This is a genomic window from Paenibacillus sp. FSL R5-0527, assembly GCF_038008055.1.
Taxonomy (GTDB): Bacteria; Bacillota; Bacilli; order Paenibacillales; family Paenibacillaceae; genus Fontibacillus; species Fontibacillus macerans.
In genome coordinates this window covers 2329457-2444799 of the sequence record NZ_JBBOYI010000001.1, presented here as the reverse complement: position 1 = coordinate 2444799, position 115343 = coordinate 2329457, and the positions used below count along the sequence as shown (strand labels likewise).

At 55.4% G+C, this 115343-nt stretch carries 101 protein-coding genes, 3 pseudogenes and 1 riboswitch (2 of these 105 running past the window's edge); of the genes and pseudogenes, 29 read left to right on the top strand and 75 right to left on the bottom strand.

The features are described 5' to 3' along the window. The 7 genes from groL to NYE69_RS10675 form a co-directional block, all read right to left on the bottom strand. Positions 1-525 carry the start of a chaperonin GroEL gene (gene groL, locus NYE69_RS10705; protein ID WP_328272150.1) on the bottom strand. 1101 nt of this gene lie to the left of the window's left edge, so only the first 525 of its 1626 coding nucleotides appear in the window; the start codon lies at positions 523-525; the stop codon falls past the left edge of the window. Positions 526-602: 77 nt separating this feature from the next. Then, a complete protein-coding gene (groES, locus tag NYE69_RS10700; RefSeq protein ID WP_036625239.1) occupies positions 603-884 on the bottom strand; it encodes a co-chaperone GroES in 282 nt (93 codons plus the stop codon). 279 nt (positions 885-1163) lie between these two features. Beyond that, the gene (tatC, locus tag NYE69_RS10695) at positions 1164-1922 is read right to left on the bottom strand and encodes a twin-arginine translocase subunit TatC (protein ID WP_036625240.1); all 759 of its coding nucleotides are present in this window, start codon (positions 1920-1922) and stop codon (positions 1164-1166) included. A gap of 40 nt (positions 1923-1962) precedes the next feature. Further along, on the bottom strand, positions 1963-2181 hold the full coding sequence (locus NYE69_RS10690) for a twin-arginine translocase TatA/TatE family subunit (protein ID WP_036625242.1): 219 nt from the start codon (positions 2179-2181) through the stop codon (positions 1963-1965). Between the two features lie 146 nt (positions 2182-2327). Continuing rightward, complete coding sequence (locus tag NYE69_RS10685; RefSeq protein ID WP_036625245.1) at positions 2328-2813, bottom strand: MogA/MoaB family molybdenum cofactor biosynthesis protein; 486 nt, start codon at positions 2811-2813, stop codon at positions 2328-2330. Between the two features lie 106 nt (positions 2814-2919). Beyond that, complete coding sequence (moaC, locus tag NYE69_RS10680; RefSeq protein WP_445744827.1) at positions 2920-3384, bottom strand: cyclic pyranopterin monophosphate synthase MoaC; 465 nt, start codon at positions 3382-3384, stop codon at positions 2920-2922. Then, complete coding sequence (locus NYE69_RS10675; RefSeq protein ID WP_340926142.1) at positions 3371-4048, bottom strand: 5-formyltetrahydrofolate cyclo-ligase; 678 nt, start codon at positions 4046-4048, stop codon at positions 3371-3373. Before NYE69_RS10675 ends, moaC begins: the two co-directional genes overlap by 14 nt. Positions 4049-4315: 267 nt before the next feature. Here NYE69_RS10675 and NYE69_RS10670 point away from each other — a divergent pair, with 267 nt between their 5' ends. After that, the gene (locus NYE69_RS10670) at positions 4316-6286 is read left to right on the top strand and encodes an ABC-F family ATP-binding cassette domain-containing protein (protein ID WP_340926141.1); all 1971 of its coding nucleotides are present in this window, start codon (positions 4316-4318) and stop codon (positions 6284-6286) included. Between the two features lie 347 nt (positions 6287-6633). Here NYE69_RS10670 and NYE69_RS10665 read toward each other — a convergent pair whose 3' ends face one another. Then, positions 6634-6951: a YciI family protein gene (locus NYE69_RS10665; RefSeq protein ID WP_340926139.1), complete on the bottom strand. Its 318-nt coding sequence runs from the start codon at positions 6949-6951 to the stop codon at positions 6634-6636. Positions 6952-7136: 185 nt separating this feature from the next. Between NYE69_RS10665 and NYE69_RS10660 the strand changes: the two genes are divergently transcribed. Next, complete coding sequence (locus NYE69_RS10660) at positions 7137-8018, top strand: hypothetical protein (RefSeq protein ID WP_340926138.1); 882 nt, start codon at positions 7137-7139, stop codon at positions 8016-8018. A 62-nt stretch (positions 8019-8080) separates the two neighbouring features. Here the strand turns inward: NYE69_RS10660 and NYE69_RS10655 are convergent, their stop codons facing one another. Further along, positions 8081-8257 carry a hypothetical protein gene (locus NYE69_RS10655; RefSeq protein WP_340926137.1) on the bottom strand — a complete coding sequence of 59 codons (177 nt, stop codon included), beginning with the start codon at positions 8255-8257 and terminating at the stop codon, positions 8081-8083. Positions 8258-8478: 221 nt separating this feature from the next. On the opposite strand from NYE69_RS10655, the pseudogene cysK reads away from it, so the two are divergent. Together cysK and NYE69_RS10645 are read left to right on the top strand one after the other, a co-directional pair. Then, a pseudogene (cysK, locus tag NYE69_RS10650) lies at positions 8479-9401 on the top strand (cysteine synthase A). A 50-nt stretch (positions 9402-9451) separates the two neighbouring features. Continuing rightward, positions 9452-9793: a rhodanese-like domain-containing protein gene (locus NYE69_RS10645; RefSeq protein WP_036625261.1), complete on the top strand. Its 342-nt coding sequence runs from the start codon at positions 9452-9454 to the stop codon at positions 9791-9793. Positions 9794-9820: 27 nt separating this feature from the next. On the opposite strand, the gene NYE69_RS10640 is transcribed toward NYE69_RS10645, so the two are convergent. Both NYE69_RS10640 and NYE69_RS10635 read right to left on the bottom strand, forming a co-directional pair. Next, positions 9821-10636 carry an aminoglycoside N(3)-acetyltransferase gene (locus NYE69_RS10640; RefSeq protein ID WP_340926136.1) on the bottom strand — a complete coding sequence of 272 codons (816 nt, stop codon included), beginning with the start codon at positions 10634-10636 and terminating at the stop codon, positions 9821-9823. A 33-nt stretch (positions 10637-10669) separates the two neighbouring features. Beyond that, a complete protein-coding gene (locus tag NYE69_RS10635) occupies positions 10670-11089 on the bottom strand; it encodes a DUF6157 family protein (RefSeq protein ID WP_340926135.1) in 420 nt (139 codons plus the stop codon). Positions 11090-11361: 272 nt separating this feature from the next. Between NYE69_RS10635 and NYE69_RS10630 the strand changes: the two genes are divergently transcribed. Together NYE69_RS10630 and NYE69_RS10625 are read left to right on the top strand one after the other, a co-directional pair. Continuing rightward, positions 11362-12378, top strand: coding sequence for a M23 family metallopeptidase (locus tag NYE69_RS10630; RefSeq protein WP_340926133.1), 1017 nt, complete (start codon positions 11362-11364; stop codon positions 12376-12378). Next, a complete protein-coding gene (locus NYE69_RS10625; RefSeq protein ID WP_340926132.1) occupies positions 12375-12827 on the top strand; it encodes a bactofilin family protein in 453 nt (150 codons plus the stop codon). The genes NYE69_RS10630 and NYE69_RS10625 overlap by 4 nt, the downstream gene beginning before the upstream one ends. 89 nt (positions 12828-12916) lie before the next feature. Here the strand turns inward: NYE69_RS10625 and tsaD are convergent, their stop codons facing one another. The 5 genes from tsaD to NYE69_RS10600 all read right to left on the bottom strand — a co-directional run bounded on the left by tsaD (position 12917) and on the right by NYE69_RS10600 (position 17976). Then, a complete protein-coding gene (tsaD, locus tag NYE69_RS10620) occupies positions 12917-13963 on the bottom strand; it encodes a tRNA (adenosine(37)-N6)-threonylcarbamoyltransferase complex transferase subunit TsaD (RefSeq protein ID WP_340930363.1) in 1047 nt (348 codons plus the stop codon). Further along, the gene (rimI, locus tag NYE69_RS10615; RefSeq protein WP_340926131.1) at positions 13954-14478 is read right to left on the bottom strand and encodes a ribosomal protein S18-alanine N-acetyltransferase; all 525 of its coding nucleotides are present in this window, start codon (positions 14476-14478) and stop codon (positions 13954-13956) included. Before rimI ends, tsaD begins: the two co-directional genes overlap by 10 nt. 14 nt (positions 14479-14492) lie before the next feature. Continuing rightward, complete coding sequence (gene tsaB / locus NYE69_RS10610; RefSeq protein ID WP_340926130.1) at positions 14493-15350, bottom strand: tRNA (adenosine(37)-N6)-threonylcarbamoyltransferase complex dimerization subunit type 1 TsaB; 858 nt, start codon at positions 15348-15350, stop codon at positions 14493-14495. A 2-nt stretch (positions 15351-15352) separates the two neighbouring features. Then, positions 15353-15844 carry a tRNA (adenosine(37)-N6)-threonylcarbamoyltransferase complex ATPase subunit type 1 TsaE gene (tsaE, locus tag NYE69_RS10605; RefSeq protein ID WP_340926129.1) on the bottom strand — a complete coding sequence of 164 codons (492 nt, stop codon included), beginning with the start codon at positions 15842-15844 and terminating at the stop codon, positions 15353-15355. Positions 15845-16857: 1013 nt separating this feature from the next. Next, positions 16858-17976, bottom strand: a complete 1119-nt coding sequence (locus NYE69_RS10600; RefSeq protein WP_036623922.1) for an IS110 family transposase — start codon at positions 17974-17976, stop codon at positions 16858-16860. Between the two features lie 524 nt (positions 17977-18500). On the opposite strand from NYE69_RS10600, the gene ku reads away from it, so the two are divergent. After that, positions 18501-19508, top strand: coding sequence for a non-homologous end joining protein Ku (ku, locus tag NYE69_RS10595; RefSeq protein WP_340926128.1), 1008 nt, complete (start codon positions 18501-18503; stop codon positions 19506-19508). A gap of 10 nt (positions 19509-19518) precedes the next feature. Here the strand turns inward: ku and NYE69_RS10590 are convergent, their stop codons facing one another. Beyond that, positions 19519-20466 (bottom strand): ATP-dependent DNA ligase, encoded by a 948-nt coding sequence (locus NYE69_RS10590; RefSeq protein ID WP_328273803.1) that lies wholly within the window; start codon positions 20464-20466, stop codon positions 19519-19521. A gap of 459 nt (positions 20467-20925) precedes the next feature. Here NYE69_RS10590 and ligD point away from each other — a divergent pair, with 459 nt between their 5' ends. Beyond that, positions 20926-21825, top strand: a complete 900-nt coding sequence (gene ligD, locus NYE69_RS10585) for a non-homologous end-joining DNA ligase (RefSeq protein WP_340926127.1) — start codon at positions 20926-20928, stop codon at positions 21823-21825. Between the two features lie 4 nt (positions 21826-21829). Here ligD and cls read toward each other — a convergent pair whose 3' ends face one another. Next, positions 21830-23260 carry a cardiolipin synthase gene (gene cls, locus NYE69_RS10580; protein ID WP_340926126.1) on the bottom strand — a complete coding sequence of 477 codons (1431 nt, stop codon included), beginning with the start codon at positions 23258-23260 and terminating at the stop codon, positions 21830-21832. Between the two features lie 190 nt (positions 23261-23450). Here cls and NYE69_RS10575 point away from each other — a divergent pair, with 190 nt between their 5' ends. Then, positions 23451-24443 carry a M23 family metallopeptidase gene (locus NYE69_RS10575; RefSeq protein ID WP_340926125.1) on the top strand — a complete coding sequence of 331 codons (993 nt, stop codon included), beginning with the start codon at positions 23451-23453 and terminating at the stop codon, positions 24441-24443. 31 nt (positions 24444-24474) lie between these two features. Next, positions 24475-24894, top strand: a complete 420-nt coding sequence (locus NYE69_RS10570) for a bactofilin family protein (RefSeq protein WP_340926124.1) — start codon at positions 24475-24477, stop codon at positions 24892-24894. 90 nt (positions 24895-24984) lie between these two features. Here the strand turns inward: NYE69_RS10570 and NYE69_RS10565 are convergent, their stop codons facing one another. From NYE69_RS10565 to NYE69_RS10545, 5 genes are all read right to left on the bottom strand, one after another. Continuing rightward, a complete protein-coding gene (locus NYE69_RS10565) occupies positions 24985-25770 on the bottom strand; it encodes an ABC transporter permease (protein ID WP_328273241.1) in 786 nt (261 codons plus the stop codon). Then, on the bottom strand, positions 25754-26668 hold the full coding sequence (locus tag NYE69_RS10560; RefSeq protein WP_340926123.1) for an ABC transporter ATP-binding protein: 915 nt from the start codon (positions 26666-26668) through the stop codon (positions 25754-25756). The genes NYE69_RS10565 and NYE69_RS10560 overlap by 17 nt, the downstream gene beginning before the upstream one ends. 473 nt (positions 26669-27141) lie before the next feature. Continuing rightward, positions 27142-27807, bottom strand: coding sequence for a hypothetical protein (locus NYE69_RS10555; RefSeq protein ID WP_326045064.1), 666 nt, complete (start codon positions 27805-27807; stop codon positions 27142-27144). Positions 27808-28372: 565 nt separating this feature from the next. Then, entirely contained in the window at positions 28373-32971 is a 4599-nt protein-coding gene (gene gltB / locus NYE69_RS10550; protein WP_340930361.1) for a glutamate synthase large subunit, read from the bottom strand. A 326-nt stretch (positions 32972-33297) separates the two neighbouring features. After that, positions 33298-33879: a TetR/AcrR family transcriptional regulator gene (locus tag NYE69_RS10545; RefSeq protein WP_036625304.1), complete on the bottom strand. Its 582-nt coding sequence runs from the start codon at positions 33877-33879 to the stop codon at positions 33298-33300. 299 nt (positions 33880-34178) lie between these two features. Here NYE69_RS10545 and NYE69_RS10540 point away from each other — a divergent pair, with 299 nt between their 5' ends. Continuing rightward, positions 34179-35366, top strand: a complete 1188-nt coding sequence (locus NYE69_RS10540; protein WP_326047176.1) for an MGDG synthase family glycosyltransferase — start codon at positions 34179-34181, stop codon at positions 35364-35366. Positions 35367-35435: 69 nt separating this feature from the next. On the opposite strand, the gene thpR is transcribed toward NYE69_RS10540, so the two are convergent. Then, complete coding sequence (thpR, locus tag NYE69_RS10535) at positions 35436-36008, bottom strand: RNA 2',3'-cyclic phosphodiesterase (RefSeq protein ID WP_326047177.1); 573 nt, start codon at positions 36006-36008, stop codon at positions 35436-35438. 145 nt (positions 36009-36153) lie between these two features. Between thpR and NYE69_RS10530 the strand changes: the two genes are divergently transcribed. Beyond that, complete coding sequence (locus tag NYE69_RS10530; RefSeq protein WP_340926120.1) at positions 36154-37851, top strand: methyl-accepting chemotaxis protein; 1698 nt, start codon at positions 36154-36156, stop codon at positions 37849-37851. An 80-nt stretch (positions 37852-37931) separates the two neighbouring features. Here the strand turns inward: NYE69_RS10530 and NYE69_RS10525 are convergent, their stop codons facing one another. Beyond that, on the bottom strand, positions 37932-38396 hold the full coding sequence (locus NYE69_RS10525) for a Dps family protein (RefSeq protein WP_326047180.1): 465 nt from the start codon (positions 38394-38396) through the stop codon (positions 37932-37934). 294 nt (positions 38397-38690) lie between these two features. Beyond that, a complete protein-coding gene (locus tag NYE69_RS10520) occupies positions 38691-39074 on the bottom strand; it encodes a DivIVA domain-containing protein (protein ID WP_340926119.1) in 384 nt (127 codons plus the stop codon). A gap of 183 nt (positions 39075-39257) precedes the next feature. On the opposite strand from NYE69_RS10520, the gene NYE69_RS10515 reads away from it, so the two are divergent. Beyond that, complete coding sequence (locus NYE69_RS10515) at positions 39258-40217, top strand: MraY family glycosyltransferase (protein ID WP_036628648.1); 960 nt, start codon at positions 39258-39260, stop codon at positions 40215-40217. 68 nt (positions 40218-40285) lie between these two features. Here the strand turns inward: NYE69_RS10515 and NYE69_RS10510 are convergent, their stop codons facing one another. The 4 genes from NYE69_RS10510 to NYE69_RS10495 all read right to left on the bottom strand — a co-directional run bounded on the left by NYE69_RS10510 (position 40286) and on the right by NYE69_RS10495 (position 43708). Further along, positions 40286-41632, bottom strand: coding sequence for an ABC transporter substrate-binding protein (locus tag NYE69_RS10510; RefSeq protein ID WP_340926118.1), 1347 nt, complete (start codon positions 41630-41632; stop codon positions 40286-40288). Positions 41633-41653: 21 nt separating this feature from the next. Next, on the bottom strand, positions 41654-42949 hold the full coding sequence (locus NYE69_RS10505) for a M56 family metallopeptidase (protein ID WP_326047184.1): 1296 nt from the start codon (positions 42947-42949) through the stop codon (positions 41654-41656). 1 nt (position 42950) lies between these two features. After that, positions 42951-43328 (bottom strand): BlaI/MecI/CopY family transcriptional regulator, encoded by a 378-nt coding sequence (locus NYE69_RS10500; RefSeq protein ID WP_326047186.1) that lies wholly within the window; start codon positions 43326-43328, stop codon positions 42951-42953. Positions 43329-43501: 173 nt separating this feature from the next. Beyond that, entirely contained in the window at positions 43502-43708 is a 207-nt protein-coding gene (locus tag NYE69_RS10495) for a twin-arginine translocase TatA/TatE family subunit (RefSeq protein WP_326047188.1), read from the bottom strand. A gap of 175 nt (positions 43709-43883) precedes the next feature. Between NYE69_RS10495 and ytaF the strand changes: the two genes are divergently transcribed. The 4 genes and pseudogenes from ytaF to NYE69_RS10475 all read left to right on the top strand — a co-directional run bounded on the left by ytaF (position 43884) and on the right by NYE69_RS10475 (position 46096). After that, entirely contained in the window at positions 43884-44495 is a 612-nt protein-coding gene (gene ytaF / locus NYE69_RS10490) for a sporulation membrane protein YtaF (protein ID WP_340926116.1), read from the top strand. Positions 44496-44522: 27 nt separating this feature from the next. Beyond that, positions 44523-44737, top strand: a pseudogene (locus NYE69_RS10485) (peptidylprolyl isomerase); the annotation flags it as partial. A 106-nt stretch (positions 44738-44843) separates the two neighbouring features. Then, positions 44844-45785: a hypothetical protein gene (locus tag NYE69_RS10480; RefSeq protein ID WP_328272077.1), complete on the top strand. Its 942-nt coding sequence runs from the start codon at positions 44844-44846 to the stop codon at positions 45783-45785. A gap of 68 nt (positions 45786-45853) precedes the next feature. After that, complete coding sequence (locus tag NYE69_RS10475) at positions 45854-46096, top strand: NHLP leader peptide family RiPP precursor (RefSeq protein ID WP_036625332.1); 243 nt, start codon at positions 45854-45856, stop codon at positions 46094-46096. 63 nt (positions 46097-46159) lie between these two features. Here NYE69_RS10475 and NYE69_RS10470 read toward each other — a convergent pair whose 3' ends face one another. Both NYE69_RS10470 and NYE69_RS10465 read right to left on the bottom strand, forming a co-directional pair. After that, a complete protein-coding gene (locus NYE69_RS10470) occupies positions 46160-48079 on the bottom strand; it encodes a sensor histidine kinase (protein ID WP_326047193.1) in 1920 nt (639 codons plus the stop codon). A gap of 787 nt (positions 48080-48866) precedes the next feature. Continuing rightward, positions 48867-49877 (bottom strand): SPL family radical SAM protein, encoded by a 1011-nt coding sequence (locus NYE69_RS10465; RefSeq protein WP_326047195.1) that lies wholly within the window; start codon positions 49875-49877, stop codon positions 48867-48869. A gap of 365 nt (positions 49878-50242) precedes the next feature. Between NYE69_RS10465 and NYE69_RS10460 the strand changes: the two genes are divergently transcribed. Next, entirely contained in the window at positions 50243-50566 is a 324-nt protein-coding gene (locus tag NYE69_RS10460) for a hypothetical protein (RefSeq protein ID WP_326047197.1), read from the top strand. A 50-nt stretch (positions 50567-50616) separates the two neighbouring features. On the opposite strand, the gene NYE69_RS10455 is transcribed toward NYE69_RS10460, so the two are convergent. Continuing rightward, complete coding sequence (locus NYE69_RS10455; RefSeq protein WP_326047199.1) at positions 50617-51693, bottom strand: GGDEF domain-containing protein; 1077 nt, start codon at positions 51691-51693, stop codon at positions 50617-50619. A gap of 191 nt (positions 51694-51884) precedes the next feature. Here NYE69_RS10455 and NYE69_RS10450 point away from each other — a divergent pair, with 191 nt between their 5' ends. Both NYE69_RS10450 and NYE69_RS10445 read left to right on the top strand, forming a co-directional pair. After that, complete coding sequence (locus NYE69_RS10450; RefSeq protein ID WP_340926113.1) at positions 51885-52658, top strand: threonine/serine exporter family protein; 774 nt, start codon at positions 51885-51887, stop codon at positions 52656-52658. A 62-nt stretch (positions 52659-52720) separates the two neighbouring features. Beyond that, complete coding sequence (locus NYE69_RS10445) at positions 52721-53164, top strand: threonine/serine exporter family protein (protein WP_340926112.1); 444 nt, start codon at positions 52721-52723, stop codon at positions 53162-53164. A gap of 75 nt (positions 53165-53239) precedes the next feature. On the opposite strand, the gene NYE69_RS10440 is transcribed toward NYE69_RS10445, so the two are convergent. Next, positions 53240-53353 carry an RCKP-type rubredoxin-like domain-containing protein gene (locus NYE69_RS10440; RefSeq protein WP_340926110.1) on the bottom strand — a complete coding sequence of 38 codons (114 nt, stop codon included), beginning with the start codon at positions 53351-53353 and terminating at the stop codon, positions 53240-53242. Positions 53354-53441: 88 nt separating this feature from the next. Continuing rightward, a complete protein-coding gene (locus NYE69_RS10435) occupies positions 53442-54299 on the bottom strand; it encodes a GNAT family N-acetyltransferase (protein ID WP_340926109.1) in 858 nt (285 codons plus the stop codon). A 127-nt stretch (positions 54300-54426) separates the two neighbouring features. Here NYE69_RS10435 and NYE69_RS10430 point away from each other — a divergent pair, with 127 nt between their 5' ends. Beyond that, positions 54427-55350: an AEC family transporter gene (locus NYE69_RS10430; protein ID WP_340926107.1), complete on the top strand. Its 924-nt coding sequence runs from the start codon at positions 54427-54429 to the stop codon at positions 55348-55350. After that, on the top strand, positions 55347-55529 hold the full coding sequence (locus NYE69_RS10425) for a hypothetical protein (RefSeq protein ID WP_340926106.1): 183 nt from the start codon (positions 55347-55349) through the stop codon (positions 55527-55529). Before NYE69_RS10430 ends, NYE69_RS10425 begins: the two co-directional genes overlap by 4 nt. Positions 55530-55573: 44 nt before the next feature. Here NYE69_RS10425 and NYE69_RS10420 read toward each other — a convergent pair whose 3' ends face one another. The 14 genes from NYE69_RS10420 to NYE69_RS10355 all read right to left on the bottom strand — a co-directional run bounded on the left by NYE69_RS10420 (position 55574) and on the right by NYE69_RS10355 (position 72170). After that, positions 55574-56050: a YhcH/YjgK/YiaL family protein gene (locus tag NYE69_RS10420; RefSeq protein ID WP_340926105.1), complete on the bottom strand. Its 477-nt coding sequence runs from the start codon at positions 56048-56050 to the stop codon at positions 55574-55576. Further along, positions 56050-57804, bottom strand: coding sequence for a ribulokinase (locus NYE69_RS10415; protein ID WP_340930356.1), 1755 nt, complete (start codon positions 57802-57804; stop codon positions 56050-56052). The genes NYE69_RS10420 and NYE69_RS10415 overlap by 1 nt, the downstream gene beginning before the upstream one ends. A 25-nt stretch (positions 57805-57829) precedes the next feature. Then, positions 57830-59623, bottom strand: a complete 1794-nt coding sequence (locus tag NYE69_RS10410) for an L-fucose isomerase (protein ID WP_340926104.1) — start codon at positions 59621-59623, stop codon at positions 57830-57832. Between the two features lie 17 nt (positions 59624-59640). Beyond that, positions 59641-60576 (bottom strand): dihydrodipicolinate synthase family protein, encoded by a 936-nt coding sequence (locus NYE69_RS10405; RefSeq protein WP_340926103.1) that lies wholly within the window; start codon positions 60574-60576, stop codon positions 59641-59643. A 74-nt stretch (positions 60577-60650) separates the two neighbouring features. Beyond that, complete coding sequence (locus NYE69_RS10400) at positions 60651-62054, bottom strand: sialidase family protein (RefSeq protein WP_340926101.1); 1404 nt, start codon at positions 62052-62054, stop codon at positions 60651-60653. Between the two features lie 27 nt (positions 62055-62081). Further along, positions 62082-62906, bottom strand: a complete 825-nt coding sequence (locus NYE69_RS10395) for a carbohydrate ABC transporter permease (RefSeq protein ID WP_328273615.1) — start codon at positions 62904-62906, stop codon at positions 62082-62084. A gap of 14 nt (positions 62907-62920) precedes the next feature. Then, positions 62921-63778, bottom strand: a complete 858-nt coding sequence (locus NYE69_RS10390; RefSeq protein WP_340926100.1) for a carbohydrate ABC transporter permease — start codon at positions 63776-63778, stop codon at positions 62921-62923. 27 nt (positions 63779-63805) lie between these two features. After that, positions 63806-65140, bottom strand: coding sequence for an extracellular solute-binding protein (locus tag NYE69_RS10385; protein WP_340926099.1), 1335 nt, complete (start codon positions 65138-65140; stop codon positions 63806-63808). Between the two features lie 192 nt (positions 65141-65332). After that, a complete protein-coding gene (locus NYE69_RS10380) occupies positions 65333-66355 on the bottom strand; it encodes a LacI family DNA-binding transcriptional regulator (protein ID WP_036625373.1) in 1023 nt (340 codons plus the stop codon). Between the two features lie 339 nt (positions 66356-66694). Beyond that, positions 66695-68440, bottom strand: a complete 1746-nt coding sequence (locus NYE69_RS10375; protein ID WP_340926098.1) for a methyl-accepting chemotaxis protein — start codon at positions 68438-68440, stop codon at positions 66695-66697. A 162-nt stretch (positions 68441-68602) separates the two neighbouring features. Then, a complete protein-coding gene (locus NYE69_RS10370; RefSeq protein WP_155621468.1) occupies positions 68603-68779 on the bottom strand; it encodes a hypothetical protein in 177 nt (58 codons plus the stop codon). Positions 68780-68995: 216 nt separating this feature from the next. After that, positions 68996-69880, bottom strand: coding sequence for a carbohydrate ABC transporter permease (locus tag NYE69_RS10365; RefSeq protein ID WP_270619974.1), 885 nt, complete (start codon positions 69878-69880; stop codon positions 68996-68998). Positions 69881-69893: 13 nt separating this feature from the next. Continuing rightward, on the bottom strand, positions 69894-70775 hold the full coding sequence (locus NYE69_RS10360; protein WP_340926097.1) for a carbohydrate ABC transporter permease: 882 nt from the start codon (positions 70773-70775) through the stop codon (positions 69894-69896). 33 nt (positions 70776-70808) lie between these two features. After that, on the bottom strand, positions 70809-72170 hold the full coding sequence (locus NYE69_RS10355; RefSeq protein WP_270619971.1) for an extracellular solute-binding protein: 1362 nt from the start codon (positions 72168-72170) through the stop codon (positions 70809-70811). 548 nt (positions 72171-72718) lie between these two features. Here NYE69_RS10355 and NYE69_RS33665 point away from each other — a divergent pair. Further along, positions 72719-72937: pseudogene (locus NYE69_RS33665) on the top strand (transposase); the annotation flags it as partial. Positions 72938-73137: 200 nt separating this feature from the next. Here NYE69_RS33665 and NYE69_RS10345 read toward each other — a convergent pair. From NYE69_RS10345 to NYE69_RS10335, 3 genes are all read right to left on the bottom strand, one after another. Then, on the bottom strand, positions 73138-73380 hold the full coding sequence (locus NYE69_RS10345; RefSeq protein WP_340926096.1) for a hypothetical protein: 243 nt from the start codon (positions 73378-73380) through the stop codon (positions 73138-73140). Between the two features lie 121 nt (positions 73381-73501). Continuing rightward, positions 73502-74287 carry a response regulator transcription factor gene (locus NYE69_RS10340; RefSeq protein WP_340926094.1) on the bottom strand — a complete coding sequence of 262 codons (786 nt, stop codon included), beginning with the start codon at positions 74285-74287 and terminating at the stop codon, positions 73502-73504. Next, entirely contained in the window at positions 74284-76044 is a 1761-nt protein-coding gene (locus NYE69_RS10335) for a cache domain-containing sensor histidine kinase (RefSeq protein WP_340926093.1), read from the bottom strand. The genes NYE69_RS10340 and NYE69_RS10335 overlap by 4 nt, the downstream gene beginning before the upstream one ends. Before the next feature lie 274 nt (positions 76045-76318). Here NYE69_RS10335 and NYE69_RS10330 point away from each other — a divergent pair, with 274 nt between their 5' ends. Further along, entirely contained in the window at positions 76319-77050 is a 732-nt protein-coding gene (locus tag NYE69_RS10330; protein ID WP_340926092.1) for an HAD family hydrolase, read from the top strand. An 89-nt stretch (positions 77051-77139) separates the two neighbouring features. Here the strand turns inward: NYE69_RS10330 and NYE69_RS10325 are convergent, their stop codons facing one another. The 4 genes from NYE69_RS10325 to NYE69_RS10310 form a co-directional block, all read right to left on the bottom strand. Further along, positions 77140-77316, bottom strand: coding sequence for a Beta-galactosidase C-terminal domain (locus tag NYE69_RS10325; protein WP_340926090.1), 177 nt, complete (start codon positions 77314-77316; stop codon positions 77140-77142). 209 nt (positions 77317-77525) lie between these two features. Beyond that, complete coding sequence (locus tag NYE69_RS10320) at positions 77526-78836, bottom strand: ABC transporter substrate-binding protein (RefSeq protein WP_340926089.1); 1311 nt, start codon at positions 78834-78836, stop codon at positions 77526-77528. A 58-nt stretch (positions 78837-78894) separates the two neighbouring features. After that, positions 78895-79725 (bottom strand): carbohydrate ABC transporter permease, encoded by an 831-nt coding sequence (locus tag NYE69_RS10315; protein WP_036625396.1) that lies wholly within the window; start codon positions 79723-79725, stop codon positions 78895-78897. Continuing rightward, positions 79725-80606 carry a carbohydrate ABC transporter permease gene (locus tag NYE69_RS10310; protein ID WP_036625398.1) on the bottom strand — a complete coding sequence of 294 codons (882 nt, stop codon included), beginning with the start codon at positions 80604-80606 and terminating at the stop codon, positions 79725-79727. Before NYE69_RS10310 ends, NYE69_RS10315 begins: the two co-directional genes overlap by 1 nt. Positions 80607-80740: 134 nt before the next feature. Between NYE69_RS10310 and NYE69_RS10305 the strand changes: the two genes are divergently transcribed. Both NYE69_RS10305 and NYE69_RS10300 read left to right on the top strand, forming a co-directional pair. Beyond that, on the top strand, positions 80741-82546 hold the full coding sequence (locus NYE69_RS10305; RefSeq protein WP_340926088.1) for a cache domain-containing sensor histidine kinase: 1806 nt from the start codon (positions 80741-80743) through the stop codon (positions 82544-82546). Between the two features lie 64 nt (positions 82547-82610). Continuing rightward, the gene (locus tag NYE69_RS10300) at positions 82611-84242 is read left to right on the top strand and encodes a response regulator transcription factor (RefSeq protein WP_340926087.1); all 1632 of its coding nucleotides are present in this window, start codon (positions 82611-82613) and stop codon (positions 84240-84242) included. Between the two features lie 416 nt (positions 84243-84658). Here NYE69_RS10300 and NYE69_RS10295 read toward each other — a convergent pair whose 3' ends face one another. The 7 genes from NYE69_RS10295 to NYE69_RS10265 all read right to left on the bottom strand — a co-directional run bounded on the left by NYE69_RS10295 (position 84659) and on the right by NYE69_RS10265 (position 92225). Next, the gene (locus NYE69_RS10295; RefSeq protein WP_340926086.1) at positions 84659-85816 is read right to left on the bottom strand and encodes an SGNH/GDSL hydrolase family protein; all 1158 of its coding nucleotides are present in this window, start codon (positions 85814-85816) and stop codon (positions 84659-84661) included. 55 nt (positions 85817-85871) lie between these two features. Next, complete coding sequence (locus NYE69_RS10290) at positions 85872-86615, bottom strand: amino acid ABC transporter ATP-binding protein (RefSeq protein WP_340926085.1); 744 nt, start codon at positions 86613-86615, stop codon at positions 85872-85874. 18 nt (positions 86616-86633) lie between these two features. Further along, positions 86634-87293 carry an amino acid ABC transporter permease gene (locus tag NYE69_RS10285; protein WP_036625413.1) on the bottom strand — a complete coding sequence of 220 codons (660 nt, stop codon included), beginning with the start codon at positions 87291-87293 and terminating at the stop codon, positions 86634-86636. A gap of 217 nt (positions 87294-87510) precedes the next feature. Beyond that, entirely contained in the window at positions 87511-88293 is a 783-nt protein-coding gene (locus NYE69_RS10280) for an amino acid ABC transporter substrate-binding protein (protein WP_340926084.1), read from the bottom strand. Between the two features lie 108 nt (positions 88294-88401). Further along, positions 88402-89505 carry a GerAB/ArcD/ProY family transporter gene (locus tag NYE69_RS10275; protein WP_340926083.1) on the bottom strand — a complete coding sequence of 368 codons (1104 nt, stop codon included), beginning with the start codon at positions 89503-89505 and terminating at the stop codon, positions 88402-88404. After that, positions 89489-90700, bottom strand: a complete 1212-nt coding sequence (locus NYE69_RS10270) for a Ger(x)C family spore germination protein (protein ID WP_340926082.1) — start codon at positions 90698-90700, stop codon at positions 89489-89491. Before NYE69_RS10270 ends, NYE69_RS10275 begins: the two co-directional genes overlap by 17 nt. A gap of 7 nt (positions 90701-90707) precedes the next feature. Beyond that, on the bottom strand, positions 90708-92225 hold the full coding sequence (locus tag NYE69_RS10265) for a spore germination protein (RefSeq protein ID WP_340926081.1): 1518 nt from the start codon (positions 92223-92225) through the stop codon (positions 90708-90710). 124 nt (positions 92226-92349) lie between these two features. Between NYE69_RS10265 and NYE69_RS10260 the strand changes: the two genes are divergently transcribed. Together NYE69_RS10260 and NYE69_RS10255 are read left to right on the top strand one after the other, a co-directional pair. Further along, complete coding sequence (locus NYE69_RS10260) at positions 92350-92661, top strand: hypothetical protein (RefSeq protein ID WP_340926080.1); 312 nt, start codon at positions 92350-92352, stop codon at positions 92659-92661. Between the two features lie 33 nt (positions 92662-92694). Further along, positions 92695-94341, top strand: a complete 1647-nt coding sequence (locus tag NYE69_RS10255; RefSeq protein ID WP_340926079.1) for a glycoside hydrolase family 9 protein — start codon at positions 92695-92697, stop codon at positions 94339-94341. 792 nt (positions 94342-95133) lie between these two features. Here NYE69_RS10255 and NYE69_RS10250 read toward each other — a convergent pair. The 6 genes from NYE69_RS10250 to NYE69_RS10225 form a co-directional block, all read right to left on the bottom strand. Next, positions 95134-100527, bottom strand: a complete 5394-nt coding sequence (locus NYE69_RS10250; RefSeq protein WP_340926078.1) for a choice-of-anchor I family protein — start codon at positions 100525-100527, stop codon at positions 95134-95136. 561 nt (positions 100528-101088) lie between these two features. Then, positions 101089-102003: an IS1595 family transposase gene (locus NYE69_RS10245; protein ID WP_340926077.1), complete on the bottom strand. Its 915-nt coding sequence runs from the start codon at positions 102001-102003 to the stop codon at positions 101089-101091. Between the two features lie 598 nt (positions 102004-102601). Beyond that, the gene (locus tag NYE69_RS10240) at positions 102602-102799 is read right to left on the bottom strand and encodes a hypothetical protein (protein WP_340926076.1); all 198 of its coding nucleotides are present in this window, start codon (positions 102797-102799) and stop codon (positions 102602-102604) included. A gap of 7 nt (positions 102800-102806) precedes the next feature. Beyond that, a complete protein-coding gene (locus NYE69_RS10235) occupies positions 102807-103301 on the bottom strand; it encodes a response regulator (RefSeq protein WP_340930354.1) in 495 nt (164 codons plus the stop codon). 28 nt (positions 103302-103329) lie between these two features. After that, on the bottom strand, positions 103330-104856 hold the full coding sequence (locus NYE69_RS10230) for a glycoside hydrolase family 43 protein (protein WP_340926075.1): 1527 nt from the start codon (positions 104854-104856) through the stop codon (positions 103330-103332). 64 nt (positions 104857-104920) lie between these two features. Continuing rightward, complete coding sequence (locus NYE69_RS10225) at positions 104921-105928, bottom strand: AraC family transcriptional regulator (protein WP_340926074.1); 1008 nt, start codon at positions 105926-105928, stop codon at positions 104921-104923. 144 nt (positions 105929-106072) lie between these two features. Between NYE69_RS10225 and NYE69_RS10220 the strand changes: the two genes are divergently transcribed. After that, positions 106073-108208, top strand: coding sequence for a glycoside hydrolase family 52 protein (locus NYE69_RS10220; protein ID WP_340926072.1), 2136 nt, complete (start codon positions 106073-106075; stop codon positions 108206-108208). A 474-nt stretch (positions 108209-108682) separates the two neighbouring features. On the opposite strand, the gene NYE69_RS10215 is transcribed toward NYE69_RS10220, so the two are convergent. The 6 genes from NYE69_RS10215 to NYE69_RS10190 all read right to left on the bottom strand — a co-directional run. After that, entirely contained in the window at positions 108683-110125 is a 1443-nt protein-coding gene (locus tag NYE69_RS10215; protein WP_340926071.1) for a DUF4179 domain-containing protein, read from the bottom strand. Beyond that, a complete protein-coding gene (locus NYE69_RS10210) occupies positions 110112-110657 on the bottom strand; it encodes a sigma-70 family RNA polymerase sigma factor (RefSeq protein ID WP_340926069.1) in 546 nt (181 codons plus the stop codon). The genes NYE69_RS10215 and NYE69_RS10210 overlap by 14 nt, the downstream gene beginning before the upstream one ends. A 250-nt stretch (positions 110658-110907) precedes the next feature. Beyond that, positions 110908-111519, bottom strand: a complete 612-nt coding sequence (locus NYE69_RS10205; protein ID WP_340926067.1) for a hypothetical protein — start codon at positions 111517-111519, stop codon at positions 110908-110910. 442 nt (positions 111520-111961) lie between these two features. Then, the gene (locus NYE69_RS10200) at positions 111962-113098 is read right to left on the bottom strand and encodes a DMT family transporter (protein ID WP_340926065.1); all 1137 of its coding nucleotides are present in this window, start codon (positions 113096-113098) and stop codon (positions 111962-111964) included. Positions 113099-113224: 126 nt separating this feature from the next. Continuing rightward, positions 113225-113394: riboswitch (FMN riboswitch) on the bottom strand. A gap of 160 nt (positions 113395-113554) precedes the next feature. Further along, positions 113555-114841 carry a glycoside hydrolase family 18 protein gene (locus tag NYE69_RS10195; protein WP_340926064.1) on the bottom strand — a complete coding sequence of 429 codons (1287 nt, stop codon included), beginning with the start codon at positions 114839-114841 and terminating at the stop codon, positions 113555-113557. A gap of 230 nt (positions 114842-115071) precedes the next feature. Then, positions 115072-115343: the 3' portion of a MetQ/NlpA family ABC transporter substrate-binding protein gene (locus NYE69_RS10190; RefSeq protein ID WP_445744765.1), read on the bottom strand. The gene runs 604 nt beyond the window's last position; only the last 272 of its 876 coding nucleotides appear in the window; its start codon lies off the right edge, out of view; it ends in the stop codon at positions 115072-115074.

Below are 115343 nucleotides of genomic sequence, written 5' to 3'. Positions count from 1 at the left end.
CACGGTAATAACACCGTCTTTGCCTACTTTTTCCATCGCTTCGGCGATCAGTTCGCCAACTTCTTCATCAGCGGCGGAGATAGCGGCAACTTGCGCGATCGATTGTTTGCCTTCGATCGTTTTGGAGATGTTCTTCAATTCTTCAACAGCCGCGCGAACCGCTTTGTCGATCCCTTTGCGCAGGCCGATTGGGCTAGCGCCTGCCGTAACGTTTTTCAAACCTTCGCGGATCAGCGCTTGCGCCAGAACCGTAGCGGTCGTCGTACCATCGCCGGCAACGTCGTTCGTTTTGGTAGCTACTTCTTTAACGAGCTGGGCGCCCATGTTTTCAAAAGCGTTTTCCAGTTCGATTTCTTTAGCGATCGTTACGCCGTCATTCGTGATCAGCGGGCTGCCGAATTTTTTCTCCAGCACCACGTTGCGGCCTTTCGGTCCAAGCGTTACTTTTACTGCGTTCGCCAAAGCGTCAACCCCACGAAGCATTGCGTGGCGGGCGTCTTCACTGAATCTGATCTCTTTTGCCATGATTAGATTACCTCCCTGAAAATGTTGGATGAAAATTCATTCGTATATTTCGGCTAAATTTCACCTACCGGCAGTTCTTAGCCGATGATCGCGTGAATGTCGCTTTCTTTCATAATCAAATATTCTTTGCCTTCGTATTTCACTTCGGTGCCTGCGTATTTGGAGAACAGCACGCGGTCGCCTTCTTTAACTTCAAGCGGAACACGCACCCCATCCTTCAAAGTTCCGCTGCCTACAGCGATTACTTTGCCTTCCTGCGGTTTTTCCTTGGCCGTATCCGGAAGCACAATGCCAAATGCCGTTGTCTCCTCTTGTTCGATCGGTTGTACCAGAACGCGTTCACCTAAAGGTTTGATCATGAAAAAACAGCCTCCTTTGAATATGTTGGTTTAAGGGTTTGTAAGGTCATATGTATTAGCACTCGATCTGCTCAAGTGCTAACAACCACTTTTATATTACTCAACTTGCGGACAGATTTCAAGTTCCTTTATGCAATTTTTTTCTATATTTTATGGGCGTGGAAACGCCCTTCCCATTGTATCCTATGAATTGGAAAATATTCCTAAGGAAGGCAAACCCAGCCGCAACCAACTCGGCGAGCACAAAAAAAACACGCCCCATCTCAAAGGCGCGTTTCCTTATTTATATTTCTCCGCCCGCTCCGCATCCGCCGCCACGATCCTGTTATGCACCCGCTGCGACAAGAGCACGCTCAGCTCATACAAAATAACGAGCGGAATCAGCACCATAAAGGCGGAGAATAAATCGGCGGGAGTGATCATCACCGAAATAACGACCAGCGCGAAATAAGCGACCCGGCGCATTTTCCGCAGCAGCTTCGGCGTTACGATTCTCAGCTGCGTCAAAAACAAAATGATAAGCGGCAGCTCGAACAACAGCGAAATCGGCAAAACGAGGTTCATCATGAATTTGAAATAGTCCGCCATGCCGTACGTTTCGACCAGGCCAAGCTGCTTGTTGAGCGACCCCGTAAACGACATCGCCAACGGAAATACGACATAATAACCAAAGGCGAGCCCCACCAAAAAACAGATAAATACGAACGGAATGTATTTCACGGTCGCTCTGCGTTCTGCCGGCCTCAGCCCCGGACTGACAAACGCCCAGACCTGGTACAGTGTAAACGGGAGCGTAATCCCCAGCGACACCAGCATGGCGATTTTCATGTAGACGCCGACGCCGTCCCAAAACGAAAAGGCGTTCAATTCGATTTTCGCGCCGGAAATGGCGTTTGTCGTCAAATAATGATAAATCGGATCGACCACAAAAAAAGCGCCGACCAGCACGATGACAAAAACGATGCAGACCAGCATCAACCGCCGCCGCAGCTCCGACAGATGGTCGACGATGCTCTGCATCTCCTGCTCTTCAGCCATCAACCGTCCTCCTTTTCCCGCCTTGAGCTTATTCCGGCGCTCATTCCGGCAGCCGGCGGTCCTCCGGTTTAGGGCTTTCGGCGCGGGCAGGGGCCGCTTCCGTCCGCTTTGCTTCCGGCACATCGTCCACAATGTCCCGCGTCGCCTCTTTGAACTCCCGGAACGTACGGCCTACGGCCCGTCCCAAATCCGGCAATTTATTCGGTCCAAACAGCAGCAAAGCCGCGATGACAATCAATAAAAATCCGCCTGCGCTCATCGCTATATTCTCCTTTCGCTACGTCCAAAATAGGCAGGGATATGACATGTTTAACCACACGCCCACATCATACCATAACGAATGTCACAGTTACAGTCCATATATTTTACATTCAAGCAAAAAAACGACGGTAAAAGTGCGGTCGGTTACAGGCGGAATTGACCGGTTACCATCAGCAGCGCTTCCGGCAGCTGTTCCATAATGGCCGCCAGATTTTCATGCACACCTTTCGGCGTACCGGGCAGGTTGACGATCAGCGTGCGGCCGCGGATGCCGACAATCCCGCGGAACAGCATCGCCGCCGGATTTTTTTGCATCGCCGCGTAACGCATCGCTTCCGCCATGCCCGGAACCTCGCGCTCGATGACCCGTCTCGTCGCTTCGGGCGTAACGTCGCGGATCGCCAGCTCCGTCCCCCCGGTGGTGAATACCAAGTCCGCATGAAAATAATCGGTCATTTCAATCAAAGCCGCAATAATTTCATCCGGCTCATCGGGAACGATCCGGTATTCCACGATTTCGCCGCCCAACTCCTCTTCCACCAGCTCGCGGATAACCTGGGCGCTCGTATCTTCACGTTCGCCTCTGGCCCCTTTGTCGCTTGCTGTAAGGATCGCTGTTTTCCAAACCATGAAGTCACCCTCCTTATCCATTGTAGGAACTCCAAATTCAGTACGGTCATGCCGGGATCATCAATGCGAGTTCCGTGTGCTTAAATTTTCAAGTCCTCCCCAGCCTTCACGGCCGGACGTAATCCCCGCTTTTTCCGCCCGTTTTCGAGCGAAGCAGCGTCGGGCCGATCGCCATATCCTTCTGCAGCGCTTTGCACATGTCGTACACGGTCAGCGCCGCGGCGGAAACCGCTGTTAGCGCCTCCATTTCGACGCCGGTTTTCCCTTCCGTTTTTACCGTCGCCGCCACATACAGCTCGTCCCGCCCGTTATCGGAAAACGCGATATCCACGCCCGTAAGCGGCAGAGGATGGCACATCGGAATCCATTCGGACGTCCGTTTCGCCCCTTGAATCCCGGCCACCTGGGCAACGGCGAGAACGTCCCCTTTGCCGATCCGGCCTTGTTTTATCGCCTCAAGCGTGGAGGGAAGCATCGAAATCTTCGTTTCGGCCACGGCGACGCGGACGGTCGGCGCCTTGCCGGAAATGTCCACCATACGGGCTCTTCCCTGCTCGTTAAAGTGAGTCATGCCTTGGCCCGATTCCGAGTTCATCAAGCTTATCACTACTTTCCTTCATATATATTGTTCCGGCAGCCGTAAACAGCAGGTCCAGCTTAAAATCATGCCGCTCCATCGGAACCTTGCCGGGAACGATCAGTTCCTCAAGAGCCAGCGCGGTCAGGACCACCCGGCCCGTTCCCCCGCTGCGCTCCGCCAAATCTCCGATCAGCCGGTCGTAATACCCCGCACCGAAGCCGATCCGTCCGCCGCCGCGATCAAAGGCCAGCCCCGGAATAAGGATAAGGTCGATCTCCGGATACCGGGCAGGCGGCCAAACCGGCGTTTCGTCCCCCGGTTCGGGAATGCCCCAGGTGCCGGGAAGCAAAGCTTTTTCCGCGCTGATTTCGTGCAGGGCAAGCGTGCGGTTCCCGCGAATTTTGGGGACGAGCATCCGATCGCCTTGCGCCAGGCAGCTTCGGATCAGCGGACGCGTGTCGGGTTCATCCCGGAAAGACACGTAACACATTACGTTAAGCCGACCGCCGCGCTGCCCGCGAAGCGGTTTCAGCACGTCCCGCTCGGCCCGGGCGGCTGCGGCCGCCGACTGCTCCGCTCTGGCAGCTTCGGGAATGCTTGCCCGAACTTGGAGCATTCGCCGGCGCAGCTCTTGTTTCGCTTCCGCAAGCTCCATTCCTTATCCCCTTCCGTTCACGGCAAAAGTGCGATTTCATCATTGATCATGGCAAAAAAAGTCGAGTTATCTCTATGAACTAGTTTATCATTGTTATATGAAAATGAAAACTAAACCGGAAAAGGCAACCCGGCCATACGTTCTCCCACAATGACCGGTGCAATGAGCGGTGCAATGAGCGGTGCAATTAACGTTCGTTTCATGTACACTAAATATACAATAATGTTCATATTCTAATGATAATGTTTTTGGAGGATAGAATCGGATATGCTGCTTCAAGCCACAAACATCACAAAATTATACGGAGTTACCGCCGTTCTGGAGGGAATCAACCTGCAGGTGCTGGAACGGGACCGCATCGGTCTCGTGGGCGTTAACGGTGCCGGCAAATCGACGTTTCTGCAAATTTTAGCCGGTGAACTATCCTATGACGGCGGTCAAATATTCAAAGCGAAGGAAACGACGATCGGCTACCTGGCGCAAAACAGCGGGCTGCAGTCGGACCGCACCATCTGGGAGGAAATGCTCGCCGTATTTGCCCCGTTGATCGAAACGGAGCGCGAGCTGCGGCGGATGGAGGAGCAGATTGCCGATCCGGAGCTGGCCCAGGATGAGAAAGCGCATCAGGATTTGCTCAACCGCTACGCGCTGAAATCGGACTGGTTCAAGGATCACGGCGGCTACGAGATCGAGACCCGCATCCGCAGCGTTCTGCACGGCATGGGCTTCGGCGATTTCCCGCCGGACACCGTCATCTCCACGTTAAGCGGCGGGCAACGGACCCGGCTGGCGCTGGCGCGCATTTTGCTCCAGGCGCCCGATTTGCTGATGCTTGACGAGCCCACTAACCATTTGGACATCGAAACGCTGACCTGGCTGGAGGATTATTTGCGGAATTATTCCGGGGCATTGCTGGTCGTTTCCCATGACCGTTATTTTTTGGACCGGCTGGTCACTTCCATCGTTGAAATCGAACGCCATCAATCGCGCAAATATACCGGCAACTACAGCCGGTTTATCGAACTCAAGGCGGCGGAATACGAGAGCCAAATGAAGCAATATGAAAAACAGCAGGACGAAATCGCCCGGATGGAAGCTTTCATTCAGCGGAACATCGTTAGAGCGTCAACGACCAAACGGGCCCAAAGCCGGCGCAAGATGCTGGAAAAGATGGACATCATCGGCCGCCCGCAGGGCGATCTGAAACGGGCCAGCTTCTCCTTTGAAGCCGAGGTTATGAGCGGCAAGGACGTGCTGCAGGCCGATCATCTTGCCTATTCGTTCGAAAACAAGCAAAAGCCGCTGTTTCAAAACGTCTCCTTCTCACTGCAGCGCGGCGAGACGGTCGCCCTGATCGGCCCCAACGGCATCGGCAAATCGACGCTGCTCAAAATGTTGACCGGGGATCTGAAACCTGCGAGCGGCAAAATCACCTGGGGCGCCAAGGTGAAAATCGGCTTTTACGATCAGGAGCAGACCAACTTGAATCCGGACAATACGGTGCTTGAAGAACTGTGGAGCGCCTTCCCTCATATGGAAGAGGCACGCATCCGCACCGTGCTCGGCAATTTCCTGTTCAGCGGCGAAGACGTGCTGAAGAAGGTGGCCGCGCTAAGCGGCGGCGAAAAAGCCCGGGTCGCCCTGGCCAAGCTGATGCTGCAAAAAGCGAACGTCCTGATTCTCGACGAGCCGACCAACCACTTGGATTTGTTTAGCAAGGAAGTTTTGGAGTCCGCTTTGCTCGAATATGACGGAACGCTGCTGTTCATATCCCACGACCGTTATTTCCTGAACAAAATCGCGGAGCGCATCGTGGAGCTTCATCCGAACGGAGCGGAGCATTTCCTGGGCAATTATGACGACTATTTGGCGAAAAAACAGGAACTTGCGGAGCTTGCCGCGGAAAAAGCCGGAGCCGGCGAGGTTAAACCGAAAGCGGCCAACCGGGCCGTTCCTGCGCCCGAACAGGCCTCCGATTCCCAGAAGACGGGAGCCGCTTCGTACGAGGCCGACAAACAGGCCAAACGCGAAGAACGCAACCGGCAGCGGAGGATGGAGCAGTTGGAGGAAACGATCGCTAAGCTGGAAGGCGACATCGCCGCCTTGGAGAGCGAACTTGCGCTGCCTGAGGTTTACCAGGATTACATGGCGGTTCAGGAACGCCAATCGGCCATCGAACGGCACAAGGAGCAGTTGTCTTCCGCTTATGAGGAATGGGAAACTTTAGCCGAAGCGTAAAATGGATTTTACGACACCTTCACAAAAATTTTTTATTTTACAAAACGAAAACAATAAAGCGAATTATGCACAAATTTATCCACATTATCCTGAATTATTTTCACATTAAAACGGCCCTAAGGGCCGTTTTTTTGCGGGTTAACCAGGTTTTTTCACAAAAACGCCTAATTATCCACCAACTTATTCACATTATCCACAGTTTTCAGAAAACAAACGCAGGTTATTTTCGCAAACGTAATCATAAGCTGACAGGCAAGCTTTCATTATTTTTTCATAAATTTAGCCAACAATCTGTGGATAACCTTGTCCACATCTTGACAAAATCAGACTTTTTTCTTCCCCTTCCATTATCCCATTCCCAAATGCCGGTTTTCTTCGCATGATATTTCCCAGGTTCGAAGCTCATAGTTCTCGGATCCCGATTTCACGAACGGATCGCGTTCGGCGATTTGCCGAGCCTGCTCGATCGTGTCCGCTTCGATGACGATCATCCCGCCTTTATAATCGGCAAACGGACCGCACATGACCAAATGTCCCAGCCTGTCCAGTTCCCTTAAATGGGCCACATGTCCGCGGATCAGCCCCTCGTCAAGGCTTTTCCCGGGATTTAACGTAAGCAAAATGACATACTTTGTGAATTTCGATGCCTCGGTCTTCGTTTTCATGCTAATTCCTCCTGTCAAGTTACTGATTCTTTTTTCCCGCTTTTTCCGTTAAGCCGTTTCACCGCCCGCATCCCGCCTGCAAACCATCCGAAATGCCTATTGCCCTCCCGGTTTTAAACTCTTTATGATCGAATAGAGCAAAACTAGAAAAAGCTGTAAAAGATTGTCGAAAAGGAGAGAAATGAATGAAACTTGTCAAAGCCGCTTCACTGGCCGCACTGGGAGCCGGCCTCGCTTTTTTGGGAGGCTGCCAAGTGTTTGGCGCGACGCAAGACGCTTCATCCACAGCTCCAGCCTTTACGGAATCCAAGCTCCCGGGCGGAGGGCTCGCTTTGCCTCTAAACGAGCGGATTCATTTGTCGACGGATCAAAAATGGGTTAAAGACGAAGGCCATCTGTCCGATTTGATCCGGCTGCAATGGACGGCGGAGCGGGCCAAACCGGCCATCGCTTGGGCTAATGAAGAAGGGAAGGACAAGACCGCCATCATCTCGCACGACAAGGCCAACAACCCGGAGCAGCACGATCATAAGCATATATCGATCGAAACGACGATGTCCCCTGACGGGGAGTATAAGGACCAGTTGTTCACCCGTTTCGAAATTCCTTATGATACCGACGTCGCGGAGATTCGCACCCATTCCTCGAATTTCAACGTGATGGACGGGATTTTGCGGGTTGCCGGGGAAGGAAACCGGGTTCTGGAGTTTGCCAAAAACGGGAAGGATAACGCAACGACGCCGCTTTGGAGCATTAAGGCGGACAGTGCGGAGCAAAAAGGCAACAACTCCGGGGCCGACCTGAATATCGTCCGCTATTCCGATCAGGGAGAGGCCGTCGACAGCGCTCTGACGATCAAACGCGGCGACGCCCATGTCGGGATCGGAACCAATGACCCGCAAGCGGCGCTCGACGTAAACGGAGACAGCATCCGGGTCCAGCAATCCCGGACTCCCGCCTCCGCCAATGCGCCGGGCAACCCGGGGGAAATCGCCTGGGACGAAAATTATGTCTACGTTTGCGTTGCCAAAGATACGTGGAAACGCTCCGCCTTATCCAGCTGGTAATGCCGGAAATGCCGGTAAAATAGCGGTGCGGGCAGCGGCAGCTTTACGGTATATGCCCTGCCTTAGCCCGCTCCATTTCCTTGCTGCCGTCTCCTCGCTTGTCTTCTCCTTCTTGTATTCTCCTCGTTTGCCGTTTCCCCCGCCAGGGACATGATTTGGATCGCCAGACCAAGTCCCAGTAAACCATACAAGGCAACAAGCGGATAATCACCGACAGGCCTGTTTGCAATCCTCGCCAACTTAAGCCCCCTTTTTCGTCCATATGTGTAAAAAAAAGAAGAGTTCTCGCCGAACCCTTCTACGCTGTGCGTGTACATTAACACAGAGGACCTATTTGCGCAGTGACTTTTGTTACTTCGAGTTGCCCAAATGCCCTGAAACCCGATACAATAAACGAAGACAGTTGCAGATCAAAATGGATTAAAAATAACGGGTATCGGAAAGCAGGTGCCGCCACGACATGACCAGCAAAGCAGTAAATCATATTACAGAGCTGATCGGAAACACCCCGGCCGTTAAACTGGGGCGGTTGGCAGGAGAGCAGGATGCCGAGGTTTTTGTGAAGCTTGAATATTTCAATCCGAGCCGGAGCGTCAAAGACCGCGCCGCCTTCCATATGATCGCGGCCGCGGAACGGGCCGCCTGCTGAAGCCAGGGGCCGCGATCATCGAGCCGACCAGCGGCAACACCGGCATCGGCCTGGCGATGAATGCGGCGGCCAAAGGCTATAAAGCGATTTTGGTCATGCCGGATAACATGACCAAGGAGCGGATCGCCATCCTTAAAGCCTATGGCGCCGAAGTCGTTCTGACGCCGGCCGCGAAGCGGATGCCCGGGGCAATCGAAAAAGCCCGGGAGCTTCACGCTCAAATCCCGGGCAGCTTTATGCCGCAGCAGTTTCAAAACGAGGCCAACCCCGAAATCCACCGGCTGACGACCGGTCCGGAAATCGTACAACAAATGGCAGGACGATTGGACCTATTCATCGCCACCGCGGGAACCGGCGGGACAATTACGGGGACCGGGGAATATTTGCGCGAGCGTATTCCCGGCATCTCCATCGTCGTCGCCGAACCCAAGGGCTCGCCCGTGCTGTCCGGAGGGCAGCCGGGGCCGCATAAACTGGTTGGAACAAGCCCAGGCTTCATCCCGCCGATCCTGAACACCGAAGTATATGACGAAATCGTCCAGGTTAGCGATGAAGCTGCGCTGGACACCGTCCGGCGCCTGGCGGCCCTGGAAGGCATCCTCGTCGGACCCTCCAGCGGCGCTTCGGTGTGGACGGCGCTGCAGTTTGCCAAAAAGCTTGGAGCCGGCAAACGCATATTGTGCATCGCTCCCGATAACGGGGAACGTTATCTGAGCATGGACGTTTTCCATTAATGCCGCGCCGGACCAGGCATATACATTTTTAATGAAAAGAGGCGCTACTCATGAGCGAAATCATTGACGGCATTTCCCATATCAACTCGGATGAACTGAAGAACCTGCTGCAAAACCCGGATGACCAAACGATCATTATCGATGTACGGGAACCTTTCGAATACGAAGCCGGCCACATTCCCGGTGTTCCGCTGATCCCGATGGGCGAAATCCCGCACCGGCTGGAGGAATTCGATCCGGGCAAGGAATACGTGTTTATCTGCCGCAGCGGCAGCCGCAGTTTTGAGGTAGCACGCTTCTTCCGGCATAACGGTTTTGAACGGGTTCACAACTACAGGGGAGGCATGCTGAATTGGGATGGCGATGTGGAAGCGGGGCTCCCGGCCGAATGATCGCACCGGCAGCCAAACCATTTTAGCTTATCCTTCCAGCTCCGTTCTATGGCTTGCAAGCCATTCGACGGCATAGTCGACCAAATCGCGCTGGGGCATGAGCATCGCCTCGGCCCCGGCGATCTTTCCTTTTTTCACCAACCCCGTATCCTGCGCAAAATCCGCCCCCAGCTGTTCAAAATCGTCGGCATCGTAGGCGACGTCCGGGAACTCGACCCAACGTCTTACGCCGTTAACATTCATCGGGGCCTTGTTGATGAGCTTCGTTTTGCCCGGATAATCGGACCGGCATTCCGCCAAATGGATGGAGGTGTTGTTGCCGTGCCCGACGCCCAGCAGCAGCACGTCTCCGCGCAGATCATAAATCCGGGCCAGCGGCGACTCGTTTCCAAGCCCGTACGCCAGGGAATGCGCCGTGACGATGCGATCCGCGCGAGCGCCCCGGGCGGCAAAGGAATAAAGCGGGTGCCCGCTGCGCAGGGTTCCCTCCTGCTTGCGGAACGTTTCCGGAATGACGCCCATCTTGAGCGGAAGCGTTAGCGACGGATCGTACGCGGGCATTTGCTCGCGGATCGCCTCCCACCACGCCTCAGGCACCGGCGGATTCCCCCAGCCGGACGGGTCGGTCAAATCGCCGCTATGGGTCGGCATCACGATCGTGCCCGTTTCCCCCACCGCGGCTTCCAGGGCAAGCACGACGGCGGCAGGCCCTCCGCACACCCATTCCCCTAACGATTTAAAAGAGGAATGTACAAGCAGCGTCGCTCCATCCCGAACGCCAAGGTTAACCATATCCGCCCGCAGCGTTTCCACCGTAATTAACTTGCCGTTGATCTCTTCCATGTTTCGTTTCTCCTTCTCCTTTTTGGTTGCTCGCTACTTCCGGCTGCTGCGCATCCCGTCAAGCAGCTTGACCCGGCCGTCCTGCGCTGCGCAGAACTCGCGGTATTCGCGGGAATCCACGCCGTATAAGGCGATCTTTCCATGTTCATCGTAATGCACGCCCCATCCGTACTTTTTCGGAAGGGCCGAAGCCCGCATGCAGGCGTGCGGTTTGCTGAACAATTCGTCCCAAATCTCCTGTCTGCGCTCGCGGAGTTCTTCCTCGGAAATGCCTTTATGGCGGATATGCACCTCGAAAATCAATTCCTCATGATTGTATCGGTAAGGCGCCTGCGACAGCAGTTCGTACTGGATCATATGAATCGGTTTTCCCTTCTTGCCCGCCTCTGGAACAACGGCCCTATCCACCGGACAATCGGGAGAAACCCGAATAAACGCGTTCTTGTAGCTCACATAACCCGACTCCTTCCATTGGAGGGTTCGGCGGCATTCTCCCATCCCGGCACCCCGGCGGAATGTCCGCTCGCATTTCCATCATTATACACCAGCCGGATGAGCACATTCACTTGCCTTCGACAAAATCCTGCTTGAATGGTGAAAAAAAGAGCAATTTTTTTGACAATGGAGGGATTTGGAACATTTTGCCGAAATAATTGTAGGGGCAAGTAGAAATAATGACTTTTGTCCTACTAGATATATCGGCGCTAGAATGACAGGAGGATGACATGAGGGGAAGATTCAAGAAAAAGTTAAACCGGCGATATACCATGCTGGTCGTACCCGAAGGTACAAATCCCGTATTTCGCTTTAAATTTCATTTTACTCATATGTTAGCCGTTCTGATCGCCGCAGCCGTGCTGCTTGGCTCTGTGTTGGCCTTATTTGCCGTCAATCGCAGCCATACAAGCCGCATCGGTTCGCTGGAGGCGGAGCTTTCCGATTCGTCGAACCTATTCGTCGACAAGGAGAAGGAGATTGACCGGCTATTGTCGGAGCTGATGGAGCTTTCCGAAAAATCCAAAACGATCGAAGCGAAAATGAGTGAATTGGAACAGCTGGAGGCCGAACTGAAGTCGATCACCAAAGACGGCATCACCCAGAGAACCAACGCCAATTCCGCCTCTTTATCCAAAAATACCGCTACGGAAGCTTTGGCGGCGGGAGGCGTTGGCGGCGACGCGGTTCCTATAATGGAACAGGACATCGCCTCCCTCGTGGAGGAAACGAAAAAAAGCATCACCAGCTCGTTAAACGAACTGCCGAAATTGCAGCAGCGGCTGGAACTGGCCAAATCATCGCTGCAGCAGTATAAAAAAATGATGCTCATTTTCCCGACTTTTTGGCCTACGGAATCGGTCCGGATTACGTCCAGATACGGTGAACGGGACAACCCTTTTGACGGCAGGGGGCATGAGCTGCACAAAGGTCTCGATATCGGCGGCGGGGTCGGGGATCCGGTATATGCCGCCGCGGACGGCACAGTGACGGATGCGGGGCACAACAGCGCGCGGGGCAATTACATAACGGTTTCCCATCCTTCGGGACTCAGCACCATCTATATGCATCTAAGCAAAATCGAAGCGGAAAAAGGAGATTCCGTCAAACAAGGCGAGAAAATCGCGGAAATGGGTTCGACCGGCAGAAGCACGGGGCCCCATTTGCATTTTCAAGTAGAGAAGAACGGAGCTACGGTTGATCCCGAGCTGTATTTAAGAAAACCCGGAGAGGAAGATCAAAAATGAAACTAAGAGGCAATAGGCAGCAACCCGAGAGGCTCGACCCGAACACGACCGACACGTTGATTGGCGAAGGCAGCGTTTTTGAAGGAAAAATCAAATCGGAGGCCGGCGTCCGCATCGAGGGGCAAATTACCGGAGACATCGAGTGCGAAGGGGACGTTACGATCGGGGAAAAGGGCCTGGTTCACTCCAACATTCTGGCCAGAAACATCATTATCGCCGGGGAAGTCCACGGCAATGTACAGGCCAAAAACAAGCTGTCGATCACGTCCAAAGGAAAGCTTTACGGAAATATCGTAACCACGGCGCTTTCCGTTGAAGAGGGCAGTATTTTTGAAGGAACGAGCAAAATGAGCGGCGGCGACTCCGCTGCTTCGGCAGCGGTCCTAAGCCCCGGCATCAAAGAAACCGCGGCCGCGGCCGAAGCGGCAAATGCGGGGAAAAACGGCTAGGATTCATTGCCGAACGGCACCACGCAAAAACAGCTGTACCATAGAATATCCGGCAACGGTCTATGGCACAGCTGTTTTTTTATATGGAGTTAGTTATCCGTTTGAACGGACCAGCCCTCCAGCGACAAGGAAGGCTCGGCCTTCAGCCCCAGGCTGGAAAATTCCCCGCTTCTCCATTTCAGGTAAGCGGCGGCGCCGATCATGGCCGCGTTGTCCGTGCAATAAGCCAGCGGCGGAATAATCAGGGATATCCCTTCGCCGGCGCAGCGCTCGGTTAGCGCGGAACGAAGGCCGCGATTCGCGGCGACTCCGCCGCAAAGCAAGAGCTGGCGCGAACCGGTCGCCCGTACCGCGCGTACTGCCTTCTCCACCAGCACTTCGATCACCGACTCCTGGAACCCGCGGGCAATGGCCGGTTGATAGCCGTCTTCCCCGCGCATCCGGTGCTGGTTCACCGCGTTCAGCACGGCGGATTTCAATCCGCTCAGGCTGAAATCGTAGGAATCCGGCTCCAGCCACGCCCGCGGGAGCTCCTCGGCCTCCTCCGCTTCGCCGGCCAGCTTGTCCACATAGGGTCCGCCCGGATACGGAAAACCGAGCGCCCGGGCCACTTTGTCGTACGCTTCCCCTACGGCGTCATCGCGGGTATGGCCCAGCAGCTTAAAGCTGCCTTCGCGTTCCATCAGCACCAGTTCGGTATGTCCGCCGGAAACGACGAGCGCCATCGAAGGATACAAAATGTCCTCCATCAGGCGGTTGGCGTAGATATGCCCGGCGATATGATGTACGCCGATCAGCGGTTTATCGAGGGCGAAAGCGAGGCTCTTGGCCGCCATAATCCCGACGAGCAGCGCGCCCACAAGCCCCGGCCCCTCCGTAACGGCAATCGCGGACAGCGACTCCGGCGGGATACCCGCCTCCCGAACCGCTTCTTCCAGGATGCGCGTAATGCTCTCCACGTGCTTGCGCGAGGCCACCTCCGGCACCACGCCGCCGAAGGCGCGGTGCGTTTCGATCTGGCTGGCGATCAAATTGGAGAGGACCTCGGTCCCGTTTTTGACGACGGCGGCGGAGGTTTCGTCGCAGCTCGTTTCCACCGCCAAAATATAACAATCCTGTTCCTGCATCAATACCATCCGCTTCCTTCCGTGTTCCCTGCCCGGTGCGGCCGCTTCGGCAGCTCGCACCACATAATGAGCGCATCCTCATGATTATCGGAATAATACCCTCTTCTTACTCCCGCGGGGGAAAAGCCCATTTTGCCGTAGAGCGAACGCGCTACCTCGTTGGAAACGCGAACCTCCAGCGTCATCCGGACCATGCCGAGCTCGGCCGCCCATTTCATCATGCGGCGGAGCAGCTTTTCCCCCAAATGCAACCCGCGGTATGCGGTTCTCACCGCAATATTCGTCACATGCGCTTCATCCACGATCGTCCACATACCGGCATAGCCGATCGGCTGGCCGTTATATTCCATCACCAAATAGCGGGCAAAATGATTATGAGTCAATTCGTTGCGAAACGCCTCTTCGCTCCAGGGCAACGTAAACGATTCATGCTCGATGACCATAATATCCGGGATGTCCTCCAGCTTCATGGTGCGGAAGCCGATGTTTTCGGGGTTGAAATTCTCCGCTTTCCTTGAGATCATATCGGCTTCCCCCTTCACCCGTTGCGCAGCCGCTTGGCTTCCGCTTCGGCCAACTGGGTATAGTTCGGCTCAAGCGAATGAACCTCGGCGGCCGGAAACGTCCGCAGCCGCTTCACGCCGGCCATTCCCATGAAGATACCTTCCAGTTCGTAAGGGACCGGATGGACCGGCGCCAACGCGGCGGAACGCAGCTGGCCAATGGCCGCTTCGTGCTTCCCGGTTTCGCCCACAAACCAAACCGCGGCCGGGCGCTCCTGCGGCTCCAGCGCGGTAAGGCGCTGCAACAGCTCGCCGGCCCAGCCGTCCATAAGCCGGATGGCGTCGGGCGCAAGCCGCTGCGGCCAGCCGCCGGACGCCGGCGCGGCAAACAGCGCCGTATAGGCCTGGCCGCGCCGCGCGTCCACCAGCGGCACGATCCAGTGGCCGCCGGCGTAGCGGCGGTCCTCGGCGGCCGGCTCGGCCTGGCCGGCTTCAGCCGGGGCAGCGGCCCAAGCGCCCAGCTTGGCCGCGTCCTGCCCGCTGGCGCCGGCCCAGCCGCCCAGCGCCAGCGCCTCCAGGCTCGAGACGCCATATACCGGCAGCCGCAGCGCCCAGGCTAAAGTTTTGGCCGTCGTGACGGCGATCCGGATTCCGGTATACGAGCCTGGCCCGACCCCGACGGCGATCCCGGTCAATTCCCGTTTGGACAGCCCCGCCGCGTCCAGACATTCCTTGATCGCCGTAACCAAAAGCGACGAATGATCCCGTTCGGCGTGCATGCTCCGCTCGGCCAGCAGCCGGCCATCCTCCATGACCGCTGCCGCCAGCGACGACGTCGAGGTGTCAAACGCCAAAAGCCGCTGCTGCGGCCGCTGTTCGTAATTGTTGTTCATCTTCAGGAGACCCCATTCTCTTGCAGGGCGGACACCCACGCTTCATAGGGTTCGCCCCGCCCTTTGATATGCATTTTCCGCGCCGTGGCCGACACGGTTTCGATATAAATTTGCAGCAAATTTGCCGGAAGCAGCTCTTCAATCAGGCTGGCCCACTCCACCAGAGAAACGCCCGCCCCGTAAAAATATTCGTCAAGCCCCAGCTCCTCGGCCTCTTCCAGCGACAACCGGTACACGTCCATATGATAAAACGGCAGCCTGCCCTCGTATTCTTTGATCAACGTAAACGTCGGACTGTTGACCGTGTCCGTTACCCCCAGGTGTCTCGCGAACCATTGGGAAAACGCCGTCTTCCCCGCTCCCAAATCGCCGTCCAGCGCGATCACCGTTCCCGGCTGCGCCTGCCGGGCCAAATGGGCCGCCAGTTTTTCCGTTCCGTGCAGATCCTCGGCCTCATAAACGTACGAAGCAAAGGGTTTGTCAAATTCCACCATGCTCAACCACCTTTGAACGAGCCAGTATAGCCCCGTGGCCCTTGAAGGCCCCGTCCTTACGGCCCGCCGGATGAAACGATCGCAAAAAAACGTATGTCCCCATTATATCGGTCCGCCGAAGCCCCCGCAACCACGAAACCTATCTGTTCAATACGGTTGTTATGATTGGAAATCTCCAAAAGAATTGTGAAATTAATGGTAAATACAGCATCCTGATTGGATATTTCCAATAGATGAGGCACGGTAGGATGCAAAATGGGCAATTTGAGCGTATTCTACAGGATTTATCCCCATGAGAGCTCCAAAATCGGCCAATTTTCTGCGGTCACAACTATTCTAACGGTTGCCACAACCGCTATTTGTTCCAAAAACGTTGATTTCAAACTGTAACGGTTGCCATGGCGCTTATTTCACCTAAACCGGCTAATTTTGCTTAGATTAAGCACTAGCGCCTGCATTAAATCCGACAAGATACAATTTCTCGCCACCACTCTAACGGTTGCCATAGCGCTTATTTAGCTAAAACCGGCGATTTGGGCTCAGATTTGCGCTGATAACCGCGCTCACAACCGTTAAAATTTAGAAAGGGGCTTTTTTGGCAAAATAGCGACTAATACAACCGTTGCTATGAACGTTTTTGTCAAGCCCTCCGTGTGAGAGGTGCCTGAGCACGTGGCGCGAGAGCAAAAATGCGAGCGACGGTCGGCACGCTGCTATCCGTGGGTTGGTACCACATGTTATGCCTTCGTCAAGGAGAGCTCTTGCAAGCTAGAAGCGCACGTTCAGTTACTCACCTAGTGCAAACGGTTGACGCAAATTCTCTCCCGGAACCTTCGTTTGCTCCCGGGCCTCGTGCTCAGGCGTGAGCTTGTCAAGCGCTTTTCTTGACAAGCGGTTAGGTTCAAATCAACACTTTTCCTATTCCTCATTGGAAATGAGGAACGCCTCACGGCGAGTGTGGGGGTGCAGGGGGCAACGCTCCCTGCGTCTCCCCAAAGGGGACGGAAGGGGCGTTAGTTAGCCACCGGTTGTTCCACCGTTCGAGCAACAGCCCATATGAACCCGGTTAGCTCCCTGGCCACCGCGCCTACGGCCACATTTTTGTGTTTGTTCTTTCCAAAAATGAGATGACGGTATTTGTAATGCAATCTTTCTTGCGCTTTCCACGACAACAGTTGTATATCGGCCGGCATGCCATCCAAACGCTTGGCGAGATCTCCTTTCACCGCAGGCCGATGACGGTAGCTCCAGGCGGATTCCACCAAGGATCGGCGCAAGCGCCCGTTACCGGCTTTGGTCATACTTCCGCGCCGAGTACTCAGGCCGGTTGAACTCTCACGAGGAACCAACCCTAAATACGCCATGAGTTGGGCCGGGGAGCGGAAGCGAGTAAATGAACCGATCTCAGCAGCTAGAGTGACGGCCGTCAGTAGTCCAATCCCACGCAGGGACTGAAGCACCCGAATCAGAGTTGCCTTGGAGCCGACCGTGGCTTGCTGAACCAAGGCTTTTTCCAAACGCCCCATCCGCTGCTCGATCTCATTTAAGGTATGGAGCATCTCGTCGAAGGCTACTTGCATGGGCTCATAAGGGAATGTCAGTTGCTCCAGCCAGGAACGGTACTTCCGGGTCCAACGACGCTTTATCGTAGCCGGCGGTTCGATTTGATGGCGGAGCAGGAACTTCAATATCCGCTGGCGTGCCCGATGCGCGTCCTCTTTGGCGGCCTCCCGGGCGCGAACCAACTCCCGCAAAGCCTCGTCTTCCCGCTCCGGGACGTAGACAGGAGTCAATTCTCCTGCACGAAACAGACGGGCAAGCTGCTCGGCGTCCCGTCGATCCGTCTTCACGTGATCACCAGGGCGTTTGGGAATAAGCGACGGAGCAATGACAACGCAATGGGCTCCCATGGAGGTGATCCAGCGATAGGTTTCGTAACCTGTCGGACCTGCCTCATAACAAAACGATAGCGTTTCGGCCGGTCCCAGTTCTTTGATCAGCTTGCGCAGCGCCGCCGGAGTGTGAGGAATGCTCCCGTAATAGCGAGGAGTTTCACCGCTTGCATCTGCAATAGCAACCGAAATTTTTTCTTTGGATACATCTAAACCGACGAATTTTGTGGTAGACTGCATAGTATCAGCTCTCCTTTGCTATGTAGCTCTGAAATGGTTTGGTTTTCACTATCCATTTTAACCTACGAGATGTAGCAATATGGAGGGCTGTCTTTTGTTTACGTTCATCATAGCTAGATTTCTGACTGATCTCAAATGGAATAGCGGGCTAGGTGTACCAGAGATTTTGTGTAGGCGTTAATGCAACGCCAGTGACATATCTGGCCTTTACCCGGCAAATAGCGACTCCCCTGTCCGTTAGAAATCAAACCGGCGTCTTTTCAGGCAAATAACGACGCCTGCAACCGTTTGAATTTAGAAAAGATCATTTTTTCGGAAAATAGCCGCTGCTACAACCGTCAGAGCTCCGGCGGACGATAGTTTCGATTCGAAAACCCCCGCTAATAGAAAAATATTTTAAAACCATAATAAGACCTATGAGCGTTTCATGCGCCAACTGAGTAACCAATTCAGCCGCATAAACCGCATAAACATGCATAAATCGCCTAATGCCTAACGCCTAAAAAGAAAGGAGCCATCCCCTCATGCATACCGTCTGGAAAGGGGCGATCAGCTTCGGGCTGGTCCATGTTCCCGTCAAAATGTTTTCCGCCACGGAGGACAAGGACATCTCCATGAAATATATCCACAAAGTGTGCGGCAGCCCGATCTCCTATGTCCGGCGCTGTCCGGCTTGCGATGTCGATGTCAACTGGGAGGAAATTTCCCGCGGCTATGAATACGAAAAAGGGAAATTCGTCCTGTTTGAAAAAGAGGAGCTCGAGCAGCTGAACGATCACGTCGAAAAAACGATCACCATTCTCGATTTCGTCGATTTGGAAGAGATCGATCCGATTTATTTTCAAAAAACGTATTACCTCTCGCCCGATCAGGCGGGCTCGAACGCCTACCAGCTGCTGCTCGAAGCGATGAAGCAGTCGGAGAAAATCGGCATCGCCAAAATCGCCATCCGCTCCAAAAGCAGCCTGGCGGCGATTCGGGTACTGGAGGGCTGCCTGGCGGTGGAGACGATTTTTTATCCCGATGAAATCCGGCCGATTTCCCAAGTCCCCAACCTCCCGGAAACGATTCAAGTCAACGACAAAGAGCTGACGATGGCCAAAATGCTGATCGAGCAGTTGTCCACCCCGTTTGAGCCGGAAAAATATACCGACGACTACCGGGAGGCGCTGCTTGAACTGATCGAGCACAAGGTGTCCGGCGAGGAGATCAGCCTGGCTCCGGCGAAACCGGAGACCAATGTCATCGACCTGATGGCCGCGCTGCAGGCCAGCATCGAGGCGGTCAAACCGGTTGCGACCGATCCCGGCCCCGCCCCGGCCAAACGAACGCGCAAGCCCGCCGCCAAAAAAGCCAAGGCGCAGCCGGAGGAAGGCGCGGTAGCGGGAGGGGGGGCAGTGGGAGGCGCAGCAACGGGAGGCACTGCAGTGGGAAGTGCAGCAGCGCGAAAAGCGGAAACGGGAGGAACGCCAACCGTCGCGGTCAAACCGAAGCCGAAACGCAAAAGCCCCGCCAAAACGAAAGCCGAATAACCGGCCGGAGCTACATGTTTTGCGAAACGCTGCATTCCTCCGCCGGGACGCCCCCCCAGCCTTGTATGATCGGGTGGCGCATCGTTCCGCCGGGCGTCCACTCCAGAAATTGCACTTTTACGGTCAGGGCCGGCTGAATCCAGACGGCCCCTTTGATGCGTTCGGGCACGTTGTAAAACGGCCGCTCCGGCACGGCGAGCCCCGGAATCTTGGCGGTCAGCTCGCGCCACTCCCGAACCTTCCATTTTCCCGTCCCCGCATGTCCGATGTACAAAAACCGCCCTTCGGCGTCATATAAGCCGAGCAATATCGCGTTAACGATGCCGTCCCGGTACGTAACGCCTCCGATCGCCGCATGCAGATCCCGGGCCAGCTTCCGCTTGACCCATCTGCCATCCTTGCCGCCGATCAGGTACGGGCTGTCAAGCTTTTTGCAGACGATGCCTTCCCAGCCCCGCTCTTTCATCAGGTTAAACAGAAGCTGTCCATCCCGGGTATTGGGAACAAGCTGCACCCGGTCGCCGGGAACGACGATCTCCTGCAGCAGCCGCTGGCGTTCGGCCAGCGTGCGTCCGGTCACCCAGCCGCCGTCGTAATATAAAATATCAAAAATCATGTAAATGGCCTGAATCCGTCCGCTCGCAAAGCGGATTTCCCGTTCCCGCCGCAGGCTGTCGCGCCGCATGATCTCATGAAAAGAAGGCTTGCCCCCGGATAAAGCGATCATCTCCCCGTCAAGGATGACCGAGCTCGCCCGGCAGTACGAGGGGACGTCGATGAATTCCGGATATTGTGCCGTCCGGTCGTTGCCTTTGCGGTTGATGAGGCGCGTCTCCCGCCCGTCACGGTAGGTCAGCATCCGCACGCCGTCCCATTTGACCTGGGCCACCCAGTTTTCCCCCTGCGGGATCGTTTCGCTGCGAATCGGTTCAAACGGCGCGACCGGTTTTAAATCCATAAGTGTTTGCCTCCATCTGTCTTTTTAAGTTGAACTAATGACTGTAGGGGGGATAAAGGCAGCCGGGTGAAATGTTCTTACGATCGCTGTTGTTCTCGGATTTCTATGATTTAATTAAATTCATGTATGGTCGAAATCCGCTCACAAAGGCGAACGCTTCGCTTCTTCAGAATCATTTCACCCTCTTGCCTATTCCCGAACTTTTGTTTAGTTCAACTTATAGCTCGATGTCTTCCAAGTTTGCCCATCGCCGCCAAGCTCCATTCTCCCGCCGGCTCATAGTTTCCGCGCCCCCAGGCAAGCCTAGAGATAATAACCCGCGGGGGGACCCCGGCCTGTGGCTGTATGCCCGATGCCTGTATACCTGATGCCTGTATGCCTGATGCCTGTATGCCTGATGCCTGTATGCCTGCATGATGCACCCTCAGCCGCCCCCATGAAAGGAGCTGTCCCAAGCGCATGCCGAAATCGATCAAAGGCACCATCCTCGTCGATGGAGCGGAGGTGCCCGTATCCAATCCCGACAAGCTGCTCTGGCCGGAAGCCGGCATCAGCAAACGGATCTATTTGGAGAAGCTCGCCGAGCTGTCGCCGTACCTGCTGAAATACTGCAAAAACCGCCTGCTGACGACGATCCGTTATCCCGGGGGCATCCACGGCAAATTTTTTTACCAGAAAAACGCGCCCGACCCGCTCCCGCCGTTCGTGCGCACGGCGCTGCACGAGAACATCCGGTACGTCGTTATGGACAGCCTGCCCGTCCTGCTCTGGCTGGGCAATTTGGCCTGCATTGAATTTCATCCTTCGCTGCATTACGTAGGGGAAAGCTTGCCCTGCGAATGGATGATCGACCTCGATCCGTCCCGGGAGGAAGAGCCGCGGATCATGGAGGCGGCCGCCATCGTCGGCGATGTTTTGGCTTCATTGGGACTTGCCTCCGTGCCCAAAACGTCGGGGGCCACCGGCGTGCAGATCATCGTCCCCGTCGAATACGGAGTTACCTTCGATGAATTGCGCTCCATCGGCCACTTTGTGGCCCGCTACGTCACCGAAAAACATCCGGGCCTGTTCACCATCGAACGGTTGAAAAAGGACCGGGGCGATAAAATCTATTTCGACTATCTGCAGCATTACGGCGGCAAGACGCTGGCCGCGCCCTACACGCCGAGAGCCCGCGCCGCGGCCAGCGTCTCGACGCCTTTGACCTGGGAGGAGGTGCGCAAGGATCCCAAACCGTCCGACTTCAACCTGCTGAACATCGGCCGGCGCCTGAAGGAACGCGGGGATTTACTGGCGGCCGTTCCGCCCCAGTCCGTCAAGCTGATTCTGCAGCATTTGCGCGGCTCCGTGAAGGTGTAACCCGCTACAGCAAAGGCGACAGCAAACGCGCAAGCAGCTCCATTCCTTTTTGCCAGCGCGAACGCCGGGCAAATTCCGCAAGCCGGATCGGGACCGAGTCGGATATATCCCGTTCGAAATCGTCCGCGAGTTTTGCGATCGGTCCCTGATCGAACAGCAGCGCGGTCATTTCAAAATTGTAGAAAAAGCTGCGCATATCCATATTCGCCGTTCCGACGGAAGCAAGCAGATCATCGACCAGCAGGACTTTGGCGTGGATAAAACCCTTCGTATACTGATAGAACTTTACCCCGGCGGCCAGCAGTTCCTCAACGTACGACAGCGAAGCCAGCTTGACCAGCCGGTGATCGGCGTGATACGGCAAAATGACGATCACTTCGACTCCGCTGAGGGCCGCCGTTTTTAAAGCCGTATAAACCGCCTCGTCCGGGATGAAATAAGGCGATGCGATCCAGATTCTCCTTGTCGCCACCGACATCGCGCCAAAGCACATTTCCCGGATGTTGTTCCTCGGCTGCCCCGGGCCGCTCGTTAAAATTTGCACCTGCTCCCTGCCCTCGCAGCGATGGTCGGGAAACAAGCCCGGTCCTTCGATCCGCAGACCGGAAGCCAGCCGCCAGTCGTGCACAAACGTCATCTGCAAAAAATAAACGGCATCGCCGCGCAGCTGCAAATGCGTATCTCTCCAGTACCCGGTTTTAGCGTACAGCCCCAAATAATCGTCACCGACATTCAGCCCGCCCACAAATCCAACGGTTCCGTCCACAACGATAATTTTGCGATGATTGCGGTAGTTCAACCGGCGGCTCTGCAAAGCGGTCAGCGGCGGCAGGAAGAAATAAACCTCCACTCCCTCCGCGCGCAGCCTGCGGACAAAGGAAGCCCGCAGCAGATAACTGCCCAAGCCGTCGCAAAGCAGCCGCACCTTCACCCCTTCTTTCGCCTTGCGGATCATGACCTCCTGAAATCGGGAGCCAATCCCGTCGGCGCGGAAAATGTAAAATTGTACATGGATGTGGTCCTTCGCCTTCTCCATTTCCTCCAGCATAGCGGAAAAAGCGGTTTCGCCCTCCGAGTACACCTGCGTTTGATTGCGGCCCGTGATGGGATTTTTCGGCCAATGCGTCAGCAGCCCGAACAGCCGTTTTTGATTTTGAAATGCCGGATTCTGCGCCTCTTCGGCCGTGCTCACGATAGAGATCCGCTTCCGCAGCTTCGCCTGGGCTTCGGGAAACGGCCGCCGGCCGCGGAGCCGCAGCCATTTGCGTTTGGTGTAGTCCTTCGCCACGAAATAATAGGTAATGAATCCAATGAACGGACAGAGGAACAAAATAAACATCCAAGCCACGGCCTTGCTAGGGTTCCTGAACTCCAAAATGAGAATCATAGCGATTGGAGCGATGTACGCGAGTAAAACTACAAGCAACCAGATCATAGGTGCAGCCTCCCCTAGCCATCAGCTTTAACCATCCGGCCTCCGGTTTATTCATCCCGCTCGCCTTGTGTGACGGTTCGTACGTAAAACGCGATTTATATCAGACAGGGATTACATTTTTGACATGATTTAAGAGTCATAGGAATAGATAAGATATAGAACCAACTCGAGAAGTAGGGGAGGAGATGCCATGAGGAGTGTAAGCTTGCCGAACCCTAACCGGATGACGCTGCTTGTCCTTCGCGACGCCAACCAGCCCGTCAAGCAGGTTCAAGTGTCCAAGCCGCTCGTTGTTGCCGTCCCGCTGCTGGCGCTGCTGTCGATTTCCGGCCTGATCGTCAGCCTGCAAATCCAATCGGACCATACCGTTTCCAAGCTGGAAAAACAATTAAAATCGCAGACCATCGCTTTTGAAGCGGTCGTTACCGACAAAAACGAAGCGATCCAGCGTCTGCAAAATGAAGTGATTGCGCTTTCCGGACAGTCCAAGGACATGATGGACCGGATGGAACGCGTGGCGGAGCTGGAGGCCCAGCTTCAGAAATTCATCGATAAGTACGGCGATTCGAAGGAGCTGGGCAAGCTGTCTTCCCTGTCCTGGGACAATTCGCAGGATTCGCTTGCGGACAGCGGGATCGGCGGCGAATTTATCGCCGTTCACGACAATGAAATCGAAACCCTTGCCCGGGAGACGAGCGACGATTTTGCGATGATGAGCGACATGCTGGATGAAATGGAGAAAAACGTTCCGGTTACGCTCAAAAAAGCAAGGCAAACGCAATATTCCATTTCCGGCACGCCTTCGGAATGGCCCACGCTATCCGCGCGGCTGACTTCGAATTTCGGGTACCGGACGGATCCTTTTTCCGGCCGGGCCGCTTTTCATGCCGGCATCGATATCGGCGGCAAGCTCGGCGATCCCGTTTACGCCGCCGGAGCCGGCAAAGTCATCACCACCGATAGGGACAGCTCCCATGGGAGATATATCGTGATCGAGCATCCCGGGGGCCTGCAAAGCTGGTATTTGCATTTGAACGAGATCGGTGTTACCGAAGGAGACACGGTCGACAAAGGACAGCAGATCGGCAAGCTGGGCAGCAGCGGGCGCAGCACCGGGCCGCATCTTCATTTTGAAATCGTGAAGGCCGGCAAACCCGTCGATCCCCTGCCCTATTTGAAGTAAATATCCTAAGTATGGAGGATTGAAGTGAACGATGTTAAAAGACAGGAAAAATGCCGCAGGACTCACCGACACGTTAATCGGCCAAGGCAGCAGCATCGAAGGCAAACTGGAGTGCAAATCGAACCTGCGTCTGGAAGGAAAATTCAGCGGTGAAATCGAGTGCCTGGGACAGGTCGTGATCGGCGAGACCGGAGAAGCCCGCTCGAACATTCAAGGCGGCGAAGTGGTCGTGGCCGGCAAAGTGGTCGGCGATATATCGACAAGAGGGAAGCTGACAATTACGGGCAACGGCCAGGTTGACGGAAATGTCGACGTCGCCAAGCTGATCATTCTCGAAGGCGGGCAGCTTAACGGCTCAAGCAAAATGGAACCGGCCGCGGCCGCCCCTGCTCCCGCACCCGCGAACGCTAAGGAGAAGCGAAAAAAATCGGCGCAGCCGGAAGCAGGGTAATCTCCGGGGGTGCCCAAGGCACTGGAACCCCCGGGTATCCATGAAAGTTCCCGCCTGCCGGATGCCAACGGGAACTTTTTGTTTTGACGGTCAAGCCGCGACATCCCTTTTTTTGAATACAAACCAGGAAATAAGAAGAAACAGCACGACGTACGCGGCCAGCACCGCCGATGAAAAGCCGAGCGTCATTCCTGCGGGTCCTGTACGTCCGCCGTAGTACTGGCTTAAATTCATATTGGTGAACAGGATGTATTTGGCCCACGGAAAGCGCACCGGGTTAAACAGCGCCGCGAACAGGTCTCCGGCAAACAAAATGAAAATGGACAAACCGATGGCAAGTCCGCCGGAGCGAAAAACCGTGGACAGCATGAAAGAAAAAATCGTGATCACGAAAAACTTTATGTAGTTATAGAGCCAATTTTCCAGAATGGACAGGGCCGGACTTGCCCCTTCCGGAAACACGGCCGAAGGCATGTCCGGAAAGATGAGAAAAGAGACCGCCAGCACCGCGGCAAAAAACACCGCCGACATCGCCAGCGTAAACAACAGCACGGCCAGCAGCTTGGAAGCGAGCACCTTCGTGCGGGTCCAAGGACGGATCAGCAGCAGCTTGATCGTTCCCCACGTAAATTCTCCGGCAACCACTTCGGCGGCGGCGATGGCGGCGAAAATGCCGACAAGATAATACAGAAAGGTCAGCTGATCCACGGCGTCCCAGGCGCTGAGCGTGGAAATTCCTCCATCCAGCGCATACAAAGTCCCAAACAGGAACGTCAGCAGAACCAGCAGTCCGGCCATGATCCAGGTGCGTAAACGGCGGTATATTTTCATATTTTCGTTTTGGACGAGCCGCCAAAAATTACTCAATACGCCCACCTCCCGTAAGCTCCAGAAATTGATCCTCCAGCGAACGCGTCAACGCCCGGATTTCATAAACGGAAATGCCCGCCATGACCAGCTTCGCGTTGATTTCCGCCGCCTTGGTCCGGTCCGCCGCGACGATCAGGCGGCTGTCTTGAACGCGGCCGGCTCCGATTACCCCGGCAGCCCGCTCCGGGTCGCTAACCTCAAAGGCGATTTCCCGCCCTTGTTCCGCTTCCCCTTCCGTCCGCAGCGGTTTGACGTCGATGAGCCGCCCCTGCTGAATCACGGCCACCGTATCGCACATCAGCTCCATTTCCGCGAGCAAATGGCTGGAGACGAACACGGTCGTGCCTTCCTCGCGGGCCAGCGTCCGCAAGTAATCGCGGAGCTCGCGAATCCCCTGCGGGTCGAGGCCGTTGGTCGGCTCGTCCAGCACCAGCAGCTTGGGCCGGTGCAGAATCGCTTGCGCCACGCCAAGCCGCTGGCGCATCCCCAGCGAATAGGTTTTCACCTTGTCGTGGATGCGTTGCTCCAGGCCCACCAGCTCAACCGCTTCCCAAATCCGCTGCTTCGTCACCCCCGGCGACATCCGGGCGTAATGCAGCAAATTTTGGTACCCGGTCAGGAACTTGTACATCTCCGGGTTTTCCACAATCGCCCCCACATGCGAAATCGCCTGTTCGAAATGCTGCTTGATGCTGGCCCCCTGAATGAAAATATCGCCTTTGGAGATCGACATCAGGCCGACCATCATCCGGATCGTCGTCGTTTTTCCGGCCCCGTTCGGCCCAAGAAACCCGTACACCTGCCCCGCCGGAATGTCCAGCGTCAAAGAATCGATCAACGTCTTGGAGCCGATCGTTTTGCTCACGCCCTGAATCCGCACAACAGGCTCCTCCGCCACCGTCATGTTGCTCCCCCTTTACTTCTTGTTTGTCGATAGTTCCTTGCTTCGAAACTTCTTATTATACTTCAAAATGTGCAACAAAAATAATGCCTGGCCAAAAACAACACCTGGAATGCATGGCACATTGATTGCACGATATCACCGAACTTCACCATTATAATCAGGTAATATTATAATCAAGAATATTTCTATATTCTACCACAAAAGGGCATCCCCTTTAACCCGCTTGTTTCCAGGCCAAACCTATATAGAAAAATACACGATTATAGTCAAACATAAGTTGCGAACCTACTGCTAAGTTTCTTGCACGTCCATACAAATCCACCCCTCCTGCCGCCTTGCAAGGACGTACAAGCTTACTCCTCTTGCACACCTTGCAAGGACGAACAAGCTTACTCCTCCTGCACGCCTTGCATGGCAACCCAACCCGCTCCTTCTGCTCCCCAGTTCCTTTTTGCTGTGCTGATCTTTTAAGCCTAGTGAAGATAGTTCAATGCCAGTTCCCGGAGCTCGTATGCGCGAACCCCACGTCCCGTTTCGATAGGGCCCAACATTCCTTTGGCCGAAAGGGCGCGCAGCCGATTACGGGCTGTCCTAAAGTCGATATCAAGCTCTTGGATCAAGTCCCTTGGCCGGACGCTTCCGCCCAGCCTCCAAGCCAAACGGAGAATTTCCTTCTCCCTGACGGGCAACCCCTGATCCCTGCCGCTTCGCAGAAGATAAGGGCTGATTACTAACTGAAGCAACATGCGGCATACCTCGGGACGCTGCTGCACATCATCAAAGGAGAAATGGATCATAGTCCAGCCCATCCCGGTTAAAAACGTATCCCGATTCAGCGAATAACTGAACTTTTCACGATCCATGTCTTTAACATGGCTTTGAAACCCATCGCATTCCAAACCAAACCGGCCAAAGGCTGGCAAAAAGGCAAAATCGAGAAACTGCGACTTCCTGTTCCAATCATACACTTCATATTCCGGGTGCAGGTTATCAAGAGTTCCGAACAGCGGCCACCACACATTTTGCAATAGAAGTTTCTCGGCATATTGATGCCCGCGAAGCAGCCTGCCCTTCCTTTCTCCCGCCCTACTGGACAAATGATGCTCTAAAAACGCCTGATGAGCTTTCTCAAACTCCATGAGTTTCCCTCCCCTAACGCCATAAAAAAAGAACGTCCCAACGCATACTTCGATATGCGTAATGGACGTTCTTCGTCTGAATTTAGTATAACATGCGCCCCTACCGCAGAGCAATTTAGAATCGTTTTGAAATTTATTGGCGGGTTTTCTCTCACTTTACTTGCCTCGGATAACACTTGAGTTAATTCTGATTGGAAATTTCCAATAGAATTCAAAATGGTGCCCCTCGCTGCAAGTTTGATTGGATTTTTCCAATAGATTGGTCCACAAAGCGGCAAATCGAGCCGATTTGAAGAAATCTATTGGATTTTTCCAATGAAAATATTAGTGCGGCCAACAATCCGGAAAATCTATTGGATTTTTCCAACGTGCCCCAGAACGGGGTGATGAAGAAGCAAACAAGCAAGTAGAAATTGTGCAAAAAGTTTGGTTTCGAAGCAGGTTATGATACGGATTCGACGTCAAACTCGCACTTATAGAAAAAACCGGAGGCCTGATCAACTCAGGTCCTCCGGGCTTTTACGGTTTAACTCTCGTATATTCGTTTCAATATGCCGTTATCTCGTCAGTCCTTGCCGGCTCTGGCCAATTCGCGAGCGTTGGCTTCGAAGGCGGCGAGCAGGGCCGCTTCGCCTTTAAGGCCTTCGTTCTCCACTTTGCGGATTTGCTCCAGCATCCGTTTGTAGTCTTTCGGGATGACGCGGACGAACTTCGGCAAAGATTCGTGCCAATTGTCCAGTACCCGCCGCCCCACCGCGCTGTCCGTGTACAGGACATGGCGGCTGATCATCGTGCGGAGCTGATCGGCTTCGGCCGGATCCTCCACGGCTTCGAGCAGCACCATCTCCAGGTTGCAGCGGCCGGCAAAATCGCCGCTCTCGTCGAGCACGTATGCGATCCCGCCGGACATCCCGGCCGCAAAGTTGCGGCCCGTTCCGCCCAGGACGACGACGCGTCCGCCGGTCATGTACTCGCAGCCGTGGTCGCCCACGCCTTCGACGACGACATTCGCGCCGGAGTTGCGGACCGCGAACCGTTCGCCGGCGATGCCGCGAATGTACGCTTCGCCGCCCGTAGCGCCGTAGAACGAAGTGTTGCCGATGATGATGTTCTCCTCAGGCACGAATGTCGCCCGCGGCGACGGCTTCACGATCACTTTGCCGCCGGACAGCCCTTTGCCGGTGTAGTCGTTGGCGTCGCCTTCCACGGTTAGCGTCATGCCCTTCGGAATGAAGGCACCAAAGCTTTGCCCCGCCGAACCTTCGAAGTGCAGCGTGATCGTGTCCTCCAGCAGCCCTTCGGCTCCGTAGCGGCGCGTCACCTCGCTGCCCAGCACGGTGCCGGTCGCCCGGTTGACGTTGCAGATCGGCAGGCGCGCGCTGACCGCTTCCCCGCGCTCGAGCGCCGGCGCAGCGATTTGAAGCAGCTTCGTCACATCGAGCGTCTCCTCAATCCCGTGGTTCTGCCGCTTCGTGCAATAGCGGCTGCCGCCTTCTGGCAGCTCCGGCATATGCAGCAGCGAGTTCAGGTCGATGCCTTTCTTTTTCCAATGGTCCACGGCTTTAATAGTGTCCAGGCAGTCGGTGCGGCCGATCATTTCGTCCAGCGTGCGGAAGCCAAGTTCCGCCATCCATTCGCGCAGATCCTCGGCGACAAACTTCATCAGGTTCACCACGTGCTGCGGATCGCCGGTGAAGTTTTTCCGCAGCTCCGGATTTTGTGTGGCCACCCCAACCGGGCAGGTGTCAAGCTGGCAGACGCGCATCATGATGCAGCCGACCGCCACGAGCGGCGCCGTTGAGAAGCCGTACTCCTCGGCGCCCAGCAGGGCGGCGACGGCCAGGTCCCGTCCGGTCAGCATCTTGCCGTCGGTTTCCAGCACGACGCGGTCGCGCAGATTGTTCAGCATCAGCGTTTGATGGGTTTCGGCGAGGCCCAGTTCCCAAGGCAGACCCGCATGGCGGATCGAGCTCTGCGGCGAAGCCCCCGTTCCTCCGTCATAGCCGCTGACCAGGATCACGTCCGCCCGGCCTTTGGCCACCCCGGCCGCGATTGTGCCGACCCCGGCTTCGGACACCAGCTTAACGTTGATGCGAGCCTGCGGGTTGGCGTTCTTCAGGTCGTAGATCAGTTCCGCCAAGTCCTCGATCGAATAGATGTCATGGTGCGGCGGCGGCGAAATCAGGCCCACGCCCGGCGTCGATCCGCGCACCTCCGCAACCCACGGATACACCTTGCGGCCCGGCAGCTGTCCGCCTTCGCCCGGTTTCGCCCCCTGGGCCATCTTGATTTGGATCTCGTCCGCATTGACCAAATAATGCGAAGTGACGCCAAACCGGCCCGAGGCCACCTGCTTGATCGCGCTGCGGCGCAAATCGCCGTTTGCGTCCGGCACGTAACGCGCCGGGTCCTCGCCGCCTTCGCCGGTATTGCTCTTGCCGCCGATGCGGTTCATGGCGATCGCGATCGTCTCGTGCGCCTCTTTGCTGATCGAGCCGAACGACATCGCGCCCGTCTTGAACCGGCGCATGATCGATTCCGCCGATTCGACCTCCTCCAGCGGCACCTTCGGTCCAACCGGCTTCAGCTCCAGCAGGGAACGCAGCGTGAGATACTTTTCGTTCTCTCCTTGAACCAGTTCGGCAAACTTTTTATACACCTTATAGTCGCCCGTACGCACCGACTGTTGAAGCAGATGCACCGTCTGCGGGTTGAACAAGTGTTCTTCCCCGCCGTCGCGCCACTGGTATTCCCCGATGGAATCCAGCACCTTGTCTTTGCCGTCCTTGTCGGTAAACGCCCGGAAGTGATGGTCGAGCGTTTCCTTGGCCACTTCGCTCAGCCCGATCCCGCCGATCCGGGAAGGCGTCCATGTAAAGTACCGGTCGACAAACGACGCCTCCAAACCGACCGCTTCGAAAATTTGCGCCCCGCGGTAGGATTGAATTGTCGAGATGCCCATCTTGGACAGCGTTTTGACCACACCCTTGGTTGCGGCCTTGATGAAGTTGTAGACCGCTTTTTCGTACGACACGCCTTTCAGCATGCCTTGGCCGATCATATCCTGCAGCGTTTCGAACGCGAGATAAGGGTTTACGGCGCTGACTCCGTAGCCGAGCAGGAGCGCAAAATGATGAACCTCGCGCGGCTCCCCGGACTCCAGCAGAATGCTCACCTTCGTCCGCGTCTCCTCGCGGATCAAATGGTGGTGCAGGCAGGAGACCGCCAGCAGCGCGGGAATCGCCGCGTTCTCCGGATCGACGTCGCGGTCGGACAAAATCAGGATGTTGTGGCCTTTGGCAATGACGCGGTCCGCCGCCTCGCACAGCGTATCGAGCGCCTTGCGCAGCCCTGCGGCTCCTTCATCGGCCGGGAACAGGATCGGAATCGTGATCGCCTTGAATCCCGGACGATGCACATGGCGCAGCTTGGCGAAGTCCTCGTTGGACAAAATCGGCGAATCGAGGCGGATTTGCCGGCAGCTTTCCGGCTCCGGCTTCAGCAAATTACGCTCCGGCCCGATCGTCGTGATCGTGGAAGTAACCAGTTCCTCGCGGATCGCGTCGATCGGCGGGTTGGTTACCTGCGCGAACATCTGCTTGAAGTAGTTGTACAGCCGCTGCGGCCGGTCCGACAGCACGGCCAGCGGCGCATCGTAACCCATCGAAGCGATATTTTCCGCCCCGGTCAAGGCCATCGGCTCGAATACTTTGCGCAAATCCTCGTACGTATAGCCGAACGCCATTTGACGCAGCGAGATATCCTCATGGCTTTCCTGGGGAAGCTCCGGCGCTTCCGGCAGGTCCTCAAGCGTGATCATATGCTCGCTTAACCATTCGCGGTACGGATTCTCTTTGGCGATCGCCGACTTCACTTCCTCGTCGGAAATGATCCGTCCTTCCCGCGTGTCCACCAGCAGCATCCGCCCCGGGCGCAACCGGTCCTTGTACAGTACGTCCTCCGCCGGGATATCGAGCACCCCGACCTCCGACGACAATACGATCAGATCGTTTTTCGTCACATAATAACGCGACGGACGCAGGCCGTTCCGGTCGAGAATCGCGCCGATCTGAATCCCGTCGGTAAAGCCCATCGCCGCGGGTCCGTCCCAAGGCTCCATCAGCGAGCTGTGATACTCGTAAAACGCTCTTTTATCGTCATCCATATCGTCCCGGCCGGCCCAAGGTTCAGGGACCATCATCATAGCCACATGCGGCAGGGAACGGCCGCTCAAATACAGAAATTCAAACGTATTGTCGAACATCGCCGTATCGGAACCGTCCGGATTGATGATCGGTTTAACTTTTTCCAGATCATCGCCGAAGGCATCGGTTTCAAGCATCGACTGGCGGGCGTGCATCCAGTTCACGTTGCCGCGCAGGGTGTTGATCTCGCCGTTGTGAATCATAAAGCGGTACGGATGGGCCCGCTCCCAGCTCGGAAACGTGTTCGTACTGAAGCGCGAGTGAATCATCGCGATTGCGGATTCCAGGCGTTCGTCATTCAAATCCAGGTAAAACCGGCCGACCTGTTCCGTCGTCAGCATCCCTTTGTAGACCACTTTGCGGCAGGAAAGGCTGGATACGTAAAAAGCGTCTCCGCCCTCCGCCCCGCCGTACCGGATCGCCAATTCGGCCCGCCGGCGGATTACGTACAGCTTGCGTTCAAAGGCCAGCTCATCCCGCACTCCTTCGGCGCGTCCAATAAACACCTGGCGTACGAACGGCTTGGCCTCCTTGGCCGATTTGCCGAGCATGTCGTCCCGGGTAGGCACGGTGCGGAAGCCGATCAGCCGCTGGCCTTCCTCCTCGATAATTTGCGTCAGCAGCGCTTCCTGCTTGCTGCGCAGCTTCTCGTCATGCGGCAAAAACAGCATGCCGACGCCATAATGGCCCGGCTCGGGCAAAGCGAATCCAAGGCTTTGCGCTTCCGCGGCAAAAAAACGATGCGGGATTTGCAGTAAAATACCTGCGCCGTCCCCCGAATTCGGTTCGCTGCCCTGACCGCCCCGGTGCTCCATATTCGCCAGCATCGTCAAAGCTTTGCTGACGATATCATGGGAGGCCAGGCCTTTGATATGGGCGACAAACCCCATGCCGCAAGCGTCTTTTTCAAAAGCGGGATCGTACAGTCCCTGCTTGGGTGGTGTAACGGTGTGTTTCATCATCTGACGCAACCTTTCTATAAGTAAAATAAGCGATAATTAACGAAACATTTCATGAGTCTGATCACCTTTGCTTGGCCGGATAAGCCCGGAACAATCTTTCTTTTATTCTAACGGAAAATGTCACGTCTGTTTTTGCACTATATTCTATTTCTTTTGCACTATTGATTATATTTTTCAGGGAACTCTGCCGCTTCTTGCCGCGAAAGCGTTCTTACTTATGCAAGATATTCTTCCGGTGTGAATATCAGCCAAAAAAAAAATCCGCTCCCGGCCTTACGTTCCGGAAACGGATGATGATCGGCGAGATAGCGGGTTGGCCCGGCTTATTTTACCGGCGACAGTCCGCTTGCCAAAAAATCGCGGATGAAATTTTTGATCTGGTCTTTGCTTAAAGGTTTATGCGCTTTGTTCCAATCCGACGTAAGGGTGATGTACAGCTTGAACACCACGAACGAAACCAGCTTGGGGTCGAAATCGCGAATCTCTTTGCGCTCCGCCGAGCGGGAGATGTGCCGTTCCAGATAATCCAAAATGTTGTTCTCGACCCGTTCCAGACCTTCGCGGGCCTTGGGCGTGCCAATTTCCCGCACTTCCTGCGACAGCTTGATAAGCAGCTCGTGTTCGCTCCGGTACTCCAAGATCGCATCCATCACCCGGTGCAAATTATCAAAAAAAGGCTTGTTCTCGTCCACCTCACGCTCAACGATCCGGCGCATATCGACAATCACGGAGCGCAGGATTTCATCGAACAGCTCCTCTTTGTTCTTAAAAAAGGTATAAATCGTTCCCTTGGCCACATTCGCGATTTTGGCCACATGGTCCATCGTCGTCGCTTTGTACCCAAACAGCGAAAACGATTTTTCCGCGGCTTCGACGACCTGCTTGCGGCGGTCCACCAGCACCATAAGGGACACCTCCTTGTACAAAGTACATGATATAATTAAGAAATAAACGCATAAAAAATCAAACGAAATATCATTTTTGGTCATTAAGTCAATTTTCACTCTATCACTATTAAGTATCGGCCGCAAGGTGTTTTATCATCTTTTGGGGACATGCCCGAATTCCCCATCCGCGGCCGCCTCCCCGTCCAAGGTCCAGCGCCGTACCCGTCCCGAGCCCCTTTAAACCGATGAAAAAAAGAAATAAAATATCCATAGGAAAAAGAGAGAATCCGGATTAAACTTTGGAGCAGGTGAACGACATGCGCAAAAAAAGAGTACTGATCTTATCGGAAGGATTCGGAAGCGGCCACACTCAGGCCGGACACGCTTTGGCCGCCGGGCTTAGAAAGCTCGCTCCGGATATCCAGACGAAGGTGATGGAGCTCGGGTCGTTTTTGCATCCGACGGTAGCTCCGTGGATTATATCCGCTTACCGGATGACCGTAAGCACAAGTCCGGCCCTGGTCGGCAAGCTTTACCGCAAAAATTACGAAAAACCCGTGAGCAAGCTGACGCGCCTGGCGCTTCATAAAATGTTTTATCAGCATGCCGCGGATGTGATCAATCAATTGGATCCCGATCTTATCGTTTGTACGCATCCGATTCCGGCCGCCATCGTGTCGCGGCTGAAAGCGTCCGGAATAGACATTCCGTTATGTACGATCATTACCGATTACGACGCTCACGGCTCCTGGGTCAGCCCCGGGGTGGACCGGTTTCTCGTCTCCGCGCCCGAGGTAAAGGAACTGCTGCTGGGCCGCGGCGTAAGCCCGGCCAAAATCCAGGTGACCGGCATCCCCGTCCATCCGGAATTCTGGGTCAAGCAGGACCCCGCTCAGGCCAGAGCCGAGCTGGGACTCAAAAATATGCCCACCGTGCTTGTGATGGGCGGGGGATGGGGACTGTTGTTTGACGAGGAGCTGATTGCCGGAATAGCGGGTTGGCTGGATCAAGTTCAATTCGTGTGCTGCGTGGGAAGCAACGGCAAGCTGGCCGAAAAGCTCCGCAACCACCCGGCCCTGCAGCATCCCCACATGAAAGTTCTCGGCTTCACCCGCGAGGTGAGCAAATGGATGGACGCCGCCGATCTTTTGATCACGAAAGCTGGGGGTATGACCTGCACCGAAGGGTTGGCCAAAGGCATTCCGATGCTGTTTTTCGAAGCGATTCCGGGGCAGGAGGAGAAAAACCGCGAGTTTTTCGTCAGCCATGGCTATGGCTCCGAATTGACTTCGCTGGACGTTTTGGACGATTGGCTCGCCTTGATCCGCAGCGGCAAGGGGCATTCCGCCCCCGTTCAGCCGCGCCGCATGCGGACCGCCCTTTCCTCGCCTTACCGGCCGGGCCGATGCGCCGCAAGCGTGCTGGAGATGCTGAAAACGGCGGACCGGTTGTCCTCCAGAGCTCATCTCCCCGCCGAAAGCCATGCCGCGCAGCGGGCCAACTAGCAGAGCGAGGGAAAAAAGCCGCAGGCCGGAATTAACCGGCAAAACCGCCAGGCCCGCCAGGGCCTTTTTTCATTGGCTAAAGCTGACGGTGGCCACCGTCTCGTACATGGGGCGTTCATGCATATGCGTGCGGTAGACCACCAGGCGGTCCGCCGTCCACGAACCGAACGCGGCAGCCTCCTGCAGCGCCTCGGCGCTTATCGCCGCCGCGTCTTCGCGGTATTTGCGGGCCAGCGTAATATGCGGGCTATAGCGCCGCTCTTCGGGGACGAAACCAAGCTCCCGGTTGGCTTCGGCAACCTCTCGGTGCAGCCGGCCCAGCGCCGGCAGGTCCCCTTTCACTCCGGCCCACAGCACGCTCGGACTGGCCGGCCGGCCAAAGGTGCCGCAGCCGCCCGCCGCAAGCGGAAAAGGGGCAACGCCAGAGGCCGCTTTCGTAAGGGAAGCCTCCAATTCCCCCAGCCGCTCGGGCGGCATGTCTCCCAAAAATTGCACCGTAATATGATAATCCTCCGCGTGCACCCATTTGCGGAACGGCAGCCGGTCCCGCCGCTGGCGGCACCAGTCGTCCAGCTTCCGCTTCACCTCGGCCGGAATGGGAACCGCCACGAACAAACGCCATTTATCCCCGGTTTCTGTCATGTCGTGTCACCTCTTGTGATTTTTTTCCCAATAATTTAGTTTTAGTGACGTTGTTTATTTGTTGCAAATATTTTCTCATTATAATGTGTCTTAGACCATTCTACATATTCAGACATCATTCCGCAAAAAAGATAGGGGAGAAACCATGGGATTCGCACAAAAAATAACTTCCGTGTTAATCGGACTGCTCGTTATCGTCGGGCTTTTGCTCGGTTTTTTCGGTTACCGGATGACGTACGCCCAGGTCGAACAGTCCGTCGGCATCGAAACCGTGGGCTGCGCCAACATAACGACCGGCCTCGTCGATCCGAAGGATATCGAAGCATTGGCTCAAGGGGACCGGTCCGGCCTGACGGAGCTGGAGAAACGGCTGAATTGGACGGTGGCTCATAAACCGCTGTTCAAGGAAGCGTTCCTGATGTCCCTGGACGGCAAAATCCTCGCCGCTGACGAAAATTTGCAAAAACGCGGATACCGGGCAGGGGATTCGTTCTACTTCAGTCCGCAGGACCGGGATATGATCATGACGATGAAACATTCCGTTTATACGAAGGTTTATGACTACGATGGGGCCAAGCTGCTCAGCGGTTACGGACCGATATACAGAAACCACGATCCGAACCGGGAGATCATCGGCCTGATGGTCATTAACTTCGACGCTTCCATTATCGGGGAGCGCACCTGGGATATCATCGCGCTGCCGTTCGCCGTCGGCGGGGTCGTATTTTTGGCCGCCGTGGCGTTTATTTACTTCTTCATTCACCGCATGATCCGTCCGCTGGAAACTTTGTCGGGGCAAGTTGGCCGCGTCGCCCAAGGCGATTTGACCGTGGAGCCGCTGCTGCTAAGCAGCCGGGATGAGGTAGGAAAGCTGACGAGAGGTTTCGGAGAGATGATCGTCGGTTTACGCCGCCTGATTTCCGAGGTGAACGATATGTCCATGCAGGTGGCTTCCTCTTCGCAGGAGCTTTCGGCCAGCGCCGAGCAGACGGGACGGGCGGGAGAGCAGACTGTGGACATTACGCAGAAGCTGGCGGAAGGCGCGGAGACGCAGCTCCGCAATTTGGAGGCAAATTCGGAGGCGCTGCGCGAAATGTCCGGTACGATCGCTAGAATCGCAAGCCGGGCCGAAAACGTGGCGCAGGCGGCACGGCAATCGTCCGAAGCATCGCGGCAAGGCGGGGAATCGATCCGCCTCGGCAGCGGGCAAATGGAGACGATGGAGCTGAAAATCGTGCAGCTTTCCTCGCTGATTCAGGGGCTTGGGGACAATTCCAAAGAGGTCCAAAGCATCCTGGACATCATGACGGAAATTACCGCCGAAACCAATCTGCTCGCGCTTAACGCTTCGATCGAAGCGGCCCGGGCCGGGGAGCACGGCAGCGGCTTTGCCGTCGTCGCCGCCTCCGTCCGCAAGCTTGCGGAGCGGTCGGCCGACTCCGCCCGGCAAATCGCCGCGTTGATCGAGCATATCGTGAACCAGATCGAAGCGACCGGCCGGGCGATGGACGAGACCGTTCTGGAAGTTAGGCGCGGCGCGGAGCTGGTCCGCAGCGCCGGGCATTCGTTTGCCGATGTCGGCAATTCGGCGGAATTTACCGCCCAGGCTATAACCGATGTCAGCGGAAACGTACAGGCGCTCTCCGACAGTTCGCAAAGGCTGGTTCATTCGCTGGAGAACATCGTCAAGTTCGCGAACCAGACCGCGGAGAACGCGCAAAACATGTCCGCCGCTTCCGAGGAACAGCTCGCCGCGATGCAGGAAATCGATGCTTTGGCCAGCTTCTTGTCTTCCTTGTCGGAGAAGCTTCAGGGGCTCATCGACCGCTTCAAGGTGGTTTAAGCCTTGCAAAAAGACCTGCCCGGCAGCGGTTCGGCTGCCAAGGCAGGTCTTTTGTTTGCGGCGGTGTTTAATCGGCCAGCTTATTTGCCCAGGTAAGCGTTCAGCATCCAACGATGTTTGTCCAGGGCGGAAAGAACGCCGAGAAGCAAATCGCCGGTCGCTTCATCTTCAACGCGGGCGGCCGTTTCCATGGCGTCTTTCAGGTCGCTCGACAGCGTCTCGAAGTCGGCGACAATGGCGGCTACCATTTCATCGGCCGTCTCTTTGCCGCTCGCTTCCTGCAGGCTGGCGACCGCCAGCGATTCGCGCAGCGTAGCTACCGGAGTTCCGCCGATGGCCAGCAGGCGTTCCGCGATATCGTCGATGTATCCGGCAGCTTCGTCGTACAAGGATTCGAATTTTTCATGCAATGTAAAGAAATTCGAGCCTTTTACAAACCAGTGGAAATTGTGCAGCTTTGTGTACATCAGAGTCCAGTTTGCGATTTGCAGGTTCAATTGTTTCTGCAGCTGTTGATCAACTTGAGTCATCGTTTGATTTGCCATTTTAAATTCCTCCTATGTCCAAAAATTTTAATGCCCTTTTCGCTTCGATTTGTGTCTTTTAAAATCTTAAATTTAGACTAAATCTAAATCTTGTTTATATATTACCACTTGACGTCCCAAGTTGCAAGTCTTGGAAACATGAACATCCCGTGAAGATTGAACAGGGCTGTTAACAGGGCTGTTTATTTTCGGGGCTACCCGACTATTCTTCGCCTAAAGCGGCGCCAATATGCAAAAAACCGGCGCCTTTCGCGTCGGTCCTTAGAATGTTCACATCCTTTATCCGTTCCCTATTTATTTGTCCTTGCGAACCTGCAGTTTTAGCTGCTCCAGGCTGCGCTCCAACTGGCGGATCCCGTCTTCGACGAGGCGGCGGTCCACGGCGTTCTCCAGCTCAAGCTGCGGCTTGCGGGCGGCGAACGCCTTTATCTCTTCTTCCCAATAAGCCTGGCGGCGCTGGATTTCCTTATATTTGTCCAGTAAATCGGTGATGATATCGTAAAAGCGCTCATAGTCGACGATGATTTCGTCAAGGAAACGATCCACGTCCTCCTTGTCGTAACCGCGCATTTTGACGTCAAATTCCTTTTCATGAATGGAGAGCGCATCCAGCTTGATGCCAAGCTGTTTGAACAGACCTTTCTGGTCTTCAAGTTTACGCGAGTAATCGTCTTGCATGCTTATTATCCCCCCGTACGGTTCTTGCCTTTTCCTATAATGTACCACAGATACGGGCTTCGGTTCACCCTTCGCCTGTTAACTGTATGCAGCTATTGTAGCATGTATTCGACAAGTTTTAAGATTCTTTTTATAATATGGGATGTAAAAGTCAATAAGTCTATCCATCTGGTGGTGAGCAAGATTTTATACGTACTTTCCTTTTTGCTATCGTTTTTGATCGTTTATTTTCTCATTCCGCCGCTGGGCAAGCTGGCCTTTCGTCTCGACTTTGTGGACAAGCCCCGCGCCGACAACGAGCGGAAAATCCACCGGCAGCCGATCCCGCTGACGGCGAGCTACGCCATTTTTACCGGTTTTTTTGTTTCGTATCTGCTGTTCACGCGGGATTTCTCCTGGGAAACCGGGGCGTTATTTGGCGGAGGCTTGCTGCTGCTGGCGATCGGCACCGTCGACGATTGGTACAAAACGAAAGGCCGCGATTTTCCGGCGCTGCCGAAGCTAATCGTGCAGGTATCGGCAGCCGTGCTGGTCTATTTTGCCGGCATTCAATTCAACGGGTTCGTGAATCCGCTAAGCGGCCAATATGTATTTCTTCCGGAATGGCTGCAATTTATACTGACGATTTTGTGGATTTTCGGCGTAACGACGGTGGTCAATTTCTCGGACGGGCTTGATGGGCTGGCCGGGGGATTGTCGGCGATATCGGCCGTAACGTTGTTTGTGGTGGCAGTGACGAAAGGACAAACGAACTCCGCCATGCTGTCGATCACATTGATCGGGGTTACGCTCGCTTATTTGCGCTATAACAAACCTCCGGCCAAAGTGTTTATGGGCGACGCCGGAGCGACTTTCCTCGGCTTTATGCTGGCCGTGATCGCGCTGGACGGCGCATTTAAGCAAGCGACGGTGCTGTCCCTGTTTATCCCGGTTCTGGCGCTCGGCGTGCCGATCTTCGACAATCTGTTCGTCGTCATTAAGCGGATGATGGAAGGCAAATCACCGTATCAGGCCGATGCCAGCCAGGTCCATTATCGGCTGCTTCGCGCCGGCTTCAGTCAGAAACAGGCGGTCGTGGTGCTTTATTTGGTCAGCACCTGCCTAGGGCTGTCCTCGATTATATTGTTGCTGCTGCAAACATAACGACGGCGCGCGGACAAAAGCAAACGGCCGGTCTCCGAATTTGGTCCTTCGGAAGGCCGGCCGCCCGTTTATTTTTTCTTCAAAAGATCATCCAATATAAATTGCCCCGCTGTCTGAATTTGCTTGATAGCTTCGTCCAAGGAAACTTGGTTTTCCGCAACCTTTTGCAGTTCTCTTTGCATCAGTTCTTCGAACGATGGATAAAATTTGTCCGGAATATTGTCTTCCATGCTATGGTTTGCAATATTGGGTCTTAGTGAATAAAAAGCGTTAAGGTCAATTCCGAGGTCTTCATAATGCCCCCTTCTGGACAAAATAAAACCGTCCATGGTCTTCCCCTTCACTCTCGCGTAATCGTCGCTATTCACGTATTTGATAAACTCCCATGCCGTTTCCGCATTAGGCGATCCGTTTCTAATGGACCATATCTCTTTAAGCTGTATGTCATTGGATAGATCGCGTGCGTGCGAATCGACCGGCCCGGCCGCCGCTCCCAATGAAAATGCGGCATAGTCCCGATTCCTGCCCTGCGCATTTTCAAGATCCTGGAGCAAAAGCAAATCATCCACCGTCATCGCCATAGAACCGTTTATAAACGGATCGTTCATTAAATAATCGCGATATGTACTGCCTGTCCGCTCATCCGGCGGAATATAAACGTTTTTAGAGGCGCAAGCATCCAGCGCAAGCTGCAAAACTTCCCGCCAAGCATCCGAATTTATCGTGACTTTCATATCTTTAGAGTTAACAACGCGCAGTCCTTGTGTTAAAGCGATACGATCAGCCAAAATGTCGACGGACAGGCCGTCCTTTAAGCCAAATCCGTATAATCTTCCCCCATTGCTATCGTACTGCGGAAACCGCTTGGCCAGCTCAATCAGTTCGGCCCAAGTCATTTTATCCTGAGGGGGTGTTATTCCGTATTTTTCAAACAAGGTTTTATTGTAAAAAACCGCCGTTTCGTAAAACCGGGGGCTTAGCCCGTAAATTTTTCCGTTCCCTTTCTCTTGCAGCAATTCGATAATCGCGGGATAGATACTTTGCAAATCATAATTGTCTTTATGGATAAACGTGTCCAATTCCATGAGCAGTCCTTCTTCGATATACCGCTCATATTGCTCCGCCTCCAACAACAGAACATCCGGCTGCTCCCGCTTTATAAATTCGATTTCCGCTTTGTCCACATCGTCTTCGGAAGCGTAGTCTATATGGCTGTAGTCCAAAACTTCAATTTCTATATCGGGATATTTCGCTCTAAACACGTCGCCATATTGCTGATTGAAATATTCCTCGCTATAGTACATCACTTTCAACGATTTCGGTTTATTTGGAGCCGCTGGCGGACTGCCTGCGCACCCTCCGAGAAGCAGTGCAAAGATGATCAATATCCCCCATGCGTATTTCCCCTTAAACAATTTAACCGCCCCCGGTATATCTCAATTTTTATCCGAGATTTCAACCAATTTTTCGATGCGGCCATCGGCATTCCGCACAGCCTCTAAATCGATCGCGCCGTCGGGAAAGGTGAAAAAACGGTAAGTCCCGTTCCCGTCCAGTTCATCCGCAAAAGAACGGACTAATTTGCCGTGGTAATAAAAACGGTGCATTTTTTTATCAAAGGTTAAACCATACTTTTCATATACGGCATAACTCTGCGCGGTCTCTTCACTGTCCATCCAGTTCGCCGTGCCCGCTTGCTCCCGGACCGATGCAACGGCTTCTTCAGCATACGATCCGGCGGCCGCTTCTTGATTGGCCGGAAAGGCTATCCCCGAGCCTATTGTTCCTAAGAGGATAAGACCAAGGACAACGATTCCGTTCTTTTTCTTGGCTATATCCATAATGCTGAAAATTCGCTGCTTCATCTCTTTTAAACCTCCGTGAAAATTGGTGGAAAACATCGTTTGCAGCTTGGATTGATTCCTGATTACCCGAAGGATCGTCTCGCTGTATTGCTGCCTTGCGGCATCATCCGCCCCTTTCACCACCTCCGCATCGCAGGAAATCTCGCATTGCTTGGCAATCGACTTGGCCATCAGATACACCGCGGGGTTAAACCAGTGCATCGCCGCCGCGACAAATACCAGGCTTTTATACCAAAGATCTTTTCGTTTAAAATGAATAAGCTCATGCTTGAAGATATACGGCAATTCATCGGCGGAGAAATGCTGTGCGGGCAGTAATAAAGCCGGGTTTACGAAACCGGTGAGCATCGGGCTGGTCACGCAGGGGACGATATGCAATCCGACCTGTTTGGTTATGCCGAGATCGCTTTTAATGTTCAACAATATTTCATACATTTGCGGATCTGCGGGTTGTCTCCACCGTTTGACCAGCTTGAGAAAACGATAATGCTTCAGGCCATAATAAGCGGCGAATATAACAACCCCAGCCAGCCATAAGCCTCTCGCCGCTTGCTCCCAGGAACTTGCCGCCGTCAATCCCAAGCTCTCTTTGCCGGCCGGGATTAAAGCTTGGGTGCCCGCCGTATGTCCATATTCCTGCATGGCTTGACGAACCTCGGCGGGGGGAATAATATTCACCGGGATTAAAGCCGCGCCGGCGTGGAACCTGAGCGGAAAAATAAGTCCGGCCACAATGATCGCCCAAGCATAGTAAATCCATTTTGCGGCATATCTTTTCGACAGCCACGGTGTGACGGCCATAAAGCCAAATATAAGGACGGTCATGGAAATGGAACACTCGATCAAGGTACTTAGAAATCCCCGCATTTTACTTCCCCCGTTCTCTTACCCAATTTACCAATTCTTCAATATCGCGGTCGCTGAGCCGTTTTCCGTCATACAGCGCATTTACAAAGCTAAGGAAAGAGTTTTCGTGATAAAGTTGCATAAACTTTCCCGTTTCAAACTTGAGATAATCCTCCTTGGTTACAAGCGGGAAATAGGTGCGTTCCTTGCCTTTTTTCTCCGTTCGCAGAAAACCTTTTTCAACCAGGCGCATCATGAGGGAAATGACGGTGGGCGCTTTCCACTCACGTTCGTTGCCCAGCTGTTCCATGACCATGGCTGTCGTAATCGGGGGTTCATTGGCCCAAGCGACCTTCATGATTTCAAACTCGGTGTCAGGCAGTTTTTTGAAGCGGCTCATTCGCTATCCATCTCCTTTTTAGACAATTGCCTATAATGATGTTATACACTTGCCTAAAATGAAAGTCAATACTTTCCAAAGCTGACCCGCTGAAAAAAATTTGTCTATTTAATGGCAATCATGACCCCCAGAACAAACAAAAAGCGCCCGCGAGGGCGCCTCATTCTTTTATGCTAAGATGGTTTATTCGTTTCCGTCGCGGTTTGGATTTCCTGAGTTTTCTCCTCCTCAACGATATCCCCCCGCGCTCCTCTCTTGAACTCCTTCAACATCGTGCCAAAGCTGCGCCCAAGTTCCGGTAGTTTGCTGGGACCGAACAACAGCAGCGCAGCTATGACCAAAAGCAGCAAATGAGAAGGACGCAACAAATTCTCAAGCACATTTATCACCCCTAAGGATTATCTTTGTGGCAATTATACTACTTTATAAAGATAATGAAAACCTTTTATCGGCGCCCCTTCGTCTTCTGCGGACAGGATAACGGCTTCTTCCAGAAACCAAAAACCGCTTCTAGGCATATGCTGTGTCATCACGTAACGCAAAGGAGCGAACATCATGGATTCTTACGGTCTGTGGGCTGTCATCGCCATTGGACTCGCGTCCAACCTGGATAATGCGGGTGTCGGTATTGCTTATGGGGTGCGGAAAATCCACATTCCCTGGTATTCCAATTTGGCCATCTCCTTCATTTCTTTTCTGGCCACTCTAGTATCGGGGCTGTTCGGCAGTTGGCTCTCCCTGTGGTTTCACCCCTGGATCGGGCAAATACTGGGAACGCTCGTCATCGTGGGGGTCGGAGTATGGGTACTGCTGCAGCCGTTCATCGAGAAAAAACCGTTGCCCCCGGCAAACGGAGCAAATTCGCTTACCCGGCTGCTGCGCAATCCCGAGGAAGCCGATACAGACAGTTCCAAATCGATCAGCCTGGGGGAATCGATCGTGCTGGGGATCGCTTTAGCCATGAACGCGTTGGCGGGCGGATTTAACGCCGGAATCACGAGCCTGAATATTTGGTACACCTCGCTGTCGGTCGGCATTTTCAGCTTCCTATTGCTGGCGTTATGCTCCGGATTCGGCGAGAAATACGCCGCGGAAAAACTCGGCGACTACGCCACCGTCATCTCCGGCCTGCTGCTGATTTTTATCGGAATTCATCAAATGCTATAAATAAAGAATAGAACATGTAAAATTTAGGTGGCTCCGAATACCGTAAATAACTTTATTTCGCTGGTGAAAAGCGGATTTTACGACGGAACCACCTTCCACCGCGTCATTCCGGACTTCATGATTCAGGGCGGCGACCCGGATGGCAATGGTACCGGCGGTCCGGGCTACGGCATTAAGGGCGAATTCCCGATTCGGCCGGCTCCCAATTCTTCATCATGGTTGCGGATGCCCCGCACCTTGACGGCGACTATACCGGGGACAGACGCTGTCTCTGGCGAATTGGAACAAGCACGGCCTCTCATTATATAATGATTACAGGTTTCCTAATTTATGGGGGAGGTCGTATTCTTGAACTGGTTTACTAGTTTTGAAAAAGAGCTGGAAACAGCTTTCAGCGACGCGGAAAAGATTTTATCGGGAATGCCTGAAGCCTTCCGGGGACAAGCTGCCGCCTACCTTGACAGGTTTCACGCGCTTAAAAGGGGCGTTTCCCAAAACTACATATGCTACTTGCTGCCGTTTTGGCTGCAGGAGGCTGCCGGCACCAAAACGGAGGACAGCCGGCGCTTAACCGTCGCCATGATTTTCGTCATGATGTATTACCATTTGATCGATGAAGTAATGGACGATCCGGAAGCCGCGGATAAACGGAAACTGCCGTTGGCGAATCTGATTCAGCTTGAATTTTTACATATTTACGGCAGCTATTTTCCCGCCGCTTCTCCATTCTGGGGCTATTTCCGCAAATACGCGGCGGAGTGGGCGGAAGCGGTCGCGTTTGAGAACGAAAGTGATTTTTTCCAAGAGGACCCGGTACGGGTGGCTCACAAGGCCGCTCCGGTCAAACTGTCCGTTGCTGGGGCGCTGCTGCTGACCGGGCGGGAAACGCGGATTCCCGCTTTAGAAGCGGCGGTGGATACGGTACTGGTCACCCTGCAAATGCTCGACGATTGGGAGGATTGGGAGAAGGATTTAAGGGAAGGCAGCTACAATTGCCTGATCTCCGCCGTCCAGCGGGAGCTGCAGATCACTAATGACCGCCGGCCTACGCCGGAGGAGATCAGAGAGGCGTTGTACGTGCGGGACATCCTGCTCACCTATGCGGAACGCACGGATCAACACACTGCGGCCCTGGCCACCGCCGCCCCCGACCTTACGCATTTGCGGGAGTTTCACGAATATCTCCGGCAAAGCCTCAAACAAGGGGCGCAAGATCTACGGGAGCAGCGAAATTTGTTGATTCATGGCGGACTGGAGTATTGGCTGTCGAAAAACAAGTCGCTTACCTAGCACTTTGCCGAGTTCCATGGTATAGTAAAGAGGAAATATTAACCTATTTTTCAGGAAAGGGTGATCTTATGACAACAGGAGCTCTCCTTCAATCGCAAGTTATTGAGAAAGCATGGCAGGACCCCAGCTTTAAGGCGAAGCTGCTCGCCGACCCGAAAGCCGCTATTCAGGAGGCACTCGGCGTAATTCTCCCGGATCATATCAAAATTAAAACCGTCGAAGAAAGTTCTGACGAATTTTACGTGGTGCTGCCGCCCAATCCGGCAAATGTAGTGAAAAGCGAGATTAAACCGCTTGGAAGTTGGGGATAGTTAATAAGCCAGACTCAGCGACGTCGGGCAGTTAACACCAAAACGGACAGGGAGCGGAAACGCTTATCCGTTAGATTGTTCCTCTTGATTTACGGAGGGAAACCGGATAACAACTTCCGTTCCTGCCCCTCTCTCACTTGTAAAGTGTATTTCGCCGTTCATCACCTCGATAATCCGGAACGTAACCATCAGCCCCAATCCGGTCCCTTTGGTTTTGTTGGAGAAATAAGGCTCTCCTAGCCGAGCCAACACCTCATTGTCCATCCCTTCCCCGTTGTCCTTAATATGAATCACGATGCTGTTCTCTTCCTCATAACCCCAAATCAGAATCTCGCCCTCCCCATTAAGCGCTTCGATACTATTTTTAATAATATTAATGAACGCCTGCTTAAATTTTGAGGAGTTTCCCCGAACATAGAGATTTTTGGGAATATGAACGGAGATTTTGCCGCCTTGAAGGTTGGCGAGCGGAATTAATATTCCTTCGATATGGATAAATTCATCAAGCACATTCAGGGCCGTCACCTTCCCGGCTTCAGGCTTGGCAAAAGTCAGAAAGTCCGTAATAATCCCCGACGCACGATCCAATTCTTCCAAGGCCATGCTTAAATAAACTTTATCTGAGTTTTGCTGTTTCTCGGCCAGCAGCTGCAGAAATCCGCGAGTAACTTGCAGCGGGTTGCGAACCTCATGGGCTACGGAAGCTGCCAGTTCGCTAATGATCTCCATTTTCTCCGAACGCTGCAGCTCATTGTTAAACATCTCCAACTGCTTGGAGTACTCAACCACTTGCTCATGATTGGCGGCAATTCTTCTGCCCAAAATAATAACCAGTGAGACGAGGAAGCAGACGACTCCCCATTTCCATAAAGAAAGTTTATAATACCCGCCGTTATAATAATACTGTAACAGGTCCCCAACGCAGATCAGCGCAAAAGTAATAAATCCGGCGAAAAAAACAACCGCCTCTTTGTTCCGATTCATGATATAGATCGTTGAGGTGCAGGCCAAAATAATAAACTCTGCAATCATGATGTATCCGACTAATTGAACGGTAACCACGGAGTAGATCGTGTAAAAATGATTAGACGACATCTCATTGACAAGCATCACAAGGAAACAAAAAATAAAGTAAGCGACTAAAAACTTCCGAGTATGTCGAATGAGGCCACGGTACCCGGGACCGAATATTTTTTCAAAGAAAAAGATCACCGAGGGAAGCATGGTAAACAACGATATGTCAAACAGCATCAACAATAATGAGCCCGCTGTCGTATAGTCGAAAAGCCAATTTACAAACGGTGAATACGTAAGCACGAGCAGCCCGCTAGATAAAATGACCGCGCAGAGCGAAAACCACATCGACATATTTACATATTTCAAAAAAAGAGAACAAACGAGCATAATTACGGCGATAAACATAAGCGTACTGCCCACAATCAAATCCGCAATGTTGCCTCTGACAAAGTCCTTCATCAATCCCTGATAATGACCGATTTTGATATCATCGAAAACGCCAATTTTGTTGGTAGCTGACGATACTCCAATATAGACTGTTTGCCCGGAATTTTCAGCGGTGATCGGGAACAGGACGCTATTTAGGTTATAGTTGAATTTTCGCTGGGTTTCGTAAACTTGAACTCCATCCATATCAACTACAATGTGCCTACCGTATATTTTATCGATTAGAACAACCAGGGAATTGTCGGTTAATTCGGGAAGCTGGATCTTGATCCATTGGGCCATCTCCGCGTTTGGCTTCAACGGAATCTTCTCGCCCGCTTTCACATCGATCCAACCATCAAGCGCCTCAAGCTGCTCAATGCTCATCTGCGGATCTAAGCGGTCAGTCCAGGCAATTTGCCAGCGATCTATTTTGATAACATCCGATCCCGAATCGCTTGAACTATTAAATAGAAAGACACAAAAAGCCGCCAGAAGCAGCACGAAAAAAACAGCCACGCCTTTGATCCAAGACTTCATTACAGCACCTCTGCACTTAAGATAAAACGAGCTACCTTGTACATTTCGCTACAATCCCTATTAAAACCTCCAATTTTATGGAAATGTAGAGAAATTTTTTTAAGCTTTATGCACCACAGTTATTTTAACGTTTACATGAAGTTTTAGCTATGAATAGGTGCAAAAAAATGAAAGAAAAATTTGGCTCAACCTAATAATCAGCACTTGACAGGGAAGGGCGGTGGGTTGGTCGGCAGATCAATATCCACTTTCCGGACGCTTTGCACGAATATCCCGTTTGATCCGGAAGGGCAAGACACCGGAAAAAATGAAAGGTCCGTGATTAGCCCCCACCCTCTACCCTCTGAACCAAAGGGATAATCGTGCTAAGCAGCGTGCAGGGATACCAAGACACGAACGCTATAATTTATTTTGTCAAGGACTGATCTCGGTTTTGAGCCAGAAATTTTGGGCTCAACTTTAGAAATCGGCGTTTGACGAATAACCGTTGGACGAGGAATAAGTGCCGTGAACTATAGGAGCTATCGCTGCAACGCGAAAAACCGCAGGCAGTGCCTGCGGTAAGAGTGTGGCCGAATTTTATAACAAGTAAAGAGGTCACAAATCCGCCATTGTCATGAAAATTATTGATCAAGCAATTTTACAAGTTCATTTACCGTCAACCCTGCTACAGCCGATATTTGGTCAAACATCATTAAGTGGCTTGAGGCGGTTCATCATTAGTGGATTTCCTCCTACAGCAATTTTACCATATCTCTATGGCTGCAAATAAGACCCCTTTACAGTCTTAAAACGGAAAAGAAAGCTGCTCGACCTCCGGGGTAATTTCCCGCTCGGATACGGTGCAGGCCGGCTGCGGGACGGCCCCCGGCCGCGAGGCCGGGACCTCCGTGCCGATGCCGGATGAAGCCTGGGCCCCGCGCGTTTCCGAACCGTCTAGTCCGTGTTTGGCCAAAAGGGCGCGCGCCATCTGCTTAAAACGGTCCGTATACCATGGCTCCGCGTAGGCCCCGGCGTAAAGCGCACGGTAGCGGGATACCAGCTTGGGATCATGCTGCTGCAGCGTCCGGAAGTACCAGGCTTTCACGTCCGGCGAAAGCCTAAGCAAGGAGATCATGGCAAACCCGGCGCCATGCTCCTTGGCCGACCGGAGCAGGTTGTCCAAACCTTCCTCCGAATCGGTCAGAAACGGAAGGACCGGTGCGGCGAATATGCCGACAGGAATACCGTGCTCCGCCAAATATTTCACGGTGGCGAGACGTTTGCCGGGATGAGGCGAAGCCGGCTCCAGCTTGCGGATCAGCTCGGCGTCCAGCGTATTGACGCTGATGTTCACCGAAACGCCAGGCATTTTGCGCAAAATATCGATGTCCCGCATCACCAGCGGAGAACGCGTCGTCACGCTGGTATGAATCCGGTATTTGGCCAATACTTTCAGGCACTCCCGGGTGATCTGTTCCTTGGCTTCGACAGGCTGATACGGGTCGGTGGCCGTGCCGATCGCCACCTGCCCGACATGCCGGCTAACGGCCTCAATGTCGTAGGCGAACTTACGGGCCAAAGCCGTTAGCTGCCGTTCCAGCGCCTCCGCCGCATTTTCCTTGACCGAAATATGAAATTGGAATTCGTCCTCCGCGCTCCTCCCGAGAAACGTCTGGAACGCTCTGGCATAACAGAAGCTGCATCCATGGCCGCAGCCGCGGTACGGATTAATCGACCATTCGAAGGGCATCGCCTCCTCCTTGACGCGGTTTAACGTCGTCTTCGTCTGAATATGTTCATACCGGGTTTCGGACATCCCCTTCCCTCCTTACATTAAAGCTCCACCGAAAAAAAATAAGGGCAAAAAGTGCCCCTAATGGGAATGAACATGGCTGGTTCCGGATAATAAGTACATAAAGTGCCGCTATTTGAAGGCCGAGGATTCGCCATACCAGCACCCAACAGTCAAGCACCGATTTCTAGGTAAATCCTCATTTCTGCATTCATTTTTGCCAATCACTTTTGAATATCGTCAATTCTTAGTATACCAAACATACGTTCTCATTAAAAGACGTAAGGCGATCCAGATTTTTCAAGTGGAAGTTTCCCTGAAAGCGAGAGGAACACAGGATTTTGGGGCAAACTCAACATAATCGCGAATTCATTAGGAGGGACTTGTTCATGGCTCCAAAACACGATAAAACCAAGGCGGATTTTGTATATGAAAGATACGAACTGTTAGCCGACGACCGCCCGGAAAACGATATTCCCGATGATGATCTGCTGCACCACGATACGCGTGTAACCCAGGGCATCAGCGAAAATACGGGCGAGGACGGCCAAAACGATATCGACAGCCTTCCCGATCTGCTGTTCGGCGAGCTGACCGATGTGCCTGACGCCGACGCTATCCAGAAGGACAGCCCGGTTGATCCGGTCGCACCCGATCCGGACGCAATGCACGGCACCGATTTGTTAAACGGGTACGACGGAGATGAGGATTAGCGGTAAATTGCGGAATCCCCCTGACAATGCCGGGCGCTGGCGCCGTATGCTTAATAAATCGCCCGGCACAGCCGGTTGCGGCCCGCTTGTTTCGCCTCGTACAGCGCCTGGTCCGCCTTGTCGATCAGCTCTTCCTGACGAACGTTGGGATACGTTGCGCTGCCGGCGGAGATCGTTAGCCTAAGCTCCCCGCCTCCCGGCAGGAAGAACGGATGCGCCTCCACGTTTTGGCGCAGCCGTTCGCCGATCTTCTCGATCTGCTCCGCGTCGCACTGGTCGACCAGGATGACGAACTCTTCGCCGCCCTTGCGAAAAATATGATCGCCCGGCCGGAACGTGTCCCGCAGCACATCGGCAAATTGCAATAAAACGGCGTCTCCCGCCGAATGGCCGTAGCTGTCGTTGACCTGTTTGAAAAAATCGATGTCTACAAACAGCAGCGTAAAGGGGGCGCCGTTTCGGTTGGAGGAGGCGACTTTTTGCGCCATCATGGCCTCAAACGCCCGCGAGTTGTACAAACGGGTCAAAAAATCGCGGGTAGCGGCCTCCCTCATCATTTTCACGGACTCGTCCGCTTCGCGCAAATGCTGGAGCATTAAATACGTAAACATCCCGGCGACAATAAATAAAAGGGTATACATAACTATAGCAGTCCATGAACTTATGTTTAACACCAGCAAAAAGAGAACCATCGTATTGGCGGCGGATAACATCAAGGCTGGCAGCCACCTTTTCAGCGAAAGCTTTCGCGCGCGCAGAAAAAACAGGGCAATCACCAGCGTGATCAGCACGTTCACGGCGCCGGCCATGGAACGGAAGCTAAACCCGTGCAAAAAGAACAGGCGGTAGACCGCAATAATCAGGGCGGAAATGCCCCCGCTGATCCCTCCACCCGCGTAAACGGCGATCAGAACGGGCAGCTGCCGGAAATCGGCAACCGTTTGCGTGCCGATGGGAAAGGTATAATACATCAGAACGACGCCGAACAACCCCAGCATCAATCCAAGGAACGCTCGGGTCCACGGCGTGCTTTGTTTTTTGGACAAAAACCTGCTTTGAATCATATAACCGAAATAAATAAAAGCCGTAAGCAAGGCAAAATTGGATAGTAAACTGTGCAGCATCATGAAGGTACCTCTCTGATGGAAGTGCAGGCAAATCGATGATTCATAATGCTAGCATAGCACAGATATAGATGAAAAAGATCATCTTTCCTCCTAAATTTCGTCATATTTCGACAACACGGCCCGTATTCCGGCTTGATAGACTGCGTGCTATAATGGCTCTGGAGATCGCCGAGACGAAAGGGTGAAAACGGATGAATGAGACTACGGAGTTGAATGAGGCTGCGGAGTTGCCGCAGGATTCTGTTCAGGTATGCCTTTTGGCGGGAAAAATCATGCTGCAGAGCGGGGCGGAGACCTACCGCGTGGAAGATACGATGAACCGGATGGCCAGCGCGCTGGGACTGCCCGGATCGCACAGTTATGTAACGCCGACGGGAATCGTGTTTCAATCCGGCGATACGGAATCGGCCAAACTGATCCGGATCGTCGAACGCACGACGGATCTGCAAAAGGTCGCCGATGTCAACGATGTATCGCGAAAGCTGGCCGGCGGAGAGCTGACCTGCTCCGAGGCCCGCGCCCGGCTCCTGGAAATCGAGGCGGGCACGAACGCCTATCCGGTGGCGCTGCAAATCGCCGCCGCCGCAGTGGCCAGCGGCTGCTTCACCTTGATGTTTCGGGGCGGGCTGCCCGATTTCATCCCCGGGGTACTGTGCGGCGGCTCCGGGTTTGCGGCTTTTCTTCTTTTTCACCGCTTGGTCAAAGTAAAATTTTTTGCCGAATTCACGGCTTCGCTGCTGATCGGCTTGCTGGCGGCGCTCCTCGTATCGCTCGGCTTGGGCCGCGAGCTCGACAAAATCATCATCGGCTCCGTCATGCCGCTTGTTCCCGGCCTGTTGATCACCAACGCCGTCCGGGATTTAATGGCCGGCCACCTCGTTTCCGGCTTGTCTCGCGGGGCCGAAGCCTTTCTTACCGCCTTCGCCATCGGTACGGGCATCGCGGTGATGTTTACGTTGTTTTGACGGCAGCAAATTGTTGTTTACCGGACCAAATGTCGTGACGCATCGGAGGGAATTTTAAACCTATGAACTTGATCGTTCAACTGCTTACCAGCTTTATCGCCTCGGCGGCCTTCGGCATTTTGTTTAATGCCCCGGGGCGCACCCTGCTGCAGTGCGGTTTCTCCGGCATGATCGGCTGGATCGCCTATGTGCTGCTCGAGCAGAGGGCGGACGCCGTTTTCTCCACCGTCGCGGCCACGTTTATCGTCGGCGTGATTAGCCGCCTTTTTGCCAGATATTACAAGAAGCCCGTCATCATCTTCAGCGTCGCGGGAATCATTCCGCTCGTACCCGGCGGCCTCGCCTACGATGCCATGCGCAAATTCGTGGAGAACGAGTACAACCTGGCCGTCCAGTTTGCCGCCCAGGCTTTCTTGATCTCGGGTTCGATCGCCATCGGACTGGTGTTGTCCGAGGTGCTCGGCCAGCTTCTGATCAGATATCCGCGCCGCTTAAACGGCAAATAGGCCCTGTCTCGCATCCGCATTTCTTCGGAGCGCTACGGGGCCTGTCCAACGCTTTGTATGATGTTTTGGGATTACTTACTGGGCTTCCAATTTGACGAATTGGCCTTTCGCTTCGCATTTAGGGCATTTTTGCGGCTTGCAGCGCCCTTCCTTCGTTTCCCCGCAAGCTTCGCATTTCCATACCGCCATCTAAGCTCACCTCCCCGCCATCCTTTAACCCGAATTGTAGCAAGGATTTCCGCGAGAAGATGAGACAAATATCACAACCAGGCGTTCGTTATTCCTCTATCGCCGACTTCATCCAAAACGTGTTCATATACACCTGTTCAAACCCTGCTTTCAGCATATTCCGATGGCTGGCCGTGCCGAATTCCACGTCAACGTAAACCCTTTTTAATCCCAGCGCCGCGGCAGCCTGAAGGCGATGCCGGATCAGCGCCGTCTGCAAGCCTTGCCCCCTGTAATCCGGGAACGTAAAATCGTTGGCTACGTATCCTTCCTCGCCGCGGATAAACAGGGAGCCCATCGCGGCCGGGTCCTCGTCCGCATAGGCCACGAAATTTTGAAAGTCGTCCCGGCAAAAGTAGCGGCATTTCCGCTCAATCCCCTGCTCGTCCAGCTTGACCGCGCCGCCGTTCGAGCGGCCGATCAGCGCGATAAACCGCTTTGCCTCCTCCGGCGTGGCGACCCGGCGAACGGATAGCGCGGGAACTCCCGTTTCTCCCTGATTCCGGGGACCGGGGCCGGTTTCGGGTTCCAGCTCCCGCTTAAGAAAAACAAGCTGCAGCCTCGGAACAAAGCCCTGCGACGATAAGGCCTCCGCGACTGCGCCGCTTTGCTTGTCCGGCGTCATATCGAAGCAGGGCACGATATTTGCCGCGCCGTAATGCCGCAGGATGTCCGGCAGCCGCTCCGCTTCGGCCGGTCCGAACCCGATGACGCGATTATAATAACTCGACTGGGGCGACTGACGGTCCATCAGCAGGGTTGCGCCGCCCATTTTCGTCGCCGTCAGTTTTGTTTCAAGATGCGATAACGACCGTTCGTTGTTGAACACCGTCATCTTCATTTCCAGAGCGGCAATCCGTTCCACCTCCTCTACAATCCGGTTCTTTCGCTCCTGAGGCTTGTGCATGCCAGCATCATCCTTTCCGCTTGCTCAAATCCGATCGCCTTCGAAACCGGGGGGCATGATATAATAACAATCGGTTGTCCTTTTGCTAGAATAACATCTCTTACCGAAAGAAGTGAAGAACACCGCGATGATCGGCGATATCATTTTGGAGGTCGTCCTCCCCATTTTCGTGCTGATCGGACTTGGCTGCCTGATGCAGCGCGCGTTCCGGCTCGATTTGTACACCTTGTCCAAAATCAATTTTTATTTCATCACCCCGGCGGTGGTGTTTCTAAGCATGTACCAATCCCAAATGTCCGCGGAGCTGCTCGGCAGCGTCACCGGTTTTTACGTATTATATGTGTTGTTGTTATGGGGAATCAGCATGCTGGTCAGCCGCACCCTCAAGTTCCGCCGCGGGCTGCGGGCCGCGTTCACGAACAGCCTTATCCTCGACAATTCCGGAAACTACGGGCTGCCGATCAATCAATTGGCATTCAAGGGCGACCCGCTTGCCGCGTCGGTGCAGGCGCTGGTGATGACGTTTCAAAGCCTGGTCACCTTCACATACGGCGTGATGTCCGTGCAGCGGGCCAAATCCGGCGGCACGCTGAAAGCCGCCCTGATCGGATTTTTGAAGATGCCCGTGCCTTACGCTCTCGTGCTGGGCATGGCTTTGCACGTCCTGAATTTGCCCTTGCCGTACTTTGTCTCGAAGCCGATGGGGTATATCGCCGACTCCATGGTCGCCGTCGCCCTGCTGACGCTTGGAGCGCAAATCGTTAAATACCCGCTGCGGCTCGACCGGTTCGACGTGTATGTCAGCGTCGCCCTGCGCCTGCTGATCGGCCCGGCGATTGGCTTTGGTTTAATTCTGCTGCTGGGGCTGAAAGGCGTTCCGGCCCAGGCGCTGCTGCTCGCCTCCGGCATGCCGACCGGCGTGAACAGCACCATTTTGGCCGAGGAATACGACAATGAACCCGATTTCGCCTCGCAAACCGTGCTTATCTCCACCTTATTGAATATCGTGACGATGACGGCGCTGATTTCGCTCGCCAAATACGTGGGGTGACAGCGCCAACGCTTGCCGGCGGCGATCGGAAGCGGCAGCAGCGGGCGGTTGCAGCGGGCGGTTGCAGCGCCCGAACGGGGGCGATCGGCGCGGCGCTTGCTACGGCCCGGCCGGAGCGGGCGGCGCGCCGCCTGCATGATTCAACGGCGACGCTAGGCTGCACCATTGGAATCCGCTAGGTAGCTCCGATTGTCGTACTCGTACGGCCAAATCCGTTCCCCTATTAACGGAACTGCTCCAGGTGAATTTTGATCACGATTTTGCGGACTGGACTCTCTTCGTGGATATAACCGCAAGGGCGATGCAGCTCGGAAGGGAAAAACACCGCGAACTGCCCCGGCCCAAGCAGCAGCTCGCTTACGCTCCCGGCAGCGGCGGATTCGTAAAACCGGATGTCCTCCCCGGGCAGCCGATCCTCAATCATGTTCAGGCGGCCGCCATCCATCGTCCATCCGATCCGCTCTTCCCCGCTGACGATGAATTGGATGTCTACGTACGTCTCGTGGGACTCGAAGCTCAGCGAGGCTGCCGGGCGGGTAACATATTCCTGCACCAGCGCATACATCCGCTCCCCTTCCAGTTCGTACCTGCCGGCCGGCAGAGCGGATAGACAGCCCGCAAACAAATGCTCCAAGCCCTTGCGAACGGCAGCCGGATACACCTGCTTATCCCGCTCGAAACGCCTGATGTCGCCCGCCATCACCGGCGTTCGCTTCCTTTGGCGCGGCCGCCGTCCATCCCGGGCAGCTCGGGATCGCGCTGTTCTCCTGCCGCCGCGGCCGTCCGCTGCAGCCGCTTCAGCCGCGCCATCGCCTCGCTGCCTCCGCGCCCGAACAGATCGTGCAGCTCGGTGTACTCCCTGTATAACAGGTCATACACCGCCTTGTGCGCCGGGTTCGGGCGATAGGCCGCCTCCTGCACCCGGGCCATACGCCCCGCCGCTTCCTCGATACGATCGTAACCGCCGCAGCGCGAACCTGCGGCTACCGCGCCGAGCATCGCCGCGCCGAGCGCAGGCGTCTGCGCGGAAGCGGCGATCTTGATTTCGCGGCCGGTAACATCGGCGAATATTTGCATCAGCAGCCGGTTTTTCCCGGGCAAGCCGCCGCAGGCAAACAGCTCGCGCACCTCCACGCCCGCCGCCTCAAAGGTTTCGATCACTTTGCGGGTGCCGAAAGCGGTCGCTTCAAGCAACGCGCGGTAAATTTCCTCCGGTTTCGTTTGCAGCGTCAAGCCCATGATCAAGCCGCTGAGATGGGCATTGACGAGAACGGAGCGGTTGCCGTTCCACCAATCGAGCGCCGCCAGTCCGTGTTCCCCCGGCCGCAGCCGGCTTGCCCGCCGCTCCAGCCATTCGTGTACCGTCAGGCCTTCGCGTGCAGCGGCCTGTTCGGCATACGCCGGCACAGCCTGCTGCACGTACCAGCCAAACAAATCGCCGACCGCCGCCTGCCCGGCCTCATAAGCGTACAGTCCGGGGATAATACCGTCCCTGGCCACGCCGCAAATCCCTTCTACCGCCACCTCCTTGCCGCTGAGCAAAAGGTGGCAGAGCGACGTTCCCATAGACAGCACCATCTGCCCCGGCTTCGTAGCGCCGACGCCGGGGACGGCCGCATGGGCGTCGATCATCCCCGGAGCGACGGCGATGCCGGGGCGCAGCCCCATCACGGCCGCCGCCTCGGCCGTCAACCGGCCCGCGGCCCCATCCAGCTTCGCGATCTCCCCGCGCAGCTTGGTCTCCGCGAAGCTTTCGAACCGCGGATCAAGCGCCCGGCAAAACGCGGCGGAGGGGTATCCCTCCCCGGAGTGCCACAGCGCTTTATAGCCGGCACAGCCGCTGCTGCGCTTCAGCTCCCCGGTCATCCAGAACACGATCCAGTCCGCCGCTTCGACGAAACGATCCGCCGCAGCGTACACCTCAGGAGCTTCACGCAGCACTTGCAGCACTTTGGGGAACATCCACTCGGAGGAGATTTTTCCGCCATAGCGGCTGAGAAAAGCTTCGCCACGCGTTGCCGCCACGGCGTTGATCAGGTCCGCCTCCTCCTGGGCGGCGTGATGCTTCCACAGTTTGACGTATGCGTGCGGCTCGCGGCGGAATCCTTCTTTTAAGAACAGCGGGGTTCCCGCTTCATCCACCGGCAGCATCGTGCAGGAGGTGAAATCGACGCCGATGCCGATCACTTGCCCGGGGGAAACGCCCGCTGCGCGCAGCACCTCCGGTACGGACCGCCGCAGCACCTCCACGTAATCGCCGGGGTGTTGGAGCGCCCACTCCGGGCCAAGCCGGATACCGCAGCCGATGAGTTCCTCCTCCATTACACCGTGCGGATAAGGGGTCGCATGCCAGGCCAGCTCCCGTCCGTCCGCCGCATCAACAAGCACCGCCCGCCCCGATGCGGTTCCGAAATCGATCCCGATCGCATAACGCGGTTCCGTCTCCTTGCCCATGTCCATCTCCATCCTTTCCGCCTCTCTATTTGTACAGCGGGCCGAACGCCGCGCACGCCCGGTAATCGGCGCCGACCGGATCGTTTGCGCCGAAGGCGTCCCAGGCGCTCGGGCGGAAAATCCGCTCCTCGGGCACGTTGTGCATGGTGACCGGAATCCGCAGCATGGCGGCAAGCGTCAGCCACTCCGAGCCGATATGCCCGTAGCTGGCCGCGCAGTGGTTGGAGCCCCAATGGCTCATCACCGCGTAGACGTCGCGGAACGGACCGGAACCGGTCAAATTGGGGACAAACCAGGTGGTCGGCCAGGTCGGGTCGGAGCGGCGGTCCAGCTTCTCGTGCACCTCCGGCGGCAGCTCCACCGAATAACCTTCGGCGATTTGCAGCACCGGTCCCAACCCGCGGATCAGATTGATGCGGGCGATCGTCAGCGACATGCCGCCGCGCGTAGTGAAATCGGTGGAAAATCCGCCCGACGGGAAAAAGTCCTTCGCCGGGCACCAGGCTACCGCGTCTAGACAACGCTGAACCTCCTGCTCGCCGATCTCCCAAAACGGCTTCATCGCCGGCTGCCCGTTCAAGCTCTGTTCCCCGGTGCCGTCCAGCGCGGCCGGGCCGGAATTGATCAGGTGAATCACGCCGCCCGCCGCCCGGCCCGTCAGCCGCTGCCCGGTAACGCGCTCCACCGCCTCCGGACTCCAGTAAGTCCGCACATCCGCGAAGATTTGCGCGCTTTGGCTGAGCTGGTGGCCCAGCAGCATCGTAACCGCGTTCAGGTTGTCGTTTTCGGTCGCCAGCACAAACGGTTCGCGGATGCCGTTCCAGTCGAAGGAGCTGCACAGCACCGCCTCCATGAAATCGCCGGTCGGCAAATGGTCGGTCCAAGCCCGCTGCCCCTGAAATCCGGCGGCGATCGCGTTATGGCCTATCGCTTCCTCGCCATAGCCCATCTCCGCGAGCTTTGGATTTCCGATCATCAAATCGCGGGCAATCAAGGCCATTTTCACGACGGTCTCCCAATCCCGCTCTTTCTGCTCCGCCGATCTTTGCCGTTCAGGGGGATTCACGTCCTCTCCCTCGCGGCAGTTGGCTTTCGTCCAGGCCAGCGCTTTGGCGTACTCCTCGCGGTCGTAAATGCCCCGCTCCATCCGGCGGATGAACTCGGTCATGTCCACGTACTCATTGCGCATGCCAAGGTAGTTCTGGAAAAAGCCCTCGTCGACGATGCAGCCAGCGATCCCCATCGAAACGCTCCCCATCGACAAATACGATTTGCCGCGAATCGCCGCGACCGCCAGTCCCGCTTTGGCGAACTGCAGCAGCTTGTCCTGGACGTCGCCCGGAATGGTATCGTCTCCAATATCCTGCACATCACGCCCATAAATGCTGAACGCGGGCAAACCCTTCTGATTATGGGCGGCTAACGCGGCGGCCAAATACACCGCTCCCGGACGCTCCGTGCCGTTGAAGCCCCAGATCGCTTTCGGCATCCACGGGTCTTCGTCGATCGTCTCCAGCGGATAACACCAGGAGGGCGTTACCGTGATCGTCAGGCCGACCCCCTCGCGCCGGAACTTCTCCGCCGTTTTGGCCGCTTCGCCCACGCCGCCGATCGTCGTGTCGGCGATGACGCATTCCACCGGCAGCCCGTTGGCGTGGCGCAGCTTTTCGGTGAGCAGACGGGCGCAGGCCTCGGCCAGCTTCATCGTCGGCTCCTCCAGGGACTCGCGGATGCCGCCCCGGCGTCCGTCGATAACCGGGCGGATGCCGATTTTGGGCATTTCGCCCGCCAGACGATTTACTATGATAGGTAAGCTCATGTTGTTTATCCCTCCCATTATAATGAAAGCTGCCCGGAGATACGCCGCGATAAATCGCGAAGCTGGCGGACTTCCAAGCGGTTCGTTTCCGTGAAGCTCCGGTGGTCCTTGACGCGGCAGCCATAATTGCCGAAAATGCCCTCCAGCATAAGAAAATACTTGGCGTTGACCGGATACAGCTGCTTCTCGATCAGCGAGGTCATACTTAGAAAACCGGTCAGTTCATCGGCCTTCTCCGGCTGTTCCCGCCAGTTTTGCAGCAGCCATACATACAGGTCCGGTTGAAAATTGGCCATGACCCCGCTGTAGCCATGTACGCCAAGCTCCAGCGTTTCCAGCAGGGTGGCCGTGTTGGCGTTGTATATTTTCAAGCCGCTGTCCCGGGTAGCTTCCAGCTTAAAGCGGATATTGCCGGTGTCGCAGCTCGTGTCCTTCAGGAAGCAAAAACGGCCGGTGCCGGCGCTCCAGCGGAGCAGTTCGGGCGAAATGAGCCGTTTGTAAGGATAGGGGCATTCGTAGAAGCCGAGCGGAATTTGCTCCGGCAGCTCCTTCAGAAGCCGCTCCAGATTGCGTCTCCACACGTCGTCCCCTTCCTCTTCCCGGGCCAGCCGGTTGGTAATGAGCACAAGCGCGTCGATGCCCGTCCCGGCCATCGCGTTCAGTTCCCGGACCTGTTCGGCAAAATCGTCGGAGATGTGCCCCGAAGCGATGACCGGTACGCGCCCAGCCGCCTTCTCCTTAATAAACGCGGCCAGCTTCACCCGCTCTTCCAAACTCAAATGGAACATCTCGCTGGACTGGCATACGGCAAACAGCCCGTTTACGCCATGGGCGATATACCATTCCACAGCCCGCGCCTGCGCCTCGTAGTCGATTTCTCCGCCCGCCGTAAATGGCGTGACCATCGTCGGCCAGACACCGCCGGCCATGGGCGAATTACTCTGCCTATTCATGTGCGTTCCTCCACGTTAGTCATTATGTTTTGCCTCCGGAATCGTAAAGCCAATCCTAACGGACTCCAGCCCCGTTATTTCCACCGCAGCCGCACAAAAGCAATGTTCTCCCGGTTCCAGGTGTAAGTCAGGTATAGGATGCCGCCATGAACGATCAGCGCCGGATAGGAGTACTCGCCTTCCCCGTCCTCCAGCACCGCTTCGCGCCTCCAGGTCAGCCCGTTGTCGCGCGAAATGTCCAGCGTCAGCGGCGTTCGCGGACCCCAGTTGACACCGACCGGATTGCTGCACAGCACCAGCGTCCCGTCGTCAAGGCGGGCAACGTCCAGCCCGCTGTTGTTGTTGGGCAGCCCGGTCGGATAAGCTTCGCTCCAGGTCAGCCCGCCGTCCGGCGAATCGCTGCGGTAGATTTGCCCTTCGGTGCTGCGCAGCAGCATATGAGCCTCCCCGGGCCGGGATTCCCACAGGGACGGCTGAATCACACCCCGCCCGTAGAAGGACTGCTCCGATACCGGAATGTCGCTGGCCGGAGCGGCGCCGCCAATAGCTGAAGCGGCCCCGTGCCCGGGAGCGCTGCCATTTAACGGCACGTCGTCCACGGGAGCAACGCCGCCTTCCGGAACACTGCAGTCCGCAGGAACGCCTCCGTTCCCCGCTGCAGCCCCGAACGCCGATGCGCCGCTGCTTCCCGCTAGACTGCCGGATGCCGACACGCCGCTGCTTCCAGCTAGACTGCCGGATGCTGACACGCCGCTGCTTCCCGCTAGACTACCGGATGCCGACATGCCGCTGCTTCCCGCTAGACTGCCGGATGCCGACATGCCGCTGCTTCCCGCTAGACTGCCGAACGCCGACGCGCCGCTGCTTCCCGCTAGACTGCCGGATGCTGACGCGATGACGCTCCCCGGTATGCCGCCGGCCGGCCCGGCATCCTCCCCGCCGATGCCGGGGATGCCAACCCAGCCGCTGCGGCGCCAGCTCCTGCCGCGATCGTCCGAGCGGTCGGTGAAGGCGCGCCACAGCCCGTCCTCGGTCGAAGCAGGCGCGAGCCAGGCCCCGTCCGCCAGCACGATCGCTTTGTTGCGCACCGGTCCGCGCCCGCCGCGATCTCCCGGAACCAGCTCGGCCGCCATGGTCCAGGTGCGCCCGCCGTCAGCCGAGCGCTTGAACAGCGTCCGCCACTCCTTAATCAAGCGGCCAGCTTTATAGAACAGAATGATTTCACCGCTCTCCAAAACCAGCAGCACCGGATTCCAGCAAGGCTCATCCGGTTCGTCCGCCAGCTTGCCGGGCTCCGACCAAACGCCGCCGCTTCTGCGCGCCCCCCAGATCGCGGTGTCGTCCGCCCCCTCCCGGCTGCCCGCGAACCAAACCGCCAGCACGTCGCCGCCTTCAAGCACGGCCAGATGCGAAGCGTGACAGCAGGCAAACGGCTTTTCCCCGTTCATGATGAGCTCTTTCTCGATTTTTTTAAACATGTCATGCCCCCTCTCCATCACGTTCACCTAGCCTTTGATCCCCGAATTGGTAATCCCTTCGACGAAGTAGCGCTGCAGGGACAGAAACACGATGATCGACGGGATAATCGCCATGCAGGCGGCGGCCAACGATGTGCCGTACTGGAACTGGGCGGTGGAATTGGCCCCGCCCATAAACTGCGCAATTCCTACGGTGAGCGGCTTCAGCGCGTTCTCGCGGATCGCGATCATCGGCCACAGGAAATTGTTCCAATTGGAGATGAACATCAGAATCGTCACCGTGGACACGGCCGGTTTGGTCAGCGGCAGCATGATTTTGGCGAAGATGCCGAAATCTTTGCATCCGTCGATACGGGCGGCCTCTTCAAGCTCGTTGGGGATGCGTTTGAAAAAGCTGGTCAAAATGTACACGCTCGTTACGTTGGCTCCCGCCACGAGAATCAGCGCGGCGAACGTGTTCAGCAGCTTCAGCTCGGAGACGAGCAGGAACAGCGGTACAATATAGGCCTGAATCGGAATGAGCAGCATGGACACGATCAGGGTGAACATCAATTTTTTGCCGCGAAAATTCAGCCGTCCGAAGGCGTAGGCCGCCGGCGTCGTCAGCGCCAGCACGAACAGCGTCGACAGCACCGTGATCAGTACGCTGTTCGCCATCCAGCCGGTAAAGGGGTACTGCTCCAGCACCGCCTTGTAGTTGACGAAGGTGAAGGCGGCGATCCATTTCGGCGGATAGTTCATGATTTCGGCTTCCGGCTTCAACGAGGAGACGAGGGACCACAGCAGCGGAAAGACGAATATCGCCCCGATGACCGCCATGACGAGGTATGTCAGCGTTATTTTGAGCTTCATGTCACAGGTCCCCCCTAGTCTTCCAGCTTCAGCAGTCTGGATTGAATTTGCACGAACACGATCAAAATAAGCAAAGTGGCCATGCCAAGTACGGAGCCGTATCCGAGATTGTAATTCTGGAACGCCGTACCGTACAAATACTGTACCAGGGTGAGCGTGGCCGTCCCCGGCCCGCCGTTCGTCATGACGAAGATCTGGTCAAAAATCTGGATCGTATTGATCAAGGTTAGCGTAATGACCATCGAGGTGATCGGCTTCAGCAGCGGCAGCGTAATCCGCATGAAAGCCTGTGCGCCCGCCGCCCCGTCGATCTTGGCCGCTTCGTACAGATCGGCGGAAATATCCTGCAGGCCGGCCAGATACAAAATCATGTTGTAGCCGAGAAACGTCCATACCGTCACGATCGCGATCGACAGCAGCGCCCATTTTTCGCTCGTCAGCCATTCCACGGGGCCGAGCCCCGCCGCTTTCAAATAGTAATTCAGAATCCCGAAATTGTTGTCGTACAGCCAGTTCCAGATGATGCCGACCACCGCGGGAATCAGCACGTAAGGGATGATCGAAATCGTTCTTACGGCGTTTCGAAACCGCAGCTTCCGGTTAAGCAGCACCGCAACCAGCAGGCTGAAAACGATCAGCGGCGGCAGCGTCAGCAGCAGGAACAGCAGCGTATTTTTCAGCGAGACCCAAAATATCGGATCATGCAGCAGCTTCCGGAAATTGTTCAGACCGGCAAACTCCGCGTCGCCCACGATGTTCCATTTCATGAAGCCGATAAACAGCCCGGCCACGCTCGGGCCAAACCGGAAAACCAGGAAAACGAGCAAATAAGGCAACAGAAACAGCGCCGCGACTTTTCCTTGTGATTTCATAAAGTCGACAACCTTTCCAGCCGGCCGCTATTCGGCCAGCAAGCTATCCATGTCTTTCTTAAGCTGTTTTGCGATTTCATGCGGATTCTTGTTGTTCAAAACGGCGTCCTGCGCCGCCGTAAGAATCGGGCTCGGCGCCGTGCTGGAGAAGATTTGCGCCGCTTTGGGATGCGCCGGCAGCAGCACCGCGTTGTCCAGGCTGTGTATGAATGCTTCCCGTCCTTCCATGCCCTCCGCCGTTTTCATGCCGTTGTTGCTGGACGGAAGCTGTCCGGATTTGGCCCATTGGCCCGAATTTTTGTCCAGCCAGCGTACAAACTCCACGGCCGCTTCCAGCTTGGCCGGATCTTCGTCCTTCTGCAGCGGGAAGGTCATGATTTCCGCCGCCCCCCAGGCGGCCGGCCGGTCGAATACCTGCGGATAAGGCGCGCTCGCCCACTGGATGTTGGAGCTTTCCAGCTTCGGCATCTGCCACGGGCCGTCGATGAACATCGCAACCTTGCCGCCCATGAAATCGTCAACTGGGGATTTCTCGCCCTTCGGTACAACTTTATATTTGAAAACGAGGTCCTGAAGAAAAGCGATCGCTTTGGCGGTTTTTTCTTCATCCAGGTCCACCGAGGCCATGTCTTCGGTAAACGGATTGTTCCCCTGCTGGTTCAGAAGGGCGTAGATTTGATAAAATACGTGGTGGTTCATTGAGAAGCCCAGCCCGTACTGCACGACATTGTTTTCGTCAAAGCCGTCCTCGCCCGCATGTTTTCCATTGTTGTCCACGGTCAGCTTTTGCGCCGCGGCGATCAGTTCTTCCCCGGTTTTCGGCGCTTCGCTTATGCCCGCTTTTTCCAAAAGCTCTTTGTTGTAATAAAGGCCGTGCATATGGACGTCCAGCGGTACGGCGTATTGCTCGCCTTTATACTTCGTGCCTCCCCAGGCAAAGCCGGAGTAATTGGCCTCATCCATTCCCACCGACGCCACCGGCTTGCTGTCCAGGACGCCCATCTCCACGAACTGCCCCAGCTCGAACGGATGCATCACCAGCACCTCCGGCGGGTTGCCGCCTTTCATTTCCGTCAAAAACTTGGTGAACAGCGGCGTCCACTGCAAGGAAGTAAATTCCACGTGAATCTTCGTCTGCTGCTGGTTAAACACTTCGACCAGGGCCTGCATCGTGTTGAGATCGGGACCCGTCCATCCGCCCCAAAAGTCGATATTGACGGTGTCTCCACTCCCGGTAGAGGCCGTGCCGCCCGCTCCGGATTGCCCGCCCTGCGGCTTCGGGTCGGACGCGCATCCCGCCAGCGTCAAAGCCATTGCCATTGTTGCCAGTAACACTCTTATGGACCATCTCTTCATTTTCATGTGTTTTCATCCCCCTTGAAGGATTAATTCCGAGCAGTTAAGCGTCTTTGATAATGTAAGCGCTTTCTTTTATGCCGTTGCGGATGCGCCGATCACCTCCTGAACCGGATTTAAATAAGCTTGCAACTTTTATTTATTAACGGGGAGAAGCTTTGGGCCGCCCCCCGGTGTTGCCTCGGGCACAAATTTTGCTTAGTTGCTCGGTCCGCCGCAGGATTTGCGCGTGACGATCCGCGTATCCATCTTTTTGGCGGCCTTTACGTTGGTCTGGTACCGCATCATCTCGATCAGCAGCTTCAAGCACTCGCCGGCCATGTCCTCCACCGGCAGATGAACCGTCGACAACGTCGGTACGGTGTAGTTCGTCACCTCATCGTTATCGTAACCGATGATCTCCAGCTCTTCGGGCACCTTCACGCCGCATTCGTCCAGCGCCTTCAACGCTCCAACGGCCATCTGGTCGCTGAGGGCGAATATCGCCGACGGCCAACCCCCGCCCTCCGGCTTTAAGCGTTTAACGGCCTCGTAGCCGCCCTGTTCCGAAAAGTCCTCGTAAACGATCCACGCTTCGCCGACGTCCAACCCAAGCTCCGCGGCTTTGGCCATAAAGCCTTCCTCGCGCAGCCGGATCGCCCTGGAAGAAACGTCCGGAACGATCAGCCCCACCTTGCGGTGTCCGCGGCTATGCAGCAGCTCGGCCACCATCCCGCCGCTTTTGAAGCTGTCCACGCTGACGGAGGCATATTTGCCGGAATCCCGCTGGTACAGCACCACCGGCACGTTCAAGTCCGCCGCCTCCAGAAATTCATCGTCCTCCTCCGTCGAGTTGGCGATGATCGCCCCGTTGAACCGCGTGCCGGTCACGAGGCTCTGGACTTCGCTTAGCTTCGTGCCCACGTAAGGATGAATGAGCAGTTCGTATTCGTCTTCCAGCTCACTCATCGCATGCTGCAGTCCCTTCAAAAACCGCCCGACCAAAGCGGCGCGGGTGTCGAGCGTCCAGAACAGCGCAATGATCGGCAGGACCGTCTCTCCCCCGCTGCGCAAACGGCGCGCCGAGATGTTCGGCTGATAGTTGAGCTGTTTGGCGGCTTCAAGTATTTTCCGCTGGGTTGCGGCGGATATCCGGTATTTGTCCCCTTTGCCGTTCAGGACCATCGAGGCCGTCCCTTGCGATACATTGGCAAGTTTGGCGATTTCTTTAATACTGGCCATGACTATAACACCCCGTTCATATTCTTGGAAAAAACAAACAGCCTAATCTCCATTGTACATGGCCCTTGAAGACGAGAGCAATGAAATCCGCCGGACACGTTAGCCAAGCGAAGCTAAATCGTTTTGCTAAAACGTATTGCTAATACGTTTTTATTGTATTTTAAAAGCGCTTACATGTCAACGCAAAAATTATTTTTCCGACCTCAAACATAAGGACAACAATAGCCGCTATTTTGCAAGGTTGTGGGGGGATACGTCACTTAGCCGGTGCACGGCAAACAAAAAAGCACGCGCCATTCGGATTGGCGCGTGCCCTTCATCATTTCCATCACACAAAAATTAGACTTTGAATTTAGCGACCAAACTCTGCAGCTCTTCCGCCATGGTGGCTAAAGTGGTCGCGGAAGCTGTGATCTCTTCCATCGACGCCAGCTGCTCTTCGGAAGCCGCCGCCGTACTCTGAGAGTTCCCTGCGGATTGTTCGGAGATCAGCGCTACGGCTTCGATCATCGCCACCATGTTTTGGGAAGAGGCGCTTACTTCCTGCACGATGGCGGAAACTTCCTGGGACTGGGAGGATACTTCCTCGATCATTTTGGTGATGGTTCTGAAGCTGTTCCCGGTCTGCTGCGCCCGTTTCATCCCTTCGTCCACAGCTTGCGTCCCCTCTTGGATAGCCGTAACCGCATCGCGCGTTTCATTCTGGATGTCCTGAATAATGGCCCGTATCTTTTCGGTGGCTGCGGATGATTGCCCGGCCAATTTACGGACTTCATTGGCCACCACGGCGAATCCCTTGCCGTCTTCCCCGGCTCTGGCCGCCTCAATGGCCGCGTTTAAGGCAAGCAGATTGGTTTGGTTTGCGATTTCCGTAATGAGGGATACAACCTCCCCGATCTCGCTCGATTTCTCGCCTAAAGAGTGAATCACATGGGATGTAGCTTCAACCCGGTCATGTACTACACTCATTTGTTCCACCGTTTGCTGAATCACTTCATTGCCTTTCATCGTTTCCTGATTTGCGCTCACGGCCGCCTCGGCAACCGCCTGGATCGAATAGGCGACCTGCTCCATGCCTTTTGATATTTCGCTTACGACTTCATTGGCGTCATTTGCGGTTTTGACCTGCTGTTCCGCTCCGACCGCGACTTCCTGGGCGGAAAGCGCGATTTGTTCGGTGGCTTTGGAGGTTTGCTGCGCGCTTGCGTTTAATTCTTCGGATGAAGTCGCCACCTGCCCGGAGCTGTTCGACACATGGCGAATCAGTTCCCTGAGATTGGCGGTCATCGTGTTGAAACCCTGCGCCAGTCTTCCGACTTCGTCTTTATTTTTGACAACCAGCGGCTCCATCGTTAAATCGCCGTTGGATACCTTTTCCACTTGACCGGCCATGACGGAGATCGGTTTCACGATCGAGCTGACGAACAACCATGCGGCGGCCGTGCCGATGACCATAGAGATGGCCAGGGTAATGATCAGAACCCGAAGCACCTCGTTGGCTCCCTGATTAAACTCGCTCATGTAAGCCCCCGAACCTACAATCCACCCCCAGTTTTCGTCCATTTCCACATACGAAATCTTAGCTTCGTCATGGCCGGATAATGGATTGTTCCATATGTATGTAAAAAAACCCCCGCCTTTCGCGCCAAGTTCAGTAAGCGTCTTGCCCATATGAACGCCGTCTTTGGTCACGACCGTATTCAAATCCGACCCTTCGTTGGCGGGATTCATTACGGAAACGCCATTTTTGTCGACCGCATACAAGTACCCGCTTTGACCGACCACGTATTTTGGGTTAATCGGCCGTTTGTTGTCGGAACCTTTGGGCCCGAGAATCTCTTCGCGAAACATATTCTGCGCTTGCTCAAGCGTTAAATGTCCCGCTTTGACCTCTTTGTCCAAGTTGTTGATCATGGCGATGCTCAAATTAACGCTGTGTTTCAGCTGCGCCCGGCCCGACGCATCCAACTGCTGCTTGGAGATGTTAAAAGCCAGGAAGCCAAGCAAAAGGGAGGGGACGGCCAATAGTAAAAGACAAATTAAAAGAAATTTGGGGCGTAAAGCGTTCATGCGGAAAGTTTTCATGATAGCGGTATCTCCTTTTGTGATATTTTCGCCATTATACTACGTATTTCGACATATCCATATATAAAATTTAGGGTATTCAAAATAAAAAATACCCCTTAAAAAAATAAGGGGTATTTAACATATCGTGTCCGCTCTATATGAGAATTTTCACTCTTACTCTTAGCTGCCCGCTTTCGCATTCCGTTCCTGCTCGTTTTGATGCAGCTCCTTAATAAACCGCTGCAGCAGAAGGGCGTCCTGACGCCCCAATCCGTACTGGTTCTCCCTGCAAATCATCCGGCCGATCCGTCTTTTCAACAATTCGCTGCGCCGCTCAAACGCGTCCCCATTACTCAAGCTGCCCACTCCTCTATTTATACTTTATCCGTACAATCCTTATAAGTATAAAAGTTTTGGGGCCGGGCTGAAAAACCGGTTCGCTCCCGATATGACCGGGGATGGCAGGGTGAAGGGTCATGAAAGCGCCCACTTGCCGGCCGGGCATAAACATACTCCCGTTTGCTCCCAGTTTCTCTTATTTTGCATAATCGCGGTAAAGCAATGAATTTCATTTCAGCCTTTGACCGATCCGGCGGCGATGCCTTCCACAATGCGGTTGCTCATGATGAAGAAGGCGAGCAGAATCGGCAAAATGCTGATCATCAGCGTCGCGCCGATCGCGCCCCAATCGGTCGTATACTGGCCGATGAAGTTCTGGACGCCGACCGTCAGCGTTTTGAAGTGATCCGAGCTGATGAAAGTGTTGACGAAAATAAATTCGTTCCAATTGTAGATCATGTTGATGATCGCCGTCGTCGACAGCACCGAAGCGGTCATCGGCAGGATGATCCGGAAGAACATCCGGTGGATCGAGCAGCCGTCCATAATGGCGGCCTCCTCCACTTCCTTCGGCAGCGCGTAATAAAATCCGAGCAAAATCATCATCGTGATCGGCAGGTTAAACGCGGCATAGGACAGGATGACCGACAGCGGATGGTCCGTCAAGCCGACTTTCAAAAACAGGCTAAACAGCGGAATCAGCGTCGAGTGTACGGGAATCATCATCCCGACCATAAATAAACCGAGGACAAACGAGCTGCCCTTCCATTTCATGCGGGTGATGGCAAAGGTGACGAAGCTCGCCAGCAGTACGGTCAAGATGAGCGATACGGCGGTGATCCATACGCTGTTCAGGAAATAAACGCTGATATTGCCTTGGGTCCACACCTTTTCGTAGTTCTCCCAGCGGGGATGCGCCGGAATGGAGAAAGGCGGCATGTTGAAAACTTCCTGATTGTTTTTCAGCGAAAAGAACAGCAGCCAGATCAGCGGCAAAATTTGCAGCGCCGCCACAAGGACGAGCACGATATATAGCAGCCCGTACCCCAGCTTGCGGCCGAGCTGCAGACCGGGACCGGAAACCGCCGGTTCCAAACGGATCGATTTTTGCGTTTCCATCATTGGCCCCTCCTTAGGAATATTGAATCGTGTCGTCCGAGTCCGTCAATTTGCGGATCAGCCATGTCGCGACCAGACAGATCAGCAGCAGCGAGAACCCGATCGCGCTGCCGTAACCGAAGTCGAAGCCGCGGAAGGCCTGATGGTACATGTAGGAGGCCATCACTTCGCTCGCTCCGTTGGGTCCCCCGTCGGTCATGACATAGATCAGATCGAAATACTTAAGCGAGCCTACAATTGCGAGTACGATCGTCACTTTAATCACTTCCACGATCAGAGGCAGCTTGATGCGAAAGGCGATTGACATTGCCCCCGCACCGTCGATGCGCGCCGCTTCCACGAGCGATTCCGGGATGTTCTTCAGCGCGGCGTAATAGATCAGGATGTAAAAGCCGGCATACTGCCAGATGATCGGCACGAACAGGGCATACAGCACCATCGACGGCTCCGCCAGCCAGGACGGCGCGTCCGTAATGCCTACCCCGGTCAGGAAGCTGTTGAGCACCCCATTCGAAGGGTGGTAAATTTTCAGCCACAGCTGCGCGATCGCGACCGAAGACAACAGCATTGGGATCAGGTAAATTTTTCGAAACAGGTTGGCTCCTTTAATTTTTCCGGACAAGACGAGCGCAATCAGCAGGTATCCGATCAGGCTAAGCCCGGAGAAAACGGCCAGCAGCAAGGAATGGTACGCGCTTTGCCAAAACATCGGATCCTTGACGAGCGTGCTGTAGTTGGCAAGGCCGACAAACGTCATCGCTCCGATGCCGTCCCAGTCCATCAACCCGTAGTAACCGGTCAGTACGATGGGAATATAGATCATGGCCATGATCAGCAGCAGAGAAGGCAGCACATACAGGGCAATGACCCATTTATTCGACATGACCCTATTCATAAGGTTTCATCATCCTTTTCTATCTATCATGCCTTACTCCCCTTTTTGCAGGGCCGCTTCATGCTCCTTGGCGAAATCCTCCGGCGTGACCGCTTTGCCGAACAAAGCCTGAATCATGTTCAAGTGCGTTTGCGCTGCGTTCGGTTTCATTTGCACGTCGGCGAACAACGTCAGGTTGCTGGCATTGTTCAGCTCGTTCAGCAGGTCGATGTACATTTGCGGAAGATCGGAAGAAGAGGTGTCCACTTTCGTGGCCGGAATAACACCCGCCGTGCTGACCGATTCCGCGCCCCATTTGCCGATGAAATACTCCACGAATTTTTTCGCTTCGTCTTTGACCTTGGAGTTTTCGGCGACGAACAAGCCTACGCCCGGACCGCCGACCCAGCTGTTGATGTCGCCTTTCCCGCCTTCCACGGTCGGGAATTTGAAGAAGCCTACCTTGTCTTTGAATTCCTGCGGGACGTCCGGATTCGTCGTGAAGTTCGGAATTTCCCAGGTGCCCATCAGGTACATCGCCGCTTTTTCGTTCATAAACTCGGATTTGCCTTCATCGTTGGACAAGCCGTTAAAGCCTTTATTGAACGCGTTCATATCCACCAGCTTTTGAATTTCCGCGGCGGCCTGGATCAGCGCAGGATCTTCAAACGACCCGGAGCGGTCGATCGCTTTCTTCAGCGTTTCCGGTCCGCCAAGCCGATCCGCCAGATACATGTACCACAGCGAACCGGTCCAGCGGTCTTTGTTGCCGAGGGCAATCGGGGCCACGCCGTTCTCCGACAGCGTTTTCACGACTTGCAAAAATTGATCGTACGTTTGCGGTACTTGCAAATTGTATTTCTCGAAAATCGCTTTGTTGTAATAAATCGGCGAAATGTTGAGCTCGATCGGCAACCCGTACGTCTTACCGCCCACGGCGTAAGCGTCGGTCGTGCCCGGGACGAATTTATCCTTCAAACCTCCGTCCAGCAAATCGTCGAGCGGGGTAAACAGGTTTCCTTTGACGTACGGATCCATAAAGCCTGCCGCCCAGGTCACGCCGACGTCGGGAAGCTCGTTCGAAGCGGATAAAATTTTCAGCTTGTTTTTGTACTGCTCGTTTTCCAGCACCTCCTGCTGAATCGTCACGTTCGGATGGTCGGTCTGATATTGGGTAATGATTTCGTTGACCAGTTTATTTTGCTGGGCCGAGCTGCCCTGCGGCCACAGATGCATGAACTTGATGGTGACTTTCTCGCCGTCCGCCGGTTTGACTGCTTCGCCGCCGGCATTGGCGCCAGCATTTTCTCCGCCGCCGCTCGCCGCGCCGCCGTTCGATTTCCCGCCGCAGCCGGCAAGCACCAGCAATAGTGAAAGCGCAATCAAAAGGATTGATGCTGTCTTTTTGTTGGACATTTGTTATATCCCCCCATCATTATTAACGGTTTTATGTAACCGCTTAACCTGAATTCTAGCACCTTCGTTTCGTCCTCATAAGATCACGCTCATTAGCTAAAATTCCACTTTTTTTAGGTTGTTAATGCGTCCGTTTATGCTAAACATCTACAAAGCTAAAAGTTTTTTCTTGTTTCTCGGCTAACTTGAACGAAAAATACCTACAAACACATATAATAAACCAAGTATAATTTCTTGCAATAAAAGCGGCTCAAAACCAGTGCTTGACGAAATAAATTATGACTTTGCCTCTGCGGTGGCTGTCTATAGTGTCTGTGTCTTGGTGTCCATGCATGGTGCTTTGCACGATTATCCCTTACGTTCAGGGGGGCGTGGGTGGGGATTGTACGGGATAAAGAAAAAAAGAGAATCGGAAAAAATGAGGCGGTTCAGGTGGGATTTTCGGCTTGATAAGAGAACGTATGTTTGCTATAATGAAATAAATGGAACTTATATTCGTGTATTCTTGACTTGGGGGCGAGTGAACATGGAGATCAAATGCGGGAACGGAACTTCAACCATTCAGCAGCCGTTTTAACAGTGAACAGGACTGCATGGAGGCGCTGATCGCGATGAAGTGGTCAAACGGCTTTGTCTGCCCGCGCTGCGCTCACACCCGGTGCAGCCGTTTGACCTCCCGGCATATCCCCTTGTTCGAGTGCGGAAAGTGCAAGCATCAAACATCGCCTTTGGTCGGTACGATTTTTGAAGGAACGCATCTCCCCTTGCCGGACGCCGCCGGCTGCGCCTGTCCGGAGCGGAAGAAACGATGCGGCAGAAGTTGCTGCAGATGTGTGTGGCGATTCCGGCGCTCCCTTACCGCCGGCTGATCGCGCGCCAACCGAATCAGCCCCTTGCGGCTGCAGCCTGATAGAAATGCTTGAACGGTACAGACGTTGCTGCAAACGGATTTCAGGCTGCAGCAAGATCACGGTCTTTTCATTTTTTCTTGTGCCTTGCCCGATTCCTCCCGTCTCAGGCTTGCTTCCCTCATAAACCTGTCTATGATCTTAAACAGGTTTAATGAGTCGAACAGGTCTGCTTCTCCCATATCCACTTCTCCTGAATATATCTTCTTCTCCTGAATATATCTTCTTCTCCTGAATATATCTTCTTCTCCTGAATGTATCTTCTTCTCCTGAATGTATCTTCTTCTCTGCTTCCTGATCAAACGGGATAATCGTGCAAAGCGTCCGGCCAGCGGATATTGATCTGCCGACCACCCCACCGGCCTTCCCTATCCTCAAGCTTTCAACGCCTAGGTTGAGTCGTTCATATTTTCCCTTCAGATATCAAAAGTTCTTGACGCTGTTTCTATATTTGCTGGGACTCATGCCTTCGAACGATTTGAACACTTTGATAAAATATTTGTCCGTTTGATACCCGACGCGTTCGGCGATTTCACCGACGGGTAAAGACGTGCGCAGCAGCAGTTCCTTCGCCCTTAGCATCCGCAGCCGGCTGAGGTACTCGCTGAACGTCATTTCCGTTTGCTCCTTGAACAAGACGCTGAAATAACTCGGGTTCAAATGCAGCATATCGGCCACCTGGCGAAGTGTCACCGGCTCGTGCAAATGCTCGTCCAAATAGCGAAGCGCATCGCGAACCAGCGGATTGTACCGGGCATCGGTCTCCTTCGTCTCCAGCAGCCGCGGGTCGGCCAGCTTCTCCAGCGTTTCGATGCGGTGCCGGTCGCCCTCGACCAGAAGCGCTTGCTCCACGGCTTGCACGAGTTTATGCTTATCCACCGGCTTGAGCAAATAGTTGACGACGCCTAGCTGCATCGCTTTTTGCGCATAATCGAATTCCGGATAGCCGGAAATGATGATCGCTACCGGTTTAAACGGCTTATGCTTTCGCTGCATTTCGATCAGCTCCAACCCGCTAATGCCCGGCATGCGGATGTCCGTGATCAGCAGATGAGCGGCGTGGTTCTCCAGCCAAGCCAGCGCCGCCTGGCCGCTCTCCGCCGCTTCGATCCGGTAGCGCCCGCAGGACCAGGCCTCCAGCGTTTTGACAAAACCTTGCCTCGTTCTCGGCTCGTCTTCCACGATTAAAATCGTTTTGGAATGAATCATACCGCTCCCCCATATTCGCTCGGAATTTCAAAGCTCACCACCGTGCCCTCTCCCGGCCGGCTATATACGTCCAGTCCCGGCTTTGCGCCTTGTTCCTTGTCAAAATAAAGCCGCAGCCGCCGCTGCACGTTGACGATCCCGAATCCGCTCCCCTTGGACGACAGGGCCGGCCCGCCGTCCAACGCCTGCTTCAGCTTGCGCAGCATCTCTTCGTCCATGCCGGGGCCGTTGTCCCGGACCGTGATTTTTACGTAACCTTCCCGGCCAGAAGGCGATACGTTCACCGTCACCACGCCCTGGCCTTCCTTTGTCTCCACACCGTGCAAAATCGCATTCTCCACCAGCGGCTGAATCAGCAGCTTGGGAATTTTCACACCCCCGAAAGTTCCGGCTTCGATTGACCAAGTGAGCCGCTCGCCCAGCCGGATGTCCATAAGCTGCAAATAATGCTCGACATGCTCGAGCTCCTCTTCGACGGTGACCCACTCGTCCTGGTTCGGCCGGCTGATGGTATACCGGAACAGGCTGGACATGCTGACGACAAGGCCGGCCAATTCCTCTTCGCCTTTCTCCTCCAGCGACCAATAAAAGGCCTCCAGCGTATTAAACAGAAAATGCGGATTGATCTGCGCTTGAAGCGCTTTCAGCTCCGTCCGGCTTTGCAGCAGTTCCTTCTCGTAAACGACCCGGATCAATTCGTTTATGTTGTCGACCATTTGGTTGTACGTATTGTTCAGTTCGTTGATCTCCATCGTGTTGGAGAACATCGGATTGGGCTGCAGCACCCCGAATCGCGCCCCCCGCATCGCCTTGATCAGCTTGAAGATCGGCCGGGTGATCATCGTCGACAGCAATAGCGACATAATCAGAAACAACAGCACCCCGATCGCGCCGGACACGAGCACGGCCGTGCGCAGGGCGGAAATCCCGCTCGTGACGTAGCTGACAGGCGTAAAAAATACGAGCGTCCAGCCGGTAGGCTCTGACTTTTGCTTCACCTCGATAAATTCCTGCCCGCCGATCGTAATGTTTTTCCCCTCGTTGGTAAGCAGTTCGGACAAATTCAGCGTCCCGGCCGACCGGCCGAAATTGGAAGCGATCGTGTGCAAATTGCCGTCGACCAGCAAAATATATTCGCCGCCTTCTCCGCTCATCTGCTCCTGAAGCTGGAAGTAGGTACGGTCGATCCGCACCATTAGATATCCCCCGGACGAAAACCAGCGGTCGATCAGGCTGACACGCCTTAAGGCGAGCACCGAAGAGGGATCTTTGGGATCGGCGCCGATCCAGACGAGTTCCCCTCTTCCCCGGTCGGCGGCGGCGATCCACTTCGGATCGATCGTGTCCTGCAGCGGAATATCGTTCAGCGGGAACAGCCGGCGGTAATCGGTCGTATACAGCTCCAGCGATTTAATCCCCGTGACGTACGACTGGTAATTTCCCAGAATCGATAGAAGGGATTGGCGTGCGCTGAACGGCGTCTTCGTCCCCTCCACCTCGGACAGCAGCAGCTGCTGGATGCTGCCGTCCGTCGCCACCTGCGTCGACAGCGTTTTGATCTGGGCGAGCAAAGCGTCAAGCCGGCCGTTGGCCTGCAGCGCGGTTTGGCCGATATGCTTCTCCGCATTGTTCTCCAGCAGGGCGGAGCCCTGGGTGTAGGTCAGGATGCTGGCGAGCGTAAGCACGAGAACCATGGCAAGCATAAAGCCGACAAAGATTTGATTTTTTAAGGTGAACCATCGTTTCGGTCTTCTCACCTCGAAAGGTCCCCTCCCTGCAATCTTAAAGTTGCAAAACATCCACCAATAATATAATCCAAGCGCCTGGCAGGCGTCAGCAAAATTCGTTCGGGTCTGCCGGTAAAACGCGGTATCCTGTATAATGGACGGTAGACTAGTAGATTTGTTCTTATGTTTTCGCTCACGTTATTTAGGAGCAGTCTGCCAGGATCAATCTACCATATACGGTACATGGCCGAAATAAAAAGAGAGACGGCCTTACGCGCCAAACGATAGAAGGAGGAATTCAACTTTGAAGTCTACAAAACCGGCCGCATGCGCACATGCCGTTTTTTTCGATCTGGACGATACGCTCTACGATCATTTGCTCCCCTTTCGCGAAGCCCTGCAAGCGGTGCTTAACACTGGGGACGATTTCCCGTATGAACCCGCTTATCACCGGATGCGCTTTTACAGCGACCACCTGTCCGCCCTGGCCGGCGGCACGCCTACCCACGGTCCGGTACTTGAGGAAATGCGGACAGAGCGCTTCATACGTTCGCTTGCCGAGTTCGGCGTAACGCTCAAGCAGGAACAGGCGGCCGCCGTACAGGGCGCTTATCTGGACCGCCAGTTTCGCATCCGCCCCTTTGACGGTGCATTCGAGCTCATCGGGAAGCTGGAATCGGACAAAGCCCTCGTAGGTCTAATTACCAACGGGCCGCCGGAACACCAATGGCGCAAAATCCGCGCGCTGGAGCTGGATCGCCTGATCCCGCCAGGGCTGATCTATATTTCCGGAGCCGTCGGCATCACCAAGCCGGACCGGAAGCTATTCGATCACGTTGCCGCAGAAGCTGGCTTAGCCCCGGAACAATGCTGTTATGTCGGCGATTCATGGCGCAATGACGTCGTAGGCGCCGCCGGTGCCGGCTGGCGGACCATATGGTTCAACCATCGGCGCGCCGAGCCCGAATCCGCGTTTCGTCCGCATGAGCAGGCGTTCAGCTACGCCGACCTAAGCCGCCTTCTTCTTGGGGGTTAGAGGGGGTTTTTCAGTGTTCTTCGAAGGCCGCCGTATGCTTAAGTACATGCAAAAAAAGAGGCCGGCTGCCTTGACATCGGCCAAAACTCCTACGAAATCCGTAAAATATCCACGCCGTACGGAGCAAGGCTCAGCGTTCCTTCTCTTATGACGCCGTATAGCACGCTGGGATAAGCTGCCGGCAAAGTAACAAGGCGCGGTTCCCGGCTTAAGTTCAGCACGAACAGGTAGGTGCCCGATTCGCCGCTCCGCGCTGCGACCTGCACGCCCTCCGGCAGATCCGCAAACGCCGATTTGAACTTTATCGAGGTGCTTATTCATCCAGGTTCACCCTCCAGGCCATTATGTATTTTGCAAAATGACAAAACTGCTCCCGCCCGATCGATCCTCTCGAAGGTGCGGAAGCAGTTCCATGATGTCAAACGATACAAGCTAAACAGTTCAGCTTAATATCGTCGATCTAAGTGCGCTTCTTTTATTTCTTCAGCTTGTCCCAAGCCGCTTGCATATTGGTCATCCAGCCGTCAACGTCCACTTTGCCGGCGATCAGCTCCTGAATGGCGCTGGCGAATTCCTGGGTTACGCCGTCCGGGAACTTGGACGATTGCAAACCGTACACTTTGTTTTCGTCCACGTATTTCTTCACGTCCGCGCCGAGTTGCCCGATATCTTCGGACGTAGCCGGAATCGTCGTCAAGGCCGGGATGAATTTCCATTTTTTCACGATATATTCTTTCCCCAAATCAGAGGTCACAAGCCAGTTCAGGAAGATTTTCGCTTCTTCTTTGGAAGCGGAATCTTTGTTTACGACCAGGTTGGCGGGAATGCCGACCGTCAGCTTGTCGTTTTTCTCGGCATCGTCGTCGATCGGCAGCGGGAACATGCCGATGTTCATGTTCGGCGTGATGTTGTCGATCAGCGTTTGCGCCCAGTTGCCTTCCTGCATCATGGCGACTTCGCCGCTGGCGAACATGGCCAGATGCGTGTTGGCGTCCGTGGTCAGCGGGTTCTTTTGCCCGTATTTCACGGTCAGGTTCAGCAGATTGCTCCAGTTTTTGAACTGCTCGTTGCCGACGATCGTTGCGGTTCCTTCGTTAAGGCCTTTGATGAACTCGTCGACATTGTCCTGTCTTGCGAAAGCGGTGCTGATCCCCTGGTTGCCGAGCAGCCACCATTCCTGATAAGCGTTGCCGAACGGAGTCACGCCGATTTGCTGCAGCTTCTTGGCCGCTTCCTCCAGCTCGGTGATCGTTTTCGGCGTTTCGGTGATGCCGGCTTTGGCGAACAAATCCTTGTTGTACACGTAGCCGATCCCTTCCAGGTTCATCGGCATGCCGTACACTTTGCCGTCCTTGGTCATCGGTTCCGCGGCCAAAGGCACGAGGTCCTTCACCCAAGGCTGGTCGGACAGATCCTCGATTTTGTCCTGCCACATATCAAGCTCCGCAAACCCGCCGTTCGAGAAAATATCCGGGGCGTCGCCGGACGCGAACTTCGTCTTCAGGGCCGCCGCGTAATCCGCGCCGCCGCCGACGGTTTGGATGTCCAGCTTGATGTTCGGATGTTCTTTTTCGAATTCGACCTTCAGTTCGTTTAGGCCTTCCACGATTTCCGTTTTGAACTGAAAAATTTTAACCGTTTTCACTTCGCCGCCTGCTGCAGCGCTTCCATTTTGCGCATTGCCGGTACTGGAGCCGTTCCCGCCTTTAGAGCCGCCGCAAGCCGCCAGCAGCATGCTCATCACGAGCAATACGGATAAAATAATCAGCGAGCGTTTTTTCTTCATTTCTCATTTTCCCCCTATGCATAAAATTAATTATATACCTGGAACGCCAGGCCCGGTATCAACCTTTTACCGAGCCTGCCGCGATTCCCTCAACGATGTAGCGCTGCAGCAGCAGATAAAATGCCACGATCGGCAGAATGCCGATGGCCAGCGCCGGAAGCGCCATGTCCCATTGTTTCGTGTATTGCCCGAAGAACGAATAGGTCGCCAGCGGAATGGTCCGCAGCTCGGGCTTTTGCAAAATCAGGGACGGCAGCAAATAGTCGTTCCAGATCGCCAGCGCGTTCAGCACGATGATCGTCATCATCATCGGCTTCAGCAGCGGCAGGACGATCCGGAAAAATACGGTGAACGGATTGCAGCCGTCGACGGTAGCCGCTTCCTCGATCTCCAGCGGCACCGATTTGACGAAACCGTGAAACAGGAATACCGCCAGCGGAAGGCTTAACCCCAGGTTCGTCAGCAGCAACCCCAGGATGCTGTTGTTCACTCCCAGCGTGTTGACCACTTTCAGCACCGGAATCATGATCGTCTGAAACGGAACGACCATCGCCGCCACGAACAGCAGCAGCAGCAGCCGGTTGAACTTCGTGTCCGCGCGCACCATCCGGTAAGCCGCCATGGCGCTGAACAGCGTGATCAGAATAACGCTGATCACGGTGATGATCACGGAGTTCCGGAAGGCCTCGGAAAATCGGGCCAGTTCCCACGCTTTGCTATAGTTTTCCCAATGAAACTGCGACGGCCAGCTGGCCGCATTTTTCAAAATCTCGCCAAACGGCTTGACCGAGTTCACGAACAAAAAATAAAACGGTGCGAGAAAAATCAGGCCCACCACAATCATAACGATTTCCGTGACGATGTTTCCCGCGCGCTTTTTGGCTCCCATCAGGCTTCAACCTCCTTGCTCTTCGTGATCCGCACTTGAATCAGGGAGATCACCGCCACGATCAGGAAGAACAGCAGCGCTTTGGCTGTCCCAAGGCCGTACCGGTTGTTCAGGAACGCCTCGTTGTAAATGTTCAAGGCTACCGATTCCGTCGATTTGAATGGTCCCCCCTTGGTCAGCGAGAGGTTGAGGTCGAACATTTTGAACGACCAGGAGATCGCCAGGAACAGGCATACCGTCACCGCCGGCATGATCAGCGGGGCAATGATGCTGCGCAGCACCTGAAAGCGGTTGGCCCCGTCGATTTCCGCCGCCTCCAGCACCTCCTTGGACACGTTGCTGAGCGAAGCGATGTATACGACCATCAGGTAGCCGGAATATTGCCACACAAACACCATCACGATGGCCCAAAAGCCGGTCGTCGAGTCGCCCAGCCAAGGCAGTTCGAAGAACGACCAACCCGTCATGTCTCCAAGCGTCGCAAACCCTTTAATGAAAATAAACTGCCAAATAAAGCCGAGCAGCAGCCCCCCGATGACGTTAGGCATGAAAAATACCGTCCGAAGCACATTCCGCGATCTTAGCGGCTTGGTCAGGAAATAAGCGAGGAAAAAGCCTACCCCGTTCACCAATACGACGCCAAGCACGGTAAACCGCACCGTAAACCAAAACGCTTTCCAAAAATCGGGATCGTTCGCGAAAATTTTCGCGAAATTATCGAATCCGACCCAGGCGACCTGCCCTGACACCCCGTTCCAATCGGTAAAGGAATAGTACATCCCCATCACGAACGGAATGATCATCACCACGGTGAAAAACAGGAAGGCCGGGCCGACAAAAAAGGTCTGTTGTCCCCATTGCGACCATTTTTTTGTCCGCAACGCTCGCCCCCTCCTTTCTTTTGTCTATCTTTGTTGAAATATATCTTGTAATGTTATTATGTAGTTAATTTGACGCCCATTACACCTACGGAAGTGATCACTAAGGTGTAAAATATTGATCGGATGTGCACAACATGAAATGGACCAGTATTCGGACGAAATTGATAGTCTTTATGATCCTTCCCATCGCCCTTTGCATCATCGCGGTCATGTTCATCAGCTATTCGCTGACGACGGAATCCCTGAAAACCCGGGCGGTCGAGGAAAATACGAATTTGCTGTATCAAGGGTACCGCAATATAGACAGCCTGCTGGGGGAAATCAACCGCATTTCGCTCACGGTCTATTCCGATTCCGAGTTCTACCGGTTGCTGAATGCCGGTTACGACGACATGTCCGCCAATATCGACATTTACGCTTCGCTCAATTACATTTACAAGTCCATGCCCGATATTTTTCAGGTGTACCTGTTTGGCGTTAAAGACAGCAAGGCGACGCTGATTACGCAAAATATCCCCAAACGCTGGCAGGGAGCGGCGCCCTACAAAGGATCGGTTCCTCCGCAGGGCGAAGTACTGGCGGTCGAGGGCACGCATATGAGCCATCTGTACGGCATGACCCTCCCTTTTCAGCAAGCAACCTACGAGCAGGTATTTTCCCTGCACCGGCGCATCGAACAGATTCCGTCCGACACCCCGCTCGGCTATCTGTCCATCGACGTGAAGTTGACCGCGCTGCAGGACATCGTAGAGCAGCTTTACGACCGCAACGAGGAAAAACTGTATATTACAGACGATGCCGGCCGGATCGTCTACGCGGATCAGCCCGAGCGAATCGGCCGCGCGCTGTACGACAGCTGGTATACGGAAAAGCTTGCCGGATCGCCCGGAGAACAGGGCAGCTTTGAAGAGAACGGCTCCATGTTTATTTATCAGCGAATCGATCATTACGGGGCCCATTGGACCTTGATCAAGGAGATTCCGAAATCCTATCTGCTCCGCGAGGCCAACCAGGCGGTCACGATCAATTTGATGCTGTTCGGCCTGGCGCTGCTCGTCATTCTGACGGCGACCATCCTGATCTCGATCCGCGTCACCGCGCCGATCAAACGGCTGTCCAACTATATGAGCCAGGTGAAGACCGGCAATCTGAACGTCGACGTCCTGCCGGCCGGAAATGATGAAGTCGGGCTGCTGACCGAACGGTTCCGCACGATGATGGACACGATTAACAATTTGATCCTGCGGGAGTACAAGCTCGAATTGTCCAGCAAAAACAACCAGCTGCGGGCGCTGCAGGCACAAATCAACCCGCATTTTCTCAACAATACGCTGCAGATTATCGGCACGCTGGCGCTGGAGCTGAAGGTGCCCCAAATCTACACCCTGATCTCGTCCCTGGCCAAAATGATGCATTACAGCATGCATTCGGGCGACCGCATCGTGACGCTAAAGGACGAGCTTGAACACGTCAAGGCATATGTGGAGCTGCAGAAGGAACGGTTCGAGAACCGCTTTGCTTACCGGTGCGAGGTCGCCGAGCCGCTGCTGCAGGTGGCGATGCCCAAACTCATTTTGCAGCCGATTATGGAAAACTACTTCAAGCACGGCATCGACCGCGCGGGCACGGACGGATGGGTGCGGCTCGCCGCCGCGCGGACGCCGGACGGACTCGTCCAAATCACGGTGGACAACAACGGAGCGAGCATCCCGGAGGACAAGCTGGCGCAATTGCAGCGGAAGCTGCGCGAGCTATCCGACGCTCCCCAGGAGAGCGGTCCCGGCAACCCGGGCAAGGAACCGGGCTCATCGTCCATCGGCCTGATGAACGTATTGACCCGGCTGCGGCTCGTATACGGCGATGAAGCTGCATTGACCGTAACCAATCTGGAACCGGCCGGGGTGCGGATTACGCTAATCATTCCGGCTCAGCCGCAGTAAAAAGTTGAACTAAATTTGAACTATAGAAAAGCTTGAGTTAGTCCATAGAGTGGAGTGTGAACCGATGAAGGCATTGATTGTTGACGATGAAGCGCGCGTAAGGAAGGCCGTTCGGCTGCTTGTTGACTGGGAAGCGCACGGCATCCGGGAAATCGCAGAAGCTGACGGGGGGAATGAAGCGATCGAAATGATTCAAAGATCGGCTCCTTCGCTGGTCATTATGGACATGATGATGACTTCGGGCCACGGCCTCGACCTGATGGCATGGGTGCGCGAGCATGCCGGGAACATCAAGTTCATCGTCGTCAGCGGCCATGACGATTTTGATTTTGTGCGCAGCACCGTGCGCCACGGCGGGATCGACTATATTCTCAAGCCGATCGAACCCGAAGCGATCAACGCCGCCGTGGCCAAAGCGATGGAGCAGATCCGGCGCGAGGAGCAGGAACGGCTGGATCAGCAGCACCGCAGCATTCGGCTCAACGAAATCAAACCGATTTACGGCGAAAAGCTGCTCTCCTCGCTGATCGACGAGCCCGGCGCGGCCGAATCTTCGCTGCGCAGGTTGCGCCAGGAAGGCGTAATCCCCGGGGAAGTCGCCGCGATCAGGCTCATGCTGGCCCAGGTCGACCCCGGCGACGCCTCCCTGCTGCAGCGCTTCGCGGGCAACAGCGATCTGCTCCATTTCGCGCTGATCAATGTCTGCAACGAATTTCTGCTGCCGGACCATAGCGGGGTCGCTTTCAAGCATTGGGGCGCGCAGACGGAGATCGTGCTGCTGCTCTGGGCGGAGCCGGAACGGGCGCCGGAGCTGATCGCGCAAATCAACGACGGGCTGTATGCGACGCTGCAGCGGCGGCTGCATTTTGGTCTCGCCGCCGCCGGGGAACTCCCGCAAAGCCTCCCCCGGCAGTACGCCGAGGCGCTGGCGGCGCTCCGCCGCCGGAACCTGCTGGAGCCGGACAAGCATATCCATACGCTCCTTGCCGGCTCCGCCGCCGCTGGGCCGGGGACCGGCGGAAGCCTCTCCTTGACCTTCGCCAAAGTGCAGGAGGACTGGAAGCTGGCGGTCAGGAGCGCGGACCCGGCCCAGATTGCCGCGGCAAGCCGCAAATGGATCGACGAGCTCAGCCGGCTGGGAACGGTAACGCCGGAAATGCTGGCCGCGTGGACGTCCGATATTTTGTCGTTTCGCTCGGGGCTGATCCGGGAAACGCTTGGCGATAAGACCGATAGTGTGTTGACGGAGCTGGAGCGGGACGATGCCGGGCACGCTCCCCCCTCGGCCGACAGCTACACCTTCTCGCATTATGCCTGGAGCGACTGGGCGGAGCGAGTCATGACCGGACTGGCGGACGTCATCTCCCGGCAGCAGGCGCGCGACAAAAGCACGTTCGCCGACATCGTCAAATACATCGAGCAGAACTACCAGTCCGATTTGTCGCTGCAGGACATCGCCAACCGTTTTTACGTAAGCCGCGAATACGTGTCCCGGAAATTCAAGCAGGACTATGGCATCAATTTCTCGGATTACCTGGGCAAATACCGGATCGACAAGGCCAAGCTGCTTATGCTGAACCCGCATCTGAAGCTGCAGGATATCGCCGAAATGGTCGGATTCCACGACGTGAAGTATTTCAGCAAGGTGTTCAAGAAGCAGGTGGGTCAGTCGCCTAGGGAATACCGGGGGAAGTAAAAAGTTGAAAAGCGGCATAGGGACAAAAAAGGTCGTTATTTCGGCGATATCAGCCAACTTGAGAGAAATAGAGGCGAGTTATGTCGCTATTATCCTAGGATCGCAGGGAAATGCCCTATCCTGGACCCTTCATAGGAAAATAGGGACAAAAAATACCGCTAATGGGGAGAAACATGCCTGCCTCTGGATAATAAGTACCTAAAGTGCCGCTATTTTGAGGGCTCAGCCGATGGTTCGCCGTTCCAGTCGCCGGCTGTCATGCGCTAGTTATGTCATGGGCCGGTATTGTCATTGCGCCGGTATTGTCATTGGGCCGATATCTAGGCCCAAGCCTTATTTAACGGTAAAACCGCGAAAGGTCCCCCGGTTTAAACGACAAATAGAAACCGTCCGATAACCGGACGGTTTCTATTTGTTTATTCCACGTACCACTTCAAAAAAGCCTCCGCCACCACTTTGCCGGCAAACCCGTTGGGGTGCGGATCGTCACCGGGGCTCATAAATTCCGGTCTGAGCCGATGTTCCTCCGGAGCCGGCCGGGACAGCAGCGCCGCCATATCGAACACCCGGTCCACCCCCGGGATAGAGGCGGCCCGGATCGCGGCGTTGACGCTCCGCCACACCTGCTCGCGCGCTCCGCTGAAATTAAACGGCGGTACGGTGAACAGAATGATTTCCGTGGCGGGATCGTTTTTTTTCAACAGGGATATGATCGTTTCCAGGTCACCAAGCAGCTGTTCGGCCGTCCGGGCGCCGATGTCGATGTCGTTGACGCCCAGCGCCAGGATCACCTGCGAACCGGGATGCTCCCCCTGCCCGTGCTTCACCTTACCCAGCCAGGCGCCATCCGCCGCGGCGTCGTACGCTCTCGCCCACCCGGAGCCGAGATTCCATACCCCGTACCGTGTCCCCAATCCTTCGGCGATCCGCGCAACCCAATATTCGTAGCCGTCCAGCGTCGTTCTAACCCCTTGGGTGATGGAGTCGCCGAAAAACGTCAACTGCCGCTCCACCGGCTTGGCATAACCGATAAAAGCGGGCGCCACCAGCAATTTCTCGGACAGCGCAAACGGCTCCGCCGATTCCTCGTCCGTATGACGGCCGGGGGCATCGTAGGCCGACACCAGCATCTGTTCCACGTTGTACGGGAACGTTTTGCCCGCCGCCGGCGCCGTAATCGTCCAGGTGAACGCCAAATAATGTCCTTCCGGCAGCTCGATATGTACGGGATCGCTCCAAAACGTCTCTCCCGGTTCCACCGCCTTCCCGCTTTCCCCGTCAAACGTGACCGGGACCTGCGAGCCCGGCGCCACCGCGCCGTCCGGCTCCTTGCCGCCGTCGGCCACATAGGCGGCCTCGATCCGCCACGCTCCGCCAAGCTGGCTGCCCTTGGCCACCGTTCCGGTATCCCAGGTGGAGTCCACGGCATTGCTGTGCCAAAACCGGAGCTGAAGCGGGCCGTTTTCCCTTAGTTTAAAATAAGTCCGGTACGTATGCGTGAACCGTTCTTCGCGGTCCATAATATAGTTGGCCGCCGTAGAAACTACGGTGGCTGGCGCATACTCTTTTGTCATGACGAGCACCTCTATCCTCTTGCAGCATTTCGCAAACACGCGAACATTTATGATTCTACAACACCCGCTGCAAAAATGCTCGCGTCCGTTCATGCCGCGGCTGGCCGAACAGCTGCTCCGGCGCCCCCGATTCGATGAACTCCCCGTCGGCCATAAACATCACGCGGTCCGCCACCTCCCGGGCAAACCCCATTTCATGCGTCACCACAATCATCGTCATCCGCTCTTCGGCCAGTTGCTTCATCACCTGCAGCACCTCGCCGGTCAGCTCCGGATCGAGCGCCGAGGTCGGCTCGTCAAACAGCAAAAGCTCCGGGTTCATCATCAGCGCCCGGGCGATCGCCACCCGCTGCTTCTGGCCGCCGGACAAATTCGCCGGGTAAGCGTCCGCCTTATCCAGCAAGCCGACCTTGTCCAGCAATTCGGACGCCCTGCGGCGGATGTCCACGGCCGGCACCCGCTTTACCAGCTTCGGCGCCAGCTCCAGGTTGCCGCGCACCGTCAGATGCGGGAACAGGTTGAAATGCTGGAATACCATGCCCATGCGCGCCGTAATCTTTTTGATTTGCGCGTTCCCGGCATACCGGCCGTCCTCGACCAAATAGTCGTCCCCGATCCGAATGCTCCCGCCGTCCGCCTCCTCCAAGTGGGCCAGGCTGCGCAGCATCGTGCTTTTGCCGGAGCCGGACGGCCCGATGACGGCCACCACCTCGCTCGTATCCACGGTAAAGGAAACGTTCTTCAGCACCGGCAGCGAACCGAACGATTTTTGCAATTTCGTTACTTCCACGATTTTCATACCCGTTTATTCAACCCTTTATTCGAATTTGAACTTCCGTTCCAGCGCTTTAAACAGCAGCGTCAGCACCAATGTCAGCAGCAAATAAATGATCCCGGCGAGCACGAACGGCATAATCGTAAAATCCCGGTTCACCGCCGTTTGGGCAAAATGCAGCAGTTCCGGAACCGCCACGGCGTACAGCAGGGCCGTATCCTTCACCAGCGTAATCGACTCGTTCGAAACGGCCGGCAGGGCGATCCGCACCATTTGCGGCAATATGATCCGGGACGTCGTTTGCCAGCGGTTTAAGCCAAGCACTTTGGCCGCTTCGTATTGGCCTTTGTCGATCGCCAGCAACCCCCCGCGGAAAATCTCGGCAAAATACGCCGCGTAATTCAAAGTGAACGCCAAACAGGCCGCCGCGAAGCGGTCCATCACCAAATATTCGCCGATGCCCGGAATGACGGGCAGCCCAAAGCAGATAAACAGCATCTGCAATAGCAGCGGCGTTCCGCGCATCACATAGATGTAGGCGTTCGCGAACCAGGCGACCGGCTTCACCCGGCTTCTCGCCATAAACGTAAACGCGAAGCCAAGCGGAATCGACGTTACGATCGCCAGCGCAAACAGCAGCAGCGTCATCCGCATACCTTCCAGCATCGGCCCCAAAATATCGAAAAAATAACTCAAACTCATCTCGCATCCCCTTTATTGACGGAATCAACGGAAGCGCGGTCCGGCGCGCAGCTCCCAGCGCGCGGTGTTGCGCTGCATGACGGCGGTCGGCTACATGCTAAGCCCGGCTTACTCGCCGAAAGAACCAGAAAAACCGGATCGCGTTCAATCCGGTTTTGTCCTCGCCCCTGCGCGTTTCCAGCTTCCGGGTTTCCCCGTGTTCTTCGCTCCAGGCTCCTTACTTCAGCACCTTGTCTTCGCCGAACCATTTTTCCGAAATCCGGGCGGCCGTCCCGTCCTGGTTCAGTTCGTCCAAAGCTTTCTGCAGCTTGTTCAGCAGCTCTTCGTTGCCCTTTTTCACGCCGATTCCGTATTCCTCCGGAGCGAGCGACTCGCCGAGAATTTTAAAGGCGCCTTCTTCTTTGGACATGTAATATCTCGCCACGACTTCATCGATGACGACCGCGTCGAGCCGCTTTGTCTTCAAGTCGCTGAGCGCCAGCACGTTGTCCGGAAATTCCGTAACCGTCTTGATCTCGGACTTGATCGGATCGGCGTTCAACGCGTCCGCCGCGGAAGACAGCGATTGGAGCCCGACGACTTTGCCGGCCAGGTCCTTGATCGAAGAAATCGGCGAATCCGCCAGCGTGACGATCACCTGGCTGTTTTTCAGATAAGGCTTCGTGAACAGCACTTTTCCCTTCCGTTCCTCGGTGATGGTGTAGCCGTTCCAGATCAGATCGATCCGGCCGCTGTTTAGCTCAGACTCCTTGGACGACCAATCGATCGGCTGGAAGGTGGCCTCCATGCCCATCTTCTCCGCAGCCGCTTTGGCGTAATCGATATCGAAGCCGACGATTTCGTTCTTTTCGTCGCGGAAGCCCATCGGCGCGAATTTATCGTCAATCCCGATGATCAGCGTATTGCCTCCCTTTCCGGAACCGGAACCGGAGCAGCCGGCCAGCGCCGTCAGCATAACCGTCAGGACCAAACCTATTAAAGCGATATTTTTCAGTTTCATAGTGACTCTCCCCCAATAATTTAGCAACTCCGCCGAACGCTTTAGTTCGTTAATACGTTATCAGATTCTCATGATAACATACTAATATAGAAGAGTCGAGGGTTTGGGTCATGATTCACCTTTTTTTCTATTCTTTCTGAACGTACCTACAAGAAGCAGCAGTAAGGGGATCGCAAAAAAATGCAGCGGCAGCACATAATTGATCCATACCTCGGTCAGCAGCATCCTGGATGAGGGGTTCAAGCGAACGACCGCCATACATACGGCCAGCGTAACCGCGGCCACGAACCATATGCAGTTTTTCCAGCCGGCCGGTCTGCCGATCCATTGGGCCGTTCCGTAGCTGGCGATAAACAAATAAACGGTCAGCTTGATAAACACGCTGATCAACCAGATCGCCACCAAAAAAATATCCATATTCTGAATGAATTCCATTAAATAAACCAGCTTGACCATTTCGAAAAACGGAAACTGGATTTTGGACGATAATGCCGGACCAAAGGTCATAATCACCCATACCGCGCCGATCGCCAGGATCAGCGAAGCTACCGTTACCCCCAGCCATACGTTGCGCAGGGCGGACCGATCCGGTTTTTCCAGGAAAGCAACCAGCATCGTGATGAACGCGATTTCGCCGAGCAGGGACATCGGCGTCAGACTGCCCTTTAGAATGGCAAGCGCCTCCGTATCGGCATAAACCGGAAGCAAGGCGCCCAGGTTCAAATTGCGCATCGACAGGGCGAAGGTTAGAAGCAGAACAAACAGCAGCACAGGACCCCAAAGCTCGCTGAAACGGCCAAGGCCGACTATTCCGCCTTTGCGGACCGCGTAAACGGCGATCGCCAAAAAACTGACCGCTATGACCAGGTCCGGCGTTTTCTGCAGCATACTTAGCCGGATAAAGCTAAACTGTTCGCGCAAAATGATCCCCATCACCCAATACCATTGAAGCAAGTACAGGAGTCCAACGAGCTTGCCCGGCCATTTGCCCAAGATCGAAATGCTGAACTCAAGCAAAGTTTGGCCGGGATATAACCGGCTGACTTTAAACGCCAGATACGCGATCAGCATGGCGGCCAACCAGGCGATGATCAAGGAAATCCAGACATCCTGCTTTGCGTCGGTAATGGAGAAGTTCAAAGAAATCAACAGATTGATCCCCATTTCAAACGTCCATACAAGCCAAAAGAGCTGTCTATTGCTGATTCGCACCGTTATCCTTGTCCTCCACGCCGGGAACCAGGGATTTTCCCGTAAGCCCCGTGCCAGATATTTTCATGTGAACCCGAAATTCAATGTCCGCGTTTACGAACCGCCTGTCCCAATCCTTTTTCATCCTTTTCCAAACATAGGGGTGCTTGCGATGCAGCGTCTCTCCCAGTTCGAAAATATCCGCCCTATATTGCTTCTGCACCAGGGCCACCGTCTGCTCCACCTTTTCCGTCAACCGGCGGTTCAGTTCGTCCTCTACTTTTTTGACGTTGTCCGGCTTGGACAGATCCAGGTTTGCGTTGTTTTCGTTGATTTCGCCTTCCCCGCTAAGCCAAACTGTAAAGCTGACTTCTTCACCGTTGATCTTCGGCACAATCCGGCTTTTGAACCTCATCGCAGGAATCGTTACCGTCTCGCGCTCCTTCCCCATACGGATCGTAAACACGCGATGGTCAAGTTTTTGCGTGATCCATAACCGAACCCAAAAATTGTCATACCCCAAATAACCTTTCAATTTGAGGTTGCGGTCGAATACCGCCGAGCCTGTCAGCGCCAACTCCGAACCTGCCGCGTTGTCCGTATCTTCGCCTTTCTTTGCCGTTTGCGCGGGAGAGACGATCTCCACGATCGGTATCACGCTGCCTCCCGACGCCCCATTCGCCATGATGAAAAAATCGAGCAAAGAACGGCTCACCGGGGCGCCCATCACCTCCTGTATTTTTTGCACGCTGATCGTCGGATTTTTTTCCAGCCGGCTGCCCAGGCTCATAGCTTCCTGCGCCGTTCCTCCCTTGACGACAAAAATATTCGTCCGCAGCCTGACCAGCGGATTGCGGGCATATTCGTCAAGCACATCCGCGATCCCGTTCCTGGCCAGCGCCTCGCCGATAAACACGTTCCTCCGGTGGCTGGCGAAGATGACGCGGGGCAGCTTTTTTTGCATATTTTGACCGGCATCGCCGTCGCTCGTGCCATAGGCGGTCTCGATGAGATATTGGTTTTTCCCGCCCTCGGTCCCTCCCGACTTTGTACCCCCGGGAACGACGATGTTGGCCGTGGCAACGTACCGGCCGTCCCCGTTCAGGTCCATCCCCCAGCCCAAAATGATCGCCCGGTCATTCATTTCCTGCCGGTCCCAGCAGCCGGTCGTCAGCAGCACACAAGCCAAAAAAGCCGTCCCCAGCTTCAAACGCATGATGGTCTCACTCCTTGTTTTTCTTGCCCGCATCGTTTGCGCCCGGCATAGGGTCCGCGCTCGCTCTCGTTAGGGAATGCCGCTGCGTTTTGGGCATGTTCCAGGTCGGTCCCCGCACCAGCACATCGTCGGCGCTTTCCCGGGAAACCGTGCTGGGACCAAGCGGGGTCATGTACGGGACGCCAAAGGACTTAAGACATACCAAATGAATCGTCAATGCGGTAATAAACAACACGATCCCGTAAAAACCGAACATGCCGGAAACGATCAACAACGGGAAGCGCAGCATCCGGTAGGCGGTTCCCAGATTGTAACGGGGAAACGCAAAGGAAGCGATCCCCGTGGTAGCCACGATAATGACCATCGGCGCCGAGATGATTCCGGCTTCCACGGCCGCTTGACCGATAACCAGGGTTCCGGCAATACTTACCGCCGATCCGATTTGGTTCGGAAGACGGATCCCCGCCTCCCTGAGCCCTTCGAAAAGGAACTCCATCAAGAGCGCCTCGAACACCGCCGGAAACGGAACGCCCTCCCGGGCCGACGCCACGCTGACCAGCAGGGATGTCGGCAGCACCTGCGGATGAAACGTCGTCAGCGCGACGTAAAGGGAAGGCAGCAGCAAGGAAGTATGGACAAAAATATAACGGACCCAGCGGACAAAGGTGGTGTAGATAAAACGTTCGTGATAATCTTCGGGCGACTGCAAACCGGACCAATAGGTCATCGGACAAATCAAGGCGAACGGGCTGTTATCCATCAAAATAACGACTTTGCCCTCCAGCAGCGACCCTGCGGCCACATCGGGCCGTTCCGTATTTTGAATTTCCGGAAACGGGGAGTAGGGCTGCTCTTCGATCAATTCCTCCAAAATCCCGGAGCCGTTTAGCGCATCGATGCGGATTTTGCCCAGACGTTTCCGGACCTCTTCGACCAGCGACGGCTTGGCAACGTTCTCCATATAAACCAGCTTCACTTCGGTCCCCGTCAGTTCGCCGATCGACATCGACTCCATCTTAAGGCTGGGACTGTGGATTCTTCGGCGCAGCAGGGACGTGTTGACGCTGATCGTTTCCGTAAAAGCGTCCCGCGGTCCGCGCACCACCTTTTCGGAAGGGGGCTCCTCGATGCCCCGCTGCTCCATTTTGATTAAATCCGCAAGCAGCGCATAGCTTTGCCCTTCGAACAAAATCGCCGTCTGCCCCTCCAATACCCCTTCGATCAGGGAAGCGTATTGCGAAGTCTTTTTCACCTGGGCAGCCGCCGCCAGCGTGTCCTCAACAAACCTGCCGAATTGTTCCGGCTTGGGGAGCCGCTCCGCTTCCCCCTCGCTCAGCCAAAGGCGAAGCAGGATCTGATCCAGCAGTTGGGTATCGGTCATTCCTTCCGTATAGATTAATAAGATGACTTCCGCACCATGTACGGAAACCGGACGGAACACGATGTCGGAGCAGCGGTCAAACGACTGGCGAAGCTGCTGTTCGTTATGGGCCAGCTTTTTTAATATCGGTGTGTCATTGCTCATCCCCGGCACCTCCCGCAAACGTTATCCCGGTTAGTTTCATTCCAAATTTTGCAAAATATTCATGATTGCCGCTTTTTTGCGCCTTGCCAAGATTCACGCGGCATGCAAATATGAAGATAGATGCATGAAAGCGATTACGATTTCAACGCTGCTTCCGCTGCATGATCTGCTTCGTGATTGCATCGTGTTCTGCTTCGTGTTCTGCTTCGTGATGCTCCATGATCCGCTCCATGATCCGCTCCATGATCCGCTTCGTGATCTGCTTCGTGATCTGCTTCGTGTTCTGCTTCGTGATCTGCTTCGTGTTCTGCTTCGTGATCTGCTTCGTGTTCTGCTTCGTGTTCTGCTTCGTGTTCTGCTTCGTGTTCTGCTTCGTGTTCTGCTTCGTGTTCTGCTTCGTGATTGCTTCGTGATCTGCTTCGTGATCAAAAGATAACTTTTTGAACTACCTTTCAAGGAGGGGATGTTGATGAATGAACCTGCTGGGCGCGGCATGGCGCCGCGAGGTATTACAGTGAACCAGCTCGGCTATCCGCCGGACGCCCGCAAGACCTTCATCCATGCAGGCCAGGGTGGAGTGTTTGAGGTCGTCCGGGAATCGGACTGGGAAGCCGTTTACCGAGGGGAAACCGAACCGCCGCTGGATGATGAAGCATCGGGAATCGCCGTCAGCCGGGGCGATTTTACCGCTTGTTCGGAGGAAGGCAGCTACTTTGTCAGACTGAATGGGGAAAAATCCGCTTCGGTTAAGATTAGCAGCAACCCGTATACAGAACTCCATCACGGTCTGCTCAAAGCTTTTTATTACTTCCGCTGCGGCACGGGACTGGAGGAGCCGTATGCCGGCCCGTGGACGCACGCCGCCTGCCATACGGCGGAGGGCATCGTTTACGGCGAGCCGGACCGGAGGCGGGACAGCTCCGGCGGCTGGCATGATGCCGGTGATTACGGCAAATACACCGGACCGGGAGCCAAGGCGGCCGCCGATCTGCTGCTGGCTTACGAATTGGCGCCGCAGGCGTTCCAAAAGCCGGTTCCGCTGCCGGAGACGGACGGCGTGACGCCGGATGTCCTGCACGAATGCCGCTACGAGCTCGAGTGGCTGCTGAAAATGCAGGACGAGCACACGGGCGGAGCGTTTCACAAGCTCACGACAAAGCAATTTCCGGCGCTGGACGTAATGCCCGAGGACGACCGGGCGGAGCTATATTTTATGCCCGTCTCCGCTGCGGCGACCGGCTGCTTCGCCGGGGTCATGGCGCTGGCGGCGCGGGTGTACCGGCCGTTCGACGAGGCGTTCGCGGACCGCTGCCTGGCTGCGGCGGAACGGGCGTGGGAGTGGCTTAAGCGGCATCCCGCGTCGCCGGAAAACCCCGGCTTCAAAAATCCGCCCGACATCGCCACGGGCGAATACGGGGACCCGGTCGACCTCGACGAGCGGTACTGGGCCGCCGGCGAATTGTTCCGGACGACGGGGAAAGCGGCCTATCACGAGGCGTTCCGGAGGCTGGCGGCGGAATCTTTTCCGAAATACGAGCTGGGCTGGGCCGATATGGGCGGCTACGGGACGATCGCCTACTTGTTCGGGGAAAAAGCGATGGCTGACGCCGCGCTCCGCGCCTCGCTGGAGGCAGGTTTGCTTGAAGAGGCCGAAAGGCTGGCCCGGCGCTGCGCCGGGGACGGTTATCTGACCTCGCTGCGGCCTGAGGACTATATTTGGGGCAGCAACATGGTGCTCCTGAACCGGGCGATGCTGCTGCTGATCGCCGCAAGGGTTAGCGGCGAAATCCGCTATCAGGCACTGGCGCTGGAGCATGTGCACTATTTGCTCGGCCGCAACGTGCTGGACTACAGCTACGTCACCGGCTTCGGCGACCGGGCGGTCCGGCATCCGCACCACCGCCCTTCCGTCGGCGACGGCGTGGAGGAGCCAGTGCCCGGCTTAGTGGCCGGCGGCCCCAACCGCGGGCTGAACGACGACTGCATGCAGGAGCATCTGCAGGGCAAACCGCCGGCCGCCTGCTTCATCGACGACGCACTTAGCTACGCCGGCAATGAAGTGACGATCTACTGGAACTCCCCGGCGGTATTTGTGGTGTCCCATTTTGTGAAGTAGCTGGGGGCGAGCAAGTGGGAGCTTGCCTCCCACTTGTCCGTCTCACTTGTAAGGCATCGGGCACGTATTCGAGCGTCGGCCCGATTCGAGCAGGATTAGCATTTAGCGCCGGTGTGTGTTCGAGCGTGGGCCAGCAGTTGAGCGGTGAGGGCACGTGCTTGAGCAGGGGCCAGCGTTCGGCCATTGGGCTCATTTTTAGGCGTTAGGCCCCGTTCCTACCTCGTAGCCGTTTTCATGTTTGGGTAATGCGCTTCTATACGGATGAAGCCTGGCTTTAGAACATGTCTTCCTGTGAATGTGATTGGATAAATCCAATAGATTGACCGGAAATCAAACGAAATACGGAACCCTCATTGGAAATATCCAATAGAATCCGCTCAAACCACCCGTCTCGCGCCATGCCAAGCAAAATCTATTGGAATTATCCAATCTAGTTGCTGTACTTGCTAGTCGAGTTCCATTCTATTGGATTTTTCCAATCACGGGAGGGGCCGGAGCATAAAGAAGCACATAACAGGCACCTAAAGCGCACTTATGGCGCACTTAAAGCGCATTTAAAGCGAACTTAAAGCACATTTAAAGCGAACTTAAAGCGCACTTAAAGCGCACTTAAAGCGAACTTAAAGCGAACTTAAAGCGAACTTAAAGCGAACTTAAAGCGAACTTAAAGCGAACTTAAAGCGAACTTAAAGCGAACTTAAGACACACCCAAGGCGACAAAAAGGGACGCGGCAGACGAACTGCCGCATCCCTTTTACATTTTGCTCTTTATATATTATTTGCTCTAATATATTAATCGATAAACTGCAGCGCCTGCAGCATCCGCATCAGCAGGAGGGCCGCCTGCGCGCGGGTGGTATGTCCGTTCGGGGCAAAAGCTCCGCGATTATCGCCCTGCATGATCCCTTGCTCAACCAGCCGGGCCACGTCCGCCGCGGCCCAATCCGGGATTGCCGGGCGGTCCGTGAAACGGGCCAGCAAAGCGGTATCGGCGCTTGTTCCGGCAGAACCCCCGCCATCTGTACCCTCATTTCCGTTCTTAACCAGCCGCATCGCTTTCGCAACCATTACGGCCATCTCCGCCCGGGTAATGCGTTCATTTGGCTTAAACGCGCCGGTTGCATCCGGAGTAACGAGACCGAATTCGACCGCGGCGGCGATTTCAGCGGCGAGACTATTTCCCGCCCCTACATCGCTGAATACGTTCGCCTCTTGAGCTGGGGTCAACCCCAGCCCGCGAACCAACAGCGCCGTAAATTCCGCTCTCGTCATTTCCCGTCCGGGCTCGAAGCGGGTTTCGCTCACGCCTTCCACAAGCAGCTTGGAGGCCAGCTTGCCGATGGCTTGCTCCGCCCAATGCCCGTTTACGTCGGTAAACTGCCGTTTTCTGCCGCTGACCAGCGTGTACAAGCTATTGCCCGGACGCTTCAGCTCTAAAGCAGGTTTGCCGTCCGCCATAACCTTGACCGCGGGAACGAAAACCAGTTTTCCGGCCGCTTCATTGTACATAACCGCTGCTGCCGAACCACTATCGACTCCGGCCGGCAGCGGGATCGTTCGGCTGAGGTACGTGTTCCCGAAATCCGTGATTTCCCGCTCCTGACCGTCCGCAGTAAGAAGCAGCACTTTGAATCCGATTGTCGCAGAGCCCGTAAGGGTTACCCCCTGATTCGCGGCGGCCTTGGCGATCTCCGCCTGTTCGGACGTTTTGGCCGATAAAATGGAAATTCGTATGGATGCCCCCGCCCCGGATGAACTTGACACGCCGGAACCGATGAAACCGGAACTACCCGAAATGATCGCCTGAAGCGGGATTCTATAGCTTGCCAGCGCAGTACGAATGGCCAGCGTTACATTCCCGTTTACAGCCCCGTCTTTATTAACCGAAAGGAGCGTATCCGCAGGCAGGGAAATCACGGTCCCCCCCTCGAGGCCCGTCAGCTTCACCACCAGTTCACCCCGGCTGCTTGAGGCGGCTGCCGCTAGTGCGTTCTTCAACCCCTCAGGCTTGACGGAGACCTGATTCACCGTCTGGCCGTCGGCGCTGCGGACAACTTCAACCTGCAGCATATCGCCCACAAGCTCATACGCCGCATTTCCGGAGGCGGATTCCCCGGACGGGGGAGCCGTTCCCTGGGTAGGCCCCCCTCCGGATCCTGACGAACCCTTCCCGCCGCTGCCGCCGCTACCACCACTTCCACCGCCGCTACCACCACTTCCACCGCCGTTACCGCCGCTGCCGCCGCCGTTATCGCCGCTGCCGCCGCCGTTACCGCCGCTTGGCTTCGCCCGCTCGACGATCCGGCCATCCACGACCGGAGAGACCGTACCACCCAGCCGCTCGATATTCTCGATAAAAATTTCGTAATCGGGATACCCGAGATCCTCGTGATAAGCCCCAGCGGCGATCGCTGCGGCGAAGGAGCTGTAGCCGTCCCCGCCGTTCGCCACGAAGCTGTTGGTCGCAAGCCGGTAAGTGGAAGACAGATTTAACGGAACATAAGCGCCGCCTTGCTTGATTTGTACGTCAAAAACACGGCTTCCTGCCGGCTGGGCGGGATCCCACTTAAACGTCATGCCGGCGATTTGCGGGAATTTGCCCGGAAGGTCGGTCAACTTGGCTCCGCTGATCCCGTTTTCCAATCCATCCTTCAACTGCTGCCCGGTGACGTCCAGCACGTATAGCGTATTGCCGAACGGCATCACCGTCCGCAGTTCGCCCATCGTGATCTCGCCTTGGTCGATGGAGGCGCGTATTCCGCCGCCGTTCATAATGGCGATTTGCGCTCCTTTGAGCTGCTGCGCTTTGGCCAGCATGCCGTCGGCGATCAGATTGCCCAGGTTCGTCTCCTTAGAACGCACATTGGCGCGTTCACCGTCGAGAACGACCGCCGCCGTTCCGATCACCTGCTTCTTCAATTCTTCGAGCTCCGCTTTGAGAGGATCAAGCATCGCCTTCGCTGCGGCGTCTTCGGCAACCTGGCCGTTCACCGGAACCAAGCTGCCCGATGTTTGTCCGGGACCCGTCAAAACCCGGCCTTGCTCATCGAACACCAGGTCCACCCGGCCGAGGTACTTGCCCCATTCGTTCGCCTGAACGATGACGGTCGGCGTTTGATGGACGCTGTCGGTGACAATTTCCGGCGCGTCCAGCTTCGTATGCGTATGACCGCCAACGATCAAATCGATTCCTTCAACTTCGGCGGCCAGCTTTTGATCCCGTGCGTACCCGAGATGCGAGAGGCCGATGATGATGTTCAGCCCGTCCCGCTCCATCTCGGCGACTGTAGCTTCAGCGGCTTGAACCGCTTCGTTGAACGTCACGTCCTTGCCCGGGCTGGACGTATAGGCCGTATCTTCCGTCGTCAGGCCGAACACCCCGACCTTGTGGCCCCCTACTTCAAGAACGACATAAGGATAAACGCCCGCGTGCTCCGTCGTTTTCGGCGCGCTAACGTCGATGTTGGCCGGCGATTTCAGGAGCGGCGCGATGTTGCTGTCCTTACTGAAAGCGATATTGGAGCTGACCAGCGGAAACCGGGCTTTTTTGATGAAATCGGCCAGCACCCCCGTACCTTTATCGAACTCATGGTTGCCGAAAGTCATGGCGTCATATCCCATGTAATTCATAAATTCAAGATCACTTAGACCCTGCCACTTGGTGAAATACAAATCCCCGGAAAAAACGTCCCCGGCGTCCAGCAGCAAGCTGTCTCCGCCCTCGGCGCGGATTTGCTTCACCAGCGTGGCGCGTCTGGCCACATCGTCCAAATGCGCATGCGTGTCGTTCGTATGCATCACCGTCAGCTTCCAGGTGTCCCCGCCAACCTGAGCGGGCCGTACCGTCACCTGAGCTTCGGCCACGCCGTAGCCGTCTTCGCTTAACGCGGTAATTACGGCCTGCCCGGCTGCCGCCGGCGTAACGGTTCCGTCCGCGTCAACGGCAGCGACGGATGAATCGGAAGTCGACCAAACGACCTTTCCCCCGCTGCCTGCCGAACCGTCGGCCGGCGTCACCGTTGCCGTCAATTTTTCCGCCGCGCCGCCTGCGGTGAGTGTCAGCGAGGTTTTATCCAGGCTCACCTTCGTCACCTGCAGCTCCAAAGCCGCTACCGTGCCGCTTACTTCGTTGGCGACCAGCAGCAATGGCAGCCCTGTCGGGCTTTCCGCAGCCGGCACAAACTCCAGCCCTTCCGGCCCGGTATCCGTGTTCAGCCCCGCGTTAAAATCGCGCGGATTCGTGTAGTTGGCGAAGACCGGATTTTCCGGATCAGTCACGTCGTAAACCATCACCCCGCCGATACGCTCAAGCCCGGTAAAAGCAAACGCTTTGCTGCCGACTTGACCGACGGTGACGTATTCGGGCTCGGGGCCTTTTTTCGGACTCCGTTTATCGAAATTCGCTTTGCTGTGGTTGGAGTTAAAATAGTCCGGCAGACGTGCGGCCGTCACCCGTTCAAAATCGTTCCCGCTATCGTATACCTGCTGCATGGTGTCGGCATCCCACACCGAAAACGAGCGGGCTCCATATAAATAAATCCCGTCCGGGCCCATATCACTGGCCGTTTCCACGTCGCCGTACCGCGAACCGTTTTCCTGTAAAAAGCGTCCCGCTTGCGAGTCCGGATCCAGCCCTCTCAACTTTTTGATTTTAGTTGCGTTGGTGCGCCCCGGCCATTCAGTTGCGTCGCCTTCGTTGGCCGTGAACAAATATGTTTTTCCGCCTACCGTGTAGGCATCGATGCCGTCCGGCATGTACATCCCTTTGAACGGCACGTTTTCCAGATTGATGATTTGGTCTTCAATCAGGTCCAATGCGTTGTTCGGGTCGCTCAAATCCTTAAACCCAAGCCCGCGAACGTAAAGAACCTCCGCTTTGCCGATATCGATCGCGGCGATCGCGTTGTTCTCCTGCAAGGATACGTATGCCATAGTCTCGTCGCCGGAGAGCGCGATATATTCGGGCTCCAGGTCGAAGACGGCGTCTTCCTTGGCGCCGCTGCCGGCAATCAAGCCATCGGCGTCGGCCTTGCCCCGGATATGCACCAGGTCATCGATCACGGACGGATCGTCGAACTTCACGCGGCGGATTTGTCCCTGCGCCGTATCGACGATCGTAACGCTGCCTTCGGGGTCGATCCCGGCTTCGCGCGGCTCGCCCTCGTCCGCCGTCAAAATGTACCGGCCGTCCGAGGTATACTTGACCATGTCGGGCTGAACGCCGGCTTCGTATTCATCCAGCAAATTCCCGTCATAATCGAGCACGAGGATTTTGCCGCTTTTGGCCGCATCGGCTTCCTGCACGGCGGCGGCGATCTTTTTCGTGGCCGTGTTAATGTCAAGGCTCGTCAAATCGCCGAATGTAAAACCGTTCTTCTCAACGAGGCTTTTGACATCGACCGTTTTCTCCCTTGTCAGCGCGCCGCCTTCCGCCAGCGGAACGATATCGATGCTCGGCGGTTCGGACGACCCGTTTACCAGATAAAACTTTCCGTTGTCCTTGTTGTATTTGACGATTTCGGCGACACCGCCGTCCTCGTTTGCAGCGCCCACGGAATAAGAAGCGATTTTACGGATCTGCAGCGTGTCCTCCAGGGGGGCCTGCTTCTGGCCGGCGGCAACCGTCAACTGCAGAACAGCTTCTGCCCGGCTAGGTTCGGCCGCGCTGTCCGTCAAGGTTACTTTAATTTCATGGGTGCCTTCCGTGCCGGCAGCAGGGGTTCCCGTTATCTTCCCGTTTTGAGCATCCAAATCGAGGCCGTTCGGGAGCCCTTCCGCCGCAAAGCCATAAGGCGGCTCACCGCCGTAAACGGCGATCGTCGCCGAATATGGCGAGCCGACAACGGCTTGCGGCAAATTTTGCGCGGCAATACCGAGCCCGTTATCCGCGGCGAGCAGGGCCTGGCCGGTGCTGCCGCCGGTTCCGGCCGCATCCGCACCGGCGGCGGCAGCTTCAGGATGGACGGCGTTTGTTTCGGCGGCGCTATCCTCCGCTTGGGGGGCGTTTGCACCAGCACCAGCCCCATCCCCTCCTGCTCCCTCCGAGCCGTGGGCCGACTGCGTCACCTGAGAGTTTTCCGCGGCAGAGCTTTCCGCTGCGGCCACCCATTCGCCCGGACCTGCCAAGCTGACGAGTAACGCCGCAGCCAAAAGTGTTGAAACCGCTTTTGAACCTCTTTTCTTCAAACCGATTCCTCCCTAACTTCATCTATCATATTTTCATAGAAGTTTAGCGGGGAATTGTTATCGGAGAACGCTTTTTTTCTGAATTTTTGTAAAATGATTGTTAATAGATATAGATTCATAACTCAACTTTCGCAGAACAAACATCAGCTTGGCCCCTGCGTTGAATGCTTGAGGACAGGGAAGTTGGGTGGGCGGCAGATCAACACTCGCTGTCCGGAGACTTTGCACGATTATCCCGTTTGATCAGGTAGCTGGGAGTTGATCATGCATCAGAGAAACAGACAAGCTCGGGAGAAGAAAATTTGGTGGAGAAGCAGATAGGTTCGAGATAATTTAGACGGGCATAGGCCATAGGAGAAGAAATCAGGTTTCGAGGAGGTGAAACAGACCGGACAAGAGATCAAGACAGGAGATCAAGGACAAGACGCGAGGGAAACGAAAAGACCGTGATTTTGCTGTAGCCTGAACCCTTCCGTTTTCAGCAACGCCCTCACAGTTCATGCTAACCCCTGCCCATTAAGTTGATCTTCATCAAACCCACCTACCTTTCCAGCGTCTCGATCAAGCCGCAGCCGCAAGGGGCTGGTTCGGTTGGCGCGCGATCAGCTTGCGGTAAGGGATCGCCGGAATCGCCACACACATTTGCAGCAACTGCTGCCGCATCGTTTCTTCCGCTCCGGGCAGTCCTTCTTGCAGGCGCAGCCGGCGGCGTCCGGTGTATTCGTTTAGGTACGCCTGCAGATGCTTAAGTCCCAAGGCTCCATACGTACTCTTCAGCGATTCCCACGCCTCTCTCACCACTTTCCGCAAGGGCGTATACAGCCGAAAGGCCTGAGGGAAGGACTGCACCGTCGATGTATGAACATCCACATGCCCGCCAATAAACTCGGCTAGATCTTGACGGTTTGCCCTTTTTTCGCCTCCCCGCTTATGCGGCACCAGGCGGATTTTGACGTGCTCCGGCTCGCCCGACGCCGTGACCGTGCAGCCCGCTACGACCGCCGAGGCATACGGATGCGAAACCTGACACCGGGACGGATTACGCCCATACTGATCGCTGTTCACCTTCACGTCTCCGGAGAGCAGCTCCCGGGCATCGAACTCCCCCACGGCATGACGTATTTTTTGCAGCATCGACCACGCGGTCTTGTAGGTGACCCGGATCACCTGGCGCAGCCGCACCGCCGAGATGCCGTCAGGGAGTAGGAACAACTCCAGCGCCTGGAACCACTTCACCAGGGGGAGATGCGTTCCTTCAAAAATCGTACCGACCAAAGGCGATGTTTGATGCTTGCATTTTCCGCACTCGAACAAAGGGATATGCCGGGAGGTCAGACGGCTGCACCGGGTGTGAGCGCAGCGCGGGCAGACGAAGCCGTTTGGCCACTTCATCGCGATCAGCGCCTCCATACAGTCCTGCTCGCTGTTATAACGGCTGCTGAATGGCTGAAGTTCCGTTCCCGCATTGATCTCCATGTTCACTCGCCCCCAAGTCAAGAATATACGAACATAGGTTCCATTTATTTCATTATACCAAACACACGTTCTCTTATCAAGCCGAACATCTCACCTGAACCGCCTCATTTTTTCCTTATCTTTTTTGTTTTTCTACTCTTTTTTGGAACCCATGACTTGCTTTAGCCCCACCCCCTGCTCCCTGAACGAAAGGAATAATTGTGCAAAGGCAGGCAGCAGGCAGGAACACCAAGACACGAACGCTTTAGACAGTCCCTTAGACAGCCCCCTGACCTGGCGTCGATTTGTGACACGGCTCGAAACGGCTACAGTGCAAAACTGTCCGCCTTTGATTCAGCGTCAATTCCAGCAATGGATTGCTGCTTTACCCAGCTACAATCAAGGCTTGTCTGCCGATTTTTTGCTGCGAAAGTTGAGTCATAACTTTGGCAATAAACAGATAAAAAAACGCCCGAAGGCGTTCGTGAAATGCAAAAGCCGAAAGTGCAGGCGATGTTCGCCAAAATGCCAGTATTCGGCTGATCAAATGCAAAAGTGGAGCTTTTACACTTGGTCCCCCATAACTGCGGCATATCGACTGCAAGGCCCAACCATAAAGCTACCCCTTGATCGCGCCTTCCGCCATTCCGGACATAATCCGCTTGCTGAAAGTCGCGCAGACGGTAATCGTCGGGATCGTCGCCATCAGAATCGCCGCAAACATCGGAGCGTAATCGGTCGTATACTGATCCTTGAAGTTGGATAGGCCCACCAGCAGCGTCATTTTCAACGGGTCCGATATAAAAACGAGCGCCACGAGCAGCTCATTCCAGATGCTGACGAAGCTGAAATAGCGGAATCAGGGTGGTATGAATCGGCACCATCATCCCGATCAAAAAATACCCTTCCTTCAATTGCTGGCGCATATCGCGCTCGGCGGCCGCCTGCTCGCGCTCCGCTTCGATTTGCAGCTTGGCCTTTCTGCAAGCCGCCATGATCTCATCCGGATCGGTCGGCTTCAGCACGAAGCCGACCGCCCCCAGTTCGATCGCCGACAAGGCGTAATCGAGCTGATGATAGGCCGTAATGAACACGACCTTGACCGGGCGGTTTTCCTGGTTCAGCGTCTTCATCAAGGACAATCCGTCCATACCCGGCATCCGGATATCCGTCAGCAGCAAATCGGGCGCCAGCGAACGCACCATATCGAGCGCTTCAGGGCCGGAAGAAGCAAGGCCGGTAAGCCTGAATCCTTCGGACTCCCAGTCCAGCGATTGCAAACCGAGGCGGGTAATATGCTCATCGTTGGCAATAACCATCGTGATCACTTCGGTCATCTCCTTTGCGCTAGTCCAGCGGGATGTAATCAAACCAGTCAAAGCGGGCCGGGGCTGCGGGAGCGGAGGTGCCGCTGACCGCGTACAGCCCGAAGAATACCCCGGTGAACCCGCCAGCCACCTCGGTCGCCAGCATGATGCACTCCCCCCTGCCCAGAATCGTTCGTTCTTCCTCCCGTTCCGGATGGCCGTATGTAAAGACGTAATTTTCCGCATCGGCCTGTACGCCAAGAATCACCCGCTCCCCTGCCCATGGGACGCTGTGCTCCACTTTCCGCAAAGAGCCCAGCCGCCGGCGGAAAATTAGGACGCGTTCCCCGCCCGTCCGCGTCAGCGCGATTTCATAATGGAAGCGATGGTTCATCAGCACGGTCAACCCGGCCTCATCCCCTTCGTGAGCGGGCGGAAACTCCAGCAGCGTCTCGGCCCGGCAGGCAAAATGCTGCTGCCGTCTGCCCAGGAACGCCGGCGCATCCTCATCGTCCAAAGTTACCTGCAAACCATGCAGGGTCAACCAGCCGGGGCGTTCTTCCAGCGACCAGCTGCCCGGACGGGGATTCCGCAGGAAATTCCAGGTCAATTCCGGGGCCGCTGCCGTAAAATCGTCGCGGTGATTTGTTTGTTCGCTCCACGGATGCAGCGGCAGTGTATCCGCTTCCACTTTTTCCGCGATCATCCCGCCTTCCCCGATCTCCGGCCAGCCTTGCTCGTTCCATTTCACCGGGGCAAGGAACGTCTCCCGTCCCAAATGGTGCCGGTTCGGATAACCGACCGGACGAATCCCCAGACAAACGGCCCACCAGCTGCCGTCATGAGCCTGCACCAAATCGGCGTGCCCGGTGGCCTGAATCGGACTCGCCTTGCTGCGGTGCGACAGGATCGGGTTGCCGGGGCAGCCGGCAAACGGACCGGACGGACTGCCGCCTCTGGCGATCGTCACCATGTGGCCGTATTCGGTGCCGCCCTCGGCCAGCATCAGATAATAGGTCCCGCCGATTTTATACAGATGCGGGGCCTCCGGATGTTTGCCGCCGCTGCCGTCCCAGATGATTTGCGGCTCGGTTAATCTTTTTCCCGTCTTAAGGTCGATTACGCTTTGATATATGCCGGTTTCGGCCTGGCCCGAAGCGGTCGAGAAATACACCGTCCCGTCCTCGTCAAAAAACAAATCCGGATCGATGCCCGGCTGATCGATCCAAACCGGGTCGGACCATTCCCCTGCGGGATCGCCGCTATGCACCAATAAATGCCCGCCTCCGGTCACGTTCGTTGTCGTCACATAAAACTTTCCCTGATGGTAACGGATCGTGGGAGCGTAGATGCCTCCCGAGCTTCTCGCTTTGTCGAGCCGCAGCTGGCTCGGGCGGTTCAGCACATAACCCAACTGCCGCCAGTGAACGAGGTCGCGGCTGTGGAAGATCGGCACCCCCGGAAAATATTCAAAAGAACTCGTTACCAGATAATAATCTTCTCCCGCCCGGCAAACGCTGGGGTCAGGATAAAATCCCGGAATCACGGGATTGCGGTACGCTGCCATGCGCTTCATTCCTTTCGATTCAGTCAGTTTTCGGGTTCCGTAAGCCGGCCGCGCATCCGGCTCCTCAAATGTGGTATCGCCCGCGGAATTTGCCGGGCGGTTCGCCGGTCCAGCGCTTGAACTGCCTGCTGAAATGGGCGATGTCCTTGTAGCCGAGCCGCCGCGAGACGTCTTCCACCGACAGCTCCGGCTCCATCAACAGCAGTTTGGCTTTTTTCAGCTTCAGCGCCGACAGGTACTGCCGCGGAGACATGCCGTACACGCTGCGGAAGATGCGGTTGCAGGAGGAGGCGCTGTACCCGAGGCCGGCGGTCACGGCCGCCACGGTGTCCCGCGCTCCGTCCGCGTCCTCGACTGCGCCCGCGCCGCCGCGGCCGCCGCTGTCGCTGCCGCCATCACCATCGCCGCTCACGTTTTCGCCGCCTGCGCCGTGTCCGCCACCGCCCGCCGTCTCAATGCCGGCCGGATGGCTCCAGGCTTCCGGCGCCTCGACGCAGCGCTCCAGCCCGGCGGCGATCTCCGCGGCGATGCGATGCACGCGGCTGCCGGAAGCGCCGGTGCCGCCGCTTTCCGCCAAGCTGTCGCTGAGGCCGGCGAACAGCTCGAAAAGCGCCGCCAAGGTTCGCATCTTGTCGGCCAGCTTCACGCCCGCGCCGCCCGAGGTAAGCGCGATCAGCTTGTCCAGGCTGGGGCGGATTTGCCTCGCCAACGGGCTGTCCGCCGCGTACAGCACCTCTTCGCCCCGGCATAACACCTCCCGCATGGCGGGATCGTCGACGTTGAAATGCAGGCAGTAGTACGTCATTCTTCCCGTCCCCGCCGCCCGGCTCTCGTGCACGTCCTCGGGCCGCAGCAGCATCAAGTCTCCCGGCTGCTGCACGTAGCGCTGGCCGCCCACGATCATTTCCTGGCGCCCCTCCAGCAGCAAATTTACTTCAAATAGCGGATGGCTGTGCCGCGGGTAGGACCATTCGTTCGTTACCGTCCGCAAATGCGCGGCAAACAAACGGAACGTCGAATCCATATCGGGCAGCATAAACTCGGCGACCTGATGCTCTCCGGACATATTCATACACCGACTCTCCTTTTACCGTCAATTTCTTTTTTCTGATTGATTTGGGTAAATTAATTGGCGGTTTGGACATAGGAGGCTCCAATGCCCCTTGATATAATCAAGCTAACACACTATTTACCTAAATAACAGGAGGTAATCAAGTTGGGTAAAAATATTTTTTTCAACGCGCATCACTCGCCGGCCGGCGCTTTCGCCAGCTTCACGCTCGGGTATCCCGGCAAAAGCGGCGGGTTTGATCTGGAGCTTGGCAGCCCGCCCAATCAGAATATATACATCGGATTGCAGGAAGACGGCCAGAACCGCTACCGGGCCTTGCCGTTTTTCGGGGAAGGCCAGGACGAACGCGACCGTTATACGACGGAGGATAGCGGGGATGGGAGTGAACTTCAGCATTCCGTGCAAAAAAATGACAGCGGTATCATCGCCGCGTTTGCGCGCAGGGAGATCACTCGGGGGTTTGGCGTGGCGACCGACGAGTGGCAGGCCGGCGATCTGACGTTCCGCCTGTACTCCCCGTTCGGGCCCGTACCCGATCCGGCATCCGCCGCGGAGGAGGAGCTCCGCTTCGCCCTTTGCCCAGCGGTGCTGGCGGAAATTACGGTCGACAACACCCGCGGCAAGTCGGCGCGCAAAGCGTTTTTCGGCTTCCAGAACACCGACCCGTACACTTCGATCCGCCGCCTGGAAGACACGACCGAAGGGCGGATTTGCGGCGTCGGCCAGGGCCGGAACACGGCGATTGCCACGAACGATCCGCGGGTGGCGAGCGCCGGATTTTTCACGATAGAAGCGATTCTGCAGCCGAAGGTGCCGGAAAACCTGCGGTTCGGGCTCGGTCCGGTAGGCGCGCTCTTGATGGATACCCCGGCCGGCGAAAAAGCGACTTACCGCTTTGCGCTTTGCTTCTACCGCGGCGGTTACGTTACTACCGGGATAGACGCGTCCTACTATTACACACGGTTTTTCGGCAATATCGAGGAAGTGGCCGCTTACGCGCTGGAGCAGTTCGACCGCAAGCTCGCAGCCGCGCGCCAAGCCGAAGAGCTGGTGAACGCTCCGCATCTGAACGAGGATCAGCGGTTTATGCTGGCGCACGCCATCCGCAGCTACTACGGGTCCAGCGAGCTGCTTGACCACGAGGGACGGCCGCTTTGGATCGTCAACGAAGGCGAATACCGGATGATGAACACGTTTGATCTGACGGTTGACCAGCTGTTTTTTGAGCTGAAAATGAACCCGTGGACGGTCAAAAACGAACTCGACCTGTTCACCCGCCGCTACAGCTACGAGGATACGGTCCGCCTTCCGGGCGATGATACCGTGTATCCCGGCGGCATCAGCTTCACGCATGATATGGGCGTGGCCAATTCGTTTTCCCGGCCCGGCTACTCCGCTTATGAGCTGCATGCGATCGACGACTGCTTCTCGCACATGACGCATGAGCAGCTTGTCAACTGGGTGCTGTGCGCTTCCGTTTATGTGAGTCAGACGGGGGACAACGAGTGGCTGAGCCGCAACCTCGGCGTGCTTGAGCAATGTCTGGATAGCATGGTGAACCGCGACCACCCGGACTCGGCCAAGCGGACCGGCATCATGGGCCTGGACAGCTCGCGGACGATGGGCGGCGCGGAGATTACCACGTACGACAGCCTGGACGTGTCGCTCGGTCAGGCGCGCAACAACATTTATTTGGCCGGCAAAAGCTGGGCCGCCTACGTGGCGATGGAGAAGCTGCTGCGGGGTAACGGCCGCGAAGAGCAGGCGGCGCTGGCCGGCCGTCAGGCCGAACTGTGCGCGCGGACGATCGTGGCTCACATGCAGCCGGGCGGCTACATTCCCGCCGTGATTCAGGAGAACAACGATTCGAAAATCATTCCGGCGATCGAAGGCTTGATTTTCCCGCTGTATACGGGGTGCGAGGAGGCGCTGGACAGAGGCGGCCGGTTCGGCGAGTACATCGCGGCGCTGGCGGAGCATTTGCGCGCGGTGCTGAAGCCCGGCGTCTGCCTGTTCGAAGACGGCGGCTGGAAGCTGTCCTCGACGAGCAACAATTCCTGGCTCAGCAAAATCTATCTGTGCCAGTTCATCGCCCGCCGCATTCTTGGCCTGCCGTGGGATGAGCAGGGCCGGGCCGCCGACGCGGCGCACGCCGCCTGGCTCACCTCCGAGCAGAACGCCTACTGGAGCTGGAGCGACCAGATGATGGCCGGCGTTATTTGCGGCAGCCGCTACTATCCGCGCGGCGTAACCGCCATTTTGTGGCTGGACGAGAAATAGAACGGGGCTGCGGGCTGGGAGTTGCCGTACGTAAATCGCCGGAGAAGTCCGCTCCGGCTTATCCTTTGATTAAGGTATGAAGAAGGCGCACTGCCTGCGTTTTTGTAGTGGCTAGGGGAATAACGGTAAAATTTGTCCTTATTTTCGGCAAAAAAGGTAGATTAGCTATAATAAAGGAATTTTTTACCTCTAATTTGGGAGGAAGAGGACAAAGGGGGGCTTTTCCCACGCTTGTTACCCAGATAAGGCTCAAAAGTTCCGCTATTTCACTCAGTAGGGGAAAATTCCAAAAATAACGCCATAAATTACCGCTATTCCGGCAAGAGAGGCATGGCTGGCCCCTATCCTCGCCTCCCCGCACCTAAAGCAAGGGTTTCTCAAGAAAACGGGGTTGTCCCTAAGGTCAAGTATATGACCTTTTGGGCAGCCCCGTACGTATATCGCTTTTTTTATGATGAAATCTGCATATACATCCTAACGAATGCGCTGTTCATCCGCTTCATTTAATTCCAGAACGTTACCCCAATATCTTATAATATCGAAGCTGAAGGGGCCGGGATATTGCCGGTAGTTCGGAATGGAGAGAAATGTTCCTTCCCCGGCATCATATTGCTGAGTGAAGGAATGGCGCTCGCCGTCGGCATCCGCAAACGTATCTTCCAGTTCGAAATATCCTCCTTTATACTCTTCCTGCGGCCCGTACTGCAGACGTAAGCGCAATTTCTCGTCCGTACTTTCCTCCAGAATCCGCTCCAGTGAGATCTGGGAATCGGGAGAGTGAACCAGCTTGCCTTCCTCGGGATCAACGGTAATCTGCACTTCGTGATCGGGCTGGAAGCTCGCATAATAAAATTTTAGCCATAATTCCCTATGCTCCGAGTAGAAGCTGCTGGTCAGGTAAATCGTTCCCCCCTCAGGCGTCAGCAGGGTTCGATCATACCTTAATGTTGTATCAAAATCCATGCGCTCCTTTGCCCGCTTTTTCAGTGAGGCAAGCTCCAGCACGGCTTCGATCTTTTCCAGCTTTTTGCCGTTGCTGCTCTTGAAATCGAAAACAAGGTCCGTCCTCAGGGGACTCTGAATCATTTGGGTAAAGGTGATCTGCTGTCCGCTCTGCGTTATATCCACGTGGATCGGCCGCTCCTCAATATCCGCGGCGTGAGCGCCATTTTGAATCGTAACGGGGACAACCAGGTTTTCTGTTTTCACTTTAATCTTACTTCCTTTAGGTTTTAGCTGGGACCAGGTCGTTTTGATCTGGAAGCTTTCCGGAATTTGTCCGGCCGTTTCAAAATCAAATACCATAACCCCCTTGGTCAGCGGCTGATTTTTAGGCAACTGGGCGTAGGTGTCCCAAGTGAACGAACCATTCAGCAGCCGGCCCTGACGATCCAATAACTGCGGAGGCTGGTTATAGCTTAGGCGTAATGGAAGATCCTCATTCTGGTTCTCTGTGGTGTAGAACATAATAATTCGCCTGCTGTCGGCTACAATCCCATCAACCGTAATTTTATAACCTCCCGTAACGGTAGATTGATTCAACTTATGATACAGTCCGTGAGCTGCAGATTGCTTAATCATGGACATGATGGATGAATTATCCAATTCACCAAAAATGTTCTCTACATAGGAAGGAATCTGAACATTGGTCCATGTTTCCTCAGCGCCAGGTACCCAATTTAATTTATAGCTGCCTACTGCGCCGGCTCCGATGACCAACAAGATAGACAGGACCGCAGCGGCAACGCGAAGCCGCTTCATCGTCCGCAATCGGGACAACGGACGCATCCGTTCACGAGCAGCCCGCTGTATGCCCTGCCGCAGCGCCTCGTCCAACTTCTCGTCCGTTACTCTTCCGGCAGCCTGACGTACTTCCTGCCAGCTTTTTTCCATTATCCAGTCCTCATGATTGGCCATGTTGAAGTTCACCTCCATGTTCGTCCCCGTAATTTATTTTGCTGCGCAATTGCTTGAGTCCCTGGTGCAGCCACGTCTTGATGGTCCCCTCCGCCTTCCCGAGTATTTGGGCGATCTCCGGAACGGTCATATCATTGTAGTACCTGAGTATAATTGCATTTCTGTACTTGGGCTTTAGGCGGTTTAGCGCCTTTTCCATGTCGAGCTTTGCAACACTTATCATCTCGGGGGTGTATGTAACGGAGCGCTCCAAGATGATCTGTTTCCGGCGTTTTTGCCGTCTTAATTCTTCTATGCAGCAATGGATGACGATTCGGATCAACCAAGGCAGCATTGCGCCGGGATCTTTTAATGTGTGGCATTTCGACCACCCTCTATATGCTGCTTCCTGCAGCATATCCAGCGCGTCGGCCTCGTTGTGCATGTAGCTGTATGCAACGCCGTAGAGCTTTCGCTTGTGCCTGGACACGAAGTTGAAGAAGGCTTCTTCGTCTCCCGTGCAAACCGCCACGGCCAGCTTTTCCTCTTTCATGATGCCCTCCCTGTTCATAAGCTTCTTTCTTCAGCCTGAATGCTGCTGATCTGTCTTGAACTCTCACTTTATAGACGGAAAGTAAGCCTCCAAGCGTTTTATTTTTTTTATGGGCATGAAAAAAGATCGCCGCGTTATCCTGGCCAAGAAAGCAGGGTAACCGGCGATCTTTCTTTTAAGACATAGCTCATCACGAAGTAAATTTCCAGCTTTTCTTCAAATCCTGGTTGAGTCTCGAAGTCGCAACGCTCTAAGCCAAAATTTCATTATCGAGTGTATCTAAATCCAACACAACACTCCGCGTATCGTTTTTCATGACGAATATTTCCTCCCCATATCGGTTTACACCATAGGCGATCGGGATGGAGGTTCCGCAGTTTTTATAGGATCCGTTCGCGTGGCTGGTCCCCAGCATGATAGCTTGGTGTTCTCGCGCGGTTTTTTTAGCCAGGTTCATCCATTCCTCAAACTGCCCTTCGCTAAACATGCCAACTCCGATGGGATGCACGATCAGGTCAAGTTTCTCACTGACCGTCGAAAGACCTTGAAGAATAAGTTCATCGCATAATAAGAAGCCGATTTTCATGCGGCCCATCTCGATTACCTTGGGATCGTCGTATTTAGCCCGATCCAGGACGATGCCACCGCTCCCGAATATGATCACAGCTCGGTCCTTTGGTTTTTTGTAGCCGGTGATGATCGTTTTATTGTACGTTTGGGCAAGACTACAAGCCGACTCCAGATTATCGTTCAAATATCCCTCGGGATAAAGATATAAATCCGCGCCCGTATTTTTTTCCAGAGCTTTTTCGAGCTGATCGGTCCCGTATTCCATGACAGGTTGTCCGATAAATATTTTCATAATTCGCTCCTTAACATTATATGGGTTCAATCGAGCCTGCCCCTATTAGCTTCTCCTCAGTCCTGGAGCTATGTCCCATTGGATAAATCCAATAGATTTACTCCGGCATCGCGGCCAAATCTGCAGTCTCATTGGATAAATCCAATAGATTTGCTGCGATAGGCTCTTTTCTGAGAATTTTATCCGATTCTATTGGAAAAATCCAATCAAGCTTGTGAAATTGGAAGCAGAATTCCGTTCTATTGGATATATCCAATAAAATCACCGTCACCAGTCAGCGTGTTTACAAATCCGCATTCAGTCGCGCGCAGGACCATCCAGAAAGTGCCGGACCAGCCAAAGCCCCATACTCCCAAATTCCTCTTGGCAACAAAAAAGACCTCCGCAACAGAGGTCCCCAAAATCAAAGTTAGTTAACACACAAGCTAAACGATCTTCCCTGTTAAGCGCCAGCTTTGCCCACTTTGCCCGCGTTGCCCGGGTTGCCCGAGTTGCCCGCTTTCGTCTCCGCGGCGGGCGAGCCGCCCTGGCGTGAGATGATGAACAGCGCCGCCCAGATCAGCACGAAGCCGCACACTTGGGCCGTCGTAATCATCTGCTGGAACGCCACCCAGTTGACGAGCACCCCGACCATCGGGAAGCTCAGCTCGGCCAGCGTGGCTACCGAAGCCTTCGTGGTCGTCAGCCCTTTGTAGTAGACGAGCAGGCTCAGGAGACCCGGCAGCAGCGCTTGTCCAAGCATGTTCAGCGAAACGGCGGCGATCTGCCAGCCTCCGGCCGGCAGGTTCCAGCCCGCCCCTTCGTTCCAGGCGATGGCCAGCAGCAGCGGCAGCGCCAAAATAAACCGCAGCGACGTCACCGTCTCATACTTCATCTTCCCGACCATCAGCCGCCCCATCACGGTGGAACCGCCCCAAAGCGCGGCCGCTCCCAGCGAAAGCAGGCTGCCGATTTGCACGAAATCGCTCCAGTGCCCGATCGGAACCGTAAATCCGAAAGTAAGCAGGTACGTTCCGGCCAAAGCGACCGCCAGCAATCCGAAAAAGTGGCGCGGCAGCTTCTCCTTCAACAGCAGACCGGCGAGCAGGATAGCGAACAGCGGCTGCATTTTTTGCAGCAGCAGCACGGCGTTCAAATCGCCGCTGGAGAGCGCCATCGTGAACAGGATGGTGGCGATCGCCGACCCGCCCCAGGAAATGAAGAGCAGCGCGCCGGCGTGGCGCCAGCCCAGCCCTTTCAGTTCGGAGCGGTTTTTCCATAACACCGGAACGGCCACCAAAGCGATGATGATGTGTTCAATCAGAACGATTTGCGCCGACGTCAGCGACTTCAGCAAAATGACCCGAAACAGCGGGTCGACGCCCCAAAGGGCGGCTCCCAAAACAACGAGCCAAAACCCGGTTTTCGCCGTACCTTTCGCGGCCGCGTTCCCGGCCAAGGCTGCCGCCTTCCCTGACGCGCCGCCTGGCGCTGCGGACCCTCCCGCCAGCGTGCCGGCGCTGCGTCCGGCCTGCAAACCGGCCTTGCCGGTTCCCGCTCCTACTCCGTTTACACTGCTGCTTGTACTTGCATTTTTCATAATGATGTCCCCTTCTTGAATATGGGGTCTACGTAGAAAACCCCCGCAATCCTTCCTACAAAAGGGGTTGCGGGGGCGACCAAATAAGCCTGGCCAGAGCAAAAAAGCTCCGTTCAAACTTGCTTGTTTGATCTTCTCCCATCCGGACTATACCGTCGGCCTTGGAATCGCACCAAGTCAGTCGCCAACCGCGGACAACACGCGGTAAACGAGTCGCGGGCTTAAGCCCCTCTCTTCCCATGGAACAGAGGAACCTCACCGCCGGTCAGGAATTTCACCTTACCCCGAAGATCCATATTCATTTAAATTTTTTTTAAAATGTTGGGTTGGTTTCAGCATAACGCATCCACCCCAATATCACTGTAGCAAAAATCACATGAAAATTATATTTGAAAATTCTTGAAAATTCAAGACCTCCCGACATTGACATTACCTGCCCAACGTTACCCACCTGAATTACACCCGCTTCGCCACGTCGAAGTTGCTTTCGATAAGCAGCCAGTTTTGCGGGAAGCTGAGGCCCAGCTTCCAATAGCTCATGCCCCTGAGACCCAGCTCTTTGATCAAATCGAACTTCGCCTGGATGGACCTGGCGTCCTCGAACCACACTTCATGCCGTCTTCCTTCCCCGTCCGTATACCTGAAAAAAGGAGCCTGCGCCCGCGCGCTGTATTCGATCGCCACATTATGCCGGGCCGCGATTTCGATCGCCCGCTGCGGACTGACCGCCCGCGCGACGCTGCCGGGTACGAACGGCAAGGTCCAATCATAGCCGTACAAATTTTGCCCCATCATAATTTTCGCCGCCGGCATTTCCGTCAGCGCGTATTCGATGACCCTGCGGACCGGCCCGATCGGCGATACGGCCTGCGCCGGTCCGCCGCTGTAGCCCCATTCGTAGGTCATGATCACGACAAAATCGGCGATTTCCCCGTGCGCCCGGTAATCGTGGGCTTCATACCACAGCCCCTGTTGCTCCCGGCTCGTCTTGGGCGCCAGCGCGGTCGACATCAGCCAGCCCTGCCGCCCGAAACGGGCCTGCGCTTTCCGCAAAAAGGCATTGTAGGCTTCCCGGTCGGCCGGCCGCAAAAACTCGAAATCGAAATGAATGTCCCGGAATCCGTAATTGCGGGCCGTGGCCGCGATATTGTCCAAAAGCCGGTCCTGGACGGGCAGGTCGTTCAGCAGAATCCGTCCCAGTTCATCGCTGAACCGGTCGTTTTCCTGGTTCGTAACGACCATCATCAGCACGACCCGGTTCTCTCCGGCGATGGCCGGAAAGTTGTCCAGCAACGGTTCTTTAAGCGAACCGTCCCGCCGCGCCTGGAAGCTGAACGGCGCCAGATAAGTCAAATGCGGGGCCGCCTCCCGCGCCCCCTCCTCGAGCGCCGGGGCCACGGTCCCGCCACGCGGTTCCACATAGGCGTTAAACTCCGCGCTCCGCTTGGGGCGGGGAGGAATGTACAGGCGAAACCCGGCCGACAACGTCTGGTCCGGAGAGATGCCGTTTACCCGAGCCAGCTCCCGATAGTTGATTCCGAACCGCCGTGCAATCGACCACAGGCTGTCGCCGGGCTGAACCCGGTAATAGCTGCCGACGGTTGGAATAACCAAAGCTTGGCCTGCGACGAGCCGGTTGGGATCCGGAATTTCATTCGCTTCCGCGATATCGTCATAGGGGATGCCGTAAGTATCGGCGATGCTGTATATGGTCTGATTCCGCTGAACGACATGGATCTGCATCGTCTTCCCTCCTTCACAAACAATTCGCTATCACTATCTTATGAAGAGGGAAGTTTGGCTTATGCCGCCTGCCGCCGGCAGCCCGCCGATGCGCCAGCCGATGCGCCGGCCTCTGTGCTCGACCTCTGTCATGCAGTGCAACACAGCACTCCTGAGGCTAGGCTGGCTAGGTCCCCTTTGATGCCAGGTCCCTTTGGATGCCAAGTCCCTTTTGATGCCAGATCCCGTTTTTAGAACGCCGGCAGCGCGATCTCGTCGTATTTTTGCTCCAGGAACTGTTTCACTTCCGGGCTGGAAATCGCTTTGGCCAGCTTTTGAACCGGCTCCGAATCCTTGTTGTCCTCGCGGGCGACAAGCGTAATGGCAAACGCGGAATCGACGGTTTCCGTCAGCAGCGCGTCCTTCTTCGGCGTCAGTCCGAGCGGGCTGGCATACGCCGGCGTCATCAGCACCAGATCGGCGTCATCGAGCATCCGGGCCAGCATGAGCAAATCGACTTCTT

Excerpts from the sequence above, each read along its gene's own strand:
- groES (WP_036625239.1), bottom strand. The coding sequence starts at position 884 with ATGATCAAACCTTTAGGTGAACGCGTTCTGGTACAACCGATCGAACAA.
- tatC (WP_036625240.1), bottom strand. The coding sequence starts at position 1,922 with ATGGCTGAAGAGCAGGAGATGCAGAGCATCGTCGACCATCTGTCGGAG.
- NYE69_RS10690 (WP_036625242.1), bottom strand. The coding sequence starts at position 2,181 with ATGAGCGCAGGCGGATTTTTATTGATTGTCATCGCGGCTTTGCTGCTG.
- NYE69_RS10685 (WP_036625245.1), bottom strand. The coding sequence starts at position 2,813 with ATGGTTTGGAAAACAGCGATCCTTACAGCAAGCGACAAAGGGGCCAGA.
- moaC (WP_445744827.1), bottom strand. The coding sequence starts at position 3,384 with ATGACTCACTTTAACGAGCAGGGAAGAGCCCGTATGGTGGACATTTCC.
- NYE69_RS10675 (WP_340926142.1), bottom strand. The coding sequence starts at position 4,048 with ATGGAGCTTGCGGAAGCGAAACAAGAGCTGCGCCGGCGAATGCTCCAA.
- NYE69_RS10670 (WP_340926141.1), top strand. The coding sequence starts at position 4,316 with ATGCTGCTTCAAGCCACAAACATCACAAAATTATACGGAGTTACCGCC.
- NYE69_RS10665 (WP_340926139.1), bottom strand. The coding sequence starts at position 6,951 with ATGAAAACGAAGACCGAGGCATCGAAATTCACAAAGTATGTCATTTTG.
- NYE69_RS10660 (WP_340926138.1), top strand. The coding sequence starts at position 7,137 with ATGAAACTTGTCAAAGCCGCTTCACTGGCCGCACTGGGAGCCGGCCTC.
- NYE69_RS10645 (WP_036625261.1), top strand. The coding sequence starts at position 9,452 with ATGAGCGAAATCATTGACGGCATTTCCCATATCAACTCGGATGAACTG.
- NYE69_RS10640 (WP_340926136.1), bottom strand. The coding sequence starts at position 10,636 with ATGGAAGAGATCAACGGCAAGTTAATTACGGTGGAAACGCTGCGGGCG.
- NYE69_RS10630 (WP_340926133.1), top strand. The coding sequence starts at position 11,362 with ATGAGGGGAAGATTCAAGAAAAAGTTAAACCGGCGATATACCATGCTG.
- NYE69_RS10625 (WP_340926132.1), top strand. The coding sequence starts at position 12,375 with ATGAAACTAAGAGGCAATAGGCAGCAACCCGAGAGGCTCGACCCGAAC.
- tsaD (WP_340930363.1), bottom strand. The coding sequence starts at position 13,963 with ATGGTATTGATGCAGGAACAGGATTGTTATATTTTGGCGGTGGAAACG.
- rimI (WP_340926131.1), bottom strand. The coding sequence starts at position 14,478 with ATGATCTCAAGGAAAGCGGAGAATTTCAACCCCGAAAACATCGGCTTC.
- tsaB (WP_340926130.1), bottom strand. The coding sequence starts at position 15,350 with ATGAACAACAATTACGAACAGCGGCCGCAGCAGCGGCTTTTGGCGTTT.
- tsaE (WP_340926129.1), bottom strand. The coding sequence starts at position 15,844 with ATGGTGGAATTTGACAAACCCTTTGCTTCGTACGTTTATGAGGCCGAG.
- NYE69_RS10600 (WP_036623922.1), bottom strand. The coding sequence starts at position 17,976 with ATGCAGTCTACCACAAAATTCGTCGGTTTAGATGTATCCAAAGAAAAA.
- ku (WP_340926128.1), top strand. The coding sequence starts at position 18,501 with ATGCATACCGTCTGGAAAGGGGCGATCAGCTTCGGGCTGGTCCATGTT.
- NYE69_RS10590 (WP_328273803.1), bottom strand. The coding sequence starts at position 20,466 with ATGGATTTAAAACCGGTCGCGCCGTTTGAACCGATTCGCAGCGAAACG.
- ligD (WP_340926127.1), top strand. The coding sequence starts at position 20,926 with ATGCCGAAATCGATCAAAGGCACCATCCTCGTCGATGGAGCGGAGGTG.
- cls (WP_340926126.1), bottom strand. The coding sequence starts at position 23,260 with ATGATCTGGTTGCTTGTAGTTTTACTCGCGTACATCGCTCCAATCGCT.
- NYE69_RS10575 (WP_340926125.1), top strand. The coding sequence starts at position 23,451 with ATGAGGAGTGTAAGCTTGCCGAACCCTAACCGGATGACGCTGCTTGTC.
- NYE69_RS10570 (WP_340926124.1), top strand. The coding sequence starts at position 24,475 with ATGTTAAAAGACAGGAAAAATGCCGCAGGACTCACCGACACGTTAATC.
- NYE69_RS10560 (WP_340926123.1), bottom strand. The coding sequence starts at position 26,668 with ATGACGGTGGCGGAGGAGCCTGTTGTGCGGATTCAGGGCGTGAGCAAA.
- NYE69_RS10555 (WP_326045064.1), bottom strand. The coding sequence starts at position 27,807 with ATGGAGTTTGAGAAAGCTCATCAGGCGTTTTTAGAGCATCATTTGTCC.
- gltB (WP_340930361.1), bottom strand. The coding sequence starts at position 32,971 with ATGAAACACACCGTTACACCACCCAAGCAGGGACTGTACGATCCCGCT.
- NYE69_RS10545 (WP_036625304.1), bottom strand. The coding sequence starts at position 33,879 with ATGGTGCTGGTGGACCGCCGCAAGCAGGTCGTCGAAGCCGCGGAAAAA.
- NYE69_RS10540 (WP_326047176.1), top strand. The coding sequence starts at position 34,179 with ATGCGCAAAAAAAGAGTACTGATCTTATCGGAAGGATTCGGAAGCGGC.
- thpR (WP_326047177.1), bottom strand. The coding sequence starts at position 36,008 with ATGACAGAAACCGGGGATAAATGGCGTTTGTTCGTGGCGGTTCCCATT.
- NYE69_RS10530 (WP_340926120.1), top strand. The coding sequence starts at position 36,154 with ATGGGATTCGCACAAAAAATAACTTCCGTGTTAATCGGACTGCTCGTT.
- NYE69_RS10525 (WP_326047180.1), bottom strand. The coding sequence starts at position 38,396 with ATGGCAAATCAAACGATGACTCAAGTTGATCAACAGCTGCAGAAACAA.
- NYE69_RS10520 (WP_340926119.1), bottom strand. The coding sequence starts at position 39,074 with ATGCAAGACGATTACTCGCGTAAACTTGAAGACCAGAAAGGTCTGTTC.
- NYE69_RS10505 (WP_326047184.1), bottom strand. The coding sequence starts at position 42,949 with ATGCGGGGATTTCTAAGTACCTTGATCGAGTGTTCCATTTCCATGACC.
- NYE69_RS10500 (WP_326047186.1), bottom strand. The coding sequence starts at position 43,328 with ATGAGCCGCTTCAAAAAACTGCCTGACACCGAGTTTGAAATCATGAAG.
- ytaF (WP_340926116.1), top strand. The coding sequence starts at position 43,884 with ATGGATTCTTACGGTCTGTGGGCTGTCATCGCCATTGGACTCGCGTCC.
- NYE69_RS10475 (WP_036625332.1), top strand. The coding sequence starts at position 45,854 with ATGACAACAGGAGCTCTCCTTCAATCGCAAGTTATTGAGAAAGCATGG.
- NYE69_RS10470 (WP_326047193.1), bottom strand. The coding sequence starts at position 48,079 with ATGAAGTCTTGGATCAAAGGCGTGGCTGTTTTTTTCGTGCTGCTTCTG.
- NYE69_RS10465 (WP_326047195.1), bottom strand. The coding sequence starts at position 49,877 with ATGTCCGAAACCCGGTATGAACATATTCAGACGAAGACGACGTTAAAC.
- NYE69_RS10460 (WP_326047197.1), top strand. The coding sequence starts at position 50,243 with ATGGCTCCAAAACACGATAAAACCAAGGCGGATTTTGTATATGAAAGA.
- NYE69_RS10455 (WP_326047199.1), bottom strand. The coding sequence starts at position 51,693 with ATGATGCTGCACAGTTTACTATCCAATTTTGCCTTGCTTACGGCTTTT.
- NYE69_RS10450 (WP_340926113.1), top strand. The coding sequence starts at position 51,885 with ATGAATGAGACTACGGAGTTGAATGAGGCTGCGGAGTTGCCGCAGGAT.
- NYE69_RS10445 (WP_340926112.1), top strand. The coding sequence starts at position 52,721 with ATGAACTTGATCGTTCAACTGCTTACCAGCTTTATCGCCTCGGCGGCC.
- NYE69_RS10440 (WP_340926110.1), bottom strand. The coding sequence starts at position 53,353 with ATGGCGGTATGGAAATGCGAAGCTTGCGGGGAAACGAAGGAAGGGCGC.
- NYE69_RS10435 (WP_340926109.1), bottom strand. The coding sequence starts at position 54,299 with ATGCACAAGCCTCAGGAGCGAAAGAACCGGATTGTAGAGGAGGTGGAA.
- NYE69_RS10430 (WP_340926107.1), top strand. The coding sequence starts at position 54,427 with ATGATCGGCGATATCATTTTGGAGGTCGTCCTCCCCATTTTCGTGCTG.
- NYE69_RS10420 (WP_340926105.1), bottom strand. The coding sequence starts at position 56,050 with ATGGCGGGCGACATCAGGCGTTTCGAGCGGGATAAGCAGGTGTATCCG.
- NYE69_RS10415 (WP_340930356.1), bottom strand. The coding sequence starts at position 57,804 with ATGGGCAAGGAGACGGAACCGCGTTATGCGATCGGGATCGATTTCGGA.
- NYE69_RS10410 (WP_340926104.1), bottom strand. The coding sequence starts at position 59,623 with ATGAGCTTACCTATCATAGTAAATCGTCTGGCGGGCGAAATGCCCAAA.
- NYE69_RS10405 (WP_340926103.1), bottom strand. The coding sequence starts at position 60,576 with ATGAATAGGCAGAGTAATTCGCCCATGGCCGGCGGTGTCTGGCCGACG.
- NYE69_RS10400 (WP_340926101.1), bottom strand. The coding sequence starts at position 62,054 with ATGTTTAAAAAAATCGAGAAAGAGCTCATCATGAACGGGGAAAAGCCG.
- NYE69_RS10395 (WP_328273615.1), bottom strand. The coding sequence starts at position 62,906 with ATGAAGCTCAAAATAACGCTGACATACCTCGTCATGGCGGTCATCGGG.
- NYE69_RS10390 (WP_340926100.1), bottom strand. The coding sequence starts at position 63,778 with ATGAAATCACAAGGAAAAGTCGCGGCGCTGTTTCTGTTGCCTTATTTG.
- NYE69_RS10385 (WP_340926099.1), bottom strand. The coding sequence starts at position 65,140 with ATGAAAATGAAGAGATGGTCCATAAGAGTGTTACTGGCAACAATGGCA.
- NYE69_RS10380 (WP_036625373.1), bottom strand. The coding sequence starts at position 66,355 with ATGGCCAGTATTAAAGAAATCGCCAAACTTGCCAATGTATCGCAAGGG.
- NYE69_RS10375 (WP_340926098.1), bottom strand. The coding sequence starts at position 68,440 with ATGAAAACTTTCCGCATGAACGCTTTACGCCCCAAATTTCTTTTAATT.
- NYE69_RS10365 (WP_270619974.1), bottom strand. The coding sequence starts at position 69,880 with ATGGAAACGCAAAAATCGATCCGTTTGGAACCGGCGGTTTCCGGTCCC.
- NYE69_RS10360 (WP_340926097.1), bottom strand. The coding sequence starts at position 70,775 with ATGAATAGGGTCATGTCGAATAAATGGGTCATTGCCCTGTATGTGCTG.
- NYE69_RS10355 (WP_270619971.1), bottom strand. The coding sequence starts at position 72,170 with ATGTCCAACAAAAAGACAGCATCAATCCTTTTGATTGCGCTTTCACTA.
- NYE69_RS10340 (WP_340926094.1), bottom strand. The coding sequence starts at position 74,287 with ATGATTCATTCCAAAACGATTTTAATCGTGGAAGACGAGCCGAGAACG.
- NYE69_RS10320 (WP_340926089.1), bottom strand. The coding sequence starts at position 78,836 with ATGAAGAAAAAACGCTCGCTGATTATTTTATCCGTATTGCTCGTGATG.
- NYE69_RS10315 (WP_036625396.1), bottom strand. The coding sequence starts at position 79,725 with ATGGGAGCCAAAAAGCGCGCGGGAAACATCGTCACGGAAATCGTTATG.
- NYE69_RS10305 (WP_340926088.1), top strand. The coding sequence starts at position 80,741 with ATGAAATGGACCAGTATTCGGACGAAATTGATAGTCTTTATGATCCTT.
- NYE69_RS10300 (WP_340926087.1), top strand. The coding sequence starts at position 82,611 with ATGAAGGCATTGATTGTTGACGATGAAGCGCGCGTAAGGAAGGCCGTT.
- NYE69_RS10295 (WP_340926086.1), bottom strand. The coding sequence starts at position 85,816 with ATGACAAAAGAGTATGCGCCAGCCACCGTAGTTTCTACGGCGGCCAAC.
- NYE69_RS10290 (WP_340926085.1), bottom strand. The coding sequence starts at position 86,615 with ATGAAAATCGTGGAAGTAACGAAATTGCAAAAATCGTTCGGTTCGCTG.
- NYE69_RS10285 (WP_036625413.1), bottom strand. The coding sequence starts at position 87,293 with ATGAGTTTGAGTTATTTTTTCGATATTTTGGGGCCGATGCTGGAAGGT.
- NYE69_RS10280 (WP_340926084.1), bottom strand. The coding sequence starts at position 88,293 with ATGAAACTGAAAAATATCGCTTTAATAGGTTTGGTCCTGACGGTTATG.
- NYE69_RS10270 (WP_340926082.1), bottom strand. The coding sequence starts at position 90,700 with ATGCGTTTGAAGCTGGGGACGGCTTTTTTGGCTTGTGTGCTGCTGACG.
- NYE69_RS10265 (WP_340926081.1), bottom strand. The coding sequence starts at position 92,225 with ATGAGCAATGACACACCGATATTAAAAAAGCTGGCCCATAACGAACAG.
- NYE69_RS10260 (WP_340926080.1), top strand. The coding sequence starts at position 92,350 with ATGAAAGCGATTACGATTTCAACGCTGCTTCCGCTGCATGATCTGCTT.
- NYE69_RS10255 (WP_340926079.1), top strand. The coding sequence starts at position 92,695 with ATGAATGAACCTGCTGGGCGCGGCATGGCGCCGCGAGGTATTACAGTG.
- NYE69_RS10245 (WP_340926077.1), bottom strand. The coding sequence starts at position 102,003 with ATGGAGATCAATGCGGGAACGGAACTTCAGCCATTCAGCAGCCGTTAT.
- NYE69_RS10235 (WP_340930354.1), bottom strand. The coding sequence starts at position 103,301 with ATGGTTATTGCCAACGATGAGCATATTACCCGCCTCGGTTTGCAATCG.
- NYE69_RS10230 (WP_340926075.1), bottom strand. The coding sequence starts at position 104,856 with ATGGCAGCGTACCGCAATCCCGTGATTCCGGGATTTTATCCTGACCCC.
- NYE69_RS10225 (WP_340926074.1), bottom strand. The coding sequence starts at position 105,928 with ATGAATATGTCCGGAGAGCATCAGGTCGCCGAGTTTATGCTGCCCGAT.
- NYE69_RS10215 (WP_340926071.1), bottom strand. The coding sequence starts at position 110,125 with ATGGCCAATCATGAGGACTGGATAATGGAAAAAAGCTGGCAGGAAGTA.
- NYE69_RS10210 (WP_340926069.1), bottom strand. The coding sequence starts at position 110,657 with ATGAAAGAGGAAAAGCTGGCCGTGGCGGTTTGCACGGGAGACGAAGAA.
- NYE69_RS10205 (WP_340926067.1), bottom strand. The coding sequence starts at position 111,519 with ATGAAAATATTTATCGGACAACCTGTCATGGAATACGGGACCGATCAG.
- NYE69_RS10200 (WP_340926065.1), bottom strand. The coding sequence starts at position 113,098 with ATGAAAAATGCAAGTACAAGCAGCAGTGTAAACGGAGTAGGAGCGGGA.
- NYE69_RS10195 (WP_340926064.1), bottom strand. The coding sequence starts at position 114,841 with ATGCAGATCCATGTCGTTCAGCGGAATCAGACCATATACAGCATCGCC.